Origin of the sequence: Pseudomonas lini (assembly GCF_001042905.1) — a bacterium.
Taxonomy (GTDB): domain Bacteria; phylum Pseudomonadota; class Gammaproteobacteria; order Pseudomonadales; family Pseudomonadaceae; genus Aquipseudomonas; species Aquipseudomonas lini.
On record NZ_JYLB01000003.1, the window covers coordinates 457,068 to 572,410 of the forward strand.

85 protein-coding genes (2 of these 85 cut by a window edge) are annotated in these 115,343 nt (G+C 58.7%); 39 read left to right on the forward strand and 46 right to left on the reverse strand.

What is annotated here, in order from left to right; genetic code table 11:
* The 3 genes from TU81_RS10765 to TU81_RS10775 all read left to right on the forward strand — a co-directional run.
* Positions 1 to 568: the 3' portion of an EAL domain-containing protein gene (locus TU81_RS10765; RefSeq protein ID WP_048395022.1), read on the forward strand. The gene continues 188 nt to the left of window position 1, outside the view; only the last 568 of its 756 coding nucleotides appear in the window; its start codon lies off the left edge, out of view; the stop codon is at positions 566 to 568.
* Between the two features lie 38 nt (positions 569 to 606).
* Complete coding sequence (locus tag TU81_RS10770; RefSeq protein WP_007900813.1) at positions 607 to 1,275, forward strand: winged helix-turn-helix domain-containing protein; 669 nt, start codon at positions 607 to 609, stop codon at positions 1,273 to 1,275.
* 480 nt (positions 1,276 to 1,755) lie between these two features.
* Positions 1,756 to 3,150, forward strand: a complete 1,395-nt coding sequence (locus tag TU81_RS10775) for an undecaprenyl-phosphate glucose phosphotransferase (protein ID WP_038978354.1) — start codon at positions 1,756 to 1,758, stop codon at positions 3,148 to 3,150.
* A gap of 480 nt (positions 3,151 to 3,630) precedes the next feature.
* Here the strand turns inward: TU81_RS10775 and TU81_RS10780 are convergent, their stop codons facing one another.
* The 18 genes from TU81_RS10780 to TU81_RS10865 all read right to left on the reverse strand — a co-directional run bounded on the left by TU81_RS10780 (position 3,631) and on the right by TU81_RS10865 (position 22,463).
* The gene (locus TU81_RS10780) at positions 3,631 to 3,990 is read right to left on the reverse strand and encodes a VanZ family protein (protein ID WP_038978353.1); all 360 of its coding nucleotides are present in this window, start codon (positions 3,988 to 3,990) and stop codon (positions 3,631 to 3,633) included.
* Complete coding sequence (locus TU81_RS10785; protein WP_048395330.1) at positions 3,987 to 6,077, reverse strand: YjbH domain-containing protein; 2,091 nt, start codon at positions 6,075 to 6,077, stop codon at positions 3,987 to 3,989. Before TU81_RS10785 ends, TU81_RS10780 begins: the two co-directional genes overlap by 4 nt.
* An 8-nt stretch (positions 6,078 to 6,085) precedes the next feature.
* Positions 6,086 to 6,853, reverse strand: a complete 768-nt coding sequence (locus TU81_RS10790; protein ID WP_048395025.1) for a capsule biosynthesis GfcC family protein — start codon at positions 6,851 to 6,853, stop codon at positions 6,086 to 6,088.
* Entirely contained in the window at positions 6,850 to 7,509 is a 660-nt protein-coding gene (locus TU81_RS10795) for a YjbF family lipoprotein (RefSeq protein WP_038978350.1), read from the reverse strand. The genes TU81_RS10790 and TU81_RS10795 overlap by 4 nt, the downstream gene beginning before the upstream one ends.
* Before the next feature lie 14 nt (positions 7,510 to 7,523).
* Entirely contained in the window at positions 7,524 to 8,636 is a 1,113-nt protein-coding gene (locus tag TU81_RS10800; RefSeq protein ID WP_167344816.1) for a polysaccharide biosynthesis/export family protein, read from the reverse strand.
* Between the two features lie 87 nt (positions 8,637 to 8,723).
* Complete coding sequence (locus tag TU81_RS10805; RefSeq protein WP_048395026.1) at positions 8,724 to 8,996, reverse strand: hypothetical protein; 273 nt, start codon at positions 8,994 to 8,996, stop codon at positions 8,724 to 8,726.
* A 417-nt stretch (positions 8,997 to 9,413) separates the two neighbouring features.
* The gene (locus TU81_RS10810; RefSeq protein ID WP_038978348.1) at positions 9,414 to 10,757 is read right to left on the reverse strand and encodes a UDP-glucose dehydrogenase family protein; all 1,344 of its coding nucleotides are present in this window, start codon (positions 10,755 to 10,757) and stop codon (positions 9,414 to 9,416) included.
* 12 nt (positions 10,758 to 10,769) lie between these two features.
* Positions 10,770 to 12,197 (reverse strand): mannose-1-phosphate guanylyltransferase/mannose-6-phosphate isomerase, encoded by a 1,428-nt coding sequence (locus tag TU81_RS10815; RefSeq protein ID WP_048395028.1) that lies wholly within the window; start codon positions 12,195 to 12,197, stop codon positions 10,770 to 10,772.
* A 54-nt stretch (positions 12,198 to 12,251) separates the two neighbouring features.
* Positions 12,252 to 12,728, reverse strand: coding sequence for a glycosyltransferase (locus TU81_RS10820; RefSeq protein WP_038978346.1), 477 nt, complete (start codon positions 12,726 to 12,728; stop codon positions 12,252 to 12,254).
* Positions 12,729 to 13,184 carry a glycosyltransferase family protein gene (locus TU81_RS10825; protein WP_048395030.1) on the reverse strand — a complete coding sequence of 152 codons (456 nt, stop codon included), beginning with the start codon at positions 13,182 to 13,184 and terminating at the stop codon, positions 12,729 to 12,731.
* 35 nt (positions 13,185 to 13,219) lie between these two features.
* Positions 13,220 to 14,182, reverse strand: a complete 963-nt coding sequence (locus tag TU81_RS10830) for a glycosyltransferase family protein (RefSeq protein ID WP_050681853.1) — start codon at positions 14,180 to 14,182, stop codon at positions 13,220 to 13,222.
* A 54-nt stretch (positions 14,183 to 14,236) separates the two neighbouring features.
* Entirely contained in the window at positions 14,237 to 14,779 is a 543-nt protein-coding gene (locus tag TU81_RS10835) for an acyltransferase (RefSeq protein ID WP_038978344.1), read from the reverse strand.
* Entirely contained in the window at positions 14,780 to 15,643 is an 864-nt protein-coding gene (locus TU81_RS10840; protein WP_038978343.1) for a polysaccharide lyase, read from the reverse strand.
* Between the two features lie 19 nt (positions 15,644 to 15,662).
* Entirely contained in the window at positions 15,663 to 16,814 is a 1,152-nt protein-coding gene (locus tag TU81_RS10845) for a polysaccharide pyruvyl transferase family protein (RefSeq protein ID WP_038978342.1), read from the reverse strand.
* On the reverse strand, positions 16,811 to 18,271 hold the full coding sequence (locus TU81_RS10850) for an oligosaccharide flippase family protein (RefSeq protein WP_038978341.1): 1,461 nt from the start codon (positions 18,269 to 18,271) through the stop codon (positions 16,811 to 16,813). The genes TU81_RS10845 and TU81_RS10850 overlap by 4 nt, the downstream gene beginning before the upstream one ends.
* Positions 18,268 to 19,539 (reverse strand): DUF6369 family protein, encoded by a 1,272-nt coding sequence (locus tag TU81_RS10855; RefSeq protein ID WP_038978340.1) that lies wholly within the window; start codon positions 19,537 to 19,539, stop codon positions 18,268 to 18,270. The genes TU81_RS10850 and TU81_RS10855 overlap by 4 nt, the downstream gene beginning before the upstream one ends.
* A 209-nt stretch (positions 19,540 to 19,748) precedes the next feature.
* The gene (locus TU81_RS10860; RefSeq protein WP_048395032.1) at positions 19,749 to 21,977 is read right to left on the reverse strand and encodes a polysaccharide biosynthesis tyrosine autokinase; all 2,229 of its coding nucleotides are present in this window, start codon (positions 21,975 to 21,977) and stop codon (positions 19,749 to 19,751) included.
* A 45-nt stretch (positions 21,978 to 22,022) separates the two neighbouring features.
* Complete coding sequence (locus TU81_RS10865; protein WP_455430315.1) at positions 22,023 to 22,463, reverse strand: low molecular weight protein-tyrosine-phosphatase; 441 nt, start codon at positions 22,461 to 22,463, stop codon at positions 22,023 to 22,025.
* 654 nt (positions 22,464 to 23,117) lie between these two features.
* Here TU81_RS10865 and galU point away from each other — a divergent pair.
* The 3 genes from galU (at position 23,118) to rfaH (ending at position 24,962) form a co-directional block, all read left to right on the forward strand.
* The gene (galU, locus tag TU81_RS10870; RefSeq protein ID WP_007900875.1) at positions 23,118 to 23,951 is read left to right on the forward strand and encodes a UTP--glucose-1-phosphate uridylyltransferase GalU; all 834 of its coding nucleotides are present in this window, start codon (positions 23,118 to 23,120) and stop codon (positions 23,949 to 23,951) included.
* A 76-nt stretch (positions 23,952 to 24,027) separates the two neighbouring features.
* Positions 24,028 to 24,459 carry a phosphohexomutase domain-containing protein gene (locus TU81_RS10875; RefSeq protein ID WP_038978337.1) on the forward strand — a complete coding sequence of 144 codons (432 nt, stop codon included), beginning with the start codon at positions 24,028 to 24,030 and terminating at the stop codon, positions 24,457 to 24,459.
* A complete protein-coding gene (gene rfaH / locus TU81_RS10880) occupies positions 24,456 to 24,962 on the forward strand; it encodes a transcription/translation regulatory transformer protein RfaH (RefSeq protein WP_038978336.1) in 507 nt (168 codons plus the stop codon). Before TU81_RS10875 ends, rfaH begins: the two co-directional genes overlap by 4 nt.
* Before the next feature lie 110 nt (positions 24,963 to 25,072).
* Here rfaH and TU81_RS10885 read toward each other — a convergent pair whose 3' ends face one another.
* A complete protein-coding gene (locus TU81_RS10885; RefSeq protein WP_038980185.1) occupies positions 25,073 to 25,909 on the reverse strand; it encodes an undecaprenyl-diphosphate phosphatase in 837 nt (278 codons plus the stop codon).
* Positions 25,910 to 26,233: 324 nt separating this feature from the next.
* On the opposite strand from TU81_RS10885, the gene TU81_RS10890 reads away from it, so the two are divergent.
* The gene (locus TU81_RS10890; RefSeq protein WP_038980184.1) at positions 26,234 to 26,650 is read left to right on the forward strand and encodes a hypothetical protein; all 417 of its coding nucleotides are present in this window, start codon (positions 26,234 to 26,236) and stop codon (positions 26,648 to 26,650) included.
* Here TU81_RS10890 and TU81_RS10895 read toward each other — a convergent pair.
* From TU81_RS10895 to TU81_RS10915, 5 genes are all read right to left on the reverse strand, one after another.
* Positions 26,644 to 27,546: a universal stress protein gene (locus tag TU81_RS10895; RefSeq protein ID WP_038980183.1), complete on the reverse strand. Its 903-nt coding sequence runs from the start codon at positions 27,544 to 27,546 to the stop codon at positions 26,644 to 26,646. The two genes, TU81_RS10890 and TU81_RS10895, sit on opposite strands and share 7 nt — an antisense overlap.
* Positions 27,547 to 27,747: 201 nt before the next feature.
* Positions 27,748 to 28,347 (reverse strand): serine protease family protein, encoded by a 600-nt coding sequence (locus tag TU81_RS10900; protein WP_038980182.1) that lies wholly within the window; start codon positions 28,345 to 28,347, stop codon positions 27,748 to 27,750.
* Between the two features lie 341 nt (positions 28,348 to 28,688).
* Positions 28,689 to 29,909, reverse strand: a complete 1,221-nt coding sequence (gene arsJ, locus TU81_RS10905) for an organoarsenical effux MFS transporter ArsJ (RefSeq protein WP_048395035.1) — start codon at positions 29,907 to 29,909, stop codon at positions 28,689 to 28,691.
* Between the two features lie 9 nt (positions 29,910 to 29,918).
* The gene (locus TU81_RS10910) at positions 29,919 to 30,923 is read right to left on the reverse strand and encodes an ArsJ-associated glyceraldehyde-3-phosphate dehydrogenase (RefSeq protein WP_048395037.1); all 1,005 of its coding nucleotides are present in this window, start codon (positions 30,921 to 30,923) and stop codon (positions 29,919 to 29,921) included.
* A gap of 47 nt (positions 30,924 to 30,970) precedes the next feature.
* Positions 30,971 to 31,333, reverse strand: coding sequence for a metalloregulator ArsR/SmtB family transcription factor (locus TU81_RS10915; protein WP_048395038.1), 363 nt, complete (start codon positions 31,331 to 31,333; stop codon positions 30,971 to 30,973).
* 184 nt (positions 31,334 to 31,517) lie between these two features.
* Here TU81_RS10915 and TU81_RS10920 point away from each other — a divergent pair, with 184 nt between their 5' ends.
* The 3 genes from TU81_RS10920 (at position 31,518) to TU81_RS10930 (ending at position 34,741) form a co-directional block, all read left to right on the forward strand.
* On the forward strand, positions 31,518 to 33,641 hold the full coding sequence (locus tag TU81_RS10920) for a TonB-dependent receptor (protein ID WP_048395039.1): 2,124 nt from the start codon (positions 31,518 to 31,520) through the stop codon (positions 33,639 to 33,641).
* A 301-nt stretch (positions 33,642 to 33,942) separates the two neighbouring features.
* Positions 33,943 to 34,206, forward strand: coding sequence for a PepSY domain-containing protein (locus TU81_RS10925; RefSeq protein WP_038980177.1), 264 nt, complete (start codon positions 33,943 to 33,945; stop codon positions 34,204 to 34,206).
* 7 nt (positions 34,207 to 34,213) lie between these two features.
* Positions 34,214 to 34,741, forward strand: a complete 528-nt coding sequence (locus tag TU81_RS10930) for a cytochrome b/b6 domain-containing protein (protein WP_038980176.1) — start codon at positions 34,214 to 34,216, stop codon at positions 34,739 to 34,741.
* A gap of 63 nt (positions 34,742 to 34,804) precedes the next feature.
* Here TU81_RS10930 and TU81_RS10935 read toward each other — a convergent pair whose 3' ends face one another.
* On the reverse strand, positions 34,805 to 36,481 hold the full coding sequence (locus TU81_RS10935) for an MFS transporter (RefSeq protein WP_048395041.1): 1,677 nt from the start codon (positions 36,479 to 36,481) through the stop codon (positions 34,805 to 34,807).
* 363 nt (positions 36,482 to 36,844) lie between these two features.
* Here TU81_RS10935 and TU81_RS10940 point away from each other — a divergent pair, with 363 nt between their 5' ends.
* The 6 genes from TU81_RS10940 (at position 36,845) to TU81_RS10965 (ending at position 41,977) form a co-directional block, all read left to right on the forward strand.
* Positions 36,845 to 37,516: a GntR family transcriptional regulator gene (locus tag TU81_RS10940; RefSeq protein WP_038980174.1), complete on the forward strand. Its 672-nt coding sequence runs from the start codon at positions 36,845 to 36,847 to the stop codon at positions 37,514 to 37,516.
* A 113-nt stretch (positions 37,517 to 37,629) separates the two neighbouring features.
* The gene (locus TU81_RS10945) at positions 37,630 to 38,562 is read left to right on the forward strand and encodes a 4-hydroxyproline epimerase (RefSeq protein ID WP_048395042.1); all 933 of its coding nucleotides are present in this window, start codon (positions 37,630 to 37,632) and stop codon (positions 38,560 to 38,562) included.
* A complete protein-coding gene (locus TU81_RS10950; protein ID WP_038980172.1) occupies positions 38,559 to 39,674 on the forward strand; it encodes an NAD(P)/FAD-dependent oxidoreductase in 1,116 nt (371 codons plus the stop codon). Before TU81_RS10945 ends, TU81_RS10950 begins: the two co-directional genes overlap by 4 nt.
* Positions 39,667 to 39,903, forward strand: a complete 237-nt coding sequence (locus TU81_RS10955; protein WP_038980171.1) for a (2Fe-2S)-binding protein — start codon at positions 39,667 to 39,669, stop codon at positions 39,901 to 39,903. The genes TU81_RS10950 and TU81_RS10955 overlap by 8 nt, the downstream gene beginning before the upstream one ends.
* Positions 39,900 to 41,156, forward strand: coding sequence for an NAD(P)/FAD-dependent oxidoreductase (locus TU81_RS10960; protein ID WP_048395043.1), 1,257 nt, complete (start codon positions 39,900 to 39,902; stop codon positions 41,154 to 41,156). The genes TU81_RS10955 and TU81_RS10960 overlap by 4 nt, the downstream gene beginning before the upstream one ends.
* A gap of 71 nt (positions 41,157 to 41,227) precedes the next feature.
* Entirely contained in the window at positions 41,228 to 41,977 is a 750-nt protein-coding gene (locus tag TU81_RS10965) for an AraC family transcriptional regulator (protein WP_038980169.1), read from the forward strand.
* A 263-nt stretch (positions 41,978 to 42,240) separates the two neighbouring features.
* On the opposite strand, the gene TU81_RS10970 is transcribed toward TU81_RS10965, so the two are convergent.
* Complete coding sequence (locus TU81_RS10970) at positions 42,241 to 44,394, reverse strand: WG repeat-containing protein (RefSeq protein ID WP_038980168.1); 2,154 nt, start codon at positions 44,392 to 44,394, stop codon at positions 42,241 to 42,243.
* A 618-nt stretch (positions 44,395 to 45,012) separates the two neighbouring features.
* Between TU81_RS10970 and TU81_RS10975 the strand changes: the two genes are divergently transcribed.
* The 11 genes from TU81_RS10975 to TU81_RS11025 all read left to right on the forward strand — a co-directional run bounded on the left by TU81_RS10975 (position 45,013) and on the right by TU81_RS11025 (position 57,184).
* Positions 45,013 to 45,372 carry a DUF6124 family protein gene (locus TU81_RS10975; protein ID WP_048395044.1) on the forward strand — a complete coding sequence of 120 codons (360 nt, stop codon included), beginning with the start codon at positions 45,013 to 45,015 and terminating at the stop codon, positions 45,370 to 45,372.
* 580 nt (positions 45,373 to 45,952) lie between these two features.
* On the forward strand, positions 45,953 to 46,312 hold the full coding sequence (locus tag TU81_RS10980) for a DUF6124 family protein (protein WP_048395046.1): 360 nt from the start codon (positions 45,953 to 45,955) through the stop codon (positions 46,310 to 46,312).
* 289 nt (positions 46,313 to 46,601) lie between these two features.
* Positions 46,602 to 47,420 (forward strand): ABC transporter substrate-binding protein, encoded by an 819-nt coding sequence (locus TU81_RS10985; protein WP_038980166.1) that lies wholly within the window; start codon positions 46,602 to 46,604, stop codon positions 47,418 to 47,420.
* Positions 47,421 to 47,430: 10 nt separating this feature from the next.
* The gene (lhpI, locus tag TU81_RS10990; RefSeq protein ID WP_038980275.1) at positions 47,431 to 49,209 is read left to right on the forward strand and encodes a cis-3-hydroxy-L-proline dehydratase; all 1,779 of its coding nucleotides are present in this window, start codon (positions 47,431 to 47,433) and stop codon (positions 49,207 to 49,209) included.
* The gene (locus TU81_RS10995; protein WP_038980165.1) at positions 49,202 to 49,867 is read left to right on the forward strand and encodes an amino acid ABC transporter permease; all 666 of its coding nucleotides are present in this window, start codon (positions 49,202 to 49,204) and stop codon (positions 49,865 to 49,867) included. The genes lhpI and TU81_RS10995 overlap by 8 nt, the downstream gene beginning before the upstream one ends.
* A gap of 10 nt (positions 49,868 to 49,877) precedes the next feature.
* Complete coding sequence (locus tag TU81_RS11000; RefSeq protein WP_038980164.1) at positions 49,878 to 50,528, forward strand: amino acid ABC transporter permease; 651 nt, start codon at positions 49,878 to 49,880, stop codon at positions 50,526 to 50,528.
* Positions 50,521 to 51,243: an amino acid ABC transporter ATP-binding protein gene (locus tag TU81_RS11005; RefSeq protein WP_038980163.1), complete on the forward strand. Its 723-nt coding sequence runs from the start codon at positions 50,521 to 50,523 to the stop codon at positions 51,241 to 51,243. Before TU81_RS11000 ends, TU81_RS11005 begins: the two co-directional genes overlap by 8 nt.
* Positions 51,244 to 51,519: 276 nt before the next feature.
* The gene (locus TU81_RS11010; protein ID WP_048395047.1) at positions 51,520 to 52,548 is read left to right on the forward strand and encodes a trans-3-hydroxy-L-proline dehydratase; all 1,029 of its coding nucleotides are present in this window, start codon (positions 51,520 to 51,522) and stop codon (positions 52,546 to 52,548) included.
* 309 nt (positions 52,549 to 52,857) lie between these two features.
* Positions 52,858 to 53,775: a dihydrodipicolinate synthase family protein gene (locus tag TU81_RS11015; RefSeq protein ID WP_038980161.1), complete on the forward strand. Its 918-nt coding sequence runs from the start codon at positions 52,858 to 52,860 to the stop codon at positions 53,773 to 53,775.
* A gap of 300 nt (positions 53,776 to 54,075) precedes the next feature.
* Positions 54,076 to 55,470 carry a fosfomycin efflux MFS transporter AbaF gene (gene abaF, locus TU81_RS11020; RefSeq protein WP_048395048.1) on the forward strand — a complete coding sequence of 465 codons (1,395 nt, stop codon included), beginning with the start codon at positions 54,076 to 54,078 and terminating at the stop codon, positions 55,468 to 55,470.
* A gap of 133 nt (positions 55,471 to 55,603) precedes the next feature.
* Complete coding sequence (locus TU81_RS11025) at positions 55,604 to 57,184, forward strand: aldehyde dehydrogenase (NADP(+)) (RefSeq protein ID WP_048395049.1); 1,581 nt, start codon at positions 55,604 to 55,606, stop codon at positions 57,182 to 57,184.
* A 119-nt stretch (positions 57,185 to 57,303) separates the two neighbouring features.
* On the opposite strand, the gene TU81_RS11030 is transcribed toward TU81_RS11025, so the two are convergent.
* The 8 genes from TU81_RS11030 to TU81_RS11065 all read right to left on the reverse strand — a co-directional run bounded on the left by TU81_RS11030 (position 57,304) and on the right by TU81_RS11065 (position 69,734).
* Positions 57,304 to 58,311, reverse strand: a complete 1,008-nt coding sequence (locus tag TU81_RS11030) for an Ldh family oxidoreductase (protein WP_048395050.1) — start codon at positions 58,309 to 58,311, stop codon at positions 57,304 to 57,306.
* A 117-nt stretch (positions 58,312 to 58,428) separates the two neighbouring features.
* Positions 58,429 to 60,072, reverse strand: a complete 1,644-nt coding sequence (locus tag TU81_RS11035) for a fatty acid--CoA ligase (RefSeq protein ID WP_048395051.1) — start codon at positions 60,070 to 60,072, stop codon at positions 58,429 to 58,431.
* A gap of 23 nt (positions 60,073 to 60,095) precedes the next feature.
* Positions 60,096 to 61,874 carry an acyl-CoA dehydrogenase C-terminal domain-containing protein gene (locus TU81_RS11040; protein ID WP_048395053.1) on the reverse strand — a complete coding sequence of 593 codons (1,779 nt, stop codon included), beginning with the start codon at positions 61,872 to 61,874 and terminating at the stop codon, positions 60,096 to 60,098.
* 7 nt (positions 61,875 to 61,881) lie between these two features.
* Positions 61,882 to 64,401, reverse strand: a complete 2,520-nt coding sequence (locus tag TU81_RS11045) for an efflux RND transporter permease subunit (protein WP_048395055.1) — start codon at positions 64,399 to 64,401, stop codon at positions 61,882 to 61,884.
* Positions 64,402 to 64,432: 31 nt separating this feature from the next.
* On the reverse strand, positions 64,433 to 65,506 hold the full coding sequence (locus tag TU81_RS11050; RefSeq protein ID WP_048395057.1) for a WD40/YVTN/BNR-like repeat-containing protein: 1,074 nt from the start codon (positions 65,504 to 65,506) through the stop codon (positions 64,433 to 64,435).
* 120 nt (positions 65,507 to 65,626) lie between these two features.
* Entirely contained in the window at positions 65,627 to 66,985 is a 1,359-nt protein-coding gene (locus TU81_RS11055; protein WP_048395059.1) for a DUF1329 domain-containing protein, read from the reverse strand.
* Between the two features lie 41 nt (positions 66,986 to 67,026).
* The gene (locus TU81_RS11060; protein WP_048395061.1) at positions 67,027 to 69,039 is read right to left on the reverse strand and encodes a DUF1302 domain-containing protein; all 2,013 of its coding nucleotides are present in this window, start codon (positions 69,037 to 69,039) and stop codon (positions 67,027 to 67,029) included.
* A gap of 128 nt (positions 69,040 to 69,167) precedes the next feature.
* Complete coding sequence (locus TU81_RS11065; protein WP_038980151.1) at positions 69,168 to 69,734, reverse strand: RBBP9/YdeN family alpha/beta hydrolase; 567 nt, start codon at positions 69,732 to 69,734, stop codon at positions 69,168 to 69,170.
* Between the two features lie 356 nt (positions 69,735 to 70,090).
* Here TU81_RS11065 and TU81_RS11070 point away from each other — a divergent pair, with 356 nt between their 5' ends.
* The 3 genes from TU81_RS11070 to TU81_RS11080 all read left to right on the forward strand — a co-directional run bounded on the left by TU81_RS11070 (position 70,091) and on the right by TU81_RS11080 (position 73,671).
* Positions 70,091 to 71,128: an AraC family transcriptional regulator gene (locus TU81_RS11070; RefSeq protein ID WP_038980150.1), complete on the forward strand. Its 1,038-nt coding sequence runs from the start codon at positions 70,091 to 70,093 to the stop codon at positions 71,126 to 71,128.
* 273 nt (positions 71,129 to 71,401) lie between these two features.
* Positions 71,402 to 73,015: a phospholipase effector Tle1 domain-containing protein gene (locus TU81_RS11075; protein ID WP_038980149.1), complete on the forward strand. Its 1,614-nt coding sequence runs from the start codon at positions 71,402 to 71,404 to the stop codon at positions 73,013 to 73,015.
* Positions 73,016 to 73,017: 2 nt separating this feature from the next.
* A complete protein-coding gene (locus TU81_RS11080; RefSeq protein WP_038980148.1) occupies positions 73,018 to 73,671 on the forward strand; it encodes a DUF2931 family protein in 654 nt (217 codons plus the stop codon).
* A 129-nt stretch (positions 73,672 to 73,800) separates the two neighbouring features.
* On the opposite strand, the gene TU81_RS11085 is transcribed toward TU81_RS11080, so the two are convergent.
* From TU81_RS11085 to TU81_RS11115, 7 genes are all read right to left on the reverse strand, one after another.
* Positions 73,801 to 74,811 carry a YeiH family protein gene (locus tag TU81_RS11085; RefSeq protein WP_038980147.1) on the reverse strand — a complete coding sequence of 337 codons (1,011 nt, stop codon included), beginning with the start codon at positions 74,809 to 74,811 and terminating at the stop codon, positions 73,801 to 73,803.
* Entirely contained in the window at positions 74,808 to 75,134 is a 327-nt protein-coding gene (locus TU81_RS11090; protein WP_038980146.1) for a Rieske (2Fe-2S) protein, read from the reverse strand. Before TU81_RS11090 ends, TU81_RS11085 begins: the two co-directional genes overlap by 4 nt.
* Entirely contained in the window at positions 75,131 to 75,793 is a 663-nt protein-coding gene (locus TU81_RS11095) for a DsbA family oxidoreductase (RefSeq protein ID WP_048395064.1), read from the reverse strand. Before TU81_RS11095 ends, TU81_RS11090 begins: the two co-directional genes overlap by 4 nt.
* Positions 75,790 to 77,118: an MFS transporter gene (locus TU81_RS11100; RefSeq protein WP_038980144.1), complete on the reverse strand. Its 1,329-nt coding sequence runs from the start codon at positions 77,116 to 77,118 to the stop codon at positions 75,790 to 75,792. Before TU81_RS11100 ends, TU81_RS11095 begins: the two co-directional genes overlap by 4 nt.
* A gap of 92 nt (positions 77,119 to 77,210) precedes the next feature.
* Complete coding sequence (locus tag TU81_RS11105; RefSeq protein WP_048395067.1) at positions 77,211 to 78,263, reverse strand: BKACE family enzyme; 1,053 nt, start codon at positions 78,261 to 78,263, stop codon at positions 77,211 to 77,213.
* Positions 78,264 to 78,350: 87 nt separating this feature from the next.
* On the reverse strand, positions 78,351 to 79,199 hold the full coding sequence (locus TU81_RS11110; RefSeq protein ID WP_048395068.1) for a TauD/TfdA dioxygenase family protein: 849 nt from the start codon (positions 79,197 to 79,199) through the stop codon (positions 78,351 to 78,353).
* Positions 79,200 to 79,213: 14 nt separating this feature from the next.
* On the reverse strand, positions 79,214 to 80,194 hold the full coding sequence (locus tag TU81_RS11115; protein WP_048395070.1) for a quinone oxidoreductase family protein: 981 nt from the start codon (positions 80,192 to 80,194) through the stop codon (positions 79,214 to 79,216).
* A gap of 234 nt (positions 80,195 to 80,428) precedes the next feature.
* Between TU81_RS11115 and pdxR the strand changes: the two genes are divergently transcribed.
* The 4 genes from pdxR (at position 80,429) to TU81_RS11135 (ending at position 84,716) form a co-directional block, all read left to right on the forward strand.
* Positions 80,429 to 81,931, forward strand: a complete 1,503-nt coding sequence (pdxR, locus tag TU81_RS11120; RefSeq protein ID WP_048395073.1) for a MocR-like pyridoxine biosynthesis transcription factor PdxR — start codon at positions 80,429 to 80,431, stop codon at positions 81,929 to 81,931.
* A 111-nt stretch (positions 81,932 to 82,042) separates the two neighbouring features.
* Positions 82,043 to 83,101 (forward strand): sugar phosphate isomerase/epimerase family protein, encoded by a 1,059-nt coding sequence (locus tag TU81_RS11125; protein WP_048395074.1) that lies wholly within the window; start codon positions 82,043 to 82,045, stop codon positions 83,099 to 83,101.
* 47 nt (positions 83,102 to 83,148) lie between these two features.
* On the forward strand, positions 83,149 to 84,414 hold the full coding sequence (locus TU81_RS11130; protein ID WP_048395076.1) for an MFS transporter: 1,266 nt from the start codon (positions 83,149 to 83,151) through the stop codon (positions 84,412 to 84,414).
* A 56-nt stretch (positions 84,415 to 84,470) separates the two neighbouring features.
* Entirely contained in the window at positions 84,471 to 84,716 is a 246-nt protein-coding gene (locus tag TU81_RS11135) for a hypothetical protein (RefSeq protein ID WP_008072387.1), read from the forward strand.
* Positions 84,717 to 84,766: 50 nt separating this feature from the next.
* Here TU81_RS11135 and TU81_RS11140 read toward each other — a convergent pair whose 3' ends face one another.
* The 5 genes from TU81_RS11140 to TU81_RS11160 form a co-directional block, all read right to left on the reverse strand.
* Positions 84,767 to 85,150, reverse strand: coding sequence for a hypothetical protein (locus tag TU81_RS11140; RefSeq protein WP_038980137.1), 384 nt, complete (start codon positions 85,148 to 85,150; stop codon positions 84,767 to 84,769).
* Between the two features lie 62 nt (positions 85,151 to 85,212).
* Positions 85,213 to 88,344, reverse strand: coding sequence for a multidrug efflux RND transporter permease subunit (locus tag TU81_RS11145; RefSeq protein ID WP_048395078.1), 3,132 nt, complete (start codon positions 88,342 to 88,344; stop codon positions 85,213 to 85,215).
* A gap of 25 nt (positions 88,345 to 88,369) precedes the next feature.
* Positions 88,370 to 89,524, reverse strand: a complete 1,155-nt coding sequence (locus tag TU81_RS11150) for an efflux RND transporter periplasmic adaptor subunit (RefSeq protein WP_048395080.1) — start codon at positions 89,522 to 89,524, stop codon at positions 88,370 to 88,372.
* 65 nt (positions 89,525 to 89,589) lie between these two features.
* A complete protein-coding gene (locus TU81_RS11155; RefSeq protein ID WP_080772059.1) occupies positions 89,590 to 91,011 on the reverse strand; it encodes a diaminobutyrate--2-oxoglutarate transaminase in 1,422 nt (473 codons plus the stop codon).
* A 123-nt stretch (positions 91,012 to 91,134) separates the two neighbouring features.
* Positions 91,135 to 93,195, reverse strand: coding sequence for a TonB-dependent receptor (locus tag TU81_RS11160; protein WP_048395082.1), 2,061 nt, complete (start codon positions 93,193 to 93,195; stop codon positions 91,135 to 91,137).
* 258 nt (positions 93,196 to 93,453) lie between these two features.
* Here TU81_RS11160 and TU81_RS11165 point away from each other — a divergent pair, with 258 nt between their 5' ends.
* The 5 genes from TU81_RS11165 to TU81_RS11185 form a co-directional block, all read left to right on the forward strand.
* Complete coding sequence (locus TU81_RS11165; protein WP_048395083.1) at positions 93,454 to 94,431, forward strand: TauD/TfdA family dioxygenase; 978 nt, start codon at positions 93,454 to 93,456, stop codon at positions 94,429 to 94,431.
* 8 nt (positions 94,432 to 94,439) lie between these two features.
* Positions 94,440 to 97,868, forward strand: coding sequence for a condensation domain-containing protein (locus tag TU81_RS11170; RefSeq protein ID WP_048395085.1), 3,429 nt, complete (start codon positions 94,440 to 94,442; stop codon positions 97,866 to 97,868).
* A gap of 31 nt (positions 97,869 to 97,899) precedes the next feature.
* On the forward strand, positions 97,900 to 98,946 hold the full coding sequence (locus TU81_RS11175) for a TauD/TfdA family dioxygenase (protein WP_048395086.1): 1,047 nt from the start codon (positions 97,900 to 97,902) through the stop codon (positions 98,944 to 98,946).
* A gap of 111 nt (positions 98,947 to 99,057) precedes the next feature.
* The gene (locus TU81_RS11180) at positions 99,058 to 102,120 is read left to right on the forward strand and encodes a non-ribosomal peptide synthetase (RefSeq protein WP_048395088.1); all 3,063 of its coding nucleotides are present in this window, start codon (positions 99,058 to 99,060) and stop codon (positions 102,118 to 102,120) included.
* Positions 102,121 to 102,172: 52 nt separating this feature from the next.
* Positions 102,173 to 115,343, forward strand: the 5' portion of a protein-coding gene (locus tag TU81_RS11185) for a non-ribosomal peptide synthase/polyketide synthase (protein ID WP_048395090.1). The gene runs 776 nt beyond the window's last position; the window shows 13,171 of its 13,947 coding nt (coding positions 1-13,171); it begins with the start codon at positions 102,173 to 102,175; its stop codon lies beyond the right edge, outside the window.

Here is a 115,343-nt window from a genome sequence, read left to right on the forward strand (position 1 = left end):
AGTCCTGACTCGGATCCAATTGAGTGCCCTCTCACAGATTGAGGCCGCGCCTTCCCATTCCGCACCGGCGCCAAACAAACTGTTCGTGACCATGAATCAATCTGCCTTATTGGATAAAGCGCTAATCAAGGAAATGAACGATGCTCAAGCGGTACTCAAAAAGCATGAGCAACAGCTAATCCCCAGCATTAACAGCAGTTCGTTCCTGTCGTTCAACCTGAAAGAAAAAAGAACTATTATCAATCACATTCACCTATTAAAAGACAATGGGATCGAGATCGCTTTCGATGGCTTTGATTTGAGCGACGACAGCACCGAAAAACTGATCAGCCTGGCGCTGTTCGATTACATAAAAGTGGACCTGACCAAATCCAATTTCGACATCATGGTCGAAAACAGCCAGGACTTTTTCAACAGATCTTACGACTGCCTGAGCGGGATGATCCACGACAGCAAGATCAAATTCGTGGCGGACCGCGTGGAGCACAAAGCACTACACACACTGGCCCGCAGCATGCCCTTCGACTTTTTTCAGGGGAGGTATTACTCACCGACCGAGCTTATTTAAGTCTTGAAAATTTCACCAGACTAGGAAGGAACCTTATTGTGAATACGCCGAATAACAGCTTTCTGATTTTCACCCGAGACCAACTGGCACGACAAGCAATCGAATCGCTTCTCGCACAACGCCTGTATTTATCTTTTGAAATCGAGTCAGGTAAACTCAGCAGCGAACGTATCCGAAAGAGTCGATTCACGCACATCCTGCTCGACCAGGCGGACATATCGCTAAGCGATGTCAGTTTCATCCGTAAAAATCAAAAAGATGCGGAAATCATCCTCATAACGCCCAACTCTGAACCTTCAGAACTCCATCACTTTTCGCACTTCGGTGTTGATGGCTTTCTCAAGAAGCCGGTAGCCGACGAAGAGTTCATCTCGGCAGTCAGTCGGGTTAAAGAGTCTCAGGGCAATCCTGATATCTGGTGGTTTAATGCTGACGATCGAACATTGGTCAAAGAAGATATCACTATTCCATTGACCGGTACCGAGTCGTTAATGCTCACCCAACTGGTCCTCAGTGATCGGCGGGTACTCAGCAAAAACGATCTTATTCTACGCATCGATAAAGACCCGGAACAATATAGCGGCCTTGAAATGTGCCTGAGCCGGTTGCAGAAAAAGTTCAAGACGGCAGCCAATGGAGAACGGCTGGTCCGCTCGGTTAGAAACCGAGGCTACTGCCTGGCACAAAGGATAAGAGTCGCTTACTGAGCGAGGTCGCAATAACAATAACAATAAATGCGATTTCCCTCCTCACCTGATACACCCACATCCATGACCTGCCTCCTTGCACTGCATATCGCCATAAACTCTCCCTTGGCGCCCAATCCGTTTCATCCCTCGCCTACCCGACAAACGTTTATCGAATGCTGCAATTATATAGACGATTGAGCGATATCCTCCTAACAAAAGAGCACGACCTTTTATAACAAGGCCTCTGAAAGTATGGCCGTTATAATTCGTCAGACACACACAAAGATTTAGGTACTAGTATAAAAACCTGACACTGAGACAACCGTATCAGCTGACTTGAAAACAACGCCAGGACGGCCAGCCATAAGCCCGCGTTATCCCCTTCTAATAATAAAAATAACTTCTGACTGAACCGCGTTCGCTCAGCCTTTGTGCGTGGCTGCCATTTATTAACCGTCGACTGATACACAACGTGGCGCAGGCCCGAGGGACACCGCGATGGTACATAATCGTATTAATCGAAACAGCATATCCAAAGGACTGACTTTCTGGGGGCAATGGATAGTTGCCATCACGTCGGTCAATGCGTTGTTATTTGCTCTGGCGCTCTATCAGACAGGAGAAATAGAGGCCCATTACCGTGTGCTGGCAGTGCTTACTTTCCTGGGTTCGGTCCCTTCCTACTCCCTGCTGCTGGTTTATCACAAACAGCATGGTTACCTTTCCGGCCTGGGTCGACTGCTGCTGGGGTGGCTGCTGACGCTGACCGGCCTGACCAGCATCGGCTTTATCAGCAAAACCAGCGAATTGTTCTCCCGGGAGATCATCCTGGTCTGGGCTATGGCCGGTTATTGCGTACAGGCCTTGCTGTACCTGCCTTTGCACAGTTTTTCCAGGCACTACCATCGGCAATTGCACAGCCAAAACAACACCCTGATTATCGGCACCGACCAACTGGCGGTGAATCTGGCAGACAAACTGGCCAAAACCGAGTTTCCCCCGCTGGTCGGTCTGATCAGCTCAAAACCCAACGAACTGTCTACCAACGTCAATGCCCACAGAATCGTGGGTCAGTTGCAGGAACTGCGCGAGCTGATCCGGGTGCACGATGTCCGGCGGTTGTACATCGCACTGCCCTTGAGCGAAGCCAAACAGGTCGAAGCGCTGTACATCGACCTTCTCGACTCGAATGTCGATGTGGTCTGGGTTCCCGACCTGGGCAGCATGACGTTGCTCAATCACTCGGTCAGCGAACTGGATGGCCAGCCCGCCATCCACCTCAATGAAAGCCCGCTGACCAGTTACCCGACAGCGGCGCTGAGCAAAACGCTGCTGGACCGAAGTCTCGCCGCCCTGGCGCTGATCGGCTTCAGTCCGCTGCTTCTGATAATCGCTGTCGCGGTGAAGATCTCCTCCCCAGGCCCGATTATCTTCAAACAGGAGCGCCATGGCTGGAACGGCAAGATCATCAAGGTCTGGAAGTTCCGCTCCATGCGCCTGCACGACGATCATCAAGTCCGCCAGGCCGGGCGTGAAGACCCGCGCATTACTCCGGTCGGCCGCTTCATACGACGCACGTCCATCGATGAACTGCCGCAGTTCTTCAACGTGCTGCAAGGCCATATGGCGCTGGTCGGGCCACGGCCGCATGCGATTGCCCATAACGACTACTACACCGGAAAGATTCAGGCTTACATGGCCCGCCATCGAATCAAACCGGGCATCACCGGGCTCGCCCAGATCAGCGGCTGCCGTGGCGAAACCGAGACCCTCGACAAGATGCAAAAGCGTGTGGAGATCGACCTCAACTACATCAACAATTGGTCGTTGTGGCTCGACATCAAGATCCTGATCAAGACCCCCTTCACGCTCTTTTCCAAGGACATCTATTAACCGCTGCGACGTTCATCCCTTCTATTCTTCAGCGTATTGCTGACAAGGTTGTAGTCTGGGGTAGTCAGGTTTCTGACTGCCCCAAACACCCCGCCCCCACCGCCTCATATCCCATTCCACATTGATCCCGATTCAATGCCAGTCAGTTACGCAATTTCAGCCATGACGCACTCTTTGTAGCCGCTGCCAAAGGCTGCGTTCGATTGCGAAGCAGGCGTGAGTCCGGCCGACGTGATCTGCCTGACGTACCGCAAGTTCTGAATTTACGACAGCTACGCAGCCGAACGCAGCCTTCGGCAGCTGCTACAGATTTGCGACTTGGTTGACTGGCATGAATGCGGATGGATGCTCAATGTGTCGAGCAGGTCGAGCAGGTCGACCGTGCTCGCGCCATTGGCAAGAGAGGTGTTGCAGGAGGGGGATATAGCGAGGATCAACGGTTACAACATGCCGACAGACTGCTTGGTACTTCGCGCCTTTTCAGCGCACCCAGTACCTTGAAATCAATAACCCCATCAACACGCCGACAGTATTTGCCAGCATGTCGTAGGGCGAAGCCGTGCGCAGCGGCATCAAACCTTGCATGGCCTCGATGAGCACGCCAGTGAGCAAACACCCCACGGCGATCCAGCGAAATTTCACATGGGGAAAGGCCAGGCGGCAACTGCACGCAAATACCAGAAAGCCGATCCAGTGATGGAGCTTGTCCTCTTCGACGAACAGCTCCGGGATCGGCTGAGAGCGCAAACCCGCGAACAGCAGAATCACGGTCACCGAGGCAAAGACCAGGCCCCGGAGCCAGAACGGCAACTCGACCAAGCCTTTGAGCCACGTGATCATTCGGTAATTTTCTCGAAGTTGTTGTAGAACAGGTCGCTGTCACGTCCGTCGGTCATGGTCTGCAGGGAGTAGGCGCGGGTCAGGCGCGCACCGCCATCGCGGGTCAGTGGCGCCCAGACGATGTTGGCCCGACGCATGGTGGAGGTACTCATCAACTCGTCGAACGGGATGGAAACATAGATCCCTTTGTCGAAGCTGCCCTCGCCATACTCCTCCTTCGACGCGCTGGTCAGAGTGACCCAGGCGCCAAACTTCACGCCGTTCTTGAACACCCGCGACAAGTCGACGGTGGTGCCCCAGTCCCGCGCCAGATAACGCCCCACGCTGACCGCCGCAAGCATGTCATTGGGCAGTTCAGTATAGCTGGTGACATGGCCCGTCACAGTCTTGTAGTCACGCAGGCCGAAGCCCTGATCATAGTCCCGCTGACGCACGAAGTTCAGGTCTGCACCCACCGACCAGCGTTTCCCCGTAGGTCGATACAGCACTTCACTGCCGACACCGGCATACATGGACTCCAGATAACCGCCGTAGACCATGCCGTACCAATCCCGATCCATCTGCGCCGCATGGTTGAACTGGAACGTCGGCATCATCACATCGGAGGTGGTCATGTATTGGCGCAGATCAGTACGCACTCGCGGCAGCCCGCTCGGCGCATCGTAGGTGAACTTGTCGTAGTTGTTCAGCAGGTTGACGCTGAGCAAGCCGCTCCACCAGGTATTGCGGGTGAAACGGTACTCCGCGTCGGCATCGGCGGTGAACTGATAGAGCAGTCCGTCGGGTCCGCCGATATTCTGTTTGTAGCCTAGGCCGAGGCCGTAACTGAACGGATCCAGTGCCTGGGTGTAGAGCGTGGTTTCCCGGTGCGCAGTCGCCGGATTGACCTCGGTCGTACGGTGCAGATCCTTCAGCGGCTGGTCATTGTTCACGACCGCGCGGAACGTTTCCCGCGGCACGCTGGTTTCCTCGATGGACATGTCATAACGCTGATTCACCAAGGTGAACCAGTCGATGTCCTGATTGACGCTGTTATCGAGAATCCGGCTGGCTCGCCCGACGGCTTTGGACGGATAAAAATAGCGAGACTGCTCGCCATATACCATCAGCTCGGAGCCACGTTGGGTGATGCGTTTCACCTTGTAGCCGGCATTTTGCTGCAGCCGGTTGGAGACATCGGCCCAGTTGACCTGGTCAGCCGGGGTCGACGGCTCCTGCGCCGGCAACGGCTCGGCAGGAGGGTCGTACGTCTTGACCGGCGCCTTGCGGCTGACAAAGTTGGTGTGCAGGGTGATACCGAACATCGCCGTATTGCCACGCTCCCAACCAGCACTCAGATCGACACTGTCCGCGAGCTTGTAGACCACGCCGATGTTGATCGGCAGGTCTTGCTTGATCGAGTTGTCCAGCGGCTCATTCTTGTAATCGTTGCCCTCGTACTCGATCTTCAGGCTCAGCGGTGCCCACGGCGTTTGGTAGGCAACCCCGCCAAACAACGAAGGGTGGCCTCTGAAATACGCGTTGGTGTTCACGTCCCCTGCCCTGGCGACAACCGCGGAGCTCTCTGGCCGGTCGTTGAACTTGCTGCCGAAGACCGCCAGCGGGTTGCTGAAATCCCCTCGATTACCCAGATAACCCCAGGCAATGCCGAGGCTGAAATCCAGGTCGCCATAACGCTTGTTGGCGACGAAATACTCGCTGGAAAACAGCCCGGTACCGCCAATGTCCCGGGCACCGATGGCGACCTGCGGTGCCCAGTGACTTTCTTCCCAAAGCCGCGCCTTGACGTCGATGGCCTTGTCTTTGAAGCTCTGATCACCGCTCAACTCTTCGGTGCCGTACCTGCGGTTGGTGATCGCGGTGTAACGAAACGAGCCTTCTAGCCAATCGAATGGCTGCAGGGAAAAACTATAGCGGGTGTAAGGATCGGTACGACTGGCCGTGGCGCTCAACTCCCCCGCGGGGGCCATGCGCGCGGTGGGGGTCTGTAACAGACCGACGCCACCAAAATCACTTTGTGTATAACGCGGTTCACCGTGAACCATGGCGCTGGGCAGGAGCAATACAGCAGCAAAACGTAACGTCAACGGGCACTTCAAGGGGCCACCTCAGCCAAGGGTTGAGTGGCGAGAAACTCGGCCAGTTGTTGATTGAGTTCTGGGGTCGCCGTCTCGAGGTCGTCGTTCCTGATCGGCACCAGGATCCTGCTGCCTGGAGCAGCCACGATGCCATCCTCGCGATTCCATGCCGCCACACCCACGCGCCTGACCTGGCCGTCGGGCTGGATCAGCCACAGGTAATCACGCTCGGCGTCATCGAGGATGGAGCAGTCCCGCACGTAGGCACGGACTTCTTGCAGGGCGCGGTAAGGCACATGACAGGGCTGCGCGACTGCCCCGAGGACTTCCACGGTGGACGGCCGCGCGGGATAAACAAGACGGTCACCATCATCGAGCAACGCATTGCGGGCGAAGCCCACTTCCACGGCGATCGGGTCGAGCACGGCAACCTGGCGCCCAGTGACTGGCAGTCGCTCGATCTGCTCATACAGGCGCGCACTCAAATCTGCTCGCGTGCCCTTGCCATCCAGCAAGGCACCCCGTTGCAGCAGTTTCAGATCGAACAGGACGCCTGCCTTCAAACGCGCCTGCTGATCCTCCAATGAGCGATGCAGCCACGCCGCACCCAGCCAGTAACTTTCGGGGTTAGGTTGGGCGTCGCGAATGACGTCCAGCAACCGTGCACCGGGTTTGACATCGAAGTTGCCGGGGCTGCGCACGTCACCGCTGACCGTGACGGCCGCCTGGCCGACACCAGGGCCGATCAACAGCAGGCCAAGCATTAAAAGATTTTTGCACTTCACCGGGCAGCTCCCCGATCAGGGCGTACCTGCACGATCTTCAGGAATAGCTGCGGCGTCAGGTGCTGCTCGCTGCGCAGGATGAAACCGTCCTGGGGGTCGACCCAATAGCGGTTGGTGGCGCGAAAATTCAGGGTGGGTACATCCACCTGCTCGTCAATGCGCAGCAAGGCGTAATCCTTGTCCAGAATGCGAATGGTCTCGATGTCGTGGGTGCTGAAACGGCTGTTGACGGCGATACCGATACGGTTGCCGTCATAGATGTCGATCCAGCGCGTGCTGGTATAGCCGTTGGGTAAATGCTGAAGGCCGCGTTTGAACGGCGACTCATCATTGAAGCGAGTGCCATCCAGAGAAACGCCCAGCCCGACCGTGCGTACCACCAGACCGTCGCGCATCATCAGCACTTGCTTGCCAGAAGCGACCCAGAACTGCAGGTCGCCCCGCCGGCGAGCCATGGCCATCACCCCCTCGCTGGAGGTGGTGGTGACCAGGATTTGCGGATACGGCACGGCGTCGACCTGAGCGCGGGTCAAGTTGATGGAGGCAGGGCCTGTGACCGAGGATTCGAGGGTGTCCCAGGAGGCCCTCATCAACGGGTTACACCCGCACAGCAAGAGCGCCATCGTCAGACAGGCACAGGTAGGCAAAATTTTCACGGCGGGATAGAGCCTTATCTGCTGTTGGCTTCGCTGAGGTCGTTAACCGAGCTGGCACCGGTCCCGAGGACGCTGGCGGTAGGCAGGAGCTGGGTAATCAGACGGTTCCAGCGCGTCACGCCGGCCGGGCCGACATAGACGATGTCTTGCGGTTGCAAGTCGAAACGGGTGGCCAGCACCAAAGCGGAAGGCGATTCTGCATCGAGCTGGAATACCTTGGCCGGTTCGGTTTCCAGATTGCCCGCACCGCGAATCACGTACACCGCGTTGCCATTGGAGGTGGTCTGATTCAAGCCACCCACAGTGCCCAAGGCATCGGTCAGGTTGATCGATTTGCTCTTGAAGCTCAGCGCGCGGGGCTGATTGACCTCACCCATGACATAGATCCGCTTGAGATCGTTATAAGGCAAGTACAGCCGATCGCCGCCCTTGAGGTAGACACCCTGCAGCTGTGAGTCCTGGCGATTGAGGGTGTCCAGATCCAGCCTGTACTCGCGCCCGTCGCGGGTCAGCGTCAGGCCTGACAGGTCTGCATTCGTCGGGTCCACACCAGCCGCGCCAATGGCCTCCACCACACTCAACGGAGTGGTGGTGATCGGCTGCTGGCCGGCTTTGATCACCGCACCGGAAACCACCACGGTCTGGCTGGCGAAGCGCAATACGCTGACGTCGACCTGTGGGCTTTCGACAAATTGCGACAAGCGCTCGGCGATAAAGGCTCGCAACTCTTCAATGGTTTTACCGGCGGCTGGAATATTACCGATATAGGGATAAAACAGCGTGCCGTCCGGACGAACCAGGCGACCGTTGGCATCGATTTGCTGTTGCGGCCCGGAAGGCGCTGTCAATTCCGGGTGATCCCAGACGGTAATAAACAGCAGGTCGTTGGCACCCACGCGATAACCACCCGAAGTATAAGACAACAACTCTGCGGGGACCGATTCGCGTACGCGTGTGGCGGCATCCATGGCAATCAATTTAGGAGTGATCGGAATAAGTTCCACCCGGCTACTCTCCGGAGAACCGTCACTGACCATTTGACTGGTGTCCATGTGTTGACCAGGCGAAAACATACAGCCGTGCAAGCTGATACTTGCCAGCATAACAACAGATAATCTACGGATCATAATGGCACTACGCTAGTCGAGGGCAAATCTAAAACAAGATCACCCAGAAAGTTCTGAGTGATCTTGAACAACATACTTCGCGGGGTATTAGTTGGTACCGGTAGTACCACCCGTACCGGTGGTGCCGCCTGTTCCAGAGGTACCGCCATTGGAACTGCCCCCAGAGTTTGAAGCGGCCACTGCAGCGCCGACAACAGCAGCGCCGATCACCACGGTTTCGGCGACCGTCACCCCCCCGACCAGCGGGGTGTTCAACGACAGTGGCTCGCTTGCGCTCACCGTATCGCTCACCGGTTCATCCGCTGCCAACGCCGCGGTACTCATGACAGCCAGCAAGCTGGCTAAAAGTAATTTCTTCATATCAGACTCCTTCTCGATATTAAACCCTTATAGAACTCTTTAATAAGGGAGCAGGGATGGAACGGAGATGAAGAGGCAATGACAACTGCAGAAAAGATCTTGTCGGATCACGCACGTAGCCTCCTCAGAATCATCTCACTCGTCGATAACTTAAACCAGTGGCCAACATTCTCCAAAGAGCCTGCGCAGATCACCCGCGAACCAAGGCCAGGCAGCGATTTTGGCGGATTTTCCAGGAAGTTAGCTGGACGTTAGCGGTTTTTCAGCGCTCATCGTAGAGCGCGAACCTTCCGGCGTGCCGATGCATTGTTAATAATGGTCAGCATAATCCGGCGTTTTGGCCACTGGACTTGTTCATTCCAGGACACGGACAAGTATGGAAGAGGGACTATAGCGTTTTCAGTGGCCTGGACAGCTTTAAATGACTGGCCTTACCGATAGCCCACGACCAATACCATAATAGTCGAATCCATTAGCTTTCATGCGTTGAGGATCGAATATGTTACGGCCGTCAAATATGACAGGCGTACTCAGTTTTTCCTTTATCAAGTCCAGGTCAGGGGCTTTGAATTCGCGCCATTCTGTCACAATGATTAAAGCATCAGCGCCTTGAAGCGCGGCTTCTTTGGTCCCCATTAAAAGCAAGTCTTCTTTCATCCCATAAATTCGTTGTGTTTCGGCCATCGCTTCGGGGTCGAAGGCTTGCATTCTGGCGCCAACGCTACGCAGCTGTTCAATCAAGACGCGGCTGGATGCTTCTCGCATATCATCGGTATTGGGTTTGAAAGCCAAGCCCCAAATCGCAAATGTTTTTCCCTCCAACTGCCCATCGAAGTGATGCTGGATGTGCTCGAATAGATGTTCCTTTTGCCGTCTATTGACTTCCTCGACAGCTGACAAAAGCGTTGCTTTATAGCCGATCGACGACGCTGTGCGCTCCAGGGCCTGTACATCTTTCGGGAAGCAGGAGCCGCCATAGCCGCAGCCAGGGTAGATAAAATCGTAGCCAATTCTTGGATCAGAGCCAATGCCTTTACGAACGGCCTCAATGTCGGCGCCCAATCGCTCGGCGAAATTAGCCATTTCATTCATGAATGAAATTTTTGTTGCCAATAGACAGTTAGCCGCATACTTCGTCAGCTCGGCACTTCTGATGTCCATTGTGATTATTTTTTCATGGTTTCTGTTGAAAGGCTCATAGAGCTCCCTCATCCGGTCCACGGCGTAACTACTATCACTTCCTATGATAATTCTATCGGGACGAGTACAGTCTGCTACCGCAGAACCTTCCTTCAGAAACTCGGGGTTCGAGATAACGTGAAACTCCACCTCAAGGTCCCGAGACTTCAATACGTCGGAAACTTTCATTCTTACTTTATCTGCGGTACCGACAGGCACCGTAGACTTATTAACAATAATTTTAGTCTCCGTCATGTTGAGGGCGATGGTCGCTGCAACGGATAACACGTATTTTATATCAGCACTGCCATCATCGTCTGGCGGCGTGCCCACTGCAATAAACTGGATGTCACCATGATGCACACCGCGTGCTGCATCGGTGGTGAAATGTAAACGCCCTGCTTCATGGCATTTTTCTACGAGGGCACTTAATCCAGGCTCATAGATAGGAATAATTCCGCTCTTCAAGTTCTCGACTTTAATAGCGTCGACGTCAACGCAACATACGTCATGCCCTGCGTCAGCAAGTACAGCCGCCTGCACCAGGCCCACATAGCCTATCCCAAAAACAGTAACATTCATTTTAATACTCCTTTAAACGAGCTCGAGGCGGCCATAACGATCTTCAAAACGAACGATGTCATCTTCGCCGAGGTAAGAACCTGATTGAACTTCTATCAACTCAAGGGGGATTCGCCCCGGATTTTCAAGGGAGTGCACAACCCCAATGGGTATGTAGGTGGATTGGTTCTCGCTCAGTAACACTTGCTTGTCACCGATTTGCACATTTGCGGTGCCTGATACTACGATCCAGTGTTCTGCCCGATGATGGTGAAGTTGAACAGAAAGTTTGTGCCCGGGTTTGACGGTAATTCGCTTGACTTGGTATCTATGACCTTGGTCCACTGAGTCATATTTCCCCCAGGGTCTATAGACTTCGCGATGACTAGCGCTCTCGACTCGATTGTTTTTAGTGAGTTCAGACACTATTTTTTTAACGTCTTGAGAGTTCTCCTTGGTCGTCACCAATATCGCGTCCGAAGTCTCGACGACAACGACATCACTTATACCTAGAACAGTGACTAGACGATGGCTGGAGTGGACATAACTGTTGGTAACGCCTTGCAGCAGTACATCCCCTTGTATGCAGTTCTCATTTTCATCCTTCAGGCCTGCTTCCCAGACCGAATCCCATGCACCAAGATCGCTCCAACTGGAGTTGAGGATAACGACTGACGCAATGTTGGTTTTCTCCATGACCGCATAATCAATTGACACATTGGGTGCGTTCACGAAGTCCACCTGATTGAGCCTTGTGAAGTCGTGGTCATGCGCCGCGTTAGAGAGAGAAAGTTCGGCGGCGACAATAATGTCAGGGCTCAAGCGTTCCAGTTCGGACTTCATGACAGAGGCGCGGAACATAAACATTCCGCTATTCCAGAAATAGTTTCCTTGGGCAAGGTAGCTTTGTGCTGTTTCCAGGTCGGGCTTTTCTACAAAGGCTTCGACGTGCGCAACGCCTTCGGCAGTGTGCATTTGCGTACGGATATAGCCGTAACCGGTCTCTGGCTTAGTGGGTACAACCCCGAAGGTAACAATTCGACCCTTGTTGACCTCAACCCTGGCCAACGCGAGGGAGGCTTTAAAAGCGTTAATGTCGCTTATGACATGGTCTGCGGCTAAAACCAAAAGGATAGGATCATCCCCGTCCTCAAGGGCTGCCAGTGTCGCGGCCGCAATGGCGGGAGCGGTATTTCGTGCAGTGGGTTCCAATAGTATTTTTTGTGGCTTTATATCCAGCGATCTGCTTTGCTCAGCCACGATGAAACGATGATCTTCATTACAAACTATTATCGGAGGACTTAAACTCTCCCCTTCTGTAGAGAGATTTTTGATTCGATCCAAAGTGGCTTGGAACAAGCTCAAATCACCGTGTATCGATATAAATTGTTTTGGCTTGAGAGCTCTTGAAAGCGGCCACAGGCGCGTGCCTGAGCCGCCAGATAAAATAACTGGGATCATAGCGATTACTCAATGATTAAAGGTGATGAGACGGTGTCGACAAACAGCGAAGACTTAAGACGTGAACGACTTTATATAATCGATTAAACGATCTCTTTCCGTGAAGTCCAACGAGCTCTCTGCGTTACTGTAATTGAGCGCTGAATCGATAGCCGAAAAAAAATCATCTTTATCATAAGCAATGAACACAGACGGAAAGCTCGAAAAATTCTCGACAGTGTCGTACTGATGGTTATTAATGTGTTCACCACGGCTGCTATCCCGAGGCACGATAACTATTGGTTTTCCCAGCTCAAGCGAGCGAATGATATTACCCATGCCCGCATGAGAGACGACGACTGCCGAGGTGTTGAAGTTTTTGGAAAAAAGAGGTTCGGCTATTGTCTTGAATGCGGTAATGCGGCCCAAGTCCCTTTCGTTATCGCCGACCTGGGCAACAATAGGGATGTGAGGGTTTGCATGACTCCATTCACTTAAATAGCTGAGCATTCTCTCAAACGGTGCTTGAGTGCCAACGCTGCAGAATATCATTTATACAATCCTCCCTTTATATTGAGCCCTGCTGTTTTCCGAAAGAGTGGGCCATTGCGTGAGCAATTCATCTACAAAGTAAGAAGCGATTCTGCCGGACAGAGAGATTTTTTTTGGGTTCGCGATGCTATCAATCCAGAGCGTTTTCTTTCCCATGATCTTTGCTGTGATCAAACCCAGCAGACCCGGTGCAGCCCCCGTAGAGATGACGTATTTTGCTTTGCTGTGGTAAACAATGTTGAAGATCTGATAGAAGCCCTTAATAATCTTCAAGGGTTCATTTCTATTAAAGTCTGGGACTTTGACAAAATCGTGAAGTGGATACTGGGTGTGAACGCTGATATCGACGGTGGCAATGTTAACCTTCCGGCCGTCAAAAGCAGGAAGCAGTTTGCTCATCTGTACCCAGTGCCCACCTCCGGAACAAATCAGTAAAACATCATACGATTGACTCATGACGATTTCCTTCCTGTCAGGATTAATAGACATCATCAGATGATAACGGCCGTTCTTAACAACTCCGCCTGGCCGTTCCAACGAGTTATTCGCTTGGCTTTTAACAGGGCTGATTTTTCTTTATAGAGTTCTTCATTTTCGATGAGTTGAGACACCCCAAATTTTATTGACAGGGGGTCTAATGTCTCAACAAATACGGCCGCGTCCGAAAACAACGATCGCAGTACCGTCGTGTTCGAGAGTGCCATCGGCCTGCCGGCACTAACCGCTTCGTTTGCCACACTCAATTGGACATTGTCGCGCGTTGTCAGCCCGAGAACGACATTCGCGTTGCACAGCAGTTGTTCGAAAATCAATTTACTCAGGAAACCCGTAAGCTTGATATTCGCTGGCATTGACGCTATGAGTGCCTCGGATAACTTGCCCTCATGCTTACCTGTGATTAGAAAATCTATATGTGGCATTTCTTTGGCTGCATTAATAACGACTTCTATCGGCTCGTCGATATCAAAAGAACAAGGAAAAAGCACATAGGGTGTCTGATGATCACTGGCGGGCGGGACTTTAAAATCACACGGTAAATCTTCCAGAATGAAAATATTCTCTGCCTTGACGCCTGCGTTAGATAATTCTTCTTTGACTTTGAAGTTGTGAACTACAACAGCATCAATTTTGTTGAGTAAGGACACCGTCCCCGGGAAAGTTATCCACTGTTTGCGCAGCAAACTGTTGTGTGCGTCAGCGATAATCTTGAGGCGCCGGTTCACCAAAAATTTGTAGGCCAGTGCTATGTGCAGCACAGGGCTCGGTGGTAGCTGGACCCAAACAACCTCAGGCGCACCGACGAAAAGCGCTTTGATCGTCTTAAAAGACTTAATCAAATAGTCCAAGGGTCGTGCATATTTTTTTTTGAATCTATTAGGCAGGTGCAGAATGTCATACGCCCAATATTGTTTCATTGTGTCGGCGCGTCGTTGATAGCCAACCCATGCGATCATTAGTGATTTCACTTCAGAGCCCTGCATAAAGGATAGTCGGGAAAATTGAGTGCATTACAATGCAAACCAAATAGGGAAGTCGGCGCGGTACAGAATGTTTTGATTTCTGAACCGAATATGTTTAGCCGGGTTTCCTCCCGCGATCGAATACTCTTCAACATTGCGCGTGACAACGCTGCCGGGATAAATAACCGCACCTTTTCCTATTGTGACTCCTGGCATTATCATGACATTGGGAAAGATCCACGCGTTATCTCCAATGACAACTGGTTTCCCGACTGTATTACTCATGGGGTCATCGATATCGTGCCCCAGTGTATAAATTTTTGTGTTGTGGGAAATATTGACGTTGTCACCGATACTGATTCCAGCCCTATTGTCCATGTAGCAGTTGTAATTTACCGTGCAGTTCTTTCCTATTGAGAATTTACCAAATGAAAAAAAAATCACCCTTCTATGGACAGTAGTTCGGGTGCCAATGCGGCATCCCGTTGCCCTTAGCAGTGAACGTCTCAAGCTGAAAAAGAAAGCCAGGCTAAGCGCCGTATTAAATAACGCAACGACTACCTTCTTGGTATTAAGCTTCAAGTTTTTCATCTAGTTACCTGCGCCCTGCCCTGATGTATTAGCGATGCGACGTGAACTCATCACGAAATTCCTGAACTGAATATTGGTACTGGCAGGTGTAGCGAAGGACGCATTATTGCCACCGAAGAAAGTAGAGAACAGTAACCCATCGATTGTTAAGTCTTTTGTGTCTCTAAATATCAGCCCGGTTTCAGAGTGCACCAGTTTTTTATCGTACCAAATAGAAATCACGCCATCGGCTCGACCCGGCGTATTTAATTTTACGAGTTGCTCTAATACGTGCCATCGCCCGACACTAAAGGTCCAGGAGCCCAAGCCTATTGCTGTCCCCCATGTTTTGCTGGTGGGTAAATAGGCATAGATTGCGCCAACGCCATTTTCTTTCCATATGTAGCGAGTGGAAAAACCATCATGGCCGTTAGGTATTTTCCCTCCTGTATTGCCTGTGCCGCCGTAGAGACCCGGAAGTTTTCCGCCTTTTACAAAGTTAAAATTTTTATCGAACTTCAATTCATACGTAAGAATCAGGCATTCCCTACCCGGTTGCTTGAGCCTGGATTTGAATTCAATTCCCCCGTAGGGTAAACCCAACCGGACCATCGAGCCTGGATCGTACGACCCGGCGGGATAATGTACCGTGATGTCTTTGATTTCGTTGCTGTAGGCTTTGTTGGTTAAATTGGCGCTGCCTTTTATACTGTCCTGTACTTGGGCTTTGCCCTGACGACTGGTAAACGTCTGTGAAACATCTGGAAGTGACGGATAGATGTTTTCAATGTTTTGCTCGCAGCTGTCGTTTACGTCTGACGCGCCGCTCGTAGCCACATGCAGAGAAAAAGCTAAAGTGAGTAGCGCCGAGCCTTTTTTTTTCACGTCAGTTGCCCCTCGAATCTTATTTGTTATCGACCCATTTCAAAAAATCATCGACAGCATTTTGTGCGATGGATGATCTCTGTGAAATCTCTTGCTTGAGGTGCTCTGCCATTTGCTCTTTGGACTGTCTGAATTCGCTAATGGTCGCCATGATCAGGTTATGGTCAGGAGCGCTGACCAATTTGGTGCCACGCGGAAGCATTTCATGGACTTTTTTCAGTTTGTTTTCGATTTCAACTGCGATGGTTGGATAACCTAAAGAGGCAGGCAGAAGCACGCCGTGCGCCCTGGCGCTGATAATGACATCGGATTCAACTATCAATTTCGCCATGAACGTCTCTGGCGTGTCGACTGCGGCATCCCAGCACAACCATTCAAACGTGTGGTGCTTATCAATAAGATGCTGGTCACGTTCTTTATAAAGTGATACCAGACGAACCTTCTCTCCACGTTTGGACATTTCATGAGCGGCCTGAACCATTGCCGCGATGAACTTTTGTCCATTCACGTCATGCGGCCAATCGCGCAGGATAAAGGATAGGTATTTGTTTTTATTTACGCTGTTTATGTTCAGATCTTTGGTGGAAATCCACAGATCGGAAAGTAGGGTCGGGTCCGTGTACACATCCACATCTGATTTTCCAAACGTATTGCAATGCTTTTGGCTTGTACCATCCCTGACGGAAATATAGTCACAACGATTAATGACATTGACTGCGCGAGTCAGCTGCTTGCCACCACCATCAAATGGGCCTAAACCAATACAGAATGCAGCAAGACGACGATGGAAAAAAATCTTGTCGATGCCACCGCGCATCCCTACATACAAACGTAGAAGGGTGGATTTTAAATCGGTTTGCGCTTTTATACTCTTATAAAGCTTTGACGCTTTAAGCGTAAGAGTGGAGGCTTTCTTGGACGGAGGGATGAACGAGAAAAACTGACCACCGCCGCCCAAAACAACCAGATCAGCTTTGACAGGTTCCTTGATATGTAACCATTTTATGCGCGGGTTAAAATTCTTGGCGATAGCCGGATGGTCGACACCGACTGCAATGTCCGACTCTTTGAATCTCTTTTTCAGAATATTGATGACGCATAACATTAGTATGTCATCACCTAAATTACCAGGACCGTAAGCACCACGGATATAAACTTTACTGGAATTCATGCTGGGTTTCCAATTTCTACGGGTTCATTGAACATAGTATTCAAGGTAAACGTTGTTGCAGCAATGTATACAAATATCATGACCACTATCATCAATCGATACAGAGTGCTTTCAATGTATGAACTTGATACGAAACTGACAAAAGGCAATGCCCACAAGATCAGTATTCTGGGGGAGATGAGTAATTCCAAAGGCAGTATTTTTTTGTATATGAAATAGGGCAGACCAAACAGGAAGTGTATTAATTGCGAGCCAATGAATGCTTTTGCAATGCCGACGGCGCCCTCCTCCCTCAGAAGCAGAGCTCCGGATATGAATAATATGCCCCATAGAATATTACTCATGACGCTGTACCACGCCAAATCCATCACGATCATCTTTCTTGAGATACCGGATTTAAATGCACTTAGCAGCGAACCCAGAATGACCAGAATCAACGTTATTTCAAAGTCCCGACCCAGAAAGCTATCCCCATAGAGTTTTGCCAGTAGTTCGGGAAACATGATGACCGGCTGTATAACAATCAACACGACTAACCAGCCGGATAGAAAGTTCAAGGCGTCTAACTTCCGGCTTTTACCTCCCAGGGTTGCGGCTAGCATCGGGACAAGCACGGAACCTAATACCACGGAGACATGTGAGAATATTGCATTCCATTGCATGGCGGCTGCGTACATTCCTAACGCGGCGAGTCCGTTACTTGTTTCTGCCAGCAATTTATTCGCGAGCCAATTCATCGGGGCGACCATCAAGCCTGTCAGCAAGACCGGGAGTCCGACCGAAAGAACGGTATGCTTTTCAGTCATTACACCTTTGAAACTGAGCGTAGTGTTCTTTTCCTTTAGTGTTTTCCAGCACGCGAGGGCGCTAAAAAACACGATTAACAGTTGAGAGCACGCCAGTCCCAGCAAGGCGCCATTGAGTCTGAATTTTGTCGTCAGGAAGTAAGTCCCCGGGATCGCGACGATGGCGATAATTCCATTGATTGTTGCAATAGACCGATATTGCCCCCAACCGGTTAAACACCCTTGGGTCCATCCAGACAAAATGATGAAGGTGATGGTACTCACTACAATCAGTGATACATATTTCAGATTGTCGGAGCCAAGAATGATGTTAGAGAAGAAAAGCGGAAAAAATAGAGCGACACCAATGATCATGACACTAAAAGACACGGCAAATATCAGCGTTAGAGCGATACCCTTGCCCGTTTTTTCGGGGGAAACCTCTTTAAATTGACCAATATGTTTAGCCGTCGCCGTCGTTGTGGCTTGGGCTGCAACATTGGCGAGCATGACAATGGCGCTTTGTATCAGGCCATATTCTCCAAATGATTGTGCACCCAGCACTCTGGCGACCAGGATGCCGGTAATGACAACCGAAACTTTTGTGGCCACTGCCGATATGAAACTCCATGCAGTACTGGACACGAATTTTTTCAACAGTGCGTTGTTCATCTGGCTTTAACCTGAAAGGATGGGGCTATCAGCGGTTGATGAAATGTCAGTGTTTTTTTACGTTGCCTGACGGCATGCTCCGCGACGACGCGTAAAATGATCGCGCTATAAGCGATTCCGATAGCGTACGGCTGATAAGGCGTGGCCGATACAATGAACATCAGCGCCAGAAAGGTGGCTATTGATACCGCAACCCGGGTTTTTAAGTGATGGGTCATGGACGTAGTAAATACGAATAGCAAGTACAAGCCGATGACCCCATATTTAACAAAGTACGTTAAGTAAGCACTGTCGATATTCGAGTTTTTGTCATCGAGGCCACGGTATTCAAACCAGGGTATTTCAAAAGGAGTTCCGGCCCCTAGACCAACGAAGTAGTGCATGGGATTCATATTACGTATCAAGTCCAGCGCAGGGCTGAAGCGAGTGGTTAACTGAACCGCCAGGCCTTCAGACGATAAAGCATCATTGATTCGATCAGCACCGATCATGTTGCTGATCCCAATGAAGGCCATCAGCACGACTGAGCCTAATAGCACGATGCCTATCATTCGGGCAGGCTTTGTATATTGGTGAATGATGATGGCTGCAAAAACAGAAACAAAAATGAATCTTGAGTTGGCGATGAATAAACAGATGAATGAGGTCATCAAACAGATTCTCGCCAGCTTCTTTTTGTTCTCAAATAGCCCAGGATCTATGAAGTAGTATATTAAATATGCAACGGCTGCGTACGTGCCACCATCGAGGTACCTGTAAGCGTTTTCTTCATAGTAGACGTCTTGAAAACTGTACAGCCCCAATCGTAACCAAGCAATATCCAATACATTGAAAGCGGTCATCGCAATCAATATTTTCAGTACCGTTTGTAGCGTCAAGGTTTTCGCGGCAAGGGTGGCGATGTTCGTGAGCACTATAAATGACAGGATCATTATAAAAGGTCGGATATCTTTCAATAAGTACTTATTCGGGGACCCTATCAGGCCGCACGCGAGTAGTACCACATAGAGCCCACAGCCGAAAAGAAGGCCGGCGGGTACTGTCAATTGACGTTTTTGTGTCACGACCTGTCTTGTCAGTAATGCACTCAATGCACCTGCTATATAGAAATCAAAAAAATAGAGGCCTTTTAACGATATTATTTCGCTGTAGGAGTTTCCGGTAGGGATGACAGATAGCATGACGCCCAAAAATACAATTGAGTATTTTGGGGTTTTTATTGCAAGCAAACCCGCTGACAGGGCGATAAGCGATAACAGGTAGAACATGGTTTGGTATTCTTTATGCTGATGTTGTCATTTGACACGCTACCGCCCCAGGATTTTTCGTCATCTTCCTCAGGACGTAGTGTTTCCATGAAATATCGGTTTGATCATGCCTATTGGCATGATCCCGCGTAGCAATAACGACAAGCACTCAAGAACAACAGCAACGCCGTCAAAGATCTGAACTTATGACGCGACCCGTTCAACACTCATCAATTTTTGTCGGAGGCGTAGGCATAGTGGTAATAACCATAATCACTGTAGCCATATTTATTGGAGGCCTTTTTCTCCACGCCGTTAAAAATCGCACCTTTAATGGCAACGCCATTCTGGGAGAACCGACGGACCGTCAACTCGATTTCTTTCGCCGGGTTCAGTCCGTAGCGCGTCACAATCAGGTTGGTCCCGGACAAGCGCCCGACGATCGCCGCGTCTGTCACTGCCAATATTGGCGGCGTATCGAGAATCACCAGATCGTATAGCTCGCTCGCCTGCTCCAATAGCGCGCTGAAATTGGCGTGCATCAGTAACTCGGAAGGATTGGGCGGGATTTGACCTCGACTGACAAAATCGAAGTTGTCAATTTCGGTCTTATGGATAGCAGTGGCTACATCGCAGCGCCGGGCCAGGATATCGGAGAGCCCATTGTCAGAATTAACACCTAACACTTTGTGCAGATAACCTTTGCGCATGTCGACGTCGATCAACAAAACCCGCAACCCGGTTTGTGCTATCACCACCGCGAGGTTAACCGACACGAAGGTTTTACCCACCTGAGGGCTAGGCCCGGAAATCATCAGACGGTTATTGCCGGCCTCATGCATGGCGAAGTGCAGACTGGTACGCAAACTGCGCAACGCCTCGACTGCCAGATCGGTGGGATGAGTGACGGCCAGCAATGTAGAACCGGCACCGGAACGCCCTCGTCCGCGAGAGACTTTGTCTTCTTCACTTTTCTGCAGAATGCTGTAAGGAATCGATGCATAGACCGGCAACCCAAGTTGCTCGATGGCTTCCGGACTTTCCAGCCCCCGGTTCAGTGCCTTGCGTACCAGTACCAGGACCACCGCCAGGAAACCGCCAAGAATCGTGGCGATCAATACAATCAAGACTTTTTTCGGCTTGACCGGTTTGAAAAAATTGACGTCCGCGGTGTCGATCAGACGCACGTTACCGACCGTCCCCGCTCGCATCACATCCAGCTCCTGAGACTTGTTCAGCAACTGGGTATAAATGGCGGTACCGACCTCTACATCCCGGGTAAGGCTCAGCAGTTCTTGCTGGGTGGAAGGAAGGCCCTCCACCTTGGACGCCAAACTTTTCTGCTTGCTGCTCAACTCACCAATCTGGGTCAACAATGCGCGATAGGCGGGATGTTGGCGGGTGAATTTTCGGTCCATCTCGGCTTGCTGCAACTTCAACCCTGAGATGCTGGTATCAAGCCCGACAATCTGATCGAGAATGGCTTTGGTTTCGAGCGTGATGTCCACGGACTTGCTGCGCGTTTGGTATTCATTCAAGGCATTCCCGGCTTTTTCCAGGTCCTTCTTGACCACCGGAAGTTGCTCTTTGAGAAACGCCAGGCTCTGCGCTGCTTCAGCTGAAGTGCGCTCTACGTTTTGCCGCACATAAATAGCGGCAATTTCATTGAGGGTTTTAATGGCCTGATTCGGATCTGTGCTTTCCAGCGCCAGCCCGATCATGCCCGACTCTTTTCCGCGCTCGGTTACATCCAGATCCTCTTGGTAGTCGAGGATGCTGGTCAGGCGAGAATTGCGGATGATTCTGAAGCGGGTTCCAGGATTGGCTTGCATTTCTTCTATCTGAAACTCAACGCCATTTTGTTCGAAAAGTTGTCCCGCCTGGCTGGCGACCAACAGATTGTCGTCTTCGTCCACCAGGGTGTAATGACCACTTTCACCCGCGGTCAGGGTCAACTTCTTGCCCAGTTGCGAGTCGGGAAGATCCAGTTTGAATATCTTCAGCGACTCCCCTCCCCAGGCGAAACTGTTCAACCCCAACAAGGGGTCGGCTATTTCACCGGGATTTTTACTCTGGAATCGACGAGCCAGGAACTCACCAACCACCGGGAAGTACATCGGTTGTATGACAATATCAAGTTTCAGGTTATCGACCGTTTTGCCAATCACCGCACGAGATTTGATCAGTTCGATCTCGGTCGCCGAAGGCGACTCTTTTCCCAACATGCTGCTGACATCGGAGAAGCCCAACAGATCATTCTTTTTCGCTTCGACCTGCAACAGCGCATTCGCTTGGTATACCGGGGTCGCAAGCACCGCGTACGCGACCCCAGCCACCATGAACGCACCGGTAACCGCGGCAATCAGCCATTTATGGTCGATGAGTGTTCCAAACAGGCCGAGAAGATCAATCTCGTCATTGTCGTCGTCCCGCACGTTAACTACCGGTGCTTGCTGCATAAGTCGGATTCTTTGCCTGTATTACGATTCAAAAAGGAGTGGCCATCAGCGCGCCAGGCGCTGTGCCCATGCGAGTACGGCTTCTTCGATCAACGCATAAGCGTGCACAAAAGCAGGTTTGCCTTGACGGTAGGGGTCGCTGATTTCGCGTTCGTCTTGCCATTTGCCCAGTAGCAACACTTTGCCTCGCGCTTCAGGGGCAATGTTGAGTACCCCGCTGACATGCCGTCGCTCCATCACCAGAATCAAGTCCGCCTCGCTGACGGCTTGAGGCGTGAGTTGAACGGCCTCATGCCCATCGGGCTGATGACCATGCTCTTTGAGTACGGCGTGTGCCGTCGCCTCGATGGGTTTGCCCGCCAAGGCAGCGAGGCCAGCCGAGCTGACCTCGATATCGGAATGAACGAGCGCCCCGCGCAGCAGATACTCCGCGGTGGGACTGCGGCAAATGTTGCCGACGCAGACAATCAAAACCCTTTTAAGCAAGATAACATTCCCCGTCTTGTCAACATTGGCGGTGACATAGCACTTGCCGAACATAAGAGCTTTAAACTACGAATGAATCCGGGTATTTATAACCCCAGTAACTGCAGCTGAAACTTTCAAACCATCAGTGCGTATTTATTACCATGACGTTTGAACAGCCCCCAACTTTTTCTTCAGACAAAAAATAACATTTCACTCTTCGAGCGCGAAAATAACAGTTCGAGAATTTATCCAGACAATTTCTAACAATTGCGGTTTTCCCACGACCGTTCAATCTAAATTACACCGAAATAGCGGGTGGCTAATATATAGCCGCTCCGTTAGTGCATTGCCAGGGCGTCAGACATTCGGTTAGAAGTTGGGTAAGAGATGCCTTGGGCAATAACTTTGTTTACAGCGGGTTGCGTCAGGAATATGCCGTGGAACAACCAGGCATGCTCGCCGGCCAACCGACCGCCCGATTTTCTCTGCCCCCGCCTTGCGCGAAACATGGCGTACAGGCCTTTCGCTGCCCATGCAGCGTTGCCAACATTTTTTCTCGAGTGATCGAGCCATTTAGAGCCCGCACTCTCTAGCGTTACCGGTTCCGACAAGCAGTCGAACCTTTCCTACTGCCATTAGCCATTCCATCTGTCTACTTTCAAGGACGCTTCCATGATTCGTAAATGCCTATTCCCCGCTGCCGGCTATGGGACCCGCTTTTTGCCCGCCACCAAGGCCATGCCGAAGGAGATGCTGCCGATCGTCAATAAGCCGCTGATCCAGTACGCCGTCGAGGAAGCGCGCGACGCCGGCCTGCAACATATGGCCATCGTCACTGGCCGGGGCAAGCGAGCGCTGGAGGATCATTTCGATGTCAGCTTCGAGTTGGAACACCAGATTCGCGGCACTGATAAGGAGCGATTCCTGGAAGGCACTCGTGAGCTGATCGACACCTGTACTTTTTCCTACACCCGCCAGGTGGAGATGAAGGGCCTGGGGCACGCTATTCTCAGCGGTCGTTCGCTGATCGGTGATGAGCCATTCGCCGTGGTGCTGGCCGACGACTTGTGTCTGAACCTGGAAGGCGACGGCGTACTGGCGCAAATGCTCAAGCTCTATGAGCAGTTCCGCTGCTCGATTGTGGCGATTCAGGAAGTACCTCGTGAGCAGACTCAGAAGTATGGCGTGATTGCCGGCGAGCTGATTCGCGAGGGTATTTACCGGGTCAACAGCATGGTCGAAAAGCCTCGCCCGGAAGACGCCCCGTCCAACCTGGCCATTATCGGTCGGTACATTCTGACCCCCGATATCTTCGACCTGATCGCTGATACCGAGCCTGGCAAGGGCGGTGAAATCCAGATCACCGACGCATTGATGAAGCAAGCCCAGAACGGCTGCGTGCTGGCCTATCAATTCAAGGGACGGCGCTTCGATTGCGGCGGTGCCGAAGGTTACATCGAAGCCACCAACTTCTGTTTCGAGAACCTGCATCAGAACACCTTGTGACGGGGCTGAACCCTGACAAACGTGTGCGTTATCGAATTGATTTTTCGGTCTTTATTACCCTATGGACGAAGCCTCTATGAAGACATTGAGCGGTTTCAAGGCAGATGACAGTCGCCGCCCGTATGGCGCTGACCTTAAAAACAACCTCGCGTACCTCATCGTGCGCGCCTATGCGTCGGAGCTGATCTTTCCCCGCGTGCAGAAACCGCCGGTGCTGCTGGTGGAGCGCATCGGTGCCTTCCCCTCCTCCGGGGAAATCCGCCGTCACGTCAAGGATGGTCCGGCGTTGCTGGCGAGCATCAGGCAGCGTTACGCCGCCGACGCCCTCGACATCGACGAGAGCGATGGGCTGAGCCTGGTCTTTACCGACTGGCGTCTCAGCTTGCGTCTTTTGGACGAGGGTTGCGTGACTTGTCTGACTGTGGAAAGTCGCGGCGACAGTTCGCTCATGCAGCACAAAACCGCCGAACTGCTGAGGCAAATCGATGCAGGGAGGGAATTCGAATGAACGCGATTGCACAACACGCCGCCAAAGCCTGGTATCTGCTTCAGTGCAAACCCAAACAGGATGAGCGCGCCGAAGAACATTTACAGCGCCAGGGCTATGCCTGTTTTCGCTCGACCTACCGGCGTGAGCGCGTTTTGCGCGGGCAGCGTCGAGTGATCAGCGAGTCGTTGTTTCCAGGCTATCTGTTTATTCAACTGAGCCTTCAGGACAGTTGGGGCCCGCTGCGCTCGACCCGCGGTGTTTCGCGAGTCGTCGGGTTCGGCGGTCAGCCACTGCCGATCCGCGATGCGCTGATCGACGAACTCCAGGAGCGAGACAGCCAGGCGATCGTGACAACATTGTTGAGGCACGGAGATACGGTGCGCATCACAGAAGGCCCGTTCTCCGATCTCGAGGCGGTGTTCCTGGCCATGGATGGCGAGGAACGGGTGCTATTGATGATGAATTTTCTGCAGCGTGAACAGCACATCAGCTTGCCACTGGCCGGCGTTAACAAGATTTAAATTTTGTAGGAGTGAACGGCCCTAATGTAACCGCTTTTCGTAGGAGCCAGGCTTGCCGGCGAAGGCGATCTCAAGGACGCCTTCGCCGGCAAGCCTGGCTCCTACAAAACCTATGCCCCCTCCGAGAGATGATTCCAGTCGATCCAACCCAAAAACCATGTCGCCAGAATCAGCAAACCGAACGCGATCCGGTACCAGGCAAACACCGCATAACTATGGTTGGCGATGAACTTGAGCAAACCACGCACGGCAATCATCGCAAAGAGGAATGCGGCCACAAACCCCAAGGCAAACACCGGCAAGTCTGCGGACTGGAACAGGTCGCGGTACTTATAGCCCGAGTACACCGCGGCCCCCACCATCGTCGGCATCGCCAGGAAGAATGAAAACTCGGTAGCCGTCTTGCGTGACAGGCCAAACAGCAACCCGCCGATAATCGTCGAACCCGAGCGCGAAGTGCCGGGGATCATCGCCAGGCATTGTGCGCAACCGACTTTCAAGGCATCGGTCCAGCGCATCTCGTCAACGTGATCGATAACCACCACATGCTCACGTTGTTCCGCCCATAACATGATGACTCCACCTATCACCAACGCCACGGCGACGGTGATCGGGTTGAAAAGATATTCATGGATTTTGTCGGCGAACATCACCCCCAGAACAACCGCCGGTAAGAAACCGATCAATAAATTCAGAGTGAAACGTTGCGCATTACGCTGGGTTGGCAAACCGGTAGTGATCTCCAGAATCTTGCGACGAAACTCCCAGACGACCGCCAGAATAGCCCCCAACTGAATGATGATATTGAACGCCATGGCTCGCTCACCGCCGAAGTCGAGCAAGTCCGCGGCAATAATCTGGTGTCCCGTACTGGAGATGGGCAAAAACTCTGTGAGCCCTTCAACCAATCCTAGAATCGATACCTGCGTGGTGGTCCAGAAGTCCATTAATCCCCCGTTAAACCCTCTCGACTGAAAGGTCTGTTGATGATGCCGAGCATTTAAATCCTGATCGCGATTAAACCTGTCGGACCCGCGGAGGATTAAAGCGCACTCTCTGCCTGCTTGAGCTAAACGTTATAAAACGTCCATGTCGGAGCGCCGGGCTGGCCTCTTGCAAATGGCCTGCGCCTGCGAATGAAATTGTTTTGCAGGACCGGTACTTGTGCATCGCGAATCTATGGATGCCACTCATCGTCGGATCATTGACGTTTTGACTTTGGGCGCGCGCAATGCTCTACCCGAAAATGATCGCCCAAGAGAAAACTCCAGATGGCAAAGATCACAGTACTCGCCGGTGACTTCCCGCAGTGCGACGGGGAATATCACCTGGGAACCATCACCCTCAAAACGTCACTCAAACCCCGGCTTGGAGCAAGCTTCCCGGTCTCGGAATTTAAAGATCTGACCATTCAGAACACTGATTCAAACAAGAATATAAAGAGCGCCATAGGCCTGGGTCTCGCGGGCGCCATGCTACTCGGCCCCGTAGGAGCCATCGCCGGCTATCTGCTCGCCGGCAAAAACACCGAGGTGACCTTTATGGCCACACTGAAGGACGGCGGAAAGCTGCTCGCGGCGACCGATAGTGACACCTACCGGGATATCTCGGCACGCGCCCAGAATAAATCCCGAGCCGGCCGCCGAGGCCCCCTTTCCAACTCACTTAACAACGGACCCAGTCATTGATCCGTTTGCCCGGTGACAGCGAAAATGTTGCAGGGCACCCGATACAGAACATGCTCCGTGGTACTGCCCACCCACTTGTCCAGCCCCTTGCGATGCGCATTACCCATGACGATCACATCGGCCCGGTGATGCGCAGCAAAGTCGACCAGCGCTTTACCGGGCGGCCCTGCAACGAAGTGTTGCCGTTCGGTGGGCACGCCGTAATGATCGGCCAATGCGATGAATGACTTATGCAAAGACTTGCGCACGTCGCTGTTGAAGCCAGGCATCGTCACTGCACCCGCGCCTGCATCAGACATGTGCGTCTGCGATAGGTCGTAGGCATACAGCAGATGCATTTCTGCATCGCATTGCATTGCCAATTCGTTCGCAGCCTGGATGATCAGGTCGTTGATTCCAGTGATCTGAGTCTCTGGGTGCGACGGATCGACTGCCGCCACGATCACCCGCGGAAGTGGGCAACTGACTTCGCTGACCAGATGGACAGGCACCGGACATTCGCGCAGCAGATGCCAATCCAGAGGCGTGATGAAAACGCGTTTGAGCGCCGACTCATGCTGCACGTCCTTGATAACCAGATCCGCCTGCGTTGCTGTCACGTGCTGAAGGATCTCTTGCAGCGCGTCGCGAGTGAAAAGCACCTCGGTACTTAGCTGGATCCCGCGTCCACGGATCAGATCGGCCTCATCCTTGAGCCATTTTTCGTTCTCTTGCTGACAAGCTTCACGAAACCGCGCACTGGAGTGGATCAAACCCAGGAGGTTGAAGTCTTCGATAAACACCGTGATATGCAGCGCTGCGCCCGTGGCTTCGGCAAGGGCGACGGCCCGCTGCAGTGCCGGCGTGTGACGCATGGTGGGGCCGGCTATTAGAAAGAGTCGTTGATATTGGCTCATGTCACACCTCCAAACGTTCTGGGAAATCTGCTAGCCCCCCAGCCTCTCGTCTGTCGCACCGCCAGCGATCTGCTATCGCCTCAATGACCTGGATCGACACAATCAATATACGCCTGGATTCAACTAACCCGCCAAGATGTGGCTCATCGTACCCACTACGATGAACCCCATCCCGACGGCCAATTGATTGACGACGCGAAGTTACTTCTTCGCATACTTCGCGCCGTGCGGATCGTTAAGCTTCACCTGCATCAGTTCCCATTCACGCTGAATGATCGAGTAAGGGATAAAGATGCTGACTCTCTCAGCCCCCTTTAACCCAGGGTGAAAACTCACATCATTAAGGGTGGTGGAGAAAAAGCCGACATTGATACCGACAATGCTGCCGTCATTGCCGATGACGGGACCACCCGACATCCCCTTGATCATCGGGGCATCATGGATGGCATAGCGTTCGCCGCTGCCTTCATCACTATTGATGAAAGGTGCCGGGTACACTTTGCCTTTGCCGGTGACGGTCGTCATGTAGGGGCTCGCCCCCACGGCCGTGATGTGTTCACCCACACGCGGTGCGCGCCATGACGGGTAGCGGCCGTCGGCCTTGTGCTGGATGAAAACAAGGTCGCAGCCGGTGCTGCAGCTGTATTCCACGTTGCGGATAAGGGGGGTGTGACGGGTGGTGACGGCGTAGTCCTCGTTCCATTGCACGGCCGAGGCCATGTACAGATAGGGCAAGGGAAAGCCTGAGAAGACAGAAAAATATGAATCGTTGGCAGGCCCCGACAAGTCGGGTTTTACCATACCGTTGCATCCTGCAAGAACAGCTCCTGTTAAAAAGTAGGCCATGATTTTAATCATGATTATCACCGACTTATAAGGAGGATTTGATTTTTGTTGTGACGTTTCTCTTAGTTGTCAGTTTCTTGTAGTTTTCCTCACAGCGTGGCGGGGTGCGTTTATTTATGGCTGAGGTTTTAATAAATGCGTATGAATGAATTGTGCTAAGACTAATTGCTTTTCGATCCATATAACAAATTGCAGATATTTGACGCCTGAAAAATGGCAGAAGACCGAATAAAAGAATAGAAATGGAAGTTGCTATATTGCGAACAAAACTAGTGAATCGCCGCCTTCAGAGCAGCTTAAGTCACTTCGGCATGCCTCGGTAACGCCACAGAAATCAGCGCTGCGAAAATAACAAATGCGCTGGATATCCATAAACACGCCCCCAGCCCGAAAGCCTGATAAACCCAGCCAGAGAGCACGGTGCCGATCAGCCGTCCCATGGCGTTGGACATGTAGTAAAAACCCACGTCCAGCGACACGCCGTCTTCCTTGGCATAGGACACGATCAGGTAGCTGTGCAGCGAGGAGTTCACCGCAAACAGCGCGCCAAAGACCATCAATCCACCTAACAGCACCCCTTGTTGCGACAACCCGGTGTTCAGCCCCAGAGCGATTGCCGCGGGCAGGCCTGCCAGAGCAAGCGCCCATAGAAACGCAGCGCGACCATCAGGAACATGCCCCCGTTTCTTGCCGGTGATTCGCGGTGCGAACGATTGCACGATGCCGTAGCCGATCACCCAAGCCGCGAGGAATCCACCGACCTTCCAGAAGTCCCAGCCAAAGACGCTGCTCAAGTACACCGGCAACGCCACGACAAACCAGACATCGCGGGCACCGAACAGAAACATCCGGGCCGCTGACAGAATGTTGATCGCCCGGCTCTTGGACAGGATGTCGCGAAACCTGGGCTTGGCTTTCGCCTTGCCCAAATCCTTCTTCAACAGGATCAAGCTGCTGACCCAGATCAGCGCCAGAACACCCGCCATGGCCAGCAGCGCGCCTTTGAACCCGATCAGGGCGAGCAATGCCCCGCCGAGAAAGAAACCGACACCCTTGAGTGCGTTCTTCGAGCCGGTGAGGATGGCTATCCATTGGTAAAGCTTGCCCTGCTGTCCATCGGGCACCAGAAGCTTGATCGAGCTTTTGGCGCTCATCTTGTTCAGGTCTTTAGCGATACCCGACAACGCCTGCGCGCCCATCACCCAAGGAATCGTCAGCCAGGCCACTGGCACCGTCAGCATCAACAGTGCCGCAACCTGCATCCCCAGCCCGATGTTCATGGTCCGGTTCAGGCCCAGGCGAGCGCCGAGATAGCCGCCCACCAGGTTGGTGATCACACCAAAGAGTTCGTAGAACAGAAACAGCGCCGCGATTTGCAGCGGGCTGTAGCCCAACGCGTGAAAGTGCAGCACCACCAACATGCGCAAAGCGCCGTCGGTGAGGGTGAAGGCCCAGTAATTGCCCGTCACGAGCAGGTACTGCCGCACTTCAGGAGCGAGGGCTGACAACGCTTTCATCACCGCTCCTTAAACGGCCAGGCCGACCATTCTGGCCAGTTCGACGGTGCGGTTCGCATAACCCCATTCATTGTCATACCAGGCATAGAGTTTGACCTGGGTGCCGTTGATGACCATGGTCGACAGCGCATCGATGATCGAAGAGCGAGGGTCGGTGCGGTAGTCAATGGACACCAGCGGACGCTCCTCGAAACCGAGGATGTTTTTCAGTTCGTTTTCGGACGCGTCCTTGAGGAACTGATTCACTTCTTCAACCGTAGTGACGCGCTCGACTTCAAAGACACAGTCCGTCAGCGAAGCGTTGGCCAATGGTACGCGTACGGCGTGGCCATTCAGACGCCCGCGCAATTCCGGGAAAATTTCGGCAATCGCGGTGGCCGAGCCGGTGCTGGTCGGGATCAGACTCATGCCCGAAGCCCGCGCTCGGCGCAGATCCTTGTGGGGTTGGTCGAGGATGCTTTGAGTGTTGGTCAGGTCGTGGATGGTGGTGATCGAACCGTGGCGAATGCCCAGCTTTTCATGAATCACTTTGACCACTGGCGCGAGGCAATTGGTGGTGCACGATGCGGCGGTGACAATACGATGTTCCGCCGGGTTGAACAGTTGATGGTTGACGCCCATGACGATGTTCAGCGCGCCCTTTTCTTTCACCGGAGCACTGACCACCACGCGTTTCACGCCTTGTTCGAGGTAAGCCTGAAGCACCGCGACGGTCTTCATTTTGCCGCTGGCTTCAATCACCAGATCGCAGCCGGACCAATCGGTGTCGGCAATCGCCTTGTTGGCGGTAACTTTGATTCGTTTGCCGTCGATGACGATGCTGTCGCCTTCGGAGTCGGCCTGGTCATTCCAACGACCATGCACCGAGTCGAAGTTCAGCAGGTGCGCATGGGTTGCCGCGTCGCCTGCCGGATCGTTGACCTGCACGAACTCAAATTCTGGCCAGCTCCAGGCCGCGCGCAGAGCGAGGCGACCGATGCGGCCAAAACCATTGATGCCCACTTTGATAGTCATGTTGGTGTGCTCTGTTTCTGTTGTCAGGGGTGGCGCTTTTGGAATCATCAAGCCGGGCAGCAAGCCGCTGCCCGTTCAGGACGGTCACCCATTTCTTCAAGGCGTTTGGCATCCGGGCTCAGCCAGTGCTTGTTGGCTTCGAGCACCACGGTCAACACCTGATGCACCCAGCCCGGCAGATCCGGGTGCAGTCGGTAGTAAACCCATTGACCCTGCCGACGGTCCGAGAGCAATCCGCCTGTGCGCAATTGCGCCAGGTGCCTGGAGACTTTGGGCTGGCTCTCATTCAACGCACAGGTCAGTTCGCAGACGCACAGCTCTCCCTCACGGGCGATGAGCAGCATCATGCGGACCCGGTTGTCGTCAGCCAGGCATTTGAAAACAGCGGTCGGCGTCAGTTGGTCAGCCATTGGGTTTCTCTGCGTTGGGTGTTCACGCATCAAAGGTGAATACAGGTATATGCGTTTTTTCGAATATACGTTTTCCCGCATGTATGGGTCAACGGCAAATGTGTCGACTCTGTATGTAAATGATATTTATTTACTTACAAAAGATAATCGTTATCATTAGCGCCAATAACTAAAAAAGGAGCTCATGGTGGCTTTACCGCGCATTTACCCAGCCTCTCTCTCACTGCTGGGGCTTTTTGCAGTACCTGATTTGCAAGCACAAACCCAGTCGCCATTGGCCCTGCCTGCAACCGCCGTGACCAGCGATTACAGCGAGCAGAGCTACAAGCCGACCGACAGCCGCAGTGCTCTGAAGATCGACGCCCCGCTGCGGGATATCCCGCAAACGGTGAACGTGATCCCCCAGAGCGTGATCAAGGATCAGGGCGCGCAGTCGATGGAGGACGTGTTGAAGAACGTCCCCGGCATCGGCCTTTCCAATGGCGATGGCCAGCGCGACCAAGTCACCATTCGCGGCTTCAGTGCTATCGGCGACATGTACGTCGACGGCGTTCGTGACGACGCGCTGTACTTCCGCGATCTGTCCAACGTCGAGCGCGTGGAAGTGATCAAGGGGCCGGCAGCGGTGCTCTATGGGCGTGGCTCATCCGGTGGCCTGATCAACAGCATCAGCAAGAAACCCAACTTCACCCCCAAACAGGAAGTGGGTGTCAGCTTCGACAGCGAGGGTAAAAAGCGCACGCAGTTCGACGCCGGTTGGGCCGATCAGCAGCAAAACGACAAGGCATTCCGGGTGACGGGTGCCCTGGAGAACAGCGACACCTTCCGCGATGACGGCTATATCGATCGCAAGGCCATTGCGCCTTCGGCCTACTTCAAACTCTCCGACGATCTTGAGCTGAACCTGGGGGCGACGTACCTCTACGACAAACGCTTGATCGACTTCGGCATTCCCGCGCGGGGCGATCGCCCGGTTGATGTCGATCGGGACAAGCGCTTCGGTTCCGCCGACCCGGATGACGATTACACCCGCAGCGAAGTGTTTTCGTTCACGGCCGGCGTCGACTACCGCATCAACGACGACTTCACCCTGAGCAACACCAGCCGCTACTACCACTACGACCTGGATCGCAACAACACACTTGCCGACTCCAGCCCGACACGTTTCGTCACCGCCCCCAACGGCGAGCTGCTGGTAAAGCTCAATCGCGGCAACGTGCAGCGTAAAGAAGATGGCTGGTTCAACCAGACCGAACTGAAGCAACAGGCCACGCTCGCCGGAATGAACCACAACCTACTCTATGGTGTGGAGCTGGGGCGTCAGGTCAAGGATCAATCGGTCTTCAGCCAAAGCAACGTAGCGCGCGTACCGGTGTACCGCGATGGCTTGGTCGACGTGCCGTTCCAGGCCAACCGGCAAACCGCCAGGGGCACCACTACCCAGGACACAGCCGGTTTCTACGTCCAGGATCTGATTGAACTGACCCCGCAATGGAAAGCACTGCTGGGTGTGCGCTATGACGTGTTCGACCAGGAATATTCGGATGACCTGACGCGTGCCACCATGTCCCGAACCGACAACACCTGGAGCCCGCGCGCAGGCCTGGTCTATCAGCCTGATCAGGTTCAGTCCTACTACATTTCGGTGAGTCGTTCTTACCAACCCTCCTCCGAAGTCTTCGCCCTGAGCACCACCAACCAGGACCTTGAGCCGGAGCAAACCACCAACTTCGAGATCGGTGGCAAGTGGGACCTGCTCGACAATCGCCTGGCGTTGACGGCGGCGCTGTTCCGGCTGGAACGCACCAACATGAAAACGACTGATCCGGCGAACCCGACCAAACTGGTCCTGTCGGGTGAGCAGCGCACCGACGGTCTTGAACTGACCGCCAGCGGGCAGTTGAGTGACAAGTGGCAGGTCTATGCCGGCTATGCCTATCTGGATGCCGAGATCACCAAGTCCAACAGCCGAACCAACGGCGTTGCCAACGAAGGCCAGACACCCACCCTGACCCCGCGTCACAGTGCCAACCTCTGGCTGGTGCGCTCGCTGACCAACACCTGGCGCGTAGGCATGGGGGCGAACTATGTCGATGACCGTTACACCGCCCTGGATAACCAGGTGGTCATGCCCGCTTACACCACCGTGGACGCGGCATTGCTCTATAACTTGCCGAAATGGGATATGGCGCTGCGCTTGCGTAACGTCTTCGACAAGGACTATTACGCCTCGGCCCATGGCTCGGTGGACCTGATCACCCCCGGAGCACCACGGACTCTGGAGCTGAGCACCAACTACCGGTTCTGATTAAGACTTGAAAACAAATGCCCTTGCCGGTCAGGTAAGCACAAATCCCTGTGGGAGCGGGCTTGCTCGCGAAGACGGCAGCACAGTCAATATTGATGTCGCCTGACACACCGCTTTCGCGAGCAAGCCCGCTCCCACAGGTTTCTCGCCTTAACTGATTGGCACGGGTCAAACGCCCGGACGTTTGTTCGCAGCCCGCAACATCGTGACAACGATTCAAAGCTCAACTAACCTTCAGCGCGCCGAGAGTGATTGAGAATCTCTCGCGTTGTCAGACAACAACAATATTCGAGGAAAACCCATGCGCAAACTTCTGTTGCTCTCCCTGCTTGCCGCCTCTCCCCTGGCCTTCGCCGGCCCTCAATGCACCACAACCGACAAGGCTCAATGGCAAGACCAGGCCAAATTTCAGGAAGAGCTCAAGGCCAAGGGCTACAACATCAAGAAGTTCAAAGTCACGAGCGGCAATTGCTACGAGATCTACGGCTGGGACAAAGACAAGCGCAAAGTCGAAATCTACTTTGACCCGGTCACCGGAAAAGTTGTGAAAGAAGAGATCGAATAGGTCCCCAGTGAAAGCTGAAACCCTGCGCCTCTGGGACCCTCTCGTACGCGTTTGTCATTGGTCCCTGGTGGTTGTCTTCATCAGCGACTACTTCCTCAATGAGGAAGGCGACGGCTGGCATCGCTGGCTCGGCTATTACGCCGTGGCTGTCGTGCTGGTGCGTGTGGTGTGGGGGTTCGTCGGTCCGCCATCGGCGCGTTGGTCAGACTTCTGGCCGACCCCGACGCGGCTCGCTCAGCATGGTCGGGCGCTGTTTTCCGGCAAGGGCTATCACCGCATGGGGCACTCGCCCATCGGAGCATTGGTGATGGTCCTCATGCTGCTGTTGATGACCGGCCTGGGTATCAGCGGTTTTTTGATGGAAGAAGTGGACTATTTCTGGGGCGAAGACTGGCTACGCGATGTCCACGAATTTATGGCCGATGCGCTGCTCGCACTGGTTTGCGTGCACATCCTCGCGGCGTTGGTGGAAAGCCTGCGCTTGCGTGAAAACCTGCCCCTGTCGATGATCACGGGCCACCGTCGTAAGCGCTAGCTCTCAAAGCTTCCTGATACCGCACATTGCCCTCCCCCTTGCGGGAAAGGGCGAGTGCCAACCTTATGTGTGATGAATTTCCCGATCTTTGGTTTCCGGCAGGAAGAACGTGCCAAGAATGGCCGTCATCACGGCGATGACGATGGGGTACCACAGCCCGTAGTAAATATCCCCCGTGGCCGCGACCATGGCGAACGCCACCGTGGGCAGAAAGCCGCCGAACCAGCCATTGCCGATGTGATACGGCAGCGACATCGAGGTGTAGCGAATGCGCGCCGGGAAGAGTTCCACCAGCCAGGCGGCGATCGGGCCGTAGACCATGGTGACGTAGATCACCAGGATGGTCAGGAGCAGCAGCACCATCGGATAGTTAGTCTTGGCCGGGTCGGCCTTCTCGGGGTAACCGGCGTCCTTGAGGCCGGTGCCGAGGGTAGCGACGAAGGCATCGTTGCGGGCCTTGAAGTCCGCGGCCGCCATGCCGGTGCCCTCGAAGCTCTGGATCACCTTGTCGCCGATGCGCACCTGCGCCACAGCGCCCGGTTCGGCCTTTTCGTTTTTGTAGGGAATAGCCTTCTTCGCCAGCAGGGTCTTGGCAAGGTCGCAGGAGCTGGTGAATTTGGCCTTGCCCACCGGGTCGAACTGGAACGAGCACTTACTCTGATCGGCGATCACCGTGACCGGGTTTTTCTCCTGCGCGGCGAACACGTCGGGGTTACCGTATTGGGTCAACGCGTGGAAGATCGGGAAGTAGGTCAGCGCCGCGATAATGCAGCCGGCCATGATGATCCCTTTGCGGCCGATGCGGTCGGACAGGCTGCCGAATACGATGAAGAACGGCGTGCCGATCAGCAGCGAGCCGGCAATCAGATAGTTGGCGGTCTGCGGGTCAATCTTCAGCGTCTGCAACAGGAAAAACAGCGCATAGAACTGTCCGGTGTACCAGACCACCGCCTGGCCGGCGGTACCGCCGAGCAGCGCCATGATCACTATCTTGAGGTTATCCCAGCGGGCGAAGGATTCGGTCAGCGGCGCCTTGGACGACTTGCCTTCTTCCTTCATCTTCAAGAACACCGGCGACTCGCTGAGTTGCAAGCGGATGTACACCGAAACGATCAGCAGCAGGATCGACAGCAGGAAGGGAATCCGCCAGCCCCAGGCCTCGAAGGCTTCGTTGCCGAGAAAGGTTCGGCAGGCAAGGATCACCAGCAGCGAAAGGAACAGGCCGAGGGTCGCGGTGGTCTGGATCCACGAGGTGAAATAACCGCGCTTGCCCTTCGGCGCATGTTCGGCCACATAGGTCGCCGCTCCGCCGTACTCACCGCCCAGGGCCAGGCCTTGCAACAGGCGCAGGGTGATCAGGATGATCGGTGCCGCCACGCCAATGGTCGCATAGCCGGGCAGAAAGCCCACTATGGCGGTGGAGATACCCATGATGACAATGGTGATGAGGAACGTGTGCTTGCGCCCGATCATGTCGCCCAGTCGGCCGAACACAATGGCGCCGAAGGGACGTACGGCGAAACCCGCAGCGAACGCGAGCAGCGCGAAGATGAAGGACGTTGTCTCATTGACGCCAGCGAAGAAGTGCTTGGCGATGATCGCGGCGAGGGAGCCGTAAAGATAGAAGTCGTACCATTCGAACACGGTGCCCAGGGACGAGGCGAAAATGACCTTGCGCTCCTCCTTGGTGATCCCGTGGTGGGGCGCGCTGCCCGTGGATGCGTTGTCGATTGCGGCCATGAGTCTTCTCCGTCTTGCTCTTGTTATAGGCCGGAGTACCTAACTCTCTTTTTACCGCACCCAGGCCCTAGGGCTATGTCATCGGATTACGGATTGCGCAAAGCATGCAAACAGGCTGACGGCCTCGCATCGCTGCAAGGTTTCTTGAAGCATAATCGGCTTCGCGCAGATATCCACTCGGCCATCCCGCTCAACCCCCGGCCGACGCGCTATCGAATGACTATTCAGGGCCGGTGAAATCCCACGCGAAGCGTCTGGATGGCGCCCCGCTGATGTCTATTCTTCGGGCGACCATCGCCTGGAACTTCGCAGCGAAAGAATTTCGTATACCCTATCGCCATCTCACTCCAAACGACCGCTGCCGTGAACCTACCCAAACTCAACGCCCCCGACCTTGGCAATACACCTTCAACCTCGGAAATCATCACCCGTCATTTGCGGGACGCGATCGTCGCCGGGCATTTCGCCGAAGATGAGCCGATTCGTCAGGACGACATTGCCCGCCAGTTCAACGTCAGCAAGATCCCGGTGCGCGAGGCCCTCAAGCGGCTGGAGGCCGAAGGGCTGGTGATGTTCCAGCGCAATCGCGGGGCGATGGTCACGCGGGTGTCCGATGCAGAACTGGCGCAGATGTTCGAAGTGCGGATGTTGCTGGAGGACAAAATACTGCGTCTGGCCATTCCCAACATGACCGAAGAAACCTTCGCCCGTGCCGAGCGTATCTGTCAGGAATTCATCGGCGAGGACGACGTGGGCCGCTGGGCCGAACTCAATTGGGAGCTTCACGCCTGCCTCTATGAGCCGGCGCAACGGCCGTTTCTGGTCAGCCTGATCCGTTCGGTCAACGACAAGCTGGAGCGCTACCTGCGCATGCAGATGAGCCTGTCGGCCGGCAAGGAACGGGCTGATCACGAGCACCGTGAAATCCTCGCGGCCTGTCGTGCCGGGGATGTGGATCTGGCGGTGAAGCTGCTGGACGAGCACATTGCCGGGGTCTGCAAAACCCTGTTCGAGCACCTGCCTCACGCGCACTGACCACTAGAATGCTGTGCTGATTTCGTCATCGGCACAGGATAAATCCATCAAGCCGACACCCCGCTGCACAGGCCACTCTTTCGTTCACTCATCTGAACGGACCTGGCCCTCCCATGAAACGCATCACCGTGATCGACTCCCACACCGGCGGCGAACCGACCCGTCTGGTGACCGCCGGCTTTCCTGACCTGGGCACCGGCAGTATGGCCGAACGCCGCAAGCTGCTCGCCGAACATCACGATCAATGGCGCGCCGCTTGTGTGCTGGAACCCCGTGGCAGCGACGTGCTGGTGGGCGCCCTGCTCTGCGAACCTGTGGACCCGAGCGCCTGTGCCGGGGTGATTTTCTTCAACAACACCGGTTACCTGGGCATGTGCGGCCACGGCACCATCGGCCTGGTGGCGTCGTTGGCGCATCTGGGCAAGATCAGCCCCGGCGTGCATCGCATCGAGACGCCGGTGGGTACGGTGCAGGCGACCCTGCACGAAGATCATTCAGTGAGCGTGCGCAATGTGCCGGCCTACCGTTACCGCAAGGCGCTGGTCTTGCAGGTGCCAGATGTCGGTCAGGTGGTCGGCGATATCGCCTGGGGCGGCAACTGGTTTTTCCTGATCGCCGAGCATGGCCTGCGGGTAGCCGGTGATAATCTCGAAGCGCTGACCGCTTACACCTACGCCGTGCAACAGGCGCTGGAGGCCCAGGGTATTCGCGGCGAAGACGGTGGGCTGATCGACCATGTCGAGCTGTTCAGCGATGACGATCACGCCGACAGCCGCAACTTCGTGCTCTGTCCCGGCAAGGCTTATGACCGTTCACCGTGCGGCACTGGCACCAGTGCCAAACTGGCGTGCCTGGCCGCGGACGACAAACTGCAACCGGGGCAGATCTGGCGCCAGGCCAGTGTCATCGGCAGCGAATTCGAAGGCTCTTACGAATGGCAGGGCGAGCGCGTTATACCGACCATTCGCGGCCGTGCCTTTATCAGCGCCGAAGCCAGTTTGATCATCGAACAGCATGACCCGTTCGCCTGGGGCATTCGTCCATGAACGAGGGCCTTGTGGCCGATGTGATCGTGATCGGCGCCGGCATCATTGGCGCCGCCTGTGCCCAGGCGCTGGCTCGTCGTGGCTTGCAGGTGCTGGTGCTCGATGCCGGCCTGCACGGTGCGACGGCGGCGGGCATGGGCCACTTGCTGGTGCTCGACGACAACTCGGCCGAGCTGGCCCTGAGTCAATATTCCCTACAACGCTGGCGCGAACTGGCGCCGGACCTGCCCGACGGCTGCGCCTACCGCAACAACGGCACGCTGTGGCTGGCGGCCAACGCCGAGGAAATGGCGCTCGCCCATAGCAAATACTTGAACCTGAAAGCCCAGGGCGTGGCGTGTGAATTGGTCAGTGCCAGTGCTTTGCGCCAGCGTGAGCCGGAACTGCGCGAGGGTCTGGAAGGTGGATTGCTGATCAATGGCGACGGCATTCTGTATGCGCCGGCGACAGCCAGCTGGATGCTCGACACGCCGAACATTCGTAAACGCCGGACGCGGGTCAGCGCGGTCGATGGTAACCGTGTATGCCTCGATGACGGCCACTGGTTGAGTGCCGAAGCGGTGGTGTTGGCCAACGGTATTCAGGCCAACGAACTGTGCCCGGAGTTGCCCATCGAGCCGAAAAAAGGTCACCTGCTGATTACCGACCGCTACCCCCGCACCGTCACCCACACCTTGGTGGAATTGGGTTACGTCACCAGCGCCCACAACGCCACGGGACCATCGACCGCCTGCAATATTCAGCCGCGCCCCACCGGGCAATTGTTCATCGGTGCTTCGCGCCAATTCGGTACCACCGACCCGCAGGTCGAAGGCTGGATGCTGGCGAAAATGCTCAAGCGCGCCGCCGAGTACATGCCAGGGCTGGCCCGGCTCAACGGCATCCGCGCCTGGACCGGCTTTCGCGCCGCCAGCCCCGACGGTCTGCCGCTGGTGGGCCAACACCCGCAGCGACAAGGCTTGTGGCTGGCCGTCGGGCACGAAGGGTTGGGCGTCACCACGGCCCCCGGCACGGCCGATTTGCTGGTGGCGCAACTGTTCAACGAAACCCCGCCTCTGGCCGCACAACCCTATCTGCCCCAGCGTTTCCTCGGAGAACCTGCCTATGCCTGAATTGCTGCTGGACGGCCGCGCCTTGAAGGTGGCCGAGGGCACCAGCGTCGCCGCTGCCTTGGCGTTGGGCAGCGACGGCTGCACACGCACGTCGATCAGTGGTCAGCGCCGCGCTCCACTGTGCGGCATGGGCATCTGCCAGGAATGCCGGGTGTCCATCGACGGCCGGCGAAGCCTGGCCTGTCAGACTTTGTGCCGAGACGGCATGCAGGTGGAGACACGCCCATGAATGAATACGCCGATCTGCTGATCATCGGTGCCGGCCCCGCTGGGATGGCCGCCGCCCTTGCCGCCGCACCCAGTGGCGCACGCATCGTCATGCTCGATGACAATCCGCTGCCGGGCGGACAAATCTGGCGTGATGGCCCTCAAGCCAACGTGCCCGATCAGGCCCGTCGCCTACGTGAGCGTTTGCAATCTTGCAGCAACATCCGCCATCACGCCGGCACCCGCGTGATCGCCAGTCCCGGTCCGAAACAACTGTTGGTCGAAGATGATGAGGACGGCTGGTTGATCAGTTACGACAAACTGATTCTGTGCACCGGTGCCCGCGAGCTGCTGCTGCCCTTCCCCGGCTGGACGTTGCCTGGCGTGACCGGGGCCGGTGGCTTGCAAGCGCTGATCAAGGCGGGTGTGCCGGTGCAAGGTGAGCGCGTGGTGATCGCCGGCAGCGGCCCGCTATTGCTGGCGAGTGCCGCCACCGCGAAAAAATATGGCGCTCAGGTACAACGCATCGCCGAGCAAGCCTCGCGCACCGCCGTCGCCGGTTTCGCCGCGCAACTGCCCCGCTGGCCCGCCAAATGGTTGCAATCGTTCAGCTTGTTCGACCGCCATTACCGCACCGCAACCCACGTGCTGGCCGCCCTTGGCACTGACCGACTGGAAGGTGTGCGCCTGCAACAGCAAGGCAAAATCGTCGAACTGGAATGTGATCGGCTGGCCTGTGGTTTCGGCTTGATCCCGAACATTCAATTGGGCCAGGCACTGGGTTACGCCATCGAAGGTCAGGCGTTGGCGGTGGATGCCTGGCAGGCCAGCAACCGTGCCGATCATTATGCGGCGGGTGAATGCACCGGGTTTGGTGGCAGTGAACTGGCGTTGGTCGAAGGTGCCATTGCTGGCCACGCGGCGGTCGGTGACCTTGAAGCGGCACGCCAGTTGTGGCCACACCGGGCACGCTGGCAGGGTTTCGCCAAGGCACTGAATCAGGCATTCGCCCTCGACCCGCAACTCAAGTCTCTGGCCCGATTCGACACTCTGGTTTGCCGCTGCGAAGACGTGCCTTACGCCGCATTGGCCGGGCACACGGACTGGCGCGAAGCCAAGCTGGCCAGTCGCTGCGGCATGGGTGCCTGTCAGGGTCGAGTGTGTGGTGGTGCGGTGCAGCACCTGTTCGGCTGGCAACCTTCGGCACCCCGCCCACCCTTCAGCCCGGCGCGGATCGAGACCTTGATGTGCCTGGACGACACCCCGCCAGCCTGATTCCCCCTCGGGGGTTTCGGCCACGCTGTCGAGCCACTATGATCCCGGGGTCGCCATCAGACCCCAGCGCCATGTATCCCTCGCTCAGCACCTTCAAACCCTGCGACCTGCCAACGCTGCTGAACAGTCTGCAGCCGATTGCGCCGCTGCTCGATACCCTGGCGGACGTGGTGTTTTTCATCAAGGACCGCGAAGCCCGCTACGCCTTCGTCAACCAGACCCTGGCCCGACGTTGCGGTTTCAAACATCGCGAGGAACTGCTGGGGCTCACCGCCGAAATGGTCTTCCCGGAACGCTTTGGCCCGCTGTACACCGAACAGGATCGACGGGTCCTGTCCAGCGGACGTGAGCTGTCCGACCAGCTGGAATTGCACCTGTATTACGGCAATCAGCCAATCTGGTGCCTGACCCACAAGCTCGCCTTGCAAGATGAACAGGGTCAGATCGTTGGCCTGGCCGGAATCTCCCGCGACCTGCAATCACCCCAGTCCAACCACCCCGCGTTCCAGAAACTCGCCGCCGTTGATGCGCATATCCGCAGCCACTTCGCCCGCGCCATCAGCCTCGCCGAACTGACCGCCATCGCCGGTTATTCCGTGGCGCAACTGGAGCGTCACTGCAAACGGGTTTTCCAGCTCACCCCACGGCAGATGATTCACAAGGCGCGCCTGGAAGAAGGTTCGCGGCTGTTACTGCACACCGACCTGCCGATCACCGAAATCGCCTTGCGCTGCGGCTATACCGACCATAGTGCGTTTAGCCGGCAGTTTCGTGCGTTGACCAGCTTGTCACCGAGCCAGTTTCGGGATAATCAGCGTTAGGTGGATGTGCGCGATTTGATCCTGGTTTTGAGGGTGTTCTTTCGGGCCTCATCGCGGGCAAGCCCGCTCCCACAGGTATCTGCTTTGATCACAGGAATTTTGAACGACACCGATCACTGTGGGAGCAGGCTTGCCCGCGATGAGGCCCTGAAGACCACCACATAACTCAACATCAATATGACTGCCGCGCACAGCTGGTGAAAAAAGGGTATGGCTGTGCCTTGAGCACCAAGGTCCATTCCATGCCATTCAGAGGCGTACCCTTATTCTTCTTTCTGCACGAGATTGCCATCGGCGTCATAGACCAGAGACTCGTCAGGGTTGCTCGGATCCTCCACGTAGTAACGGGCTTCGTTGCCGTTATCAGGGACTTTCAGGCTGCTGTAGGAACCGAGTTTCTTGACCTGTTGGTTGTTTCGACTGATCAACACCAGCCCACTACTACTGCCGACCGGGACGGCGGCTGCGTAGCGGGTTTGAAATGAGTTGATCTGATTGTATTCCAGCGGAATCTGCAACCTGCCGGCCAGGTCGATGGCACCATAGCTGCGATCACGCCCGACCACCGCCATACCGTTGGAAAACGGCTCCACCTCGTCATACGGTAACTTGATGGGCAGCAGCGTCCCCTGGCGGTTGATAAAAGCAAATTTCCTGCTTTTAGCGTCCTGCACCAGCAGCGGCTGCTCGCCAAAAAACCGACCTATCACGTTGTAACCCTGGAGGTTGATCCGTTTACCTTCCAGGTCGAAAACGTCCTGACGACTCCGATCGGCTGAGCGGGTATAGAGGTAACCACCGTTTTGCTCGATCTCGGAAAACTGCGGCGGTAGAACCTCCTTGCCGGCCAGGGTATAGGCGCCGTAGTGGCCCTCCGTGGCGTACGTTTTGGTGCCGAGACGAGCGATGAACAGGTTGCCGCTCACGGTGGGGTTGACGAACTTCATCGGCAGCGTGAAACGGTGATTCCTGGAGTCGTAGAGCCCATAGGGGCCGTTGGTTTCACGCTCCACCAGCAGCAGGCCATCGTCCATTGTCTGCGTTATGTATTCGAACGGCAGGTCTACGAGTTTGTTGCTGCCAGCGGGGAAATAGGCGAGTTGGTCGCGCATTTCCTGCATGTCCGATTGAGGGTCGCTGGACTTTTTCAGCGTAAACAACGTGTAGATATCCGCCACCACGCTATCTTGCACCTGTACCCAACGTGGTTTGATCAACCACTGTCCGGCCGGATCGATGAAGCCGTAGCGATCGGATTTCCGGTCAAGGGCGATGTAACGCGTTTGCTCCCCAAGGACGTTGTGTACCTCGGTGATAACGGCGGTGTTGTCTTCCATCGGATCAAGCACATGAATGACGATACGTTGCGGGGTAGCCTCGAAGCGGTAGTCGGCCTCGGTGTTTTTCAACAGCCCTCCCCGGGTGGCAAGATCCTTGGTCAAATGCTCCAGCTGTTGTTGTACAGCCTGACTGGTCTTGAACTGCTCGAGATCATCCTTGGTCTGCAGCAGGGCTTTGTGAAAGTCACGCAACGCTGCAATATCGCCCTCCGAGGGGAAGGAACGGGTGTTGTTACCGTTGCTGTATAACGCCTTGCCCGCATCGGTCAAACCCTGCACCACGAAGGTCGATTTTTTGGGCGTACTCAGCCGCAGTGAGGCGCTTGAGTCACCAAGGGCCGTGAGCTGAAAATATTGGCCGTCGTCCAGGGTCACCTTCGGGTGGTCCTTGTCCAGGACCACTTTTTTGAACGCCGGATAGCTTCGGTAAGCGATCGTCAGGCCGAGACTCGCCAAGGGTTTGTTGACCGATAGTGCGATGGCTTCAGGGGACGGCACACTATCGTCCGGCTCGACCTTGGACTGCACGCTGACATCGGCGAAATTTTTCTCGCTGCCATCTCGAAAACGCAAGTGCTCCGGACGGTACTGGTGGGCCACCGACTCATCCGGCATGGCGGCGCGCTTCCAGAGAAGATCAAGGCTGCTGGTGTCAAAGCTCAATTCGGAACCATCGGCAAACAGCTTCTGAGCAAAACGCAGGTCCTGGATCGACGCCAGCGCAGTTTTCACCTGCGCACTGGTGAAGGGGACAAACAGCTCCTCGTATTGCAGCTCCTGCTCGCTGGCAGGCTTGGCTCCGTCAACGGTCAGGCTAAATTCCGATTCAATGACCAGCTCCAAAGCGCTGAGGGTTTCACCGGTGTCATGGATCAAGTAATTCAGACGCTTTTCCACGTCAGGCCGTGCCAGCGTGCCGATGTCCTCTACGCCGCCTTCGTTCATATCCTCGGCGGGGAAGTTGTCACTTACCGACGCACTGCTCTGGCGAAACAGGTAGTAGGACGTACAGCCCACCACTAACAGGGTCACGGCCAGTATCGACAGCAATCTCAAACGAGGCTGGGTAAAGTTCATTATGGCTTCGGTAGTCAAAGGGCTGGGAAGTGCCGGCAGCTAACCACACGGCATTGCGGACTGCAAATCGCCTGGACGGCTCTATGCCGGGGCGTGGAAGGGCTGAAGACGTTCGGTGTCTGTGAGTCAGTCTTCGCGGGCAAACCTCGCTCCTACGGGTGGGTATCGATCACATGCCTCGTATGCGACACCAATACCTGTGGGAGCAGGCTTGCCCGCGATGGGGCCGGTGCAGCCACCACAAGACTCGGTGTCAGACCGTTAAACAAGCACTGTTTAAATGACACTTCCAGACACTCACCCAGGCTACACATCCTTGCGCCGTTGCCTACGACTACGCCAGAATCCGCCGGCTTGTACGCCTTGAGGCCGGGCTCTATCGTTTCCGGGTCGTTGACGAATCAGCGATCGGATTTGACCGTCCGAATCAATCAAGGCGCGCCAGCGTCCAAGACCTGTTTCAGGCATTGTCTGAAATCTCGTGTCGCGGTGGCTGTGCGTGGGACACCTTCGGGTGTGCCGGATTCCTTGATGTCCGGTCGGTCAACCCGCGTACAGCTGCCACCTTGTTCGTTTGACCGCGAACGGCGGTAGCTCCAGTCATCAAGGAGCTTCACCATGTTCAAAGCAACACCCAACCCACCGGAAACCGATCCAACATCCCCCTACGAATCCCTCGATTCCAAAAAGCTCAACGAAGCCGCCGACCGCGCCCTCGACCACTACCTCAAACCACCCATCCCCAAAGACACCAAGCGCAAACCCAGCACCATTTACCATGTGGGTGCGAAGGTCGATAACGAAACCCTGCTGGTCAACGCCTGCGAATCCCTGGCGTCGGCGAGCATGATGCTCACTGAGTTCGCCGGATTGATGGACATGCCACACCGCAACGTGATGTTGGGGATTCAATCGGTGGTGATGCTTGGTGAGCTGGCCGTCAACCGAGTGCTGGATAACCTCGATCCGCGAGGTTAGCGAGGATGATCGTTCCCACGCGCAGCAAAGGAATGCCTCAACGGACGCTCTGCGTTCGGCTTTAGAGGGTGGGACGCGGAGCGTCCCGGGCTGCATTCCCACGCAGAGCGTGGGAACGATCAATATCACAGGAATTGTGAACGACACCGATCACTGTGGGAGCGGGCTTGCTCGCGAAGAGGCCGGTACAGCCACCACAAGGCTCGGTGTCAGACCGCTAAACAAGCACTGTTTAAATGACACTTCCAGACACTCACCCAGGCTACACATCCTTGCGCCGTTGCCTACGACTACGCCAGAATCCGCCGGCTTGTACGCCTTGAGGCCGGGCTCTATCGTTTCCGGGTCGCTGAAAAACAGCGATCGGGTTTCGCAGCCCGGGTCAATCAAGGCGCACAGCGCCACCGTTCCTTTTCAGATGACGTTTTTCGTTCGCTGAATTGCGTTATGGCGGCTGTGCGCGGGAGATCTTCGGGTCTGCCGGGTTCCTTGATTCCCGGTCTGCGAACCTGCGTACAGCTGCCACCTATCTTCGTTTCGCAGCGAACCGTGGCGGCTCCACTAATCAAGGAGCATTACTATGTTTAAAGCCACACCCAATCCCCCGGAAACCGATCCAACCTCCCCCTACGAATCCCTCGATTCCAAAAAACTCAACGAAGCCGCCGACCGCGCCCTCGATCACTACCTCAAGCCGCCCATCCCCAAAGACACCAAGCGCAAACCCAGCACCATTTACCATGTCGGCACCGAGGTCGATAACGAAACCCTGCTGGTTAACGCCTGCGAATCCCTGGCGTCCGCGAGCATGATGCTCAGTGAGTTCGCCGGATTGATGGACATGCCACATCGCAACATGATGTTGGGGATTCAATCGGTGGTGATGCTTGGGGAATTGGCGGTGAATCGGGTGTTGGATAACCTCGATCCGCGAGGTTAGCGAGGATGATCGTTCCCACGCTCTGCGTGGGAACGATCAGCAGAGCCCGGTGTTCCTTAAAGGGGCGCCCCGCACAACAATTGCTCCCATCTGTAACACCCGCCGTTGGGGGCCCAAACCTTCACGGCATCCCTCATCTCCAGTGGCGCCACCACAACACCTCTACCTCAAGCCCTGACGATTAATTCGCTCTTCTGCCTGGAAATAGGCACGTTGATTGCTATTGTTAATATCGTATACGAAATCCCCAATACGATATCCAACAGTACTTCACATCAACGAGGCCTCTATGAAAAACCCCGCATTTGCCGTAGCCCTCAGCGCTGTTCTCAGTACCTCCTTTATTGCCACCGCCCAGGCCGACAAGCTCGACGACATTATCGGTTCGGGCAAACTGCGCTGCGCCGTGACCCTGGACTTCCCGCCCATGGGTTTCCGTGATGAAGGCAACAACCCGGCCGGTTTCGACGTGGACTACTGCCGCGATCTGGCAAAAATCCTCGGAGTGGAGGCCGAAGTCGTAGAGACGCCATTCCCGGACCGCATTCCGGCGCTGGTCTCCGGCCGGGCCGACGTGATCGTCGCCTCCACCTCCGACACTCTCGAACGGGCAAAAACCGTCGGCCTCACCGTGCCTTACTTTGCCTTCCAGATGGTGGTGCTGACCCGCGACAACACTGGCATCAACAACTTCGCCGATATCAAAGGCAAAGCGCTGGGCAACACCAGCGGTACCTATGAAGCCATCGCCCTGGAGAAAGACGTGAAAAGCTGGGGCACCGGCACCTTCCGCGCCTATCAGTCACAGAACGACACTCTGCTGGCAGTCGCCCAGGGTCACATCGACGCCACCGTGGTCACCAACACTGTGGCCGCCGCCACGCTCAAATCGGGCAAATACAAGAACCTGAAAATCGCCGGTAACGCCCCGTACGTGATCGACTACGTCTCCCTCGGTGCCAAGCGCAACGAGTACGGTCTGCTCCGGTATCTCGACCTGTTCGTGAACCAGCAAGTGCGAACAGGCCGTTACAACGAGCTGTTCACCAAATGGGTCGGCACCGAGATTTCACCCACCGACCTGACCGTGCCAAAGGTCTATTACTGAGATGTCCGGCATGCCTGGGTCAATTTCTCTGACCGGTCGCAGCCTGGTCGCGGGCGCCGCCGAGGGCGCCCTGCTGTTCGCCGATGTGGGCTTGAGTTTCTGGGGCGGGGTCGATCCGTATAGCGGCGAGATCATTGACCGTCACCACCCGCTCAGCGGCGAGTACCTGGCCGGCCGCGTGCTGGCCATCCCCAGCGGTCGAGGCTCGTGCACCGGCAGTAGCGTGTTGATGGAGCTGATCAGCAACGGTCACGCACCGGCCGCACTGGTGCTGGCCGAGCCCGATGAGATCCTGACCCTGGGCGTGCTCGTGGCACAGACCATTTTCGAGCGTTCCCTGCCGGTGCTGTGCATCGGTCGGGAGGCCTTCGCCGCTCTGCGCGGCAAGGCCTTCGCTCGGGTCGAGGACACAACGCTGAGCCTGTTCGAGCACCTGCCGGGCGATGCCTGGCAGGCACTCGACAGCCCTTTGCCGAGCACCGATATCGGCACCGCGATCGCACTCACCGAACACGACCGGGCGCTGCTCGACGGCCAGCATGGCAAGGCCGCGCAGGTAGCGATGCAGATCGTCCTGCGCATGGCCGAACTGCAAGGTGCCCGACATTTGGTGGACGTCACCCAGGCGCACATCGATGGCTGCATCTACACGGGACCTGCGAGCCTGCGTTTTGCCCAACAGTTGGTGCAATGGGGAGCAACAGTGCGGGTGCCCACCACCCTCAATTCGATTTCCGTGGACCAGCGCCGCTGGCGGGAGCTGGGCATCGATCCGGCCCTCGGTGAACCGGCCAGTGCCTTGGGCGATGCTTATATGGCGATGGGCGCACAGCTGAGTTTCACCTGCGCGCCCTACCTGCTCGACAGCGCGCCGAAGGTTGGCGAGCAGATCGTCTGGGCCGAATCCAACGCGGTGGTCTACGCCAACAGCGTGCTCGGCGCACGCACCCTGAAATACCCGGACTACCTGGACATCTGCATCGCGCTGACCGGCCGCGCGCCCTTGATCGGCTGCCATCTGGACGCACAACGCAAGGCCCGACTGCAGATCGAGTTGCCCGCCCTGGGTGAACTGGACGACGCGTTCTACCCGTTGCTCGGTTACCACATCGGCGCGCTGGCGGGCAGCCGGATTCCACTGGTGCACGGGTTGGAAAACCGCCAGCCAAGCCTGGACGACCTCAAAGCGTTCGGCGCGGCATTTGCCACCACGTCCGCTGCACCACTGTTCCATATCGCCGGAGTAACTCCGGAAGCACTCGACCCAACACAGGTGCTGGAAGTGGATGAATCCATACCCGTGAAAAAAATCCGCCTGATCGATCTATTGGTCAGCTGGCGCGAACTCAACAGTGCCCGCGACAACCGGGTGGATGTGGTGTCGTTGGGCAATCCGCATTTCTCCCTCAGCGAGTTCGCCCACCTCGCGCGGCTGTGCCTCGGTCGGCACAAACACCCAGACGTGGTCCTCGCCATTACCTGCGGCCGTGCCGTGCTGGAGCAGGCTCGCGAAGCCGGGCATATCGCCGTGATCGAAGCTTTCGGCGCCACCCTGGTCACCGATACCTGCTGGTGCATGCTCGGCGAACCGGTGATCCCGCTGGCCGCAAAAACCTTGATGACCAACTCCGGCAAATACGCCCATTACGCACCCGGCCTGGTGGGCCGCAAAGTGCATTTCGCCAGCCTCAAAGAATGCGTCGATGCCGCCTGCAATGCCACCGCCAGCGGGCGCCTGCCGACGTGGTTACAACCTGCCGCCCTACTGGAGAGCCCTGCGCATGTTTGACTACAGTTTCCAATGGCGCTCAGCGCTGCGCGCCCTGCCGGACATGCTCGCCGGTGCCCTGGTCACCTTCGAGACCGCGGCGTTGTCGATGATCTTCGGTGTGCTGATCGCCCTCGGCCTGACGGTGATGCGTGAAGCCAAACACCCGTTGCTGCGTGGCTTTGGCAACGGCTGGGTATCGATCGCGCGCAACACCCCGTCGCTGTTCCAGATCTACGTCCTCTACTTCGGCCTCGGCTCTCTGGGCATGCACGTCAGTTCATGGCTCGCCCTGCTGGCCGGGATCACCTTCAACAATGCCGGGTATCTGGCGGAGAACTTTCGCGGTGGCCTCAAGGCCGTACCGGACACACAAGTGCGCGCCGCACGTTCGCTGGGCATGAGTGCCTTTCAGGCCTACCGCATGATCATCGTCCCGCAGTTGCTGCGGATCGTCTTCTACCCGCTGACCAATCAAATGGTCTGGGCGGTGCTGATGACGTCACTGGGGGTGATCGTCGGGCTGAACAATGACCTGACCGGCGTGACCCAGGACTACAACGTCAAAACGTTCCGCACCTTCGAGTTCTTCGCCATCGCAGCGGTGCTGTATTACCTGATTGCCAAGGCGATCGTCGCGGCAGCCCGGCTGATGGCCTGGCGGTTGTTCCGTTACTGAGGAGCTGTGCATGTTTTCCACCGGTTTTTCCTCCAATGACCTGTTGTTCCTGCTCAATGGCGCCTGGGTCACGCTGCAACTGACGTTCTGGTCGATCATGCTCGGCTCCCTCGCCGGCTTGCTCTTCGGACTGCTGCGGGCCTTGTTGCCGCGGGCCAGTTTGCCCCTGGCCTGGGTGCTGGACGTGTTTCGCAGCGTGCCGTTGCTGATCCAGTTCGTGCTGTTCAACTCACTCAAAAGCATCGTCGGCTTGAACATCAGCGCCTTCAGCGTCGGCTGCATTGTGCTGGGGGTTTACGCCGCCGCGTACTTCACCGAGATCGTGCGTGCAGGCGTGTTGTCGGTGCCGTTCACCGTGCGCCGGGCCAGTCGTTCACTGGGGCTGAGTTTCTTGCAGGACCTGCGCTGGATCGTCCTGCCGATGGCCACCCGGGTGGCTTTTCCGGGCTGGCTGAATCTGGTGCTCGGCGTGATGAAAGACACCGCGCTGGTGATGTGGATCGGCATCGTCGAACTGCTGCGCGCTTCGCAAACCATCGTCACCCGCATCCAGGAACCGTTGCTGGTGCTGTGCATCGCGGGCCTTATTTACTACGTCATGAGCCTGGTGGTCGCACGCCTGGGCGCTCGTCTGGAAAGAAGGTGGCAAGAAAATGATTGAGATCGACAACGTACATAAATCCTTCGGCGACCTCGCCGTGGTCAAGGGTGTCAGCCTGACGGTAAACAAGGGCGAGGTGGTGTCGATCATCGGCGGTTCGGGCTCCGGCAAATCGACCCTGCTGATGTGCATCAACGGCCTGGAACCGATCCAGAAAGGCAACATCCGCGTCGACGGCGTCGAGGTCCATCACAGCGCCACCGACCTCAACCGCCTGCGGCAGAAAATCGGCATTGTGTTCCAGCAATGGAATGCCTTCCCGCATCTGACGGTGCTCGAAAACGTGATGCTGGCGCCGCGCAAAGTCTTGGGTAAAAGCAAGGCCGAAGCCGAGGAACTGGCGGTGCGACAACTGACCCACGTGGGCCTTGCCGACAAGCTCAAGACTTTCCCTGGCAAGTTGTCCGGAGGCCAGCAACAACGCATGGCCATCGCTCGCGCCTTGGCCATGTCGCCGGATTACATGCTGTTCGACGAGGCCACGTCGGCCCTCGATCCGCAATTGGTCGGTGAGGTGCTGGACACCATGCGCATGCTCGCCGAAGACGGCATGACCATGGTGCTGGTGACCCACGAAATCCGCTTTGCCCGCGATGTCTCCGACCGCGTGGCGTTCTTTCGCAATGGCCTGGTGCACGAGATCGGCTCGCCGGATCAGGTGATCGGTAATCCGGTGCATGCGGAAACGGCGGCATTTCTGAAATCGGTGAAGTAACGGATGGCCCCATCGCGGGCACGCCCGCTCCCACAAGGGTTGTTGGTGTACGCAAAATCGGTGGCCAACCCAAATCACTGTGAGAGGTGATTAGTAACCCGGTGCATATGGAGACTGCGGCATTTCTGAAATCGGTGAAGTAACGGATGGCCCCATCGCGGGCAAGCCCGCTCCCACAGGTATCTGTGTTGGCCACCAACTTTGTGTACACCAATAACCCTGTGGGAGCGGGCTTGCCCGCGATGAGGCCCTGACAGACGCAACAAGGAGAAGGCAATGCGCTCATCGAAAGTGATTCATGTAGTCAGCTGTCACGCCGAAGGCGAAGTCGGCGATGTGATCGTCGGCGGCGTCGCCCCGCCACCGGGCGCCACCGTGTGGGAGCAATCGCGCTGGATCGCCAAGGATCAGACACTGCGCAACTTCGTGCTCAACGAGCCTCGCGGCGGCGTATTCCGTCACGTCAACCTGCTGGTGCCGGCCAAGGATCCTCGGGCGCAAATGGCCTGGATCATCATGGAACCGGCGGACACGCCACCGATGTCCGGCTCCAACTCGCTGTGCGTCGCCACGGTGCTGCTCGACAGCGGCATTCTACCGATGACCGAACCGCAAACCCGATTGGTGCTCGAAGCGCCCGGCGGCCTGATCGAGGCCGTGGCCGATTGCCGTGATGGCAAGGTCGAGCGGGTAGAAATCAAGAACGTGCCCTCCTTCGCTGACCGCCTCGACGCCTGGATCGAAGTCGAAGGCCTCGGCTCGTTGCAGGTCGACACTGCGTATGGCGGCGACAGCTTTGTGATCGCCGACGCCGAACGCCTGGGCTTTTCCATTCGTCCTGATGAGGCTGCCGACCTGGTGGCGGTCGGGTTGAAAATCACTCGCGCGGCCAATGAACAATTGGGCTTCGTCCATCCGCTGAACCCCGAGTGGTCACATATTTCTTTCTGCCAGATTGCCGCGCCCATCGTCGTTGAAAACGGCATCGCCACCGGCGCCAACGCGGTGGTGATTCAACCCGGCAAGATCGACCGCTCACCCACCGGCACCGGCTGCTCGGCGCGCATGGCGGTGCTGCAGGCCAAGGGCTTGATGCAGGTGGGCGAGCGCTTTATTGGCCGTTCGATCATCGGTTCCGAATTCCACTGCCGCATCGACTCCCTGACCGAAGTGGCCGGACGCCCGGCGATCTACCCATGCATTTCCGGCCGGGCCTGGATCACCGGCACTCATCAATTGCTGCTCGATCCGAGCGATCCGTGGCCACAGGGCTATCGCCTGTCTGACACCTGGCCGGGTGCCTGACGCCGAACCGAAGAGCTTTTGTGGCGAGGGGGTTGCTGTGGTGAGAGAACTACCTGTGGCGAGGGGGCTTGCCCCCGTTGGGCTGCGAAGCGGCCCTGAAATCAGCCGCCGCTACCTTCTAGAAAGACCACGTGTGCTGATTTTACGACTGCTTCGCAGCCGAACGGGGGCAAGCCCCCTCGCCACAAAAGCTCCCTAGCCACAGGGATTTCACCCACAGAAAAAACCTGATTGATTGAAAAAACACTAGCCGAATATTGCCACTTAAAATATCGTATACGAAATACAATTAACGAACCGGAGGCAACAATGAGCAAGCGTATTAACTGGAGTGGCGTCTTCCCCGCGGTGACCACTCAATTCAACGATGACTTCACCATCAACCTGGAAAAAACCCATCAGGTGATTTCCAACGTGATCCGTGATGGCGTATCAGGCCTGGTGGTGTGCGGTTCGGTGGGGGAAAACACCTCATTGAGCGCCGAAGAAAAAATCGCCGTGACCGAAGTCGCGGTCGACGCCTCCCGGGGTCGCGTGCCAGTGATCTGCGGTGTAGCCGAGTTCACTAGCGTGCAAGCGGCCAAGGTCGCCAATGCCGTGCGCCGGGTCGGTGTCGACGGCGTGATGCTGATGCCGGCGCTGGTCTACGGTTCCAAGCCGTTCGAAACTGCCGAGCACTACCGCTACGTGGCGAAAAACGCCGACGTACCGTTGATGGTCTACAACAACCCGCCGATCTACAAAAACGACGTCACCCCGGACATCCTGATTTCCCTGGCCGACTGCGACAACGTGGTGTGCTTCAAGGATTCCTCCGGCGATACCCGCCGCTTCATCGACGTGCGCAATGAAGTCGGCGACCGCTTCGTGCTGTTCGCCGGTCTCGACGACGTGGTGCTGGAAAGCATCGCGGTGGGTGCCGAAGGCTGGGTCTCGGGCATGTCCAACGTGTTCCCGAAAGAAGGCGAAACTATCTTCCGCCTGGCCAAGGCCGGTCGCTTCGCCGAAGCCATGCCGATCTACGAATGGCTGATGCCGATCCTGCACCTCGATGCCCGTGCCGACTTGGTGCAGTGCATCAAGCTCTGCGAAGCCATCGCCGGTCGCGGCAGCGCGCTGACCCGTCCGCCACGCCTGGCACTGCCAGAAGCCGATCGGGTGTTCGTCGAGCAGATCATGGCCAAGGCCCTGGCTAACCGTCCGGAGTTGCCAGACGTCGGTCTCTGAGTGATTGCTGGGCCGGCCCTTGCGGGTCCGGCCTCGCTTGCCCTAATACCGATAAGTTAAGGTGCGCAAACTTTTGTGGCGAGGGGGCTTGCCCCCGTTGGGTCGCAAAGCGGCCCCCAAACCTGCAATCGCGGTGTATCAGGTACACCGCATGCAATGGTTTTACGACTGCTACGCAGCCGAACGGGGGCAAGCCCCCTCGCCACACAGGCTCGCTCCCGCGGGGCTACGGTGTTCAGCTCCATAACTTTCCGGCATTACGGTTTGCCCTGTCTTTGCGCCTCTACAGGAAACGCCAGCATGTCCAACCCTCAAAGCACTTCCAGCGCAACCACCCCCTCGGGACTCAAACGCGTAGTGGCCGCCGCCATGGCCGGCACCGTCGCCGAGTGGTATGAATTCTTTCTCTACGGCACCGCCTCCGCACTGGTCTTCGGCCAGTTGTTCTTCCGCCAGACTGACAGCCCCATCGACGGCATCATCGCCGCTTTCGCCCTGTACGCCGTCGGCTTTCTCGCTCGACCGTTGGGCGGTCTGGTGTTCGGTCACTACGGTGACAAGTTCGGCCGCAAACGCCTGCTGCAACTGAGCCTGGTGGTGGTCGGCATCACTACTTTTCTGATGGGATGCCTGCCCGGCTTCGACAGCATCGGCTATGCCGCGCCAGTGTTATTGGTGCTGCTGCGGTTGATCCAGGGCTTTGCCTTTGGCGGTGAATGGGGCGGCGCGATTCTGCTGGTGTCCGAACACTGCCCGGACAATCGCCGAGGCTTCTGGGCCAGTTGGCCGCAAGCCGGGGTGCCGGCCGGCAACCTGGTGGCCACGGTCGCGCTGTTGCTGTTGTCGTCGAACCTGTCGGAGGAACAATTCCTCGCCTGGGGTTGGCGCGTGGCGTTCTGGTTCTCGGCGGTGGTGGTGCTGATCGGCTACTGGATTCGCACCAGCGTCGATGACGCGCCGATCTTCAAAGAAGCCCAGGCCCGTCAGGCACAGACCAAGCAGCAACAGTTGGGTGTGGTCGAAGTGCTGCGTCATCACTGGCGCGCCGTGCTGGTGGGGATTGGCGCACGCTTTGCCGAGAACATTCTCTATTACACCGTGGTCACCTTTTCGATCACCTACCTGAAACTGGTGGTGCACAAGGACACCTCGGAAATACTGCTGCTGATGTTCGGCGCGCACTTGGTGCACTTTTTCCTGATTCCGTTGATGGGATATTTGTCGGATATCGTCGGGCGCAAACCGATCTACCTGACCGGCGCGGTGCTCACTGCGTTCTGGGGCTTTATCGGTTTCCCGATGATGGACACCGGCAATAACTGGCTGATCATGGCGGCGATCATTCTGGGCCTGGGCATCGAGTCGATGACCTATGCGCCCTACTCGGCGCTGATGGCCGAAATGTTCCCGACCCATGTGCGCTATACCGCCCTTTCGCTGTGCTACCAAGTGGCGCCGATCTTCGCCGGTTCCCTGGCACCGCTGATCGCCATCACTTTGCTCAACAAATATCAAAGCTCGACACCGATCGCCTGGTACCTGGTGGGTGCTGCGCTGATCTCCATCGTCGCCGTCGGCCTGACCCGGGAAACCCGTGGCAAGTCGTTGCACCAAGTGGATGCGGAATCTGCTGCGCGTATTGCTGCGCTAGATAGCGCCGTGCCGGCCACACGCCAGGGTGATTCACTGGCCTGAGCCCAATACCTGTAGGAGCGAGGCTTGCCCGCGAAGGCGCCATCACATTCAACATTGATGTCGACTGACACGCCGTCTTCGCGGGCAAGCCTCGCTCCTACAGGGGACCTACCTTTCCCGACAGGAGTTTTCCATGCCCGAAATCATCGGCCACAACTACATCGGCGGTGCCCGTAGCGCCGCTGGCAGCATCACCCTGCACAGCCACGATGCCAGCACCGGCGAAGCGCTACCCTTCTCTTTCACGCAAGCCACCGCCGAGGAAGTGGACGCCGCCGCCCAGGCCGCTGCGGCTGCTTATCCGTTCTTCCGCAATCTGCCGGCAACTCGCCGTGCAGAATTTCTTGAGGCCATCGCCGCACAACTGGATGCGTTGGATGACGAATTCGTCGCCCTTGTCACCCGCGAAACCGCCTTGCCGACCGGACGCATTCAAGGTGAGCGCAGCCGTACCAGCAACCAAATGCGCCTGTTCGCTCAGGTGCTGCGCCGGGGCGATTTCTATGGTGCGCGCATCGACCGCGCCTTGCCCGAACGTCAGCCACTGCCACGGGTCGACCTGCGCCAATACCGGATCGGCGTTGGTCCGGTGGCGGTGTTCGGCGCCAGTAATTTCCCGCTGGCCTTTTCCACCGCCGGTGGTGACACCGCTGCTGCTCTGGCCGCCGGTTGCCCGGTGGTGTTCAAGGCCCACAGCGGACACATGGCGACCGCCGAACGCGTGGCCAATGCAATCATCCGCGCCGCCGAACAAACCGACATGCCCAAAGGTGTGTTCAACATGATCTACGGCGCGGGCGTCGGTGAAGCGCTGGTCAAGCATCCGGCGATCCAGGCCGTCGGTTTCACCGGCTCGCTAAAGGGCGGTCGCGCGCTCTGTGACATGGCCGCCGCACGGCCACAACCGATCCCGGTGTTCGCTGAAATGAGCAGCATCAACCCGGTGCTGGTTTTGCCCGAAGCCTTGCAAATACGCGGCGAGAAAATCGCCGGTGAACTGGTGGCGTCGGTGGTCCAGGGTTGCGGTCAGTTCTGTACCAATCCGGGTTTGGTGATCGGTATGCGCTCACCTCACTTCAGCGCTTTCACCGCGCGGCTCAGTACGTTGATGGCCGAACAACCGGCGCAAACCATGCTCAACGCCGGCACCCTTGGCAGCTACGAAAAAGGTGTGCAGGCCCTGCTCGACCATCCGGGAATAATCCGCCTGGCGGGCCAGGATCAGCACGGCAATCAGGCGCGGCCGCAACTGTTCAAGGCCGACGTCAGTCTGCTGCTCAAGGGTGATCCGCTGTTGCAGGAGGAAGTGTTCGGCCCGACCACCCTCGTCGTCGAAGTAGCCGACAAGGCCGAGTTGCGACAAGCGCTGAACAGTTTGCACGGTCAACTCACCGCCACGTTGATTGGCGAAACGCAGGACCTGAAGGAACACGCCGATCTGCTGGTGCAGCTGGAACAAAAGGTCGGTCGGGTGCTGTTCAACGGCTATCCCACCGGCGTCGAAGTTTGCGATGCCATGGTGCATGGCGGGCCCTACCCGGCGACCTCCGACGCCCGTGGCACGTCGGTCGGCAGCCTGGCCATCGAGCGCTTCCTGCGCCCGGTGTGCTACCAGAACTGCCCGGACGCCCTGTTGCCCGACGCCCTGAAAAACGCCAACCCCTTGGGCATTGCGCGACTGGTTGATGGCAATATCCACCGCGAACCGGTTTAACAAACACGACCTCCTGTAGGAGCGAGGCTTGCCCGCGAAGAATGCACCGCGATTTTTCAGGTATTACGCGTCATCGTTCTTCGCGGGCAAGCCTCGCTCCTACAGGATTTTCATCGCATTCAAGCCAGCAGTGCTTTCAGGTCGTTGTACAGCGCCTCGGGAATCTGCACCCCCTCCACCATACTGCGTGCCCGCGCCGCATAACGCCGTTGCGACGGCAAGCGTGCGCCCTGCCCTTCAATGCCCTGGAACAACACTTCGGCCCGAGACAAATGTTCCTCAGTGGCCGCCCCCAGAAAACGTCGCGGATCCAGCGCGATGATCAACTCGCCATGGTACGGCGACGACTTGCTGCCCTCGTCATAGGCCAGCGATTCGGCACTGGTCAAATCACCGATCAAAGGCCCGGCGATCAACTCCACCATTGCCGCCAGCGCCGAGCCCTTATGCCCGCCGAACGTCAGCATCGCGCCGCTGTCGAGCACCACATTGGCATCGGTGCTCGGCCGGCCCTCAGCGTCCACGCCCCAACCCTCGGGAATCGCCTTGCCGGCACGCCGATGCAACTCGATATCGCCACGGGCAATCGCACTGGTGGCGAAGTCGAACACAAACGGATCCTGCCCCGCACGCGGCCAGCCAAAGGCAATAGGATTGGTGCCGAACACCGGCACACGTCCCCCGGTCGGTGCCACCCAGGCATGGCTCGGATTACACGCCAGCGCCACCAAACCAACGGCGGTCAACTGCTCGATCTCCACCCACAATGCCGAGAAATGCACACAGCGATTGATCGCCAACGCCGCAATCCCGTTGGCCCGGGTTTTCTCCGCCAGCAACCCAAGCCCGGCCTGAAACGCCAACTGCGAGAAACCACCCGCGGCATCCACCCGCACGATCGACGGCGCCTGGTCGATCACCTGCGGTTCGGCATCGGCCGACACCTTGCCGGCCCGCAGGGAATTCACGCAACCCAGAATCCGGTACAAACCGTGGGAGGCACAACCATCGCGCTCGCCGGCAATCACCGTCGCCGCCACCGCTTGCGCGTGGGCCAGATTAAAACCGTTGTGCAACAGGATCGATTCGGCCAGCTCGCGGGCTTCGATCAGGGTCAGTCGAATCATGGTCATCTCCTTGGACAGACCGGTCAGAGTGGTCTATCCGCAGAGATGTGGCTTGATGGGTTTGGGCGCGAGGGATGACGAAATTGGCACAGGGTTGGCGAGAGCACGCCGCGCCTTTCAGCTCAATCCGCTTTCCCGAATCAGCTTCTTATTTATCTTCCCCACACTGGTTTTAGGAATCTGGGCGACGAACTTGAACTGCTTGGGGATCGCCCATTTGTTGATGCGGCCACGCTCGACAAACCCTTGCAGGTGCGCCTCCAGGATCTTGCTGTCGAGATACTGCCCCGGTTCGCACACCACCAGCGCCATCGGCCGTTCGCCCCATTGCTCATCGGCAATGCCCACGACCGCGACCGACATCACCGCAGCGTGTTCGCTGATCAGGCTTTCCAGTTCCAGAGAGCTGATCCACTCCCCGCCCGTCTTGATGACATCCTTGATTCGATCTTTGATTTCCACCCCTCCCAAGGCGTCGATGGAGGCCAAGTCGCCGGTGTGCATCCAACCGTTGTGCCACAACTCGGCACCCTTTTCGGGTTCCTTCAAATAGCCTTGGGTCAGCCAGGGTGCGCGCACCACGATCTCGCCCAGAGACTCGCCGTCATGGGCAACGTCATTGCCATTGGCATCGATGATTTTCAGGTCGACCATCGGCACCGGCGTGCCCGTCTTGATGCGAGTGGGCAACTGGGCTTGCGTGGATTGTTCGAGGTCTTCATCACGCAGGTACGTCAGACACAGCAACGGGCAGGTTTCCGACATGCCGTAACCGCTGTGCACCTGAATACCTTTGGCACTCGCTTCGCTGGCAATGCCCAGCGTCAGTGCGCTGCCACCCAAGAGCATTTTCCAGCCATCGAAACGGGTCTGTGCCGCTTCTTCGCAGTTCAGGATCATTTGCAGAATGGTCGGCACGCAATGGGAAAAAGTGACCTTTTCCTCACGATACAGCCTGACCAGGCTGTTGGGTTCGTAGCGGCCGGGGTACACCTGCTTGAGCCCCATCAGGGTGGCGACATAAGGCACACCCCAGGCATGCACGTGAAACATCGGGGTGATGGGCATGTACACATCATCGGAACGCAGCAACGGCAGGCCTTGATAGACGCCCAAAGTGCCCACGGCATTCAAGGTGTGCAGGACCAATTGGCGGTGGGTGAAATACACGCCTTTAGGGTCGCCAGTGGTGCCCGTGGTGTAGAAAAGGGTCGCCACCGAGTTCTCATCGAAATCGGGAAAGTCGTACTGGTCTACGGCTCTGGACAACAGGTTTTCATATTCCCCCAGCACCGGTAACCACGTATCGATTGCTGTGTCGTCCGTGAGCTGCAGGTAACCTTTGACGGTTTCAAGCCGGCCCTGAATCTGTTCAACCAGCGGCAGGAAATCATCATGCACCAGCACCAGATCGTCCTCGGCATGGTTCATGGTGAAGAGCACCTGATCCGGCGAAAGACGAATGTTCACGGTATGCAGCACCGCACCGATCATCGGTACCGCAAAGAAGCATTCCAGGTAGCGATGGCTGTCCCAGTCGAGCAAGGCCACGGTATCTCCGGCCTTGACGCCGGCAGCGGTCAAGGCGTTGGCCAGCTTGCGGATCCGCTGGTTGAGGGTCTGGTAGCTGTAGCGCAATTTGTCGGCGTAGACGATTTCCCGGCCCGGTTCGTAGCGCACGCCGGACAGCAATAATTGCTTGATCAGCAAGGGATAGGCATAGGCGCCATCGGCGGGCGGAATTATTTTTGTCGCCATCATGGTTGGGTTCCTTGTCCTTTCGATCAGAAGTGCGCTGCTTCCAGCTCGTAGAGGCATTCGCTGCCAGCCTTGGCCGACGCGCTCAACGAGTGGATGCGTGGCAGCAGGCGAGCGAAGTAGAAGCGCGCGGTAGCCAGTTTGCTGACGTAGAAATCGTCTTTGGAATGCGTGCTCATGGCAGCCTTGGCCATTCGCGCCCACATGTAGGCGTACGCGGTGTAGCCGAACACGTGCAGGTACTCGACCGAAGCCGCGCCGATTTCATTCGGGTTGCTCTGGGCTCGGTCCAGCAGCCATGCGGTCAGTTCGTCGAGGGTGTCGACAGCGGCGTTCAACGGTTTGGTGAACTCGCCGAGGTCAGCGCAGGCATTGGCGGTAAATTTGCGGATTTCCGAAGCGAACAGCCGGTACAGCGCCCCGCCGCTTCCGACGATTTTGCGCCCGGCCAGATCCAGTGACTGGATACCGTTGGTGCCTTCGTAGATCTGCGTAATGCGCACATCGCGAATCAATTGCTCCTGGCCCCACTCGCGGATGTAGCCGTGGCCGCCGAAGATCTGCTGGCCATGCACCGTGGTCTCCAGTCCCATGTCGGTGAGGAACGCCTTGGCCACCGGGGTCAGCAGCGACACCAGTTCCTGGGCGCGGGTGCGGGTTGCCACGTCATCGCTGTACTTGGCGGTATCCAGTTGCAGCGCCACGTAGCTGGAGAACGCACGCCCGCCCTCGTTCAAGGCTTTCATGGTCAACAGCATGCGTCGTACATCCGGGTGCACGATGATCGGGTCGGCGGGCTTGTCCTTGTTCTGCGCGCCGGTCGGTGAACGGCTTTGCAGACGGTCACGGGCGTATTCGACCGCGTTCTGGTACGAGCGCTCACCCAACGCCAGGCCCTGGATGCCCACGCCAAGGCGTTCGTAATTCATCATGGTGAACATTGCCGCCAGGCCTTTGTTCGGCGCGTCGACAATCCAGCCAGTCGCCCCGTCAAAATTCATCACACAGGTGGCGGAGGCCTTGATGCCCATCTTGTGCTCGATGGAACCGCAGGACAGCGCATTGCGCTCGCCCAGCGAGCCATCGTCATTGACCAGTACCTTGGGCACCAGAAACAGCGAAATCCCCTTGGGACCGGTCGGTGCATCCGGTAACCGCGCCAGTACCAGATGGATAATGTTTTCGGTCAGGTCGTGCTCGCCGCCGGTGATGAAAATCTTGCTGCCGCTGATCTTGAAGCTGCCGTCGACCTGAGGTTCGGCGCGAGTGCGAATCAGGCCCAGGTCAGTGCCGGCATGCGCCTCGGTCAGGCACATCGAGCCGGTCCAGACGCCGGCGTACATGTTCGGCAGATAGCGTTCCTTGAGTTCCTGACTGGCGTGGGCATTGATCGACAGGCACGCACCAGCCGTCAGCATCGGGTACAAGCCGAACGACAGACTGGCCGAGTTGACCATCTCTTCAACCTGAGCCGAAATGGCCTTGGGCATGCCCATGCCACCGAACTGCGGGTCGCCGCCGACACCCACCCAACCGCCTTCGGCGAATGCCTGGTAGGCGGCAACGAAACCGTCCGGAGCCTGGACCGCGCCGTTGCTCCAGGTGCAGCCCTGCTCGTCGCTGCTGCGGTTCAGCGGTGCGACCACCTCGGCGCTGATCTTGCCGGCCTCTTCAAGAATTGCGGCGGCCGTTTCTTCATCAATCACCTCGGCCATGCCAGGCAATTGGGCCCATAGCCGGGACACCTGGAAAACCTCGTTGAGTACGAAGCGCATGTCGCGCAAAGGAGCTTTGTAATCAGACATCGTTGGCTTACTCGGAAGTGGTCAGGGCATGCGACATGCCGGGACGTTCAGTGGATTCAGTGTTTTCGGCTGACGCATCGGGAGCAGACTCAACCGCCCGTTCGCGCAGCAGGAAGTACGACAGGGCCGGGATCAGGATCAGCGCGCCGAGCATGTTCCACAGGAACATGAAGGTCAGCAGGATGCCCATATCGGCCTGGAACTTGATGGGCGACCAGACCCAGCACACCACGCCCGCCGCGAGGGTGATGCCCACCAGCCCGACCACACGGCCGGTGAACGACACGGCGTTGCGGTAGGCCTGGGACAAAGGCAAACCCTGACGCTGGAAGTGCAATTGCACGCTGAGCAAGTACAGGGCGTAATCGACGCCGATGCCCACGCCGAGGGCGATTACCGGCAGAGTCGCGACTTTCACGCCGATGCCCATGGCCACCATCAACGCCTCGCAAAGGATCGAGGTCAGCACCAGCGGCAACAACGCAACCAACGTGGCGCGCCAGCTGCGGAAGGTGATCAGGCAGAACAGCGTCACCGCCGCATAGACGTAAAGCAGCATGGTGCGATTGGCCTCGCGCACCACAATGTTGGTCGCCGCCTCAATTCCGGCCGACCCGGCCGCCAGCAGGAACTGGCGATCTTCGCTGTTGTTCTCCCGGGCGAATTTTTCCGCGATGCCCACCACGGCATCCAGCGTCTCGGCCTTGTGGTCCTTGAGGAAGGTGATCACCGGCATCAGCGAACAATCGGTGTTGAACAACTCCGGGGAGTTGACCGAGGCTTGCTGCGCGGCGTAGTTCAGCACGTCCTGATTGCGCTGGATGCTGTTGAGCTTGGGGTTGCCTTCATAAGTGCCGGCGGTGATTTGGCGCACCGCGTTGACCAACGAAGCCGTGGCCTGTACGCCCGGATACTGCTGCAGCTCCCAGGCCAAACGGTCGGCGAGAACCAGCGTCTTGTAGTTCAAGCAGCCTTCCGGCGCAGTCTTGATCATCACCGCGAACAGGTCGCTGGACAGCGCGTAGTGGCTGGTGATGTAGGCGTTGTCACGGTTATAGCGAGAGTCGGCACGCAATTCCGGCGCGCCACTTTCCAGGTCGCCGATCTTCAGCTGCAAACTGACCATGAAGCCGCCGATGCCCATCAGCACCGCGACCAATACTGCCCCCGTGGCCCATTTGCGTGTCGTGAAGCGGTCGAGCAAGTCCCACAGTTTGCCGAAGCCTTTATGCCCTTCTGCGCGCGTGTCGATTTTCAGCGCACGCTCGGCCGCCTTGGCGCCGACGCCGACATAAGACAGCGCCACTGGCATCAGCAACAGCGAGGTGAAAATCAGCACCGCCACACCGATACTGGCGGTGATCGCCAGGTCGCGGATCACCGGAATATCGATCAGCATCAGCACCGCGAACCCGACAGCGTCGGCCAGCAGCGCGGTGACGCCGGCAATGAACAGGCGGCGAAAGGTGTAGCGTGCGGCGATCAGTCTGTGGGTGCCACGGGCGATGTCTTGCATGATGCCGTTCATCTTCTGCGCCGCGTGGGACACACCGATGGCGAAGATCAGGAAAGGCACCAGCACCGAGTACGGATCGATGGCATAGCCCAGCCAGGCGACGATGCCGAGTTGCCAGACCACCGCAATCAGCGAGCAGCCGACCACCAGCAAGGTGCTGCGCACGCAACGGGTGTAGGCGTAAATGATGATCAGCGACGTGACGACGGCCAGGCCGAAGAACATCATCACCTGGATCAGACCGTCAATCAGGTCGCCCATCAGTTTGGCGAAACCGATCACCCGGACTTTGTACTGGCCCTTGCCCTCCTCCCCGGCCTTGCGTGCCGCGCTGTCACCTGCGAATTCGATCTTGTCGCGCAACTGCTCCTCGAGCATCTGCGAAAAGGCGTGGTAGTCGATGCGCTGACCGCTGGCCGTGGCCTTGTCCAGCAGCGGCACGATGAGCATGCTCGATTTGTAGTCGCTGGCCACCAGACTGCCGACGATGCCGGCGCGGGAAATGTTCTGGCGCAGCTGTTCTATTTCTTCCGGCTTGCCCTGGTAGGTATCGGGCATCACCGGGCCACCCTGGAAACCTTCCTCGGTGACTTCGGTCCAGCGCACCGCCGGGCTCCACAACGACTTCATCCAGGCGCGGTCGACGCCTTCGGTGACGAACAGCTGATCGTTGACCTGTTTGAGTACGTCAAGATAAGCGGGGTCGAAGATATCGCCCTGAGTGTTCTCCACCACCACCCGTACCGAGTTACCCAGACCGCGTAGCGACTGGCGGTTTTCCAGGAAATTCTGAATGTACGGCTGGCTCTGCGGAATCATCTTTTCGAAACTGGGGCGCAGCTCCAGGCGAGTTGCGGCCATGTAGCCCAACACCACGGTGGCCAGCGCCATCAGCAGCATGAACAGCGGGCGATAGTTGAACACCCACCGTTCCAGCCAGTTGCCGGAATGGCGGTCGAAATCCCGCAGTTCGCGGATCACCGGCATGGTTTCTTGTTTGGTATGGCCCATGTCTGGGTTCTCGCTCTAAGGGTTCGAGGGCTTATTCAACGGACAGCGTCCGTGCACCACGGCTGCCAACCACCACCAGAGCACCGTCGGCGGACTGAGTGGCGCCGGTCACCGGTGTCGGTGCCCGTTGCTGAACCAGATGCAATTGCGTACCTGCACCCTGGCTGACCAACATTTGCCCGCCCTGAGTGAACAAGCGGTAGTTGCCACGGCCATCGACGAGGCCGGCGGTGATGCTGACGCGCAGGCCACTGTCCAGCGGGGTCCAGCTGAGTCCGCCATCGGTGCTGCGCAGCACATTGCCGCGCAAGCCGTAGACGAGCGCTTCGCCGGGCTTGCCGAGCACACCGAAAAAACTGCCCTGATAGGGTGTCTGCACGGCGGCGAACCGCTGTCGGGTGTCATCCCACTTGAGCAACAGGCCTTGCTCGCCAGCGATGTACAGCGCATCGCCAGTGGAGGCGATGGCGTTGAGGTGAAAGCCCTGCGGGTTGTCGGTGCGGTCCTGGAACGGTATCCAGCTCTGGCCGCCATCCTCGGTACGCAGGATCAGGTTGAACACCCCGACCACATAGCCGAGGCGATCGTTGGCGAACCAGACATCGAGCAACGGTTTGTCGGCGCCCTGCGCCATCAGGCGCTCACCTTCGGCGACCAGCAGTGGCCATTGTTCGTCGCCCGGTTCTGCACTGGCCAATGCGCCGTAATGCTTGACCAGCAAGGCACCAATCTCGCGGCCGTCCAGTTGCTTGCGCCAGGTCGCGCCGGCATCACTGCTGTGCAACACCACGCCGTCACCGCCCACCGCCCAACCTTGGGTGGCGGAAGGAAAACTCACGGCATTGAGGTCGGCACTGACCGGCACCGCTGCCTGCTGCCAGTGTTTGCCGGCATCATCGGAATACAGAATGTGGCCGCGCTGCCCGACTGCGACCAGACGATCGCCGGCGCGGGCCATGCCGGATAACGGGCTGTTGACGGCCAAGGCGCTGACCCTGGCCGGCAGATCCAGCACGTCGACATAAGCGGACGCGTGGCTCAGGCCCTGCAACATTGCAAGCAGAACGCCGAGCGCCAGCTGCAGGTAATTTTTATACGAACACATACCGCGTCCTCTTCGGATAACCGCGCCGGGACACACGTCCGTGTGCCTGACGTTCAAACCAGGCGCCCGAAACGATCGGCATGTGCCGACCGTCGTGCGGTACGCTTTTTCACGGTTTGCTTAACGAATCCCGGCACCTGCCAGGGACTCCGGCGACCACTGCGCCTTGGAAAGCGGATCGATGTACTTGATGCCGCCGTAAGGCCCGACCACACCATTGATGTTGTAGGAACCACCCACCAGGTCGTAGATCATGAAGGGCGTGGAGTCCGGGATCTGCTTGTCGTAGCTCTGGCTGAGGAACGCGAAGGAGCCACGGTACAGCTGACCACGGGCGTCATATTGGTCAGAGGCCAGAGCGGTCCAGCTGTCTTCATCGAGGTAGAAGCGACGCTTCTGATAGATGTGCCGGGCGCCGGACTTGAGGTTGCCCTCCACCACCCACACCCGGTGTTTTTCCCAGCGCACATAATCCGGTGCCAGGTGATTGGCCGTGGTCAGCGATTTGGGGTCCTGAGCGTAGGTCAGCTTGTAGGTGTTGTACGGCACGATCATTTCCTGCTTGCCCACCAGCTTCCAGTCGTAGCGGTCCAGCGCACCGTTGAACACGAAAACATCATCGTAGGTGCCCGCGCCGGCGGTGCCCGGGTTAGGTGTGTCGTAGGCCAGGTTGGGTGCCAGTTTCACGCGGCGCTGGCCAGGCAAGTATTGCCAGGCGCGACGCGGTTGCTGCAATGGGTTGGCCGCGTCCTTGAGCATTATTGCTTCGCCGGCCCGGCGTGCCGGGCCGGTATAGGACAACTTCATCTGGTAGTAGACGTCGGCGCTGCTGATCGGCTGCGTCAGGTTCTCGTAGATCGGATAGGAAATGGATGCCTGCCCCGTGATCGCCAGACTCGCAATGCCGGCGGAATCGACGTTCCAGGAGTCGTACTTGGAGTTGATGTTGACCCCCTGAAAACGCAACAGGAAGTTCCACATCGCCTCGTTGCCCGACTGCGGAATCGGGAACGGCACACCGGGCAGTACGTTATCGATAGCCAACCCGCCCTCGAGGGATTTGGCGCCGGTGGCGTTTTTCATGCCATTGTCCAGCACAGCCTTAGGCAAAGAGACTGTACGGTGGGTCGGGTAGACATTGACGTGGAAGCTTGGGAAACGTTTGGCCAGTTCCGCCGTAGTTGCAGTGAGCAAGCCCTTGTACTGATCGACGTTCTTGCCGTCGATCACCAGCAACGGTTTTTCGTTGACGAAGGGATCCGGACGCATGCTGTCACCGGATTTGAAACTGGCCGGCGGCGTGGTCAGGCCACCGTCATAGGCGGGAATCGAACCATCGGCATTTCCGGCCTTTTCAGCCCCGACCAAGGTCAGGCTGCTGCCCAACTTGGCGGCGTCCTGGGTTGAAACAGCGGCCTGTGCCTGGGCAGCAAGGACCATGGCCAGCGAAGCGGCCAACACGGTTTTTGCGAATTTCATCTTGTTATTCTCCTGCTTGCATTGAGCAAATCAGTGGTGAATCAAAAAGTGGTTTTCATCGTCAGGTAAACGGCGCCACGGTCCTCAGTCGTGGCCCCACCACCGGAGAAGGCCGAGTAGCCGCCGCCGTAACACGCGTAGTTTTCATTGCCGCTAAAGGCATTGGGGGTGGAGCCGTCGCCGCTGCCAGCATTGGCGGCGCCGGTGCTCAAACCGCTGGTATCGCACTTATCGGTCTCGCCGAAGGAGTCCACGTACTTCAGGTCGACGAAGTATTTGTTGTACACAACGGCCCCCACGCCCACGGCATAGTTGCCGGTGTTTTTGGCACCGCCACCGGACACCGGTGACACGCCGTCCAGGCCGACGTTGATGGACATCGGTGCGTTGAGATCAACCCCTGGGAACACCTGGTACCAGGTCGGCGTGAAGTTGACCGCGATGCCCCAGTTGTCCCGGGTCGGCTGGTCGATGCCGCGATAGGTGTCCTTGCCCTTGTAGAGCGCTTCGTTCTTGCTATCGAGCTTGAGCAAGTTGCTGTAGTACAACTCGGCGAGCAGGCTGGCCGAATCGAACACCGGTGTTTTCGGGAAGGTCATCAGGCCGTTGAGCGTCCAGTGCAACGTGTCACCGGTGGCGCTCATGCTGTCGCCCTTTTGCGGGGTGTCATAGATCACACCGGTGGCCGCCGTGCGGGCCGGCAACAGCCCAAGACCTGCGCCCAAACCCCGCGGCCCTGTCGAGCTGACAACCGCGGGAATACTGGCCAGCGGCATGTTGTGACGAATGTTCAGGTCCGAACCCACACTGATTCCGCCCACATCCTTGGACAAACTCAGGCCAACGATCTTGATGTTGTCGGCATAGGCCAGCTGATAGGTGCTGGTGCTCAACGAATTGAGGGTGTTGACCACCGCGGGCACCATGCCGGCAGGCGGGGTACCGTTGGGATTGGCCGAGGTCAGGCCGGTGGCGTTCAACCAGGCTTGCGGCAGGATTTCCGAAGTTTCGCGGTAGTAAACGCCGAGGGTGCCATCCAGCCAGGCCGGCGACCACTTGGCCATCACGCCCCAATCTCCGCGCTTATCCGGCGTCAGGTCGTGACCGCGACGCACATTGGTCAAGCCGTTGCACGGTGCCAGACCACAGCCCAGTGGACTGCCCGGCACCACGCCGTTGGTGTTGCCTAGCAGGAACGACTGCGCACCGAAGCCGACCAGATCGGAACCGCCATAGTAAGTACCGGCTTCAGGCAGGCGGGCGGCATCCCAATCGAGGAAATACTGAGCGCCCACAGTCAATTCGGGATTGACGGTGAACGACATCGACAGCTGGTTGCGCGGAACGAACAGCTCCTTGGCTTCAGTTCCCGGCGAGGCGGCCAGTTTGGCCAGGTCCAGGCCGGACTGGCCGTAGCTTATCGAGTGCACCGGGTTGAGGATGGTTTCACCCCAGAACACGTTGTGCTGACCGGCCTTGACGCTCAACAGCGATTCTTCGCCCACTTCGGTGCTGTAGAACACGAAGGCGTCGAGAATTTCGCCGGATGGACCGGTGTAGTAACGCTGGGCGTAGTTGCTCAGGTGCGGGCTGCCGTTGCCGACATTGTCGCCGGTGACCCCGGCCAGGCGTGGATCGTTGGCGACCAGACCCGACCGTGCGTCATTGCCATTGACGAACGGGTTGGAATTGGAACCGGTGTTCTCGTAGGCCTTGTCGTACCAACTGGCGGCACTGACGCGAAAGCCCACGTGGTTCTGGTAAACCACATCCATCTCGGTCAACAGGTCAACGCGATTGGTGATGTTGGTTCCGGCCTTGCGGAAGTTGTAGTCGCCATCGTTGTTGTTCGGTGTCGCCAACATGCGCTTGTCGGCGCTTTCGGTGCGTACGCCGTAGTTGTACTTCACGGTGTTATCCAGGCGCACGGTCCAGTCCGGGTTACCTGTGTCGAGTTCGATCGCCTGCGCGACCGGCACGGCGGCGGCCAAAATGGCCGAGGCCAACAAGGTGTAACGCGAGGGTGCGAACCCGTGACTCTTATTGTTGTGCATTGCGTTGTCTCCGCCTTTTTGTATTTGTTTTAAGCGCAGCCGCCCTCGCGCACCCTCTTGTTCCAGGGGTTTGCGTTTTTCAGGAGTGAGGGCAAATGCCGGATGGCTGGGGCCAACCGGCGCCTGAATTAGCGATCCAACTGCAGGATGAGTGCTTCGGCTTGCGGCCAGAGGCCAAACCCTGCAGTCGGATTGAGATGACCGACTTCGCCGAGATTGAGCAGTTCGCTGCCCCAGCTGTCAGCCAGACAAGTGACGGCGTCCAGGCTGGCGAGGTGGTCGTTGGTACTGGCGGCCACCAGACTGCGGAACGGCAGTGGCTCTTTTGGTAGAGGATTCCAACCCTGGGTGCGCAGGGTTTCAGCGGATGGGTAGCCTTGCGGCCAATGAGCATCGAGGTCCGGAGGCGTGGCCAGCAGCGCGCCCTTGATCGGACGACTGTGCTGCGCAGCCCAGTGCGCGACCATCAGCACACCGGCACTGTGAGCGACCAGAATCACCGGCCCGTCGATCTGCTCCAGCGCGTGCTGGATCGCTTCGACCCGCTTGGCGCAATCGAGCTTGTCGGTTTCCAGCGGCGGCACGCTGCGCACTTTGCAGAGCCTTGCCTCAAGCAGCGTTTGCCAATGCTCGGCAACGTGCTCACGCAGACCCGGTACGATCAGAACGGTTGCTGCAGTTTGCAGTTTGTCCACTTCAACACCTTCGCTTTCTCGATGACTCGACTGGCTCTATCGCCAGGGGCTTTTTGTAGGACTGACATTAAAGAGCGCCCACCCCAGGCGCTTTTCATTGGACGTCAGGCACTTTTCTTTTCATGACAGATTTCCAGGTGTTTGGCGTGCCGCGACCATTGGTCGAAAAACCCCGCAGCTTCGCTGCGGGTCACTGTAATCAAGGGGTGAGCGTCGATTGCCCCATGGCAATGGTCGTGATTCGGGACAGGATTGGCCGAGCGCCATCGACGACACCGCAACTGTTCAACCGCTGATGTGCTGGATATAGTCGCCACGCTCATCTGAATCGCAATCGGCCCAGGAAAGACCTTCGCATGCCCAAGCTTGTTCGCGCCGCCGTCTTGACCAACTACCTGGAGGTCACCCAGTACCTGGGGTTCAATCCGCGTGATGTGCTGGCCGGCGTCGGCCTGAGCAAAGCCCTGCTGCAAGCGCCCGAACACCGCATCCCCATTGATGCCGCCGTGCGCCTGCTGGAAGATTCGGCCGCCGCCAGTGGCTGCCAGAGCTTCGGCCTGAGCATGGCCGAGTCGCGCCAGCTCTCGGACTTCGGCGTGGTCAGCCTGCTGCTCAGCCACCAGCGAACGCTGCGTGATGCCTTGCAGGTCGTGGTGCATTACCGGCATCTGATGAATGATTCGCTGGCCATCTTCATTGAAGAGGCCGGCAAGATGGTGATCATTCGTGAGGAGGTGGTCACCGAGTCGCCGATGCCCAGCCGACAAGCCACCGAACTGGCCATCGGGGTGATGTTCCGCCTGTGCGCCGCCCTGCTCGGCACCCACTGGCGCCCCTACAGCGTCAACTTCACGCACCAGCCTCCCGACAACCTGCAACTGCATCGCCGTCTGTTCGGCTGCAATCTGGAGTTCGGCAGCGAGTTCAATGGCATTGTCTGTTCCGACGCCAGCCTCGACGCGACCAACCCCAATGCCGACCCGGCGATGGCGCGCTACGCCCAGAGTTACCTCGACTCACTGCTGAGTCATGAAGGTCCCTCGATGCTGTTCGAGGTGCGCAAAGCCATCTACCTGTTGCTGCCGATGGGACGCGCCACCATCGAGCAAATCGCCCAGACCCAAGGCATGAACGTTCGAACCCTGCAACGTCGCCTGAAAGACGACGGCTGCGCCTTCAACGACCTGATCAACGACGTGCGCCGCGACCTGGTGTTGCGCTACCTGGACAACCCGAATTACTCGTTGGGACGGATCGCTGACATGCTCGGCTATTCGATGGCGAGTTCCTTCACACGCTGGTTCATCACCCAGTTCGGCATGCCGCCCGCCGCGTGGCGCAGCGCGCAAAAACAGACCACCTCAAAATCTCTCTCTGGTTCCAAAGAGTCCTGAGCCAGCCGAACCTCCGAGTAATCTGTGGCCGGCACGGGCAAAAGTCCGCAGCGGATTAGCGGATGCGCCTCCCCGTTGCCCCCCTTCTCCCCCCGCATTCATTGCCTGAAGGCTTTTCTGACAGCCTCAGGCTTCAAGCATCCCATCCCGATCCTACAAGCGATTAAGTCGCGACTGGCAGCGTCACCTATCCCCCAACGCGCACTGTTGTCCCCAGAAACCGATCACTGATGTGGCGCCCAGGGACGGGCTTTGCGCAAAAGGGATGCATTCATGGAAAAGGACTTTGGGGGTCACCACTGCGCCGTCTGCCGCGACCGCGCCCTGGCAGAACGGACCCGAAAACCCGGGCTTCGACCAGACCCGGCGGAAGAACAACGCAAATACGACGAAATGATGGCCCGGCAACGGACACAGGCAGAGCAACTCAACGAAGTGTGGGAAGCCAAGGAAGCGCGCGAGGAAGCCGCCATTGTGAAGGTCACTCTGCGTATCGGGGTGTTTTTTGATGGCTCAGGCAATAACCCGTTCAACGTGGAGATGGGGCGCAAGTGCGCGGCTCATCATCCGGTATCAGCGCAGGATATGGATGGCAATTGCAAGCCGTACATGCAAGACCCTGACAGCAGTTATGGGGGTGAAGTGACGAATGTTAAGCAGTTGCATGATTTGTATATGGCATCTATCGACCAGGGAAAAATCATCCAGCAAAAAAAGGCATTCGATAAGGTCTATGTCGAAGGTATTGGTACGACCGCAGGTGGGCAGGATAGTCTGCTGGGCATGGCTTTGGGTCGGGGTGAGACCGGTATCGAAGCTCGGGTATTGGATGCATTCGGCCAGATAAAACGGCGGTTACGCAACTTTCATGAGGTCTTCCCGGACATCCAAATCAGCTCCTTGACCTTCGACGTGTTCGGCTTCAGCCGTGGTGCGGCCGCCGCCCGACATTTCGCCTGTTTGTGCCTGTCAGGAACCAACAGCCCGCTCAGGGAAACGCTGTACCTGCCAAATAGTCTGTTCGACCGGGGCTTCAGCAAGGTCTTTGGTGAAGGGGTCAATGTCGGGTTTATCGGCCTGTTCGACACCGTCGCTTCCTTGGGTGGCCTGAGTAACCTGGGTAATGTGCGCAGCCCGGCAACCCCCGGGGTCAAGTTGTATTTGATGCCGCACTTCTTTCCCAATGTTTTGCAACTGGTGGCACGGGACGAATACCGCGCTAATTTCGCCCTCAACAGCGTCAGTCCGGATCATCTGGAAATCAGCCTGCCGGGGGTTCACTCGGATATCGGCGGTGGTTACCGCGAAGACATCGAAGAGTGCGTGTTACTCAGCCCCATGCAAGCTCTGGAGGTCGGTGAGTTCACCGACGTAAAAACCACCTCGATCTACCGAGAGACACAACAGGAACGGGCGAAATGGCACGCCAAGGGCTGGCCAATGGAGATGCTGGAACTGATCACCCCAGATCCGGTAACGCTGCTGCCTGAGCCAAGAGAGCAGAGCGCGCCGAAACAAAAGCGGGTATTTGTCGGGTTGCAGCTCCGACGTAAGATCGGTGCCGGGCTATCACGGGTATACCTGCGGGTGATGTATGAGGCGGCCAAAAAACATGGGGTTGAGTTTTACGATATTCAGCAACGCGCCGCTTTGGCACCACCTGCCGAGATTCAGCTAATGTGCGAACGGTTTGTCGCAGGTGATTACCGCATTACCGCCGCCGAGGAGCACCTGTTGAAGCTGCGCTACATCCATCAGTCGGCGCACTGGAGCCCGACGTTTCTCTCAGGCCCCCGCACCACCCGATTCGAACTGGCCTATGCCCATATCCCAACGGCAGATGCCGTACGGGTGCACCACCCTCATGTACCGGAATGGACGCTGTAACCATGAAAATGCTGATCGTGTTATTGGCGCTTGTATCGATAAGTGCCTGCCAACCCGTCGATCCACTGTCGGCCAAAAACGACTACAGGACATCTTGGTGGTATATCGGCTTCACCGAGCCCGCTCATATGACGGTATGGGTCGAGACCTCCGCTGTCGAGGACATAAAGGGGCGGATTATTTACGATATCGCTGCGGGGGTAGCGGGTAGCAGTGACCACGAGAATGGAACTGAAAATGCGCGGGGCTGGGTGGGTATTGGCGGCGCCGGCATGCCCGTCACAGGCGCCGACCTGCCGAAACGCCTCTTTGTGCGTTGGCAATCGATTGTCGAGCGCAAGACCTACGCGGGCTGGATCGATATCTCCGAATCCACCCGCGATATCATGCGCAACTCGACAGCCCAGCGTTGCCACGAAACCCCTGAGTTTACTGCCAATCCGAGTGCAGCCCTGAATCTGGGGCTCGCGCCGGGCGGCATCATTCAAGTCTGGGTCTGGGACGACTGTTTCCGCGCCCACAAGGTCGATCGCGGGCAAGTCGGCATCGAGCCGTTAGGCCCCGATCAAGGCAAGTACAACGGCTTCTACGGCAAGATCAAAGACTCTTCAAAACGCTACATCGAACACTTTGGCATTCCCTATGGCAGTTGGTGACGATGCATCTTCGAGCTAATAAAAAAGCGGCGACTGCTGGTACAGTCGCCGCAAAGAACCGGTATCTGTGACACCGGCCGAGGAGTCCTGTGGCGAGGGAGCTTGCTCCCTCGCCACAGTTTTGTGTGCTTACATTCCCCACCGCAGCAACAGCAGCACCAACACAACAAGGAACACTGTCTCCCCCACCATCAACAAAATGGGTTTGATGCCGACAGCCGCCAGCTCCTTGAGTTGGGTCTTCATGCCCAGGGCGCTGATGGAAACCACCAGGCACCAGCGCGACAATTCATTGACCGATCCCTGCACCACCGGGGCTATCCAGCCGGTGCTGTTGATACAGGCCAGAATCAGAAACCCGACGGCGAACCACGGCAGCAGCGGCGGTCGTTTGCCCGCCGGGTCGGCGCCCTGCAGGCGGGTAATCATCGCGGCGCAGACGATCACCGGCAGCAGCATGGCAACCCGCATCAGCTTGATCACCGTGGCCGTATCGCCGGTCTCGGTCGACATGCTGTAACCGGCACCGACCACCTGGGCGACATCATGGATGGTCGCCCCCAAGAACACGCCCGCCACTTGCGGCGACAACGACAGCCAGTTGGCAATCATCGGGTACACGATCATCGCCAGGGTCGACAGCGCCGACACCCCGATCACCGTGAATAACGTTGCGCGTTCTTTCTGCGGATGGTTCGGCAATGCCGCCGCCAGCGCCAACGCCGCCGACGCACCACAAATCGCGGTGGCCCCACCGGTGAGCATGCCGAACAAACGCTGAAACCCCAGCGCCTTTGCCGCGATCACCGAAACGCCGATCGTCACCACCACCACAATCACCACCAGCGCCACAGGCTTCCAGCCCAGCGCGGCAATCTGTTCGAGCGTGATGCGCATGCCCAGCAACGCCACGCCAATGCGCAACACCGTGCGCGCCGTGAACTCGATGCCAGCCTTGCAGGCGCCGTCACCGGCCAGGAAGTTCAGCGCCATGCCCAACAGCAAGGCAAACAGCATCACCGGCGCGCCGTAGTGCTCGGACAAAAAGGACGCGGCCGCCGCCACGATCAGACTGACGACAAAACCCGGCGCCAGTTCGCGCGTTCGGCTATGGATACGGGTAAGAGCGATGGCGCTCATGGCGCGGACTCCTCGGGAACGATGACGATGAATGCCTGGCCGTCGATGATCTCGACCGGGTAGTTGGCGACTTTGAGCTGGGTTGAATTGAGCAAGTAACCGCTGCGCAGATCGAAGCGCAGGCCATGGGCGCAGCACTGAATCACCCTACCCTCAAGGCGCCCGCCACACAGCGAGGCACCCTGGTGCGGGCAACTGTCGTCGATGGCGAACAGGTCACCTTCGACGTTGAATAACGCCAGGCTTTTGCCATCGAATTCGAACAGCGCACGACCACCCACCTGCGGGAGTTTTCCGGCAGGTACAGGGACACGAAGACTCATATCGATTGCCGCTCACGAGCACTTTCTTTCAGGGCTTCGCTCATGGCCCCGAGTAGCGCTTCGGCAGGCTGCGCGCCCACCATCGTCATCCGACGGTCGAACTGAAAGCTCGGCACGCCGCTGGCGCCGCCGGGGAATCCGTCAAAGGGACTGGCGTCGCCCTTCAGGCAGTCGGCCACAGCTTCTGCCTCAATGCCGCAGGACCGGGCAATGGCGAGCAAGGTCTCACGGCAACCAAGGTCTTCGCCCTTCTGGAAATAAGCAGCGAACAGACGCTCGAACAAGGCGTCACGCCGGGCAGGATTGCCCAGTACGCTGACACGCTCCAACAGCCGATGGGCGTCTGCGGTATTGGGCATGGTGCCTATGCGACTGAAGTCGATGGACACCCCCACTGCCTTGGCGGCCTGCTGCACCTGGGCCTGTCGCATGGCCACAGCGTCGGCATTGCCCAGACGCTGGCGATAGAAATCGGCGAAAGGTTCACCTTCTACCGGCAACTGCGGCAGCAACTGCACGCCATGCCACACCGTGGTGATCTGCACATCCGGTTGGCGACTGCGAAACTGTACCTGCGCATGCTCCAATTGGCGTTTGCCGATCAGGCACCAGGGGCAGATGAAATCGAAAAACACATCAATACGTAAACGACGACTCACAACTTCACCTCTACTACGGATTCGCCCACCGGATCGTTGATCCGCTCGCCCTTAAGCCGGGCAATGTCCTTGTGGTAATGACACTTGGCATAAAAGAACACGGCCGCAGCCGCGATGCTGACCAGTGGCACCAATTGAAAAGCAGCCTGCAAGCCGATGAGGTCGGAAACCCTGCCGGTGATAAACGGCCCCGGCGCCAGCCCCAACATGTTGTTGGCCAGGGTCAGCGTGGCGAAGGCCGTGCCGTGGACCGAGTAATGGGTCAGGTTGGCAACCATGGCGCCGCAAGGGCCGGTCGTGCCGGCGGCAATCAACATGCCCAGGCAGATCAGCACCAATTGCACAGGCCCTGCCGGCAGGGCGAACGCCGCCGACAACAGCAGACAACTGCCCAGGCAATAGGCGATAGCCAAAGCGACTTTGCGCTCCGGCGAATGGCGACACAGTCGATCGCTGAGCATGCCGCACAGGATCATCCCCGCACCGCTGCACAGAACGATGATCGCCGCGACGCCGCCTGCCTTGTCGGTGGCCATGTCGTAATAACGATTGAGGTAACTGGGCATCCACACAATGACGGTGCCGCCAACGAACAGTTGCAAGCCACTGCCGATGTAGGCAGCGATCACCGAGCGGCTGGAAAACAGCGTACGCAACGGCCGCTTGACCGCGTTAGCCGCCTTGTTCGCCGCCTGAGCGGCACGTTGCGGCGCAATGCGTGCTTCCTTGACGATGATCGGGTAAAGCACCGCCAGCAGCAGGCCGAACAGCGCCATGCCGGCGAACGACCAGCGCCAGCCAAGCTTGGCGGCGATTGCACCGCCCAGCGCCATCCCCAACACCGACCCGAACATGCCACCCGCCATGAACGCACTGGTCAGGGTTGCACGCATGTGTTTGGGAAATACCGAAATCACCACCGCGATGCCGACGCTGCCGTACGCCGCTTCGCCGACGCCGACCATGAACCGTGCAATGAACATCTGCTGGTAGTCTTGCGCCAACGCACAGCCCAGCGTCGCCAGACTCCACAGCAAAGCCATCAGCGCCAGGCTCTTGACCCGGCCGAAGCGATCCGCCAGCAATGACAGGGGAATGGTCAGCAGCCCCACCATCAGAGCGACAATGCCACTGAGCAGGCCGAGCTGACCGTCGCTCAGGGCCCATTCGCCCTTGAGCATCGGGAACACCGCGTTCAGCACCTGGCGCGACATGTAATCGGAAATCAACAGCCCGAACGTCAGTGCGAAGACGATCCAGGCATACGGACGCGCAACACCGACAGCACAGTCGTCATCGTCTGCGGCGATTGGGTGAAAGGCCATGCAGCCTCCTCAAAGCTTTGTTTTATTGTTGTTATCAAGCGTGTTGCAGTGCAGCGAGCGGGAAGCCATTGACCTCCCGCTTCGTCTGCCGATCAGCCGCGTTGCGGCACACCTTTCTGCCCGGCCTTGCGGTTGGGGGCCATGCCATTGGCCAACAGGGTTTCTTCGATGCTTTGGTACTGCACACCGATGCGGTAGATCGCGCGGGCTTCTTTGCCCGTGGCGATTTCGCGACCCAGTTCATGGGCGATGCGTACGGTCTGCTTGATCTGCGCAACTGAGCCGAAACGATCGCCCTTGTGATCAATGATAGTGTCTTCATTGCCCACACGCGGGTACATACCCATGGCCATCGACATGGTGTTGAACGGCATGACGTTCTTGAGCAGCGACTCGGAGGTCAAGGTGCAACCGTCTGGCGCGCGGTGGATGAAGTTGAAGAAGTTGAACGGATTAGGGCCATCGAAACCGCCGCCGATACCGATCCAGGTCAGGTTCAACGGACCTTTGTAGACGCCCTTGCGCACCAGGCGCTCGAGGGTTTCCATGGCGTGCATGCCGGTCAGCTGGAAATGCGGCTGGATGCCGTTGTCCATCAGACGCTTGAGATGCTCGGCAACCCAGGCCGGGCCGGCCGGTACGGTCATTTCGCTGTAGGCCGCCTGATAGGCAGGATTGGCCAGGGAAGTGCCTTCCAGATACTCCGGATACAACAGCTCCATGATGTTCATCTGGGTGGTGTTGATGGCCACCGTGACCTGATCCGGTTTTGGCGTCAGCTCGGCCAGCATGTGGCGCGTATCGTCAGACAGCCACTTGGCGGCTTCGCCATCGCTTTCCGGTGCGAAGGAAATCGAACCACCGACCTGGATGATCATGTCCGGCACGGCTTCACGCACACCGGCGATCAACTCGTTGAACTTGGACAGACGCTTGGAACCCTTGCCGTCCAATTCACGCACGTGCAGGTGCAATACCGTTGCACCCGCCTCATAACAATCAACCGCCTTCTGCACCTGCTCATCCATGGTCAGCGGGATGTCTTCAGGAAAGTCTTCCGGCATCCACTCGGGGCCATACGGGGCCACGGTGATCACCACCTTTTCCATGTTTTCCGGGTGCAGGGAATCGTCGAAGAATTGCATGAGTTACTCCTGTTCTTATGATTGTTCCGCCCACCCGGGATCGTGCCGGGCAGGCGTGTCTACGAGTGCGAATGCAGGTGCGGTCGATCAGTAAGTCTTGTCGCCGATGATCCCGGCGCGATCCATCTTGCGATGGCACGGCGGGTAATCCATGACGGCGTAGTGCTGGGTGCTGCGGTTGTCCCAGATGGCAATGCTGTTGGGTTTCCAGCGCCAGCGCACCTGATACTCGGGGATGTAGGCCTGGCTGATCAGGTAACGCAGCAACTCGCTCGCGCCCGGGTTGGCGTCCTGGCCGAAACGCACCCGCTCGGGGGTGTGGTAGTTGCTCAAGTGCGTCGTGAAGGCGTTGACGAACAGCACCTTCTCGAAGGTTTCCGGGTGGGTGCGCACCACCGGGTGCTCGGCGTCCGGGTACATCGCCCTCAGTGCCAGACGCTTCTCGATCGGCATGGCGGCACCGAAACTCGCTTCGATGCTGTGGCGCGCGCGCAGGTCGGCGATCTTCACCTTCACGTCTTCCGGCAAGCGCGCATAGGCCTCGACCATGTTGGCCCACATAGTGTCGCCACCCACCGGCGGGCACTCCACGCAACGCAGCACGCAGCCCATCGGCGGGGCCTCACGCCAGGTGGCATCGCTGTGCCAGGAGTTTTCATAGCGGTCCGCCGGCTGGTCCGGGTTCTTGTAGATGCGCACCAGCCCCGGATGATCCGGGTCGCTGCCCGCCACCGGGTGATCTTCCAGCTCGCCGAAGCGACGGGCGAAGGCCACGTGCTCGGCGCGTGTGATGTCCTGATCACGCAGGAACACCACCCGATGCTTGAGCAACTGAGCACGAATCTCGGCAAACAGGCCATCGTCATGCACCGCGTCGGCAAGGTTGACGCCAATCAGTTCGGCGCCAATGCTGCAGGTCAATTGTTCGACTTTCATGGCAGGCGACTCCCTTAAATGACGAAAATCGATGAGCCCGTGGTCTTGCGTGATTCCAGGTCGCGATGGGCCTGCACGGCATCCTGCAAAGCATAGTGCTGGTTGATCTCGATCTTGATCCGACCGCTGCCGACATGGTCGAACAACTCGCCCGCCAACACGGCTTTTTCCACCGGGTCGGCGATGTAGTCGGCCAGAGCCGGACGGGTCATGAACAGCGAGCCTTTCATCGCCAGCAGTACCGGATCGAAGGCCGGGATCGGACCGGATGCCGTGCCGACGCACACCATCAAACCGCGACGCTTGAGCGAATCCAGCGAGCCCATGAAGGTGTTCTTGCCGACACTGTCGAACACCACGTTGACCCCCACGCCGTCCGTCAGCTCGCGAACGCGCTGGGCAACGTCTTCATGGCTGTAGTTGATGACATGCTCGCAGCCATGGGCCAAGGCGACTTCACCCTTGGCCTCGGTGGACACGGTGCCAATGACGTTCAGACCGAGCAGCTTGGCCCACTGCGCTACGATCAGGCCCACACCACCGGCAGCGGCGTGCAGCAGAATGCTGTCGCCAGCCTTGAAATCGTAAATGCGTCGCATCAGGTACGAGGACGTCAAGCCGCGCATGGTCATGGCCGCGGCGGTTTCGAAACTGATGGTTTCCGGCAATTTGATCAGCGGCGCGGCCGGGATCAGACGTTCGGTGCTGTAGGCACCCAAGGTATTGAGAAAACCGGTGTAGGTGACGCGATCGCCGACTTGTACGTTGGTCACCCCTTCGCCGATGGCCTGGACCACACCGGACGCTTCAACCCCCATGCCATTGGGCATCGGAATCGGGTAAGTGCCATTGCGAAAGTAGGTGTCGGCATAGTTCAGGCCCACCGCCACATGACGAAGACGAACCTGGCCTGGACCGGGATCGCCGACGTCGACCTCTTCATAACGAAGGACTTCGGGACCACCGGTTTCGTAGAAGCGTACGGCTTTGGCCATTTTTTCTTATTCTCCAGTCTCAGTTGGGCATGCTGCGTCGAATTGCGCTGATTGGACTGTAGGACGCCGTCTGGCGAGTCGCTTCTCATCAGACGACAATGGCTTTTCATTTCATGACAGTGCACGTTGCATCATCCCTGCGATGGATGACTTACCCCGTGCCTCTCGATACCCTGCACACCTCGGTATGATGGTGTTCCAGGTCAAACCACCTTCCCTCCAGACGAGCATGTGATGAAATCCCCTGCAGGTTTGCTGCTGTCGGCTATCGAGCTGGACCGTGCCAGTTCCATCCCCCTGTACCGCCAACTCTATTTGCAGATTCGCAAACAGATTCTCGGCGGAAAAATGCAAGGGGGCGTGCGCCTGCCGTCGACGCGGACGCTGAGCAAAGAATTGGCGCTGTCGCGGATCACCATTCTCAATGCATTCGATCAACTGATTGCCGAAGGCTTTTTGGCGTCGCGTACCGGGGCCGGTACCTATGTCGGCGATGAGTGGGAGAGCCGAGGGATTGCCGACGAAGAGCAGCGCCAGCCACCGCGCCTGTCCGACCTGAGCCAGTCCATGCTGTCGCTGCGCAGCAGTCATTTTCGCGGGGTTTCCTATACCGATTGGGACCCTGCGACCCCCACCTCATTCCTGCCCAGCCACAGTACCTACGACACATTCCCGCTGGCTGTGTGGCGGCGCTTGATGAACCGCCACCTGCTCAAGCCGACCAAGGCCATGCTTGGCTATGGCGAACTGCAAGGGTTACAGGCCTTGCGCACGGCGATTGCCGAGTACGTCTTTGATGCCCGTGGCATCGATTGCAGTGCCGAGCAGGTGGTGATCGTTTCCGGCGCCCAGCAAGCCTTCAACCTGTTGGGCATGCTGTTGCTCAATCCGCAGGACAGCGTGTGGATGGAAGACCCAGGACACATCGCGGCGCGCATTGCGTTGCAGGCTCAAGGGGCTCAGGTGGTCCCGTTGCGGATCGATGAACAAGGCATTGATATTCAGCAAGGCCTGGCCGAGTGCCCTGACGCCCGCCTGGTCTTCACCACGCCATCTCGCCAGCATCCCTTGGGCGTGACCATGAGTTATGCACGGCGCCAGGCGCTCATCGACTGGGCTGCGCAGTATCAGAGCTGGATCATCGAAGACGATTGCGACAGTGAATTGCGCTACAGCGGCCGCCTCCTCCCCGCGCTCTACGCCATGGACCGAATGGCTCGAGTGATCTACGTCGGCACCTTCAGCAAAGTGCTCTTCCCCTCGCTAAGACTGGGCTATGTGATATTGCCGCAAGCCTTGATCGAACCCTTCTGCACCCTGCGTGCGGTGATGGATCGCAGCCCGCCCACGCTTCTCCAGGCGACGACGGCGGACTTCATGCGCGAAGGCCACTTCCTCGGCCATATTCGCCGCATGCGCGCGCTGTACCAGGCTCGCCAGCAAGCACTGCTCGAGCAACTTCAGCAACAGCTGGGTGGCTTCTTCAACATCACCCCGGTGGAAGCCGGCATGCACTTGATCGCCTGGCTGCCACCCACGCTTGATGACGACGTGATCGCCAGGGAACTGGCCCGGCACAACATCCACACCTATGCCCTGAGCGACTACTGCCTTGAGCATGTCCTGCCACCTGCCCTGCTCATCGGTTTCGCCGGTACGCCTGAGGGCCAGGCGCAAGAACGCGTCGAAGCGCTGGCCCGGGCCTTGAGCAAAATGGGGTACCTGCAGGCCACTTGAAGCAAGGCAAGTGGTCTTATGATTTAACTGATAATGGATCTATCGAGAGTTCCTGACTGGCGCGATAAAGGCTGCGCCGGTAGACCCGGCGTCTGACCAGGAACGACTCGAATGAACAATAAGATCCAAGAGCGATTCAATGCCTTGCTCAGCCACAAGGCTGCCAAGGCAGGAACACCTCCCCTACTGACTGAAGCACTGGCCCGTCAACTGCTCGACCGCCTTGGGCAGATGCGCTTGTTTGCTCATGCCTATCCCTTGCTGACCAACCTCACCCATGGCCGTGTCACGCCTGCCGACCTGCTGGACTTCGCCTATCGCCACGAGTTGCAGGGTCTGAGCCTGCACTTGCTCGACGGCGAAGAAAACAGCCTGAGCCAAATGACACCCGCGCAGTTGCAAGCGTTTGCCGACAAGGCCAATGCGCTCGGACTGGATGTGCACCTGGAAATCAGCAGCACGCTGAAGAAAGATGTCGATCAGGTGATCGCCATTGCCAAGGCGCTGGGTGTGCGCAATATCCGCGTTTACTCACGTTACGAGGGGACGCTGTCCCGGGTCATGGACGTGATCGAGTCAGACCTGCATTACCTCGCGCAGCAGGCCGATGAACACGACCTGTTCTTCGACTTCGAGCAGCATGAGGAACTCAAGAGCGCCGAGATCGCGCAACTGCTGAGCCGTCTAAACCACCCACGGCTGCATGCCTTGTTCGACTTCGGCAACATGATCAACGCCTGTGAACAACCCTTACCGGCGCTGTGGACCCTGGCGCCGCACATACGCCAGACCCACCTCAAAGGTGTGCGCATCGTCCCCGAGCACAACGGCTTCGGCCATTACGGCGTGCTGCAGGGCAGCGACGATGACGACCTGCCAAGCGCTCGCATGCTGTTCGAACTGTTGATGCTCGGCGACTCAACCCCGCAAGTGATCGCGTTCATTCTTGAGCAGGAAAATCACTACGTCGCCCCGGCGTTCCGCCAGACCTCTGAGGTTGCCGATCCATTCATTGCGTACCGGGAAATGAGTGACACACCACTCCCGGACGGCTACTCGCTCGAACGAATGCTCGCCGACGAACATCGTTGGGCAAACAACCAGGTCGCCTATGTGCGAGGCCTGCTGGCCGAGTTCCGAACCCTGGCCGAGTTGACCCTGAACGCCTGAACCCGACGTAACAACCAGCACTGCTTATCCAAGCCTGGAGAACAATAATGACAACTCGTGACAAGGCCAAATGGCTCAGATTCCTGATTCTCATCCTCGGTGGTGGCACCATCTACAAGTTGGCGAACCTCAAAGACGCCTTCTACATCCCCATGCAAGAATTCATGGGTTTGAGCCACACTGAAATCGGCCTGCTGCTGAGCGCCAACGCCATCATCGCCACCGCGCTGTTTGTCGTCGGCGGCGTGCTCGCCGACCGCTACGACACGCGCAAACTGATCCCCATCGGCCTGATTGGTACCGGTGGCCTGGGGCTGTATCTGGCGACCTTTCCGCCCTTCAGCAATCTGCTGATCGTGTTCAGCCTGTTGGCCGTCTGCGCCGATTGCATCTTCTGGCCCTCGCTGCTCAAGGCCATCCGCAATCTGGGTGACGATCAGGAACAGGGTCGGTTGTTTGGACTGCTGGAAGGTGGGCGTGGCGTCATTGATACCCTGGTTGCCTTTTCTGCACTGGGCGTTTTCGTCGCCATGGGCTCTGGTGAAACCGGTCTGAAATCGGCAATCCTCTTCTACTCGGTCATCGACATTCTTGCCGGAACCCTAACCTGGTTCCTGCTCAAGGGCGGCAGCGCACAGCCGACTGCCAAGCCGAAGAACGGTTTGTCGAACCTGCTCGAAGCCATCAAGGTGCCGGGCATCTGGTTGGTCAGCCTCAACGTGTTCATGGTTTACATCGTCTACTGTGGCCTGACCTATTTCATTCCCTACCTCAAGGAAATGTACGGGCTGCCCGTAGCACTGGTGGGCGCCTACGGCATCATCAATCAGTACTTCCTCAAGATCCTCGGTGGCCCCGCCGGTGGTTTCATTGCCGACAAGCAATTCAAGAGCACCAGCCGCTATTTGAAGTGGGCATTCCTGGCCTTGCTGCCGCTGATGGGCGTGATCATGCTGATCCCGAAAAGCCCGAGCTTTATCTATGCGGGCATGGCGGCCACGCTGTCGTTCGCGCTGATTGTGTTTTCCATGCGCGGCGTGTTCTGGGGCCCCATGGGTGAAGTCGGCATCCCTTCGCACATCACCGGTTCAGCCTTCGGTATCGGCTGCCTGATCGGCTACGCACCGGGCATGTTCGCTTACGTCATCTACGGCGCAATCCTCGATCATTTCCCGGGTCAGCAAGGCTACAACTACGTCTTCAGCTTGATGAGTCTGTTGGCCATTATTGGATTCATGGTGTCCAGCCTGCTGTACAAGAGCGTTCGGAATAAATCCACGGCAATCGGTGCGGTTAGTGCGGCGCAAAGCTGATCGGGTAATCGTCGCCTTCACTGAACAGGCCAAGGCCTTTCGGTGGAGCTCTCACCTTGGACTTGAAATCGTTGAGGGTTGCGACTATCAGTGAGGTTCAATCCTTCGAGGGCAATAACATGCCAACGACTGAAGAATCGATCATTGCAGCAGCCAGGCTGCGTGCCGCCTACCGGGGAGAAAACGAGGCGCTGGCTGCGGCTTCAGCGCTCGAAGCCCTGGCCGTGCTGAAAAAAACGTTAAAGGGAGACAAATACCAAGAGGCGCTCGAAAGGCTGTATCTCGAATACTCAACCTCTTGATTCACCCGTGCCGTCTTAGCGGCGGCACATTTTTCGCCCATTGAGAACGACTAAACTCCCTTCACCTCTGAATGCAGTTTCAGCAACGCCCTGGCTTCGGCGGTAAAGCTGTAGCTCTTGTCCTGAAAATGAATGACACCCTCTTCGCAAAGACGCTTGAGCACTTCACGCACACTGATGAACGACAATTCGGCAGCCAAGGTACCCAGGTAAGCATGCACCCCGTGCACACCGACGGAACGCTCCTCTTTGGTGGCGACCAATAAGGCATCGATCACTTTCAAGCGGATAAGGCTGGTGCGCAGCCCATAAAAGCGCAGCAATTCACGGATACGCGTATTCGTGTTGCGATCGCATTGGAAATTTTGCCGAGTGGTCGCTGGCTGCGGCTGCATTGGCGTAATGAGAGACGACGAGACCGAGTGGTCGTACATGGAAAAAATCCTTTTAAGAAACGCACCGATGTAAAAATTGGCGATTATTGTTTTGACATTTTTTAACCAATCTCTCCCGACTCGGTGTTGGCGACATGGCGACGACGCAAGCGATCCGCCAAGGACAGGACCCATACAAAGAACAGCGGTACGCACAAGACCCCAAGTACTGTCGCTGCCAGCATGCCGCCGATCACGCCGGTGCCAATTGCTCGCTGGCTGGCGGCACCCGCACCACTGGCGAGTGCCAGGGGTAGCACACCGAGAATGAAAGCCAGGGACGTCATGACGATCGGGCGAAAACGCAAGCGCGCCGCTTCAGCAGCCGCTTGCGCAAGGCTTGCACCCTGAGCGTGAAGCGACTTGGCAAACTCGACGATGAGGATGGCGTTCTTGGCGGAAAGGCCGATGATCGTGATCAATCCCACCTTGAAGTAGACGTCATTGGGCATGCCCAACACCGTCACCGCCAATACCGAACCGAGCATGCCCACCGGCACGATCAGCAGCACGGCAAAGGGAATCGCCCAGCTTTCATACAGTGCGACCAGTACCAGCAACACCATGGTCAACGACAAGCCCACCAACATAGGCGCCTGATCGCTGGCCTGTTGTTCCTGCAATGACAGGCCGGACCATTCCAGGCTGAAACCGGTCGGTAACTGACGGGCAATTTTCTGCATTTCCTCCATGGCTTGACCGGTGCTGTAACCCGGCGCGGCATCACCGGAAAAACGCAATGACGCCGAGCCGTTGTAGCGAGCGATCTGCAACGGCCCGACCTGCCACTCGAAACGGCTGAACGCTTCCAGTGGCACCAGACGGTTCTGCCGGTTGAGCACTTGCAGGCGCAACAGCGCTTCGGGCGTCTGCCGGCTGATGCCATCCGCCTGAACGATCACCCGTTGCATCCGCCCCTGATTGGCGAACTCGTTGATCTGCTCCGAACCCAGCGCCGAGGACAGTGCCGCACTGATTACATCAAAACTCACGCCCAGGGCCTCGGCCTTTTCGCGGTCGATGCTGACATTGATTTGCGGTGCATCGGCCAAGCCATCCTCCATCAGGTGGCCGATCACCGGCGATGCCTTGGCGGCTTCGAGCAACTGGCTTCGCGCCTTCAATAGCGCGTCGTGCCCCTGACCCGCCAGATCCTGCAAGCGCAGATCGAAACCGCTGGAGGTGCCAAGGCCGTCCACCGGGGGCGGCACCACGCTGTACAGCGTGCCATCGGCGACATTTTCAAAGGCCTCATTCGCATGCCGGGCCAGCTCATCGCTGGACTGCCCGCTGCCACGAAGCGACCAGTCTTTGAGGGTGACATACGACATTGCCGCGTTGGCACCTTCCCCGGAGAAACTGAAGCCCATGATCGCCAGCACGTGATCCGTGGCAGGTTGCGCCAGGGCATAGTGTTCCCACGCCTGGACCGTCACATCGGTGCGCGAGGCTGACGCCGCGGGCGGCAACTGGATATCGGTGACGATGTAGCCCTGATCCTCGGACGGCAAGAACGAGGACGGCAACCGCTGATAGGCAAAGACGAGTACCAGCAGCAACATCAGGTACAGACACATGCTGCGCGAGCTGCGTCGAACCCAGCTCGCACCCAGCCGTTCGTAGCGCCGGGCCAGGGCATCGAAGCGTCGATTGAAAGCGTTTGCCCAGCGATTCGGCCGGGCTTGATGCGTGGGGTCAAAGGGTTTGAGCACGGTGGCGCACAGGGCCGGCGTCAGGGTCAGCGCCAAAAAGCCGGAGAACAGGATCGACACCGACAGTGCCATGGCAAATTGCTGGTAGATCACCCCCACCGAACCGCCCATGAACGTCAGTGGCAGGAACACCGCCGACAGCACCAGGGTGATGCCGACGATCGCTCCGCTGATCTGCTGCATGGCCTTGCGGGTCGCGGCCTTGGGCGACAGATGCTCCTGAGTGATCAGCCGTTCGACGTTTTCCACCACCACGATGGCGTCGTCCACCAGAATCCCGATGGCCAGCACCATGCCGAACAGGGTCATCATATTGATCGAGAACCCCAGCGGGGCCATGACCGCGATCGTCCCCAGCAGGCAGACCGGCACCACCACTGCCGGAATCAGTGTGTAGCGCAGGTTCTGCAAAAACAGCAGCATCACCAGGAACACCAGGACCATGGCTTCGATCAGGGTGTAGATGACTTGTTTGATCGCCATCTCGACAAAGTACGAGGTGTCGTAAGGCACGTTCAAAGTCATGTTTGCCGGCAGCGTGCTCGATAGCTGTCCAAGCCGCGCCTTGATCGCTTCCGCTGTTTGCAGCGCGTTGGCGCCGGGCGCCAACTGCACCGACATGGCTGCTGCCGGTTTACCATTCAGACGCGCATCGAACCGGTAGTCCTGTCGCCCCAGTTCGACCCGTGCCACATCGTGGATTCGCACACTGGAACCGTCGTCATTGGCCCGCAACACAATGTTGCCAAATGCCTCCATCGATTCGAGCTGGCCTTGCACCATCACCGTAGCGGTAATGTGCTGGTCGGCGGGCCCCGGCCGTTCACCCATACTGCCCGCAGGCACTTGCACGTTTTGCCCGGCGATGGCCTTGCCGACATCAGCCATCGACAGGTTGTAACCCACCAATCGCGCAGGATCGACCCAGATGCGCATGGCCCGTTCGGCAGCGTACATCTGCACCCGACCAACCCCGGCCACCCGGCGAATTTCATTATTGATGGCCCGGGCCGCGTAGTCCGCCAGCCCGATGGAATCCTGCTGGTCGTCGGTGTAGGACAAGGCATACACCAACAGGAAATTGGAACGCGCCTGCTCCACTTTCAGGCCTTGCTTGATCACCGCCTGAGGCAAGCGACCGACCACCCGTTGCAAACGGTTCTGCACATCGACCTGTGCCATGTCGGCATCGGTGCCCGGGTTGAAGGTGATGGTGATATCGGCACCGCCGTTGGCGCTGTTGGACTCGTAATAGATCAGGCCTTTCAGACCGTTGAGCTCTTCTTCGAGCAGACTGGTGACATTCTGGCTAACGATCTGTGCCGACGCGCCAGGGTAGTTGGCGCTGACTGTGATTTGCGTCGGCGCCACGTCCGGGTACTGGTTGACCGGCAAGGTGCCTAGGGTCAGCGCTCCCGCGAGCGAGATGAACAACGCGATGACCCAGGCGAAATTCGGACGGTTGATGAAAAAATCCGGCATCGTTGTTTCCCAAGGCCTCTGGCCGTCAGTTGCGAGCCTGCTGCTCGGCCAAGGTGATGACGTTGACTTGAGTCCCGGCGCTGAGCTTGTCCACTCGTTCGACCACCACGTGGTCACCGGCGGACAGCCCCTGAGTGATCTGCCAGTCGGAACCGACCATCACGCCTGTACTGACCACCCGTTCGCGCACCACGCCGCCGGCATCCACCAGCATCAACCTGGCCTGCCCATCGGTGCCGCGCTGCACCGCTTGCTGCGGCACGAACAACGCTTGCGGATCGACCCCGGCCGGCGCCACCACGCGCACGTACATGCCCGGCAGCAACACGTTGTCCGGGTTGGGGAATTCGCCGCGCAAGGTCACTTGCCCAGTACTTCGATCCACAGAGATATCGGAGAACATCAACGTGCCGCGGCGGGTCTGGGGGGGATTGCCCACTTGCACCGTCACCTGCGCCGAACCGCTGCCGTCAAGGGTCAGGCGCCCGCTGGCCAAGGCTTGCTGCAAAGCCACGACGTGATCGGCGGATTGGGTGAAGTCAGCGTAGATCGGGTCCAGTTGCTGAACTCGCGCCATCAGTGTCGCCTCGTCCTGCCCTACCAGCGATCCTTCGCTGACCAGCGCTCGCCCGATGCGGCCGCCGATCGGTGCACGCAGCTGACAATAACCGAGGTTGAGCCGTGCGGTCGTCAGGTCGGCCTGGGCAGCCAGACGATTGGCCTGGGCGCTCTTGAGGTCGGACATGGCGTCGTCGAACGCTTGCGGGCTGACGGCGTTGATTTCGACCAACTGTTTGAAACGCTGCACCTGAGCGTTGGCGCGATAGACATCGGCCTCGACCTTGGCCAATGCGCCTTCAGCTCGCATCAGCGCCGCCTTGAGCGGCGCCGGGTCGATGCTGAAAAGCAACTGGCCCGCCTTGACGTCGCTGCCCTCCTGAAAATGTCGGGTCAATACGACACCCGCCACCCGTGCGCGCACCTCGGCGATGCGCACCGGTTCAATTCGCCCCGGCAAATCCGTGGTCATGGCAAACGCCCGTGGCTGTACCGTCAGCGTCTTCACTTGCGGTACCGACGCACTGGGCTCGGCGGGTGGTTTCTGATCACCGCAAGCGCTTAATCCAAGCACCGTCAGCAACAGCCAGGCAGGCTTCATCGAGGCAAAAACTGTGTGCATTGTCACTCCCTGTCCAATGAAAAAAGGCCTGCCGATTGCGGTCGGCAGGCCCCTGCAGCGGCTACTCAGCGAAGTGGACGCTCGCTGATCGCACAGGCCGCGCGGAACAGGATTTGCGCGACGAAATCGATCTCCTGTTCGGTGATGATCAGCGGCGGCAGGAAGCGCACGGTAGCACTGTGGCGGCCGCCCAGCTCGACAATCAGACCGTGTTGCAGGCACGCCTGCTGGAAGGCCTTGGCCCGGGCGGTGTCCACCGGCGGATGGCCTTGAGCGTCAAGGGCCCCCTGCGGGTCGACGATTTCCATGCCGAGCATCAGGCCACGGCCACGCACATCGCCGATCCAGTTGAATTCGCTTTGCAGCGTCAGCAACTGTTTGCGCAAATGCGCACCAGCGCTCTCGGCGTGGGCCACCAGACCTTCGTCGCGGATGAAACGCAAGGTCGCGGTGCCGGCCGCCATCGCCAACTGATTGCCACGGAAAGTGCCGGCGTGGGCGCCCGGCTGCCACACGTCCAGGGAATCGTTGTAGACCATCACCGACAACGGCAGGCCGCCGCCGATGGCCTTGGACAAAGTAATGACGTCCGGCGTAATGCCCGAGTGCTCGAAACCGAACATCCGGCCGCTGCGGGCGATGCCGCATTGAATTTCATCGACGATCAACGGAATGCCGTGGGCCTGGGTCAGCCGACGCAGTTCCTGCATCCAGCGATCGGGGGCGGTAATCACTCCGCCTTCGCCCTGGATCGGTTCAAGGATCATCGCCGCAGGGGCGGTGACGCCGCTTTCAGGGTCGTTGAGCAAATGTTCGAGGTAATGCACGTTCAAGGTCACGCCCTGTTCGCCGGCCACCCCGAACGGGCAACGGTAATCATGGGGAAACGGCAGGCGTTGCACGCCGGCCATCAAGCTGCCCAAAGCATTTTTCGGCGACAGGTTGCCGCTGATCGCCAGCGTCCCCAGGGTCATGCCGTGGTAGGCCCCTTCAAAGGCCAGTACCGAATGCCGGCCAGTAGCGGTGCGGGTCAGCTTCAGTGCTGCTTCCACCGCATCGGCGCCACTGGGGCCACAAAACTGGATGCGCGCGTTTCGCGCAAAGTCGGCTGGCAGGCAGCCGAAGATTTCCTGTACGAATGCGTCCTTCACCGGAGTCATGAGGTCCAGGGTATGCATCGGCACACCTGAGGCCATGACCTGTGTGATGGCTTCGATAATCACCGGATGGTTATGTCCCAGCGCCAGGGTGCCGGCGCCGGCCAGGCAATCGACGAACACTTGTCCGCGACTGTCCTGCACGTAGATACCGTGGGCTCGTTCCAGCACCAGCGGAATGCGTCGAGGGTAACTGCGGGCGTTGGACTCCTGCTGTTGCTGGCGTTCCAGCATCGGCGTCGAATCAAGGCAGTACGGGCTCGACAGACCGGTGTGCAACAGGCGTAGCTGTTGCGCGCCACCCGATGTGACATTCGAAAAAGCACTCATGATTTCCTCCAGGGAGGCTGGGTTTGGAAGGGAACGGGGCAGCCTGAAACGAATGCTTCAGGTCACGACAGCCGTGAAACCGGACGCGGGAAATCCTTCCCCCGCTTCCATCTCGTCGTAGATTTACATGTCGTAGCGCAGAACCAGACCCACCGTGCGCGGTGCGCCGACATCGACAATGTCACCGCTGCGGTTGTTGGTGACGTATTCCTTGTCGAAGGCGTTTTTCACGTAGCCGGATACCGCCACGTTTTTGGTGAGCTTGTACTCGGCGTTGAAGTTCGCCAGCCAGTAGTTGTCGCTCCGGCGCTCACCCGTGACCTGGCCAGCAGCATCGAACTCGTACTCCGAGGGCGCGGAGCTCTGATAGATGACGTCGGTGTTGAGGGTCAGACGATCATTCCAGCGATAGGTACCGCCCAGCGACATCTTGTACTTGGGCGAAAAGAGGAAGTCCTCGCCGCTCATGTCGCGGCCGTCGCTCGTGACGAAGTCCTTGTATTTGCCATCGGTGACGGAGGCACCGGCGTTCAGGGTCAACTGTTCGCCGAAGTCTTTTTCAACAGAGACTTCCAGACCCTTGATGTCACTGCTGCCGGCGTTGAACACGTCAAGGAACTCGGTGTCCGGGTTCAGCACACTGACCTGCTGGTCTTTCCAGTCGGTGTAGTACACGTTGGCGCGGGTACGCAGGGTCTTGTCCATGAACGAACCACGGTAGGACAGCTCATAGTTGGTGGTGTATTCCGGATCGTAGGCTTCGTGACCGCTACCGGCACGGACGTTGACGCCGCCGCCGCGATAGCCTCTCTGCACCATGAAGCCCAGGTACTGATTCTCGGCCAGCTCGTAGTCGATACCGAGTTTCGGCAACACGGCATCAGACGTCTGTTTTTCTTTAGCGGGCTGGGAGAAGTCATCTTGCTTGACGTCGGTGTCGTTGGTCTCGTGGTCGTAGCGCAGGCCGGTGATCAAGGTCCAGCGTGGAGCGAAGGTCCAGTTCACTTCACCGAACACTGCCTTGTTTTCGATCGTGGTATCGCCCTTGACGGTACCGAACAGTTCATCGTCGAAGAACAACCGGTCGTGAAAGTTGTTGGTGTTGTGACCGTAGTAGACGCCGGCGAAACTCTTCACCGTGTCGCCGCTGTAGTTCAGGCGCAACTCCTGACTGAACAGGTCGCCATACTGCTTGCGCAGAACGGTCTGGTTGGCGTCAGCTGATTGGTCGAAGTCCAGGCGAGCGTCGTAGTCCGAATCGGTATTGGCGGTGAGGCTGGTCAGGGACCAACTATCATCCAGGCGATAGTCGACCTTGGCGCTGACAGTGTCCTGCTTGAGTTTGTCGTACGCGTCGGTGTTGGACGCCACCTTGTAATAACGGATCTTGTCGTTCTGACGCATGACCGAGTTGTCGCCCTTGCGACTTTCACCATGGGCGTAGGTCAGCAGTACATCAAGATCGTCATTGGGCAGAATCAGCAGCTTGCCACGGGCATTGCCGGTACGGGTCTGGTTAGCGTCATCGTCGGTGAAGACGTTGTCGATGTAACCGTCGCCTTCCTGGTAATCCACCGCGATACGGCCGGCGATCTTGCCATCGACGATCGCGCCCCCACCGGCAACCGCCCCGCCGCGCTCGTTGTAGTTCCCTACGTTGGTTTGCGCGGAAAAGCTCGGTTCAAAGGTTGGATTCTTGGTCTGGATGACCACCGCACCGGCCAGGGAGTTACGGCCTTGGGTAGTGGATTGCGGGCCGAGGAACACTTCGACTTGCTCGACGTCCCACAGTGGCATGGGGCTAAGGGTCAGTGCACGGTTCGGCTGCGCGGCACCGTCGACGAACACCGAAACCGCGCCGTTGAGAGCGGCCGGGCCCTGGTCCTCGAAACCGGATACCGGTACGCCGCGGATACCCCAGTTCTCATTACCGGACTGGTTGTAGACACCTGGCGTTCGGGCGAACACGTCGACGAGGTCGTGGTCCTCCTTCTCGCGCAGTTGCTTGTCGGTCACCACGACGACACTCGACTGGGTTTGCTCCAGGGTGCGGTTGATTTTTTCACCCGTCACGGTGATCGGAGCGATCTCCATTGTCTTCGACTGTTCGGCCGCCCATGCGCTGTTAATCAGGCACACCGCCGACCCCACAGCCAACGCAATTGTGTTCTTTTTGAAATTCACGCCCCGCTCCCCTGCGACAGATATTTGTTGTTTTTTGCGCTAGCAAAATGCTGTTTCGAGCCAGCGGGCGGAGTCTAATCGAAAAAAAAATTTAAAGAAATAAGATTGATAATCTATCTCATTTGTACCTAATATGCTGTCGTGTATCAGAGCGAATACATTTCAGTCGAGCACTGCATCGGCGACCTCTGCCCTGTTTTCAAGGTCTGCCCAAGCCGTTCCGACTGGTCGAAAAAAGATAAAAAGGATGTGCAAAGGATGACCTCCATCGAACACCTGAACGGGCGTTCCGAGCCTTTTTCCATTGCTCCAGCGGGTGGCAGCGAACTGTCATTACCCATGCTGGTACAGGCAACGCCGGGACAGTCGATTCATGATCTGGACGCGTCGATCCGCGACAGTCTGCCCCATGCGCTGACCACCATTGGTGGGGTGCTGTTTCGTGGTTTTACCGTCGCCACGCCCATCGACTTCAAGCGCTTCGCCGCCAGTTTCGGCGCACCGCTGGCCAGCTACGAATTCGGTTCCACGCCACGCAGCAAAGTCTTCGCCGGGGTCTATAGCTCCACCGAATACCCGGCTCATCAATTCATCCCCTTGCACAACGAGCAGGCCTACACCCGGCCATGGCCTTCGCGCATCTGGTTCCACTGCATCAAGGCCAGCGAAACCGGTGGCGAAACGCCGATTGCCGACAGCCGCCTGATCTACCAGCGCATGCCCGCCGAGATCCGCGAGCTGTTTGCCAGCCGCGAGCTTCTCTATGTGCGCAATTACAGCGGCGCACTGGATCTGCCCTGGCAGAAAGTCTTCAACACCGAAGACCGCGCGCAGGTTGAACGCTACTGCCAGGACAACGACATCGAGTGGGAATGGAAAGCCGATGGCGACCTGCGCACCCGTCAGCGTTGCGCTGCCGTGCTGCAGCATCCCGATAGCGGTGAGTGGGTCTGGTTCAATCAGGCGCACCTGTTTCATGTTTCGGCCATCGAGCCGGGCGTGCGCGCCAGCCTGCTCGCCGCGGTGGGCGAAGAAAACCTGCCCCGCCATGTTTACTTCGGCGACGGCTCGGCGATTCCCGATGAGGTGCTCGACACCGTGCGCGAGGTCTATCGCCAGACCGCCATCAGTTTCCCCTGGCAGCCCGGCGACATCCTGATGCTCGACAATCGACTGGTCGCTCACGGCCGCAATCCTTACACCGGTGACCGCAAAGTCATCGTTGCCATGGCGTGAATACCACCATGTTCTCATTCAATCACTGGATCGAAGTACTGGAAGCCAATGCCCAGCACTTCCCGCAGCGTGCTGCCCTGCACTTCTTGCCGGACGGCGTCGAGATCGGCGAAACCCTGACCTTTGCCCAATTGCACGAGCAGTCCCGATCTCTGGCGGCGGCGTTGCAATCGCGCTATGCGCCGGGCGATCGCGTGTTGTTGATGCTGCCCAGCAGCCTCGACTATGCCCGCGCGTTCTGCGCTTGTTTATATGCCGGCCTGATCGCCGTGCCGTTGTTCCCGCCACCGTCGCGCAAACCGCGCCACCTGGACCGGGTACGCAAAGTGGTGGTGGATGCTGAACCAGCGCTTATCCTCGCGCCTGCGGATCATTGCCAGGGTTTGCTGGAATTGGTGGAAAACCAGGTCGATGTACTGACGGTCCAGGACCTGGGCATGCCGCCGGCCAGCCAGTGGACACGCCCGAACGTCGACGGCGCGACCGTGGCATTCCTGCAATACACCTCGGGTTCCACCGGCACGCCCAAAGGCGTTGAAGTACGCCAGCGCAACCTGATCGCCAACGTCGAACTGATGCGCCAGGCCTACGGTTTCGATGAGCATGGCGGCATGGTCAACTGGCTGCCGCTGTACCACGACATGGGTCTGATCGGCGGTATGCTGGCCCCGCTTTACAGCGGCATGCCTTGCTACTTGATGGCTTCACAGACCTTCGTCAACGCGCCGTCGACCTGGCTGCAGGCGTTGAGCCGCTACCGCGCCACCGCCAGTTTCGCCCCCAATTTCGCCTATGCCCTGTGCAACCGGGTGGTCAGCGACAACCTCATCGCACAGCTCGACTTGAGCGCCTGGCAACACGCAATCAACGGTGCCGAACCGATCCACCCCGGCACCCTCGAAGCCTTCGCCCAGCGCTTTGCCGCTTGCGGTCTCAACCCTCTGGCAATCAGCCCCGGTTACGGTCAGGCCGAAGCGACGCTGTGTGTCAGTGCCACGCCGGCCGACGCTTTGCCAGTAGTGTTGCGCCTGGACAAAGCCGTGCTGGAAACCGGTCGCGTGGCGTTGGCGGCCACCGATGCCGCCGCCGTGGAGTTCGTCGCCTGCGGTTATCCCCAAGCGCTGCACAACATTGCCATCGCCGACCCGCAGAGCCATGAGCGCTGTGCCGCCGATCGCATCGGCGAAGTCTGGCTGAGAGGCCCGAGCAACGCCGAAGCCTATTGGAAAAACCCCGAAGCCAGCCGCGAAGCCTTTGAGGCGCGCATTGTCGGCGAACCCGGCAATTACCTGCGCTCCGGCGACCTGGGTTTCATGCACGAAGGTCAGGTGGTGATCTGCGGGCGGCTCAAGGACTTGCTGATTCTCAATGGGCGCAACCTGTACCCCCACGACATCGAATTCGCCATTACCGATGCCGAGTCGGGCATTCGCACCGGACGTATCGCCGCGTTCTCGGAGATGGACCCCACACTTGGCCGCGAGAAACTGGTGATCGTCGCCGAGCCGCAACGCAAGTTCGTCGACCCGGCGCATCACCCCGCGCTGTTTGCGTCGATGCAAAACGCCGTGCGCGAAGCCGCCGACTGCGGTATCGATCAGATCGTACTGGTGGAAGCCGGCACCATCCCGATGACCACCAGCGGCAAGATCGCCCGTCAGGGCGCGCGCAAACAACTGGCTGCGGGCACCTTGAGCATCATCGCCCAGAGCGGTGGGCAAATCACCTCAAACAGCGAAACCATTGACCTCGTTCAACTGAAGCATTGCGTGGAGAATACGCCGCAACTCGCACAGCCCGCGTGCCGCCAATGGCTTGAGCAAACCCTGCACGAGGTCAATCCGTACCTCGCGGCAGACTTCGAGCTCAGCCTGATCGGCCTCGGCCTGGACTCCATCAGCGTGGCCGATTTTGCCGCTCGCCTGTACAAGGATCTGGGCTGGAGCCTTGACACCCAATGCCTGTTCGGCGAACAAACCCTGGCGCAATGGGCGCTGGCCTTGCAGGTTTTCCTGAGCGAACCATCGCCAGCGACCAGCACATCGACCGCGCGTGCGAGCGTCAGCCAAAGTCGTCAATCATTCGCGCAAAGTCGCCTGTGGTTCTTGCGCCAACTGAACCCGGACGATACCCGGCACAACCTGGTGTTGCACCTGCGCCTGCAAGGTCCGCTCGACATCGAAACCCTGGCGCTACGCCTGAACACCCTCGTCAACCGCCATAGCGTGTTGCGCACGGTGTATCGCGATGGTGTCGATGGCCCGCAGCAAGAGGTCTTGCCGGCCACCGCCGTGCCGCTGACCTGGCACGATTGGCGTGATCAGAGCGAGGCACAGCAACAGCAAAACCTCAGCGACTGCCTGGCCAACGAACACACCACGCCGGTTGAACTCGAGACCGGACCGCTGCTGCGCGCGCAACTGCTCAGCCGTCACGATGACCAGCATGACCTGCTCCTGACCCTGCACCACATCGCTTTTGACGGACGCTCGGCGCAAGTGTTGCTGGCGGAACTGGCAGGCACCACCGACGCCGAATTGCCGGTGCAGTACCTGGATTTCGCCCAATGGGAAGCCACGCACTGGAGCGAACAGCGGATCGCCACGGAGCAAGGCTTCTGGCGTGAGCATCTGGCAAACAGGCCGCAAACCCTCGAACTGGGTGGCCGTGGTCAGACTCACGGTGAGCACAGTCTGAACTTCACGGTGCCCCAGGCAACCTGCGAACACCTTGCAGCAATGGCACGCGAGCAAGGCATGACCCTGTTCATGCTGCTTTTGGCCAGCTATCAGTTGGTACTCAAGCAACTCGGCGGGCAGCAACAGTTTCTGTTGGGCACCGATGTCAGCGGCCGTCCGCTGGCGGAACACAACGACGTCATCGGCTTCTTCGTCAACCAGCTGACCCTGCGCTGTGACCTGAACGGCGAACCGACACTGGCCGGTTTCCTTGAACGGGTGCGCGATGAGGCGCGACTGGCTTACGCCCACCAAGGCCTGCCTTTCGATCTGGTGGTGTCGGCGCTGGCGCCGGAGCGCCGCCCGGGTCACTCGCCACTGTTCCAGGTCAAGCTCAACTATCAACCGTCCCGGGTAACCCCAACCGATATCGCCGGTGCGCACATGACCGCGCTGGACGTGGCGCAGGCGCCGGGGGATTTCCACCTGGTGCTCGATCTGGTGCACGGCGCCGAAGGCATCGACGCGACCCTCAAGTACCGCGGCGAATACTTCGATCAGGATCGCGCCCTGCGCCTGCAACACCTGTGGACCTACCTGCTGGGCGAGATCCAGAACGTGCTGGCCGAACCGCTTTCAGCACTGGCCGAACGGCTGGGCACCCGGGATCAGGCTTTCCAGCGTGAACGCCAACAGTCCCAAGCCCTGGCCGGTCGCAGCCAGATGAAGCAAACCAAACGTCGCTCATTGTCCCTTTAACCCAGATCCATTAACCCAGTTGGATGCCTTTATGTCTATCGTGCCCCCATCGTCTCGTGCCCTTGGCGCCGTACGCCGCAAAGCCATGAACGTCTCGGAACAGCAACTGGTCAGCGAGCGTCTGCTAAGCCCGGACCACGCCTTGCCGCTGGTGATCGAGCCGGCGGTCAGCGGCGTCGATCTGGTCGCCTGGGCAACTGGTGAACGCGAGTCTCTGGAGAAAAAACTGCTGCAATACGGCGCCCTGCTGTTTCGCGGGTTCTCGGTGCTGTCCGTGGAGCAATTCGACCAGGTCATCGCCGCCCTCTCCCCCGGCGCGCTGGAATACATGTTCCGCGCCTCGCCGCGCACTCGGGTCGGCGGCAACATCTACACCTCGACCGACTACCCGGCCGACCAGATGATTTTCCCGCACAACGAACATTCCTATTCGCCGCGCTTCCCGCTGCGGCTGTTCTTCTACTGCCACATCCCATCCGAGACCGGCGGCGAAACTCCCATCGGCTCGACCCGTGCCGTAAAGGCGAACATCAGCCCCGAAATCGAAGCACGGTTCCGCGAAAAAGGCGTGCTGTACGTGCGCAATTACGGCGACGGTTTTGGCCTGTCGTGGCAGGCCGTGTTCCAGTCCGAAGACCGTAGCGAAGTGGAAGCCTACTGCGCCAGCGTCGGCATCGAAGTGGAATGGAAAGAAAACAACCGCCTGCGTACCCGCCAGCGCGGGCCGGCGGTGGTGCGGCATCCGCGTACCGGTGAAGAAGTCTGGTTCAACCACGCCACCTTCTTCCACATCAGCACCTTGCCCCCGGCGATCCGCGATTCGCTGCAAAGCAACTTCAACGACCTCGACCTGCCTACCAACACTTTTTATGGCGACGGCGAACCGATCGAACCGCAAGTACTGGAGTCGCTGCGAGCGGCCTACCTCGACTCGCTGGTGCGGTTCAGCTGGCAGCAGGGCGACGTGTTGTTCATCGACAACATGCTCGCGGTACACGGTCGCGAGCCCTTCACCGGCAAGCGCGCAATCATGACCGGCATGGCCGAAGCCCTGCTGCAAAGCGACGTCGCCGTCTGACTTTCAAAGGGCATATCAGCTGTTCGCAAGGGGCTCACCTGACAACCGGTCAGCGAGACTCGGCGCTTCTGCCGTGGCCCAGATTCAAGCCCATTTTTAGTCGAGTTGAACATGAGCGGACTTCAAGGTTTTCGTATATCGCCGCAACAGGCATCTGTGTACCCCCACATCAACGGCGCGATCGAACACCCGTTCAGTTGCCATTTGCAATGGTCGCTGTCCCGGCCGGTGGATCTTGATGCGCTGAACAGTCGTCTGCTGGCGCTGATGGCCGACAGTGAAATCCTGCGCACGCGCCTGATGCCGGTGCCAGGTTTGCGCCACCCGGTACAGGTGATTGACGAAACCTGCGCCCTGCCGATGACCGTGCAGGATTTGCGTCAGCATAGCCCCGCTGAGCAGGACATCCTGCTGAGCGATCTTGCTGCACAGGCCCGCGACTGGACCCACCCGCTCGCCGTGACGTTGGTGCGACTGTCGGACGAACAGTCGGTGCTGGATCTGGCCGCTGTCAGCAGCCACTTCGACCTCGCCAGCCTGAAACTGCTGGCCGCTGCGCTGCTGCAAGACGCCACCCCGGATCTGTCCGAAGCGCTGCAATATGCCGACTACGCCGAGTGGCGCTGGAGCCTGACAGAAGACGAGCCGGACCATCCCGGCGTGATCTTCTGGAAACCACTGAGCGAAACCGAACAGCCGGCCTTGCAGCTGTCGCTTGAATCCAGCAGCGGCAATGTGTTTGCGCCGGCACGGGTGGATCTGGCATTGCCCGCCGATCTCGCCCGCCACCCGGCCCTGACCTCGAGCCTGATGCTGACAGCCTGGGCCGCCGTACTCGGACGCTTGGCCGGTCAGCAGCAAGTCCCGATCACGCTGATCCACGAAAGCCGCGGCCCGGAACTGGAAAGCGCCTTGGGTTTGTTCGAACAGTGCCTGCCGGTGCGCATCGATCTGGATGCCCAGGCGACGCTGCTGGAGCAAAGCCAACACGTCGGCGCTTTGATCGAGCGAACCGTCGGCTGGCAGGACTATTACACCCAGGACCTGAATGGCGGTTACGCCTTTGCCTGGCGTTCGGGTGATGCCCGGGAACGTTATGCCAGCGCTGTAATGAACCCGGTGAAGGCCTGTCTGAACGTACGCCAATTGCCCGACAGCCTGCACGCGCAGGTGGTTTACGACCGCCATACATTAAGCGCCGAAGCGGCGGCCTGCCTCGCCGAGCAATGGCTGCAACTGCTGCTGGGCGCGCTGGCCGATCCGCAGCAAGCCTGGGCTCAGTTGCCGCTGAGCGGACCGCTTCAAACGCAGGTTATCGACGCCCGACCGAGCCTGCCGCTGATCGAACCCGTGAGTCTGGTCGAGCTGATCGCCCGTCAAGTTCAACGACAGCCTAACGCCATCGCCCTCAGCGACAAGGACGGCGACCTGAGTTACGCCCGCCTCGATGCCTGCGCGACTCATCTGGCCCATCAATTGGTGGCGGCCGGCATCGGCCCAGGCGTGCCCGTGGGCATTCTGTTCACCCGCAGCAATGCCGCCATCGTCGCCATGCTCGCGGTGTTGAAGGCCGGTGGCGCTTACGTGCCGGTTGATCCGACCTACCCGGCGGATCGCCGCGCCTACATGCTCGCCGACAGCGCCATTGCGCACATCGTGGTCAGCGCCGAACTCGCCGACAGCGTGCCCGACACTCTGCAACGCTTCGTGCTCGATGACCTGAAGGTGACGAACGCCAGCGACCTGCCGCCACTGCCGATGCCCGACGCGGACGACCTGGCGTATCTGATTTACACCTCCGGTTCCACTGGCGCACCGAAAGCCGTGGAAATCAGCCACGGCGCGTTGAGCTTCTCGACCCAAGTGCGCATGGCCTCCTATGAGACGCCGGTGCGCGCCTACCTGCTGTTGTCGTCGTTTGCCTTCGACAGTTCGGTCGCCGGGATTTTCTGGACGCTGGCCCAAGGCGGACGCCTGGTATTGCCGGCTACAGGCGAAGAACTGGAAATGGCCCGTCTGGCGCAGTTGATTGCCCAGCATCGGGTCAGCCACGGTCTGTCGCTGCCCTCGCTCTATCAAGCCCTGCTCGACCAACTGCAACGCGCCGAAAGTGCCGACAGCCTCGAGTGCTGGATTGTTGCCGGTGAAGCCTGCCCGCCTTCGTTGATCGCCCAGCACAGCAAGACCTTGCCGCGCGCCCGACTGGTGAACGAATACGGCCCCACCGAAGCCACGGTCTGGGCCACCTATGAAGTGCTGGACCCGAGCCGGGCGCTAAGCATCGGACGCCCGATTGCCGGCATGGACCTGCGCGTACTGAACGAACACGGCATCGCCAGCGGCATCGGTGAGCCGGGGGAAATTGTTCTCGCCGGCCCGACCCTGGCCCGCGGTTATCGCAACAAACCCGAAGAAACCGCCAAAGCCTTCGTCACTCTCGCCGATGGCACCCGCGCCTACCGCACCGGCGACCTGGCCTGCTGGCTGGCGGACGGACGCCTGGCATTCCTCGGTCGCAAGGACCACCAGGTCAAGTTACGCGGCTACCGCATCGAACTCGGCGAAATCGAACGTCAACTGTGCAGCCACAGCGACGTGCGCGAAGCCGCGGTGATCGTGCAAGAACACGCCGCCGGCAAGCGTCTGCTGGCTTACGTCGTGGCGGCTCATGGTTATGCGCCGGACTCGGAAGCGATCAAGCGTTTCCTCGGCGAACGCCTGCCCTCGTACATGGTGCCGGCCCGGGTGCTGACCCTGGCGACTTTCCCGCGCACCCCCAATGGCAAGCTCGACACCCGTCAGTTGCCCGACCCGGACCAGTTCGACGAAGGCGCCCACGTGGCACCGCGCAACGCGATGGAAACCACCCTGCAAGCGATCATCGCCAAGGTCTTGAAGCTGTCGACCGTGAGCGTCACCGAGAACTTTTTCGCCATTGGCGGCGACTCGATCCTGAGCCTGCAAGTGGTGGCCCAGGCCCACGAGCAAGGCATTGCGCTCTCGGCCAAACACGTGTTCGAGCGCCAGACCATCGCTGCCATGGCCGAAGTCGCTCAGCCGCTGGCCGCCGACAGCGCGCAACCGCAAGCCCAGAGCACCGAGTTCAGCGCCTCGGGTCTGTCCGATGACGAGATGCAGGCGCTGATGGCCGAACTCGACGAGAACGAATTTTGATCGGCCGCCCACTTCGCCGCGCCGTTGCCCCTTTTTTTGCAGGACGTTTTCAATGACCACCGAAAAAACCACCAGCAATCCGATTGAAGACATCTACCCGCTGTCGCCGTTGCAACAGGGGATGCTGTTCCACTCCCTGCTGCACGAAGATTCCGGCGTGTACCTGATGCAGGATCGCTACCGCATCGGCGGGGCCATCGATGAAGTGGCGTTCCTTGAATCCTGGCGCCAGGTGGTGGCGCTGCACCCTTCCCTGCGCGCCAGTTTTCAGTGGAAAACCCAGAAGCAACCGGTGCAGGTGATCCATCGCGAGGTCAAGGTGCCGTTGGATACCCTAGACCTGCGCGGGCTCGCCCCGCACGAACAGGAAGCGCGGATCCGCACGTTGCTGGAAGACGAGCAGAAAGTCGGTTTCAACCTGTCGAAGCCGCCGCTGATTCGCTTCCGCCTGGTGCGATTGGCCGATGAATCCTACGAATTCATTCGCAGCTTTCACCATATCCTGATGGACGCCTGGTGCATTTCCCTGGTGACCGTGGACTTCCTCAAAGTCTACGAAGCGCTGTGCAACGACCGCACGCCTGAGCTCAAGAGCCCACGGCCGTTTCGCGATTACATCCAATGGCTGCAACGCCAGGATGCGGGCAAGGCCGAGCAGTTCTGGCGCGGCCAGTTGCAAGGGCTCAATGCACCCACGCCACTGACCGTGGACAACGGCGTAGCCCGTGACCGCTACACCGATGCGGTGCTGGTGGACGATCAGCTGATTCACCTGAACGAGCAGGAAACCCAGGCGCTGGCTGCATTCTGCCGTAGCCGCCGGATCACCCCGAACACGTTTTTCCAGGGGGTCTGGTCGTTGCTGCTGTCGCGCTATAGCGGTCAACGGGACGTGCTGTTCGGCGTCACCGTGGCCGGTCGTCCGGCGGAGCTGACCGGAGTGGCGGAGATGATCGGCCTGTTCATCAACACCCTGCCGCTGCGGGTGTCGGTGGATCCCGAAGCATCGCTTGGTCAGTGGCTGAGCACGCTGCAAGGGCTGAACGTTGACATGCGTGATTTTGAACACACGCCGCTGACCGACATCCAGGGCTGGAGCGATTTTCCCCGGGGCGAAACCCTGTTCGACAGTATCCTGGTGTTCGAAAACGCCCCGATCGACGAACAGATTCTGGAAGGCGGTTTCCAGTTCAGCCTCGAAGGCATGGATCACAGCGTGCACACCCACTACGGTTTGACCGTGGTGATCCTGCCCGGCGAACAACTGGGCATTCGTGTGTCCTACGACCGCGAGCGTTTCGAGGCGTCGACCGTGCAGCGCTTGCTCGGTCACATTGCCAGCCTGGTGCGCGGCATGCTCGCCGCACCGGACGCGCTGCTGGGCAGTTTCGAGCTGCTGGCCGTTGATGAGCGTCAGCAACTGCTCGGCGAGTGGGCGGTCAACCCGCACGACTTCCCGCTGGATCAAAGTTACGCCGAACTGTTTGCCGCGCAGGTCGCCCAACGTGGCGAACAGGTTGCCGCGATCTGCGACGGTGAATCGCTGACCTACGCCGAGCTGGATCAGCGATCCACGCGCCTGGCCCACGCCTTGCGTGACGCCGGTGCCGGTGAAGATCAATTGGTCGCGCTGGTTGCCCCCCGTGGCCTGGCGCTGTTGACCATGATGATTGCCGTGTTCAAGACTGGCGCAGCGATGCTGCCGCTTGAAGTCAATCATCCGCCGGAGCGCCTGAGGGAAATCCTCAGCCTGTCCCGTGCACCGTTGCTGGTGGCCAGCGAAGGTTGCAGCGCCCTGCTCGATCAGTTGCTAAGCGGCCTCGATCAGGCGCCAAAAGCCCTGTGCGCCGAAGCCTGCTGGACGTGCGGCAATGATGTACCGCTGCCATTGCTCGGCGGGCCGGACAGCCTGGTCTACGTGCTGTTCACCTCGGGTTCGACCGGTACGCCCAAAGGCGTGATGATCGAACAACGAGGCATGCTCAATAACATCTTCGGCAAAGTGCCGGCCCTGGGGCTGAACACCGAAGACCGAATTCCACAGACCGCGTCGGTGGCCTTCGACATTTCCGTGTGGCAGTTCCTCGCCGCGCCAGTACTCGGCGCCACGGTACACATCCTGCCGGACGACGTGGCGCACGACCCGCAACGTCTGCTGCAAGTGCTCGCCAGCGAACGCCTCAGCGTACTGGAAATTGTCCCGAGCCTGATGCGCACGCTGCTTGCGCTGTGCCCGTGCGACCTGCAATTGCCCGACCTGCGCTGGGTGCTGCCCACCGGTGAAGCTCTGCCGCCGACCGTGGCCCGAGACTGGTTTGCGCGCTTTCCCGACATCGCCTTGATGAACGCCTACGGTCCGGCCGAGTGCGCCGACGACGTGGCCTTCCAGCCGATCTTCGAAGCGCCGGACGCCAACGTCAGCCACATGCCCATCGGCCAACCAACCGCCAACAACTGTCTGTACGTGCTGGACGAATCCCTGCGGCCGGTACCCGTTGGCGTTGCCGGGGAAATCTGTGTCGGTGGCGTCGGTGTCGGTCGTGGCTACCTGCACGATCCGCAGCGCACCGCTGACGCGTTCATCGATCACCCGCAACTCGACGGGCGTATTTACCGCACCGGCGACCTGGGACGCTGGCGCGCCGATGGCGTGATCGAATACCTCGGCCGCCGCGACCAGCAGGTAAAACTGCGCGGGCACCGGATCGAACTGACCGAAATCGAACACCGTCTGGCGCAGCACCCGAATGTGCGCGAAGCCGCCGTATTGCTGCGCGAAAACAGCGTCGGCGAAGCCTGGCTGGTGGCCTACTGGTCGGCCCACGACGACACCTTGGGCAGCGAGGGACTCAACGAACACCTGCGCGCGCAATTGCCTCCGTACATGGTGCCGGCCGCGTTCGTGTGCCTTGAGCGCTTGCCCCTCAACAACAACGGCAAGGTCGATCGCAAGGCCCTGGCCGCCCAGGAGCTGAACTGGCAGGCCGCCACCCAAGAAAGCATCGCGCCACGCAATGAGCTGGAAACCGCCGTGGCGAAAATCTGGGCCGACGTCCTGGGTCGCGACACTGTGGGCGTGGAAGACAACTTCTTCACTCTCGGCGGGCACTCGCTGCTGGCCACCCAGATCGTTGCGCGCCTGCGCACCCATTTCAAACTCGACTTGCCGTTGCGCGTGCTGTTCGAACAACCGACAGTGGCGCTGCTGGCCGTCGCCATCGCTGCCCGCCAGGCCGATGCCGCCGCACCGCAAGCCGCCGTGATCAGCGCGCCGAAAGCCCAGCCGCGACCATCGCTGTTGCCGCTGTCGTTCTCGCAACAACGCCTGTGGTTCATCGAGCAACTGACACCGGGCACGACGCTGTTCAACATCCCGTTCGCCCTGCATCTGAAAGGTGAACTCAACGTCGAAGCGCTGCATGCCAGCCTGAATGACTTACTGGTGCGTCATGAAATCCTGCGCACCGGCATCCGCAGCACCGATGGCGTACCCAGCCAGCACATCAGTGAATCGCTGAACATTGCACTGCCGTTCGATGATTTGTCGGGTTTGGCCGCCACGGCTCGCGAAGGTGCGCAGTTCAATGCGCTGCAAGAAACCTTTGAGCAACCGTTCGACCTGACCTCGCCGCCGTTGCTACGTGCGCGATTGCTGCGTGTTGCACCGGGTGAACATGTGCTGGGCATCGCCTTGCATCACATGGTCTCGGACGCCTGGTCGGCGACCATCGCCCTGCGCGAGCTGGCCCTGGGTTACGAAGCCCGTTGCAACGGCGCCCCCGCCGAACTGCCGGCCTTGCCGGTGCAATACGCCGACTTCGCCCTGTGGCAACGCGAACACCTGCAAGGCGCCGAACTCAAGCGCCAGCTCGATTACTGGACCACCACGCTGGATCGTCGCGACAACGAAGGCAGTCCATTGCTGGCCTTGCCCACCGACAATCCACGGCCGTCGGTGCAAAGCTACCGCGCCGGGATCGTGCAGCGTGAACTGAGCGCCGACCTGAGTGGCCGGGTGCAATCCTTCGCCAGTCGCTTGGGCACCACACCGTTCACCGTGTTGTTCGCCGGTTTCGCCGTGCTGATGCACCGTTTGAGTGGCGATGCCACGGTACTGATCGGCACCCCGGTCACCCACCGTGAACAACCGGGCACCGAAGGCCTGCTCGGCATACTGCTGAACAACCTGGCGATCCGTGCCGACTTTGAGCCGCAAGCGGATTTCACTGCGCTGGTGAGCCAGGTGGCCAAACGTCTGCGCGAGGGCTTGCAGCATCAAGACCTGCCGTTCGAGCAACTGGTGGACAGCCTGCAACTGCCGCGCAGCCTCAGTCATGCGCCGCTGTATCAAGTGATGGTCGCGCAGCAATTGGCCATGGAGTCACGGCTGCGTTTCCCGGGACTGGACTTCGAGACCCTGGACACCCCACTCAAACACTCCGAATGCGATCTGGACCTGCACGTGCTGTGCCCGGCCAATGCACCGATTCAGTTGGAGCTGATGTTCGCTCTGGACCTGTTCGCCGCCGACAGCGCCCGTCAGACCCTCGCTCGCCTGGAGCACTTGCTCGAACAAATGCTCGCCGAGCCGCAACGCCCGGTGGCCGCCCTGCCGCTGCTGATGGCGGCGGAATGGCAGCGCACGGTGGTCGAGTGGAACCGCACCGAAATGGAGGTGCCGCAGCACCTGACCTTCGCCCAGCTGTTTGAACAGCAGGCCGAACGCAGCCCGGATCGCGATGCGTTGTGCTTCGAAGGCCGCAGCCTGAGCTACGCCGAACTGAATCGCCGAGCCAACCAGGTGGCGCATTACCTGCGCAGTCGCGGCGTGGTCGCCAATAGCCCGGTGGCATTGTGTGTCGAGCGTTCGCTGGAACTGTTGGTCGGCCTGCTAGGCATTCTAAAATCCGGTGGTGCCTATGTGCCGCTGGACCCGGCTTATCCGGTGGATCGTCTGGCGTACATGCTTGAAGACGCGCAGCCGGCGCTGTTCCTTGGCCAGCAGGGCTTGCTGGAGCAGCTGGGTGCCGAACTGCCGCGTCTGCGCCTGGACAGCGACGCTGCCCTGTTCGCCGATCAGCCGGACAACAACCTCGCGCCACTGGCCGGTCCTGATGATCTGGCGTACATCATGTACACCTCCGGTTCGACCGGTAAGCCCAAGGGCACGCTGGTCACCAACGGCTCGGTGGTCAACTTGGCCTGGGCACGCATTCATGGCCTGTATCGGCGCTACACCGATCAGCCGATGCGCACTAGTTTCAACTATTCGTTTGCCTTCGACAGTTCAGTGGCCGAGCTCATCCTGCTGCTCGACGGCCACAGCCTGTACCTGACCCCGGAAGAGGTGCGCTACGACCCCGAGGCCCTGGCGCGGTTTTTCCGCGAAACCCGTCTGCAAGCCTTCGAGTGCACCCCGGCGCAGCTCAAGGCCTTGCTCGAAAGTGACGGCGTACGCCGTGGCGAAGTGTATCTGCCACGCTTTGTGCTGTTTGGTGGTGACGCGGTGGATGCACAACTTTGGCAGCGTCTGCCATCGATTGTCGGCAGCCGCTTCTTCAACACCTACGGCCCGACCGAATGCACCGTCGATGCGACCGGTTGTGCGGTGGACGACTTCCCGGCACGCCCGATCATCGGACGGCCGATCGCCAACGTGCGCACTTACGTGCTCGATGCTTTTCTCAATCCGATGCCGGTGGGTGTTCCGGGCGAATTGCACATCGGCGGAGCCGGCGTGACCCTTGGCTACCTCAACCGCGCCGAACAGACCGCGAAGGTGTTCATCGACGACCCGTTCTCGCCGCTGGCGGATGCGCGCATGTACAAGTCCGGCGACTTGGTGCGCTGGCTACCCGACGGTCAGCTCGAATACCTGGGGCGCATGGACCATCAGGTGAAAATCCGTGGTTTCCGCGTCGAACTGGGCGAAATCGAAGCCTTGATCGGCGCCCAACCGGGCGTGCGTCAGGCGGTGGTGCTGGCCCGTGAAGACGTGCCCGGCGATAAGCGTCTGGTGGCATACGTCACCTGCGACCAGCAGGCCGATATCAATGCCTGGCGCAAAACCATCGGCGCCGCCCTGCCCGACTACATGGTGCCGTCGGCGTTTGTGCTGCTCGATGAGTTGCCGCTGACCGACAACGGCAAACTCAATCGCAAAGCCCTGCCTGCGCCGGATATTCAAGCAGCGCCAGACGCTCAGGATCCACCGCGCACCGTCGCCGAACAGCAACTCGCCGCCCTGTGGGCCGAGCTGTTGAACGTGCCGCTGACGCAGATCGGTCGCGACAGCCACTTCTTCTATCTCGGTGGCCACTCGCTGCTGGCGGCGGTGCTGTTTGCCCGTCTGCGCCAACAGTTCGCCACGGTTCCACCGCTGCGGGCAGTGTTCGAACACCCGAGCCTTGAGGCTTTGGCCGCGTTGCTGGGTGATCCGCTGCAAACCCCGGCGGCGACCTTCGTCCCGGCGGCACGCCCGGTGCGCTTGCCATTGTCATTCGAACAACAACGCTTGTGGTTCCTCGAACAACTTAGCGCTGGCGGTGGCGAATACAACGTGGTCAGCGCCGTACAGTTCGATGGTGAGCTGAACCCTCAGGCCTTGCAGTCCGCCCTGAATGGTGTGGTTCAACGCCACGAAATCCTGCGCAGCCGGATCGTGCGCGATAGCGACGGCGAGTTGGCGCTGGTCATCGAACCGCAGGTCAACATCACCTTGCGCGTGGCAACACTGGAAGCGGCCACCGACGACACTTGGCAACTGCTGACCGATGAGGCCATTCACGCCGAAACCGGGCACCGTTTCGACCTGGCTACCCAAGTGCCGATTCGTGCCACGCTGGTGCAACGCAGCGGTCGCGACCAGGCGTTGCTGTTGCTGACCGTGCACCATTGCGCCACCGACGATGCGTCCAGCCAGAACCTGTTGAATGAACTGGCGCAGCTCTACACCGCCCAAAGCCAAGGCACCGTCGCCGTACTGCCGGACCTGGCCTTGCAATACCCGGATTACGCCCTCTGGCAGCGCGAGTCCGGTCAACAAACAGTGTTCCGCAACCAGCTCGAATACTGGCGCACCCAGCTGGAAGACGGCAATTACCTGTTGGACCTGCCCACCGAACAGGGTCGTCCAAACCTGCTCGACCCTGCCGCCGGCGCAGTGCAGCTGCAACTGCCGCAAGAACTGGCGGGACGCCTGCGTCAGTTCGCCCAACAACGCGGTGCCACCCTGTACATGCTGATGCTCAGCGCGGCGCAATTGTTGTTGGGGCGCTACGCCAACCAGCGCGACGTGCGGGTCGGCAGCCCGGTGGCCCAGCGTCCGCTGGCCGAATTGCAGCCGCTGATCGGTTGCTTCGTCAACACTTTGGTGATGCGCGCCGACCTCGATCCGACGCTGGATTTCGAAGGCTTGCTGAGCCAGGTGCGCAACCGCGTGCTGGACGCGCAGCACCATCAGGACGTGCCGTTCGATCAGGTCGTTGATCACCTGGCGCCAGAGCGCAGCCTCGGCCAGACGCCACTGTTCCAGGTGTTGTTCGTGATGCAGAACGCCGACTCGTCGGCCAGTCACTGGCCGCAGTTGCAAGTGCGCGAACGAGCGGTGACGGCTCAGGCCACCAAGTACGACCTGAACTGGGAAGTGCATGACGGCGAGGTGCTGTCGGTGTTGCTGGAATACCGCGCCGCGCTGTTCAGCGAAACCACGGCCCGCCGTTGGCTGGCGCAATGGCAAGAGCTGCTCGAAACCATGCTCGACGCGCCACAGACTCGCCTCGGCGACTGGTCACCGTTGGCGGCGTCTGAGCGTCAACGCCAGCTGGTCGAGTGGAATGCTACCGAACGCAACTACACCGGCCCGACCAACCTGCACACCGCGCTGACCCAACAGGCGGCCCTCAGCCCCAACGCGGCGGCGCTGGTGTTCGAAGGCGAGCGCCTGAGTTATGCCGAACTGGACCAGCGTGCGCAAACCGTCGCCCGCGCCTTGCGTGCCGCCGGTATCGGCAGCGGCGCCATCGTCCCGGTGTGCATGGAACGCTCCGTGGAGATGGTCGTGGCCCTGCTCGGCATTGTGCATGCCGGCGCCGCGTGGTTGCCGCTCGATCCGGAATTGCCCGCCGCACGTCTGGCATTTTTAATCGCAGATGCCGATGCCCAAGTCACCTTGACTCAAGCGCAGTGGCTGGCGCGTCTGCCGGTCGGGCACACCGCCTGGACCCTCGACGCCCTGCCACCATCGCCGGCCGCTGAACCGATCAGTGTCGGTTCAAGCGATCTGGCTTACGTGCTCTACACCTCCGGTTCCACCGGCCAACCAAAAGGCGTGATGAACGAACACGGCGCCTTGATGAACCGTTTGTACTGGATGCAGGACGCCTTCCCGATTGGCCCGAACGACCGCGTACTGCAGAAAACCCCATACAGCTTCGACGTCTCGGTGTGGGAGTTCTTCTGGCCGTTGATCACCGGCGCGACCCTGGTGGTCGCCCGTCCGGACGGTCATCGCGATCCGGCGTATCTCAGCCAGTTGATCCAGCAAGAGCAGGTCACCACCCTGCACTTCGTGCCGTCGATGCTGCGCGCCTTTGTCGAAGAACCGAGCCTGGTCAACTGCCACAGCCTGCGTCAGGTGTTCGCCAGCGGCGAGGCGCTGCCGGTGGATCTGGTACGGCGCTTCATGAGCCAACACCCAGCGGCGCTGGTCAACCTCTATGGCCCGACCGAAGCCGCTATCGACGTCTCGGTATGGCGCTGTTCGGTGGACGATGTGATCGTGCCGATCGGCAAACCGATCGCCAACCTGCGTTTGTACATCCTCGACGAGGCCATGCAACCACTGCCAATCGGCAGCATCGGCGAGCTGTACATCGGCGGTGTCGGCGTCGCTCGCGGTTACCTGAAACGCCCGGACCTGACCGAAGAACGTTTCCTCGCCAGCCCGTTCATCGACGGTGATCGCCTGTACCGCACCGGCGACCGTTGCCGCTTCCTCATCGATGGCAACATCGAGTACCTGGGGCGTCTCGACCATCAGGTGAAACTGCGCGGGCAGCGGGTCGAACTGGGGGAGATCGACGCTGAATTGCTCATGCAACCGGGCGTTCGCGACGCGGCCACTTTGTTACTCGAGCAGCGTCTGGTGAGCTTCTGGTGTGGTGATGCCGATGAGTCCGCACTGCGCGCGGCATTGAGCGACAGCCTGCCCTCGCACATGCTGCCAAGCCTTCTGGTGCAACTCGACAGCCTGCCGCTCAACAGCAACGGCAAGCTCGACCGCAAGGCGTTGGCTGCCACGGCATTGCCTGAAACCAAAAGCGACCAGCCGCACACCGCGCCGCGCAACGCCACCGAAACGGTGCTCTGCGAGTTGTTCAGCGAAGTGCTGGAATGCCCGTCGGTGGGGATCGAAGATCATTTCTTCCATCTCGGCGGCCACTCTTTGCTGGCCACCCGTCTGGTCGCTCGGGTCCGTGAACGCCTGGGCGCCACCTTGCCATTGGCGCTGGTATTCGCCCAACCGACGGTGGCGGCTTTGGCCGGTCATCTGCGAGCGGCGATGCCGGGTGAGCTGATCACCGCACAACCGCGTCCGGCACAATTGCCGCTGGGTCTGGCTCAGCAGCGTTTCTGGATGCTCAGCCGTCTGGTGCCGGATTCGCGCGAATATCACATGCCATTCGCCCTGACCTTGCGCGGCGACCTTCAGGTCCAGGCCTTGCGTGAGGCATTCGAGCAGATCAGCGAGCGCCATCTGGTGCTGCGCAGCCGTATTGTCGAAGTCCAGGGCGAGCCGCAGTTGTTGATCGACAATCACGGCCCGGCACTCGTGGTCACCTCGGTCGCCACACAGGACTGGACGGCGGCATGCGCCAACGCGCAGAACGAGCTGATGGCGCCGTTCAATCTGGCCACCGCCGCACCTTGGCGGGCGCACCTGTTGCAACGTCAGGACAGCGACGAAAGCCTGTTGCTGGTTTGCCTGCACCACAGCGCCACCGACGGTTGGGCGATGCAATTGCTGATCGACGAACTGGCCCAGGCCTACACCGCCAGCCTTAAAGGGCAGTCGCCCACCTGGACGGCGCTGGAGGTCGACTATGTCGATTTCGTCGTGTGGCAACAGCACCCGGACACCCAGGCTCGACGTAATGACAGCCTGGATTACTGGAAAAACCACCTCGGCCAGGACGACTACCAACTCGACCTGCCCCTCGACCATCCACGCGGTGCCGAAGCGGATCGTCGCGCCCGGCAACTGACCGTCAGCCTCGGCGCCTCGCGTGCCGAAGCCATCCGCCAGTTCGCCCGCCAACGCGGCACCACCAGCTACGTGGTACTTGCGACAGCACTGAGTGCCTTGCTGGCACGCTACAGCGGTCAGCGCGACATCCGCCTCGGCACTCCGGCGGACCAGCGCGACCAACCGCAAACCCAGGCGTTGCTGGCGTGCCTGGTGAACACGCTGGTGATCCGCAGCGAAGTCGCTCAACAGGCTCCGGCCGAGCAGTTGCTCGCCAGCCTCGAGGCAGATCTGCGCGCGGCCCAGGCCCACGCCGACCTGCCGTTCGCAACACTGGTCGGCGCCGTGGCCCAGCGCCGCGACCTGAACCGCACACCGCTGTTCCAGGTGATGTTCTCCCTCAACCATGGCCGCATGGACAGCAGCCAATGGCCGGGCCTGAACATCGAAGAGCAGACGCTGCCGGTGATCGACGCCAAGTTCGAACAGAGCTGGGAAGTCCAGGATGACGGCGTCGACATGACCCTCGCCCTTGAATACCAGGCGGCGCTGTTTGACGAGTCGACGATGCGGCGCTGGAGCGCGCAATGGTGTGCCCTGCTGGACGCGCTGGTGACAACGCCGGAGCTAGCGCTGGTCGAATTGTTCCCGCAACAACAGGATCAGCAGCAACTGGATCGCTGGAACGCCACCGAACGTCATTACACCGGCCCGACCAATCTGCACACGGCGCTGACCCAACAGGCGGCCCTCAGCCCCAACGCTCCGGCGCTGGTGTTCGAAGGCCAGCGCCTGAGCTACGCCGAACTGGATCAACGCGCGCAAACCGTTGCCCGCGCCTTGCGTGCCGCCGGTATCGGCAGCGGCGCCATCGTCCCGGTGTGCATGGAACGTTCCTTGGACCTGGTGGTGGCCCTGCTCGGCATCGTGCATGCCGGCGCCGCGTGGTTGCCGCTCGATCCGGAATTGCCCGCCGCACGTCTGGCATTTTTAATCGCAGATGCCGATGCCCAAGTCACCTTGACTCAAGCGCAGTGGCTGACGCGTCTGCCGGTCGGGCACACCGCCTGGACCCTCGACGCCCTGCCACCATCGCCGGCCGCTGAACCGATCAGTGTCGGTTCAAGCGATCTGGCTTACGTGCTCTACACCTCCGGTTCCACCGGCCAACCAAAAGGCGTGATGAACGAACACGGCGCCTTGATGAACCGTTTGTACTGGATGCAGGACGCCTTCCCGATTGGCCCGAACGACCGCGTCTTGCAGAAAACCCCATACAGCTTCGACGTCTCGGTGTGGGAGTTCTTCTGGCCGTTGATCACCGGCGCGACCCTGGTGGTCGCCCGTCCGGACGGTCATCGCGATCCGGCGTATCTCAGCCAGTTGATCCAGCAAGAGCAGGTCACCACCCTGCACTTCGTGCCGTCGATGCTGCGCGCCTTTGTCGAAGAACCGAGCCTGGTCAACTGCCACAGCCTGCGTCAGGTGTTCGCCAGCGGCGAGGCGCTGCCGGTGGATTTGGTGCGGCGCTTCATGAGCCAACACCCAGCGGCGCTGGTCAACCTCTATGGCCCGACCGAAGCCGCTATCGACGTCTCGGTCTGGCGTTGCTCGGTGGACGATGTGATCGTGCCGATCGGCAAACCAATCGCCAACCTGCGCCTGTACATCCTCGACGAGGCCATGCAACCACTGCCAATCGGCAGCATCGGCGAGCTGTACATCGGCGGTGTCGGCGTCGCTCGCGGTTACCTGAAACGCCCGGACCTGACCGAGGAGCGTTTCCTCGCCAGCCCGTTCATCCAGGGTGATCGCCTGTACCGCACCGGCGACCGTTGCCGCTTCCTCGCCGATGGCAACATCGAATACCTGGGGCGTCTCGACCATCAGGTGAAACTGCGCGGGCAGCGGATCGAACTGGGAGAAATTGATGCAGCGCTGCTTAACCAGCCTGCAATCACCGGTGCCTGCACTTTGGTGATCGACAACCGGTTGGTAGCGTTCTACAGCAGCAGCGCGGCGCAATCGGGCCTCGATACGCTGCTTGCCGCCCAACTCAAAAACCAGCTGCCGGCGTACATGGTGCCGGCGGTATGGGTCGAAGTACCGGCCCTGCCCCTGACCACCAACGGCAAGATCGACCGCAAGGCCTTGGCTGCCCTGCCATTGCCGCAGACTCAAGAAGACCGTGTCGCACCGCGCAACGAACTGGAAGCCCTGCTCTGCCAGCTGTTCGGCGAGTTGCTGGGCGAGATGATGACCGGCGGCCGCGAGGTCGGAACCATGGACAGTTTCTTCGCCTTGGGTGGTGACTCGATCCTCGGCCTGAAGCTGATTTCGCGCATGCGGGAACAGGGTTACTCGCTCACGCCGAAAGACCTGTTCCGCTCACCGACCCCGGCAGCGTTGGCGCAGATTGCCAGTCCATTGTTGACACTGGCCGAACAGGGTGACGTCACCGGCGCCATGCCGTTGATGCCGCTGCATCAGTGGTTCTTCGATCAACAGCAACCTCAAGCCGCGTACTGGAATCAGTCGGTGCTGACCGACAGCGACCGACGCCTGGACGCGACCCTCGTGCAGGCCACACTGGATCGACTGGTGGCCCACCACGACGCCTTGCGCCTGCGCTTCAACGAGGTCGAAGGCCAATGGCAGGCGCACATCGCACCGGTATCGCCCGCTCAATTGACCTGCTGCGAACACCCTGAGCAACTGCAACAAGTCGCGCAAAGCCTGGACCTGCAACACGGCCCACTGTTCGCGGCGGCATTACTGGAGGGCAAACCGCAACGCCTGTATCTGGTCGCGCATCACCTGGTCGTGGACGCAGTGTCGTGGACGCCGCTGCTGGAAGATTTCCAGCAGCTGTATCAAGGGCTGGAACGTGGAGAGAACCCGAGTCTGCCGGCGAAAACCACATCCTACCGTCAATGGGCCGAGCACCTGCACGCCCATGCCGGCAAGGTCAGCGCCG

Excerpts from the sequence above, each read along its gene's own strand:
- TU81_RS10945 (WP_048395042.1), top strand. The coding sequence starts at position 37,630 with ATGAAACGCATCACCGTGATCGACTCCCACACCGGCGGCGAACCGACC.
- TU81_RS10775 (WP_038978354.1), top strand. The coding sequence starts at position 1,756 with ATGGTACATAATCGTATTAATCGAAACAGCATATCCAAAGGACTGACT.
- TU81_RS11140 (WP_038980137.1), bottom strand. The coding sequence starts at position 85,150 with ATGTACGACCACTCGGTCTCGTCGTCTCTCATTACGCCAATGCAGCCG.
- lhpI (WP_038980275.1), top strand. The coding sequence starts at position 47,431 with ATGCCTGGGTCAATTTCTCTGACCGGTCGCAGCCTGGTCGCGGGCGCC.
- TU81_RS10955 (WP_038980171.1), top strand. The coding sequence starts at position 39,667 with ATGCCTGAATTGCTGCTGGACGGCCGCGCCTTGAAGGTGGCCGAGGGC.
- TU81_RS11110 (WP_048395068.1), bottom strand. The coding sequence starts at position 79,199 with ATGAAAGTCGAACAATTGACCTGCAGCATTGGCGCCGAACTGATTGGC.
- TU81_RS10835 (WP_038978344.1), bottom strand. The coding sequence starts at position 14,779 with ATGAAAAACTTGAAGCTTAATACCAAGAAGGTAGTCGTTGCGTTATTT.
- TU81_RS11115 (WP_048395070.1), bottom strand. The coding sequence starts at position 80,194 with ATGGCCAAAGCCGTACGCTTCTACGAAACCGGTGGTCCCGAAGTCCTT.
- TU81_RS11170 (WP_048395085.1), top strand. The coding sequence starts at position 94,440 with ATGTTCTCATTCAATCACTGGATCGAAGTACTGGAAGCCAATGCCCAG.
- TU81_RS10820 (WP_038978346.1), bottom strand. The coding sequence starts at position 12,728 with ATGATATTCTGCAGCGTTGGCACTCAAGCACCGTTTGAGAGAATGCTC.
- TU81_RS11060 (WP_048395061.1), bottom strand. The coding sequence starts at position 69,039 with ATGCACAACAATAAGAGTCACGGGTTCGCACCCTCGCGTTACACCTTG.
- TU81_RS10825 (WP_048395030.1), bottom strand. The coding sequence starts at position 13,184 with ATGAGTCAATCGTATGATGTTTTACTGATTTGTTCCGGAGGTGGGCAC.
- TU81_RS10980 (WP_048395046.1), top strand. The coding sequence starts at position 45,953 with ATGTTTAAAGCCACACCCAATCCCCCGGAAACCGATCCAACCTCCCCC.
- TU81_RS11145 (WP_048395078.1), bottom strand. The coding sequence starts at position 88,344 with ATGCCGGATTTTTTCATCAACCGTCCGAATTTCGCCTGGGTCATCGCG.
- TU81_RS11130 (WP_048395076.1), top strand. The coding sequence starts at position 83,149 with ATGACAACTCGTGACAAGGCCAAATGGCTCAGATTCCTGATTCTCATC.
- TU81_RS10855 (WP_038978340.1), bottom strand. The coding sequence starts at position 19,539 with ATGTTCTACCTGTTATCGCTTATCGCCCTGTCAGCGGGTTTGCTTGCA.
- TU81_RS10950 (WP_038980172.1), top strand. The coding sequence starts at position 38,559 with ATGAACGAGGGCCTTGTGGCCGATGTGATCGTGATCGGCGCCGGCATC.
- TU81_RS11100 (WP_038980144.1), bottom strand. The coding sequence starts at position 77,118 with ATGGCCTTTCACCCAATCGCCGCAGACGATGACGACTGTGCTGTCGGT.
- TU81_RS11015 (WP_038980161.1), top strand. The coding sequence starts at position 52,858 with ATGAGCAAGCGTATTAACTGGAGTGGCGTCTTCCCCGCGGTGACCACT.
- TU81_RS10965 (WP_038980169.1), top strand. The coding sequence starts at position 41,228 with ATGTATCCCTCGCTCAGCACCTTCAAACCCTGCGACCTGCCAACGCTG.
- TU81_RS11080 (WP_038980148.1), top strand. The coding sequence starts at position 73,018 with ATGAAAATGCTGATCGTGTTATTGGCGCTTGTATCGATAAGTGCCTGC.
- TU81_RS11165 (WP_048395083.1), top strand. The coding sequence starts at position 93,454 with ATGACCTCCATCGAACACCTGAACGGGCGTTCCGAGCCTTTTTCCATT.
- pdxR (WP_048395073.1), top strand. The coding sequence starts at position 80,429 with ATGAAATCCCCTGCAGGTTTGCTGCTGTCGGCTATCGAGCTGGACCGT.
- TU81_RS10995 (WP_038980165.1), top strand. The coding sequence starts at position 49,202 with ATGTTTGACTACAGTTTCCAATGGCGCTCAGCGCTGCGCGCCCTGCCG.
- TU81_RS10915 (WP_048395038.1), bottom strand. The coding sequence starts at position 31,333 with ATGGCTGACCAACTGACGCCGACCGCTGTTTTCAAATGCCTGGCTGAC.
- TU81_RS11085 (WP_038980147.1), bottom strand. The coding sequence starts at position 74,811 with ATGAGCGCCATCGCTCTTACCCGTATCCATAGCCGAACGCGCGAACTG.
- TU81_RS11025 (WP_048395049.1), top strand. The coding sequence starts at position 55,604 with ATGCCCGAAATCATCGGCCACAACTACATCGGCGGTGCCCGTAGCGCC.
- TU81_RS11045 (WP_048395055.1), bottom strand. The coding sequence starts at position 64,401 with ATGGGCCATACCAAACAAGAAACCATGCCGGTGATCCGCGAACTGCGG.
- TU81_RS11090 (WP_038980146.1), bottom strand. The coding sequence starts at position 75,134 with ATGAGTCTTCGTGTCCCTGTACCTGCCGGAAAACTCCCGCAGGTGGGT.
- TU81_RS10885 (WP_038980185.1), bottom strand. The coding sequence starts at position 25,909 with ATGGACTTCTGGACCACCACGCAGGTATCGATTCTAGGATTGGTTGAA.
- TU81_RS10960 (WP_048395043.1), top strand. The coding sequence starts at position 39,900 with ATGAATGAATACGCCGATCTGCTGATCATCGGTGCCGGCCCCGCTGGG.
- TU81_RS10815 (WP_048395028.1), bottom strand. The coding sequence starts at position 12,197 with ATGATCCCAGTTATTTTATCTGGCGGCTCAGGCACGCGCCTGTGGCCG.
- TU81_RS11075 (WP_038980149.1), top strand. The coding sequence starts at position 71,402 with ATGGAAAAGGACTTTGGGGGTCACCACTGCGCCGTCTGCCGCGACCGC.
- TU81_RS11055 (WP_048395059.1), bottom strand. The coding sequence starts at position 66,985 with ATGAAATTCGCAAAAACCGTGTTGGCCGCTTCGCTGGCCATGGTCCTT.
- TU81_RS10875 (WP_038978337.1), top strand. The coding sequence starts at position 24,028 with ATGAAGACATTGAGCGGTTTCAAGGCAGATGACAGTCGCCGCCCGTAT.
- TU81_RS11155 (WP_080772059.1), bottom strand. The coding sequence starts at position 91,011 with ATGAGTGCTTTTTCGAATGTCACATCGGGTGGCGCGCAACAGCTACGC.
- TU81_RS10860 (WP_048395032.1), bottom strand. The coding sequence starts at position 21,977 with ATGCAGCAAGCACCGGTAGTTAACGTGCGGGACGACGACAATGACGAG.
- TU81_RS10985 (WP_038980166.1), top strand. The coding sequence starts at position 46,602 with ATGAAAAACCCCGCATTTGCCGTAGCCCTCAGCGCTGTTCTCAGTACC.
- abaF (WP_048395048.1), top strand. The coding sequence starts at position 54,076 with ATGTCCAACCCTCAAAGCACTTCCAGCGCAACCACCCCCTCGGGACTC.
- TU81_RS11030 (WP_048395050.1), bottom strand. The coding sequence starts at position 58,311 with ATGATTCGACTGACCCTGATCGAAGCCCGCGAGCTGGCCGAATCGATC.
- TU81_RS11150 (WP_048395080.1), bottom strand. The coding sequence starts at position 89,524 with ATGCACACAGTTTTTGCCTCGATGAAGCCTGCCTGGCTGTTGCTGACG.
- TU81_RS10800 (WP_167344816.1), bottom strand. The coding sequence starts at position 8,636 with ATGATCCGTAGATTATCTGTTGTTATGCTGGCAAGTATCAGCTTGCAC.
- TU81_RS10780 (WP_038978353.1), bottom strand. The coding sequence starts at position 3,990 with ATGATCACGTGGCTCAAAGGCTTGGTCGAGTTGCCGTTCTGGCTCCGG.
- TU81_RS11010 (WP_048395047.1), top strand. The coding sequence starts at position 51,520 with ATGCGCTCATCGAAAGTGATTCATGTAGTCAGCTGTCACGCCGAAGGC.
- TU81_RS10895 (WP_038980183.1), bottom strand. The coding sequence starts at position 27,546 with ATGAGCCAATATCAACGACTCTTTCTAATAGCCGGCCCCACCATGCGT.
- TU81_RS10920 (WP_048395039.1), top strand. The coding sequence starts at position 31,518 with ATGGTGGCTTTACCGCGCATTTACCCAGCCTCTCTCTCACTGCTGGGG.
- TU81_RS10925 (WP_038980177.1), top strand. The coding sequence starts at position 33,943 with ATGCGCAAACTTCTGTTGCTCTCCCTGCTTGCCGCCTCTCCCCTGGCC.
- TU81_RS11040 (WP_048395053.1), bottom strand. The coding sequence starts at position 61,874 with ATGTCTGATTACAAAGCTCCTTTGCGCGACATGCGCTTCGTACTCAAC.
- TU81_RS10900 (WP_038980182.1), bottom strand. The coding sequence starts at position 28,347 with ATGGTAAAACCCGACTTGTCGGGGCCTGCCAACGATTCATATTTTTCT.
- TU81_RS11000 (WP_038980164.1), top strand. The coding sequence starts at position 49,878 with ATGTTTTCCACCGGTTTTTCCTCCAATGACCTGTTGTTCCTGCTCAAT.
- TU81_RS10805 (WP_048395026.1), bottom strand. The coding sequence starts at position 8,996 with ATGAAGAAATTACTTTTAGCCAGCTTGCTGGCTGTCATGAGTACCGCG.
- TU81_RS10810 (WP_038978348.1), bottom strand. The coding sequence starts at position 10,757 with ATGAATGTTACTGTTTTTGGGATAGGCTATGTGGGCCTGGTGCAGGCG.
- arsJ (WP_048395035.1), bottom strand. The coding sequence starts at position 29,909 with ATGAAAGCGTTGTCAGCCCTCGCTCCTGAAGTGCGGCAGTACCTGCTC.
- TU81_RS10890 (WP_038980184.1), top strand. The coding sequence starts at position 26,234 with ATGGCAAAGATCACAGTACTCGCCGGTGACTTCCCGCAGTGCGACGGG.
- TU81_RS11105 (WP_048395067.1), bottom strand. The coding sequence starts at position 78,263 with ATGCAATTCTTCGACGATTCCCTGCACCCGGAAAACATGGAAAAGGTG.
- TU81_RS10845 (WP_038978342.1), bottom strand. The coding sequence starts at position 16,814 with ATGAATTCCAGTAAAGTTTATATCCGTGGTGCTTACGGTCCTGGTAAT.
- TU81_RS10970 (WP_038980168.1), bottom strand. The coding sequence starts at position 44,394 with ATGAACTTTACCCAGCCTCGTTTGAGATTGCTGTCGATACTGGCCGTG.
- galU (WP_007900875.1), top strand. The coding sequence starts at position 23,118 with ATGATTCGTAAATGCCTATTCCCCGCTGCCGGCTATGGGACCCGCTTT.
- TU81_RS11125 (WP_048395074.1), top strand. The coding sequence starts at position 82,043 with ATGAACAATAAGATCCAAGAGCGATTCAATGCCTTGCTCAGCCACAAG.
- TU81_RS11035 (WP_048395051.1), bottom strand. The coding sequence starts at position 60,072 with ATGATGGCGACAAAAATAATTCCGCCCGCCGATGGCGCCTATGCCTAT.
- TU81_RS11175 (WP_048395086.1), top strand. The coding sequence starts at position 97,900 with ATGTCTATCGTGCCCCCATCGTCTCGTGCCCTTGGCGCCGTACGCCGC.
- TU81_RS11005 (WP_038980163.1), top strand. The coding sequence starts at position 50,521 with ATGATTGAGATCGACAACGTACATAAATCCTTCGGCGACCTCGCCGTG.
- TU81_RS10850 (WP_038978341.1), bottom strand. The coding sequence starts at position 18,271 with ATGAACAACGCACTGTTGAAAAAATTCGTGTCCAGTACTGCATGGAGT.
- TU81_RS10975 (WP_048395044.1), top strand. The coding sequence starts at position 45,013 with ATGTTCAAAGCAACACCCAACCCACCGGAAACCGATCCAACATCCCCC.
- TU81_RS10830 (WP_050681853.1), bottom strand. The coding sequence starts at position 14,182 with ATGATCGCATGGGTTGGCTATCAACGACGCGCCGACACAATGAAACAA.
- TU81_RS11070 (WP_038980150.1), top strand. The coding sequence starts at position 70,091 with ATGCCCAAGCTTGTTCGCGCCGCCGTCTTGACCAACTACCTGGAGGTC.
- TU81_RS10935 (WP_048395041.1), bottom strand. The coding sequence starts at position 36,481 with ATGGCCGCAATCGACAACGCATCCACGGGCAGCGCGCCCCACCACGGG.
- TU81_RS11050 (WP_048395057.1), bottom strand. The coding sequence starts at position 65,506 with ATGTGTTCGTATAAAAATTACCTGCAGCTGGCGCTCGGCGTTCTGCTT.
- TU81_RS11180 (WP_048395088.1), top strand. The coding sequence starts at position 99,058 with ATGAGCGGACTTCAAGGTTTTCGTATATCGCCGCAACAGGCATCTGTG.
- rfaH (WP_038978336.1), top strand. The coding sequence starts at position 24,456 with ATGAACGCGATTGCACAACACGCCGCCAAAGCCTGGTATCTGCTTCAG.
- TU81_RS10910 (WP_048395037.1), bottom strand. The coding sequence starts at position 30,923 with ATGACTATCAAAGTGGGCATCAATGGTTTTGGCCGCATCGGTCGCCTC.